Origin of the sequence: Enterocloster aldenensis (genome assembly GCF_003434055.1) — a bacterium.
In the GTDB taxonomy this organism is placed as follows: Bacteria; Bacillota; Clostridia; order Lachnospirales; family Lachnospiraceae; genus Enterocloster; species Enterocloster aldenensis.
In genome coordinates, this window is record NZ_QVEX01000004.1 from 57,672 (window position 1) to 173,014 (window position 115,343).

The 115,343-nt window shown below is 51.2% G+C and carries 100 protein-coding genes, 1 tRNA gene, 1 pseudogene and 2 riboswitches (2 of these 104 cut by a window edge); of the genes and pseudogenes, 82 read left to right on the forward strand and 20 right to left on the reverse strand.

Translation table 11 applies throughout. The annotated features are described in order from the left end of the window. From arfA to DWX59_RS10380, 7 genes are all read right to left on the reverse strand, one after another. On the reverse strand, nt 1-25 hold the 5' end (the start) of the coding sequence (arfA, locus tag DWX59_RS10350) for an arabinosylfuranosidase ArfA (RefSeq protein ID WP_117558762.1). 1,490 nt of this gene lie to the left of the window's left edge; 25 of the gene's 1,515 nt are visible here — the first part of the coding sequence; its start codon is at nt 23-25; its stop codon lies off the left edge, out of view. 29 nt (nt 26-54) lie between these two features. Next, nucleotides 55-939: an ArsR/SmtB family transcription factor gene (locus DWX59_RS10355; protein WP_117558764.1), complete on the reverse strand. Its 885-nt coding sequence runs from the start codon at nt 937-939 to the stop codon at nt 55-57. Nucleotides 940-1,010: 71 nt separating this feature from the next. After that, the gene (locus tag DWX59_RS10360) at nt 1,011-1,847 is read right to left on the reverse strand and encodes a carbohydrate ABC transporter permease (RefSeq protein WP_117558766.1); all 837 of its coding nucleotides are present in this window, start codon (nt 1,845-1,847) and stop codon (nt 1,011-1,013) included. Between the two features lie 3 nt (nt 1,848-1,850). Further along, a complete protein-coding gene (locus DWX59_RS10365) occupies nt 1,851-2,768 on the reverse strand; it encodes a carbohydrate ABC transporter permease (RefSeq protein ID WP_180215688.1) in 918 nt (305 codons plus the stop codon). Nucleotides 2,769-2,892: 124 nt separating this feature from the next. After that, nucleotides 2,893-4,317, reverse strand: coding sequence for an ABC transporter substrate-binding protein (locus DWX59_RS10370; protein WP_235845000.1), 1,425 nt, complete (start codon nt 4,315-4,317; stop codon nt 2,893-2,895). A gap of 625 nt (nt 4,318-4,942) precedes the next feature. Then, a complete protein-coding gene (locus tag DWX59_RS10375; protein WP_117558768.1) occupies nt 4,943-6,034 on the reverse strand; it encodes a HAMP domain-containing sensor histidine kinase in 1,092 nt (363 codons plus the stop codon). Further along, the gene (locus DWX59_RS10380; protein WP_117558770.1) at nt 6,031-6,705 is read right to left on the reverse strand and encodes a response regulator transcription factor; all 675 of its coding nucleotides are present in this window, start codon (nt 6,703-6,705) and stop codon (nt 6,031-6,033) included. Before DWX59_RS10380 ends, DWX59_RS10375 begins: the two co-directional genes overlap by 4 nt. A 178-nt stretch (nt 6,706-6,883) precedes the next feature. On the opposite strand from DWX59_RS10380, the gene DWX59_RS10385 reads away from it, so the two are divergent. Genes DWX59_RS10385 through DWX59_RS10400 form a run of 4 tightly spaced genes read left to right on the forward strand, consistent with a single transcriptional unit; the run spans nt 6,884 to nt 13,627 of the window. Beyond that, on the forward strand, nt 6,884-8,065 hold the full coding sequence (locus DWX59_RS10385; protein WP_117558773.1) for an efflux RND transporter periplasmic adaptor subunit: 1,182 nt from the start codon (nt 6,884-6,886) through the stop codon (nt 8,063-8,065). A 12-nt stretch (nt 8,066-8,077) separates the two neighbouring features. Continuing rightward, entirely contained in the window at nt 8,078-11,083 is a 3,006-nt protein-coding gene (locus DWX59_RS10390) for an efflux RND transporter permease subunit (protein ID WP_117558775.1), read from the forward strand. Between the two features lie 56 nt (nt 11,084-11,139). After that, nucleotides 11,140-12,327, forward strand: coding sequence for a TolC family protein (locus DWX59_RS10395; RefSeq protein ID WP_409337932.1), 1,188 nt, complete (start codon nt 11,140-11,142; stop codon nt 12,325-12,327). A 34-nt stretch (nt 12,328-12,361) separates the two neighbouring features. Then, nucleotides 12,362-13,627: a TolC family protein gene (locus DWX59_RS10400; RefSeq protein ID WP_117558777.1), complete on the forward strand. Its 1,266-nt coding sequence runs from the start codon at nt 12,362-12,364 to the stop codon at nt 13,625-13,627. Between the two features lie 13 nt (nt 13,628-13,640). Here DWX59_RS10400 and DWX59_RS10405 read toward each other — a convergent pair whose 3' ends face one another. Beyond that, nucleotides 13,641-15,527: a sensor histidine kinase gene (locus DWX59_RS10405; protein ID WP_117558779.1), complete on the reverse strand. Its 1,887-nt coding sequence runs from the start codon at nt 15,525-15,527 to the stop codon at nt 13,641-13,643. Then, the gene (locus DWX59_RS10410; protein WP_117558781.1) at nt 15,527-17,080 is read right to left on the reverse strand and encodes a response regulator; all 1,554 of its coding nucleotides are present in this window, start codon (nt 17,078-17,080) and stop codon (nt 15,527-15,529) included. Before DWX59_RS10410 ends, DWX59_RS10405 begins: the two co-directional genes overlap by 1 nt. Before the next feature lie 149 nt (nt 17,081-17,229). Between DWX59_RS10410 and DWX59_RS10415 the strand changes: the two genes are divergently transcribed. From DWX59_RS10415 to DWX59_RS10525, 22 genes are all read left to right on the forward strand, one after another. Continuing rightward, on the forward strand, nt 17,230-18,264 hold the full coding sequence (locus tag DWX59_RS10415; protein WP_173906069.1) for a substrate-binding domain-containing protein: 1,035 nt from the start codon (nt 17,230-17,232) through the stop codon (nt 18,262-18,264). Nucleotides 18,265-18,405: 141 nt separating this feature from the next. Then, nucleotides 18,406-18,633 (forward strand): HPr family phosphocarrier protein, encoded by a 228-nt coding sequence (locus DWX59_RS10420; RefSeq protein ID WP_117558783.1) that lies wholly within the window; start codon nt 18,406-18,408, stop codon nt 18,631-18,633. A gap of 386 nt (nt 18,634-19,019) precedes the next feature. After that, a complete protein-coding gene (locus tag DWX59_RS10425; RefSeq protein ID WP_117558785.1) occupies nt 19,020-19,907 on the forward strand; it encodes a MurR/RpiR family transcriptional regulator in 888 nt (295 codons plus the stop codon). Nucleotides 19,908-20,139: 232 nt separating this feature from the next. Next, a complete protein-coding gene (locus DWX59_RS10430) occupies nt 20,140-20,916 on the forward strand; it encodes an ABC transporter ATP-binding protein (protein WP_117558787.1) in 777 nt (258 codons plus the stop codon). Between the two features lie 25 nt (nt 20,917-20,941). Beyond that, nucleotides 20,942-23,572, forward strand: coding sequence for an ABC transporter permease subunit (locus DWX59_RS10435; protein ID WP_117558789.1), 2,631 nt, complete (start codon nt 20,942-20,944; stop codon nt 23,570-23,572). Between the two features lie 32 nt (nt 23,573-23,604). Further along, a complete protein-coding gene (gene phnW / locus DWX59_RS10440; protein WP_147325799.1) occupies nt 23,605-24,726 on the forward strand; it encodes a 2-aminoethylphosphonate--pyruvate transaminase in 1,122 nt (373 codons plus the stop codon). 1 nt (nt 24,727) lies between these two features. Further along, nucleotides 24,728-25,501, forward strand: a complete 774-nt coding sequence (gene phnX / locus DWX59_RS10445; RefSeq protein ID WP_207660421.1) for a phosphonoacetaldehyde hydrolase — start codon at nt 24,728-24,730, stop codon at nt 25,499-25,501. A 111-nt stretch (nt 25,502-25,612) separates the two neighbouring features. Then, nucleotides 25,613-27,019: an AmmeMemoRadiSam system protein A gene (amrA, locus tag DWX59_RS10450; RefSeq protein WP_117558793.1), complete on the forward strand. Its 1,407-nt coding sequence runs from the start codon at nt 25,613-25,615 to the stop codon at nt 27,017-27,019. Next, nucleotides 27,016-27,843: an AmmeMemoRadiSam system radical SAM enzyme gene (gene amrS / locus DWX59_RS10455; RefSeq protein WP_117558795.1), complete on the forward strand. Its 828-nt coding sequence runs from the start codon at nt 27,016-27,018 to the stop codon at nt 27,841-27,843. The genes amrA and amrS overlap by 4 nt, the downstream gene beginning before the upstream one ends. 232 nt (nt 27,844-28,075) lie before the next feature. After that, nucleotides 28,076-28,294, forward strand: a complete 219-nt coding sequence (locus DWX59_RS29280; RefSeq protein ID WP_117558797.1) for a hypothetical protein — start codon at nt 28,076-28,078, stop codon at nt 28,292-28,294. A 104-nt stretch (nt 28,295-28,398) separates the two neighbouring features. Continuing rightward, on the forward strand, nt 28,399-29,565 hold the full coding sequence (locus DWX59_RS28540; protein ID WP_353626762.1) for a collagen-like domain-containing protein: 1,167 nt from the start codon (nt 28,399-28,401) through the stop codon (nt 29,563-29,565). Nucleotides 29,566-29,602: 37 nt separating this feature from the next. Further along, nucleotides 29,603-29,718, forward strand: a riboswitch (TPP riboswitch). Nucleotides 29,719-29,796: 78 nt separating this feature from the next. Then, nucleotides 29,797-30,093, forward strand: a complete 297-nt coding sequence (locus tag DWX59_RS10475) for a thiamine-binding protein (protein WP_117558801.1) — start codon at nt 29,797-29,799, stop codon at nt 30,091-30,093. Beyond that, nucleotides 30,062-30,850, forward strand: a complete 789-nt coding sequence (locus DWX59_RS10480) for an ABC transporter permease (RefSeq protein ID WP_117558803.1) — start codon at nt 30,062-30,064, stop codon at nt 30,848-30,850. The genes DWX59_RS10475 and DWX59_RS10480 overlap by 32 nt, the downstream gene beginning before the upstream one ends. Further along, entirely contained in the window at nt 30,847-31,866 is a 1,020-nt protein-coding gene (locus DWX59_RS10485; protein ID WP_117558805.1) for an ABC transporter substrate-binding protein, read from the forward strand. Before DWX59_RS10480 ends, DWX59_RS10485 begins: the two co-directional genes overlap by 4 nt. 42 nt (nt 31,867-31,908) lie before the next feature. Continuing rightward, nucleotides 31,909-32,664 (forward strand): ABC transporter ATP-binding protein, encoded by a 756-nt coding sequence (locus tag DWX59_RS10490; RefSeq protein WP_117558807.1) that lies wholly within the window; start codon nt 31,909-31,911, stop codon nt 32,662-32,664. Nucleotides 32,665-32,890: 226 nt separating this feature from the next. After that, entirely contained in the window at nt 32,891-33,016 is a 126-nt protein-coding gene (locus tag DWX59_RS29965; RefSeq protein WP_353626764.1) for a hypothetical protein, read from the forward strand. Further along, nucleotides 33,004-37,656 carry an EAL domain-containing protein gene (locus DWX59_RS10500; protein WP_117558809.1) on the forward strand — a complete coding sequence of 1,551 codons (4,653 nt, stop codon included), beginning with the start codon at nt 33,004-33,006 and terminating at the stop codon, nt 37,654-37,656. The genes DWX59_RS29965 and DWX59_RS10500 overlap by 13 nt, the downstream gene beginning before the upstream one ends. A gap of 368 nt (nt 37,657-38,024) precedes the next feature. Then, nucleotides 38,025-39,125, forward strand: a complete 1,101-nt coding sequence (locus DWX59_RS10505) for a TRAP transporter substrate-binding protein (RefSeq protein WP_227116061.1) — start codon at nt 38,025-38,027, stop codon at nt 39,123-39,125. Between the two features lie 77 nt (nt 39,126-39,202). After that, entirely contained in the window at nt 39,203-39,745 is a 543-nt protein-coding gene (locus DWX59_RS10510; RefSeq protein ID WP_117558811.1) for a TRAP transporter small permease, read from the forward strand. Continuing rightward, the gene (locus DWX59_RS10515; protein WP_117558813.1) at nt 39,742-41,034 is read left to right on the forward strand and encodes a TRAP transporter large permease; all 1,293 of its coding nucleotides are present in this window, start codon (nt 39,742-39,744) and stop codon (nt 41,032-41,034) included. Before DWX59_RS10510 ends, DWX59_RS10515 begins: the two co-directional genes overlap by 4 nt. Nucleotides 41,035-41,094: 60 nt before the next feature. Then, on the forward strand, nt 41,095-42,267 hold the full coding sequence (locus DWX59_RS10520) for a mandelate racemase/muconate lactonizing enzyme family protein (protein ID WP_235845001.1): 1,173 nt from the start codon (nt 41,095-41,097) through the stop codon (nt 42,265-42,267). A 42-nt stretch (nt 42,268-42,309) separates the two neighbouring features. Next, complete coding sequence (locus DWX59_RS10525) at nt 42,310-42,993, forward strand: GntR family transcriptional regulator (protein ID WP_117558815.1); 684 nt, start codon at nt 42,310-42,312, stop codon at nt 42,991-42,993. 122 nt (nt 42,994-43,115) lie between these two features. Here DWX59_RS10525 and DWX59_RS10530 read toward each other — a convergent pair whose 3' ends face one another. Continuing rightward, nucleotides 43,116-44,138, reverse strand: coding sequence for a PTS sugar transporter subunit IIC (locus tag DWX59_RS10530; RefSeq protein WP_117559286.1), 1,023 nt, complete (start codon nt 44,136-44,138; stop codon nt 43,116-43,118). A 239-nt stretch (nt 44,139-44,377) separates the two neighbouring features. Between DWX59_RS10530 and DWX59_RS10535 the strand changes: the two genes are divergently transcribed. The 4 genes from DWX59_RS10535 (at nt 44,378) to DWX59_RS10550 (ending at nt 48,412) form a co-directional block, all read left to right on the forward strand. Beyond that, nucleotides 44,378-44,926, forward strand: a complete 549-nt coding sequence (locus tag DWX59_RS10535; protein ID WP_117558817.1) for a phosphatase PAP2 family protein — start codon at nt 44,378-44,380, stop codon at nt 44,924-44,926. A 20-nt stretch (nt 44,927-44,946) separates the two neighbouring features. Further along, nucleotides 44,947-45,972, forward strand: a complete 1,026-nt coding sequence (locus DWX59_RS10540; protein ID WP_117558819.1) for an MBL fold metallo-hydrolase — start codon at nt 44,947-44,949, stop codon at nt 45,970-45,972. A 92-nt stretch (nt 45,973-46,064) separates the two neighbouring features. Beyond that, a riboswitch (THF riboswitch) is annotated at nt 46,065-46,169 on the forward strand. A gap of 155 nt (nt 46,170-46,324) precedes the next feature. After that, nucleotides 46,325-46,891, forward strand: a complete 567-nt coding sequence (locus tag DWX59_RS10545) for a folate family ECF transporter S component (protein ID WP_117558821.1) — start codon at nt 46,325-46,327, stop codon at nt 46,889-46,891. A 303-nt stretch (nt 46,892-47,194) separates the two neighbouring features. Continuing rightward, a complete protein-coding gene (locus DWX59_RS10550) occupies nt 47,195-48,412 on the forward strand; it encodes an NAD(P)-dependent oxidoreductase (RefSeq protein ID WP_117558823.1) in 1,218 nt (405 codons plus the stop codon). Nucleotides 48,413-48,477: 65 nt separating this feature from the next. On the opposite strand, the gene DWX59_RS10555 is transcribed toward DWX59_RS10550, so the two are convergent. Next, nucleotides 48,478-49,848 (reverse strand): MATE family efflux transporter, encoded by a 1,371-nt coding sequence (locus DWX59_RS10555; RefSeq protein WP_117558824.1) that lies wholly within the window; start codon nt 49,846-49,848, stop codon nt 48,478-48,480. A gap of 191 nt (nt 49,849-50,039) precedes the next feature. On the opposite strand from DWX59_RS10555, the gene DWX59_RS10560 reads away from it, so the two are divergent. Then, nucleotides 50,040-50,855: a Cof-type HAD-IIB family hydrolase gene (locus DWX59_RS10560; protein ID WP_117558826.1), complete on the forward strand. Its 816-nt coding sequence runs from the start codon at nt 50,040-50,042 to the stop codon at nt 50,853-50,855. Nucleotides 50,856-50,930: 75 nt separating this feature from the next. On the opposite strand, the gene DWX59_RS10565 is transcribed toward DWX59_RS10560, so the two are convergent. Then, the gene (locus tag DWX59_RS10565; protein ID WP_235845017.1) at nt 50,931-52,433 is read right to left on the reverse strand and encodes a putative polysaccharide biosynthesis protein; all 1,503 of its coding nucleotides are present in this window, start codon (nt 52,431-52,433) and stop codon (nt 50,931-50,933) included. Here DWX59_RS10565 and DWX59_RS29605 point away from each other — a divergent pair. The 16 genes and pseudogenes from DWX59_RS29605 to DWX59_RS10640 all read left to right on the forward strand — a co-directional run bounded on the left by DWX59_RS29605 (nt 52,387) and on the right by DWX59_RS10640 (nt 69,529). Next, nucleotides 52,387-52,518, forward strand: a complete 132-nt coding sequence (locus DWX59_RS29605) for a hypothetical protein (RefSeq protein ID WP_268878105.1) — start codon at nt 52,387-52,389, stop codon at nt 52,516-52,518. The two genes, DWX59_RS10565 and DWX59_RS29605, sit on opposite strands and share 47 nt — an antisense overlap. A gap of 336 nt (nt 52,519-52,854) precedes the next feature. Beyond that, entirely contained in the window at nt 52,855-53,376 is a 522-nt protein-coding gene (locus DWX59_RS10570; protein ID WP_117558830.1) for a TRAP transporter small permease, read from the forward strand. 4 nt (nt 53,377-53,380) lie between these two features. Then, nucleotides 53,381-54,676 (forward strand): TRAP transporter large permease, encoded by a 1,296-nt coding sequence (locus tag DWX59_RS10575; RefSeq protein ID WP_117558832.1) that lies wholly within the window; start codon nt 53,381-53,383, stop codon nt 54,674-54,676. A gap of 460 nt (nt 54,677-55,136) precedes the next feature. Continuing rightward, the gene (locus DWX59_RS10580; protein ID WP_177316040.1) at nt 55,137-56,030 is read left to right on the forward strand and encodes a carbohydrate ABC transporter permease; all 894 of its coding nucleotides are present in this window, start codon (nt 55,137-55,139) and stop codon (nt 56,028-56,030) included. 11 nt (nt 56,031-56,041) lie between these two features. Beyond that, nucleotides 56,042-56,869 (forward strand): annotated as a pseudogene (locus DWX59_RS10585) (carbohydrate ABC transporter permease). A gap of 5 nt (nt 56,870-56,874) precedes the next feature. Then, nucleotides 56,875-59,115: an alginate lyase family protein gene (locus DWX59_RS10590; RefSeq protein ID WP_235845003.1), complete on the forward strand. Its 2,241-nt coding sequence runs from the start codon at nt 56,875-56,877 to the stop codon at nt 59,113-59,115. A gap of 41 nt (nt 59,116-59,156) precedes the next feature. Next, nucleotides 59,157-60,335, forward strand: a complete 1,179-nt coding sequence (locus DWX59_RS10595; RefSeq protein WP_117558835.1) for a glycoside hydrolase family 88 protein — start codon at nt 59,157-59,159, stop codon at nt 60,333-60,335. A 207-nt stretch (nt 60,336-60,542) separates the two neighbouring features. Then, nucleotides 60,543-62,168 (forward strand): WG repeat-containing protein, encoded by a 1,626-nt coding sequence (locus DWX59_RS10600; RefSeq protein WP_165642188.1) that lies wholly within the window; start codon nt 60,543-60,545, stop codon nt 62,166-62,168. A 163-nt stretch (nt 62,169-62,331) separates the two neighbouring features. Beyond that, nucleotides 62,332-63,519: a cysteine desulfurase NifS gene (gene nifS, locus DWX59_RS10605; protein ID WP_117558838.1), complete on the forward strand. Its 1,188-nt coding sequence runs from the start codon at nt 62,332-62,334 to the stop codon at nt 63,517-63,519. 27 nt (nt 63,520-63,546) lie between these two features. Then, entirely contained in the window at nt 63,547-63,984 is a 438-nt protein-coding gene (gene nifU, locus DWX59_RS10610) for a Fe-S cluster assembly scaffold protein NifU (protein ID WP_117558840.1), read from the forward strand. Continuing rightward, nucleotides 63,981-65,057, forward strand: coding sequence for a tRNA 2-thiouridine(34) synthase MnmA (gene mnmA, locus DWX59_RS10615; protein ID WP_117558842.1), 1,077 nt, complete (start codon nt 63,981-63,983; stop codon nt 65,055-65,057). The genes nifU and mnmA overlap by 4 nt, the downstream gene beginning before the upstream one ends. A 314-nt stretch (nt 65,058-65,371) precedes the next feature. Next, nucleotides 65,372-66,394: an N-acetylmuramoyl-L-alanine amidase gene (locus tag DWX59_RS10620; RefSeq protein WP_409337933.1), complete on the forward strand. Its 1,023-nt coding sequence runs from the start codon at nt 65,372-65,374 to the stop codon at nt 66,392-66,394. 134 nt (nt 66,395-66,528) lie between these two features. Continuing rightward, entirely contained in the window at nt 66,529-67,335 is an 807-nt protein-coding gene (locus DWX59_RS10625) for a DUF6612 family protein (RefSeq protein WP_117558857.1), read from the forward strand. Between the two features lie 91 nt (nt 67,336-67,426). Beyond that, nucleotides 67,427-67,515 (forward strand) — tRNA-Ser (locus tag DWX59_RS10630). Between the two features lie 240 nt (nt 67,516-67,755). Then, the gene (locus tag DWX59_RS10635) at nt 67,756-68,277 is read left to right on the forward strand and encodes an RNA polymerase sigma factor (protein ID WP_117558859.1); all 522 of its coding nucleotides are present in this window, start codon (nt 67,756-67,758) and stop codon (nt 68,275-68,277) included. Continuing rightward, nucleotides 68,267-69,529, forward strand: coding sequence for a DUF4179 domain-containing protein (locus DWX59_RS10640; RefSeq protein ID WP_117558861.1), 1,263 nt, complete (start codon nt 68,267-68,269; stop codon nt 69,527-69,529). Before DWX59_RS10635 ends, DWX59_RS10640 begins: the two co-directional genes overlap by 11 nt. Nucleotides 69,530-69,562: 33 nt before the next feature. Here the strand turns inward: DWX59_RS10640 and DWX59_RS28685 are convergent, their stop codons facing one another. The 4 genes from DWX59_RS28685 to DWX59_RS10655 form a co-directional block, all read right to left on the reverse strand. After that, nucleotides 69,563-69,727 carry a hypothetical protein gene (locus DWX59_RS28685; protein ID WP_165642186.1) on the reverse strand — a complete coding sequence of 55 codons (165 nt, stop codon included), beginning with the start codon at nt 69,725-69,727 and terminating at the stop codon, nt 69,563-69,565. Between the two features lie 6 nt (nt 69,728-69,733). Further along, complete coding sequence (locus DWX59_RS10645; RefSeq protein ID WP_117558863.1) at nt 69,734-69,925, reverse strand: hypothetical protein; 192 nt, start codon at nt 69,923-69,925, stop codon at nt 69,734-69,736. A 176-nt stretch (nt 69,926-70,101) separates the two neighbouring features. Further along, complete coding sequence (locus DWX59_RS10650) at nt 70,102-70,989, reverse strand: anti-sigma-V factor RsiV (protein ID WP_330666056.1); 888 nt, start codon at nt 70,987-70,989, stop codon at nt 70,102-70,104. Between the two features lie 15 nt (nt 70,990-71,004). Beyond that, nucleotides 71,005-71,508 (reverse strand): RNA polymerase sigma factor, encoded by a 504-nt coding sequence (locus DWX59_RS10655; protein WP_227116053.1) that lies wholly within the window; start codon nt 71,506-71,508, stop codon nt 71,005-71,007. A gap of 170 nt (nt 71,509-71,678) precedes the next feature. Here DWX59_RS10655 and DWX59_RS10660 point away from each other — a divergent pair, with 170 nt between their 5' ends. Further along, the gene (locus tag DWX59_RS10660) at nt 71,679-73,007 is read left to right on the forward strand and encodes an N-acetylmuramoyl-L-alanine amidase (RefSeq protein ID WP_235845007.1); all 1,329 of its coding nucleotides are present in this window, start codon (nt 71,679-71,681) and stop codon (nt 73,005-73,007) included. Between the two features lie 108 nt (nt 73,008-73,115). Here the strand turns inward: DWX59_RS10660 and DWX59_RS10665 are convergent, their stop codons facing one another. Beyond that, nucleotides 73,116-73,925: a histidinol-phosphatase HisJ family protein gene (locus DWX59_RS10665; RefSeq protein WP_117558867.1), complete on the reverse strand. Its 810-nt coding sequence runs from the start codon at nt 73,923-73,925 to the stop codon at nt 73,116-73,118. Between the two features lie 302 nt (nt 73,926-74,227). Between DWX59_RS10665 and gap the strand changes: the two genes are divergently transcribed. The 15 genes from gap (at nt 74,228) to DWX59_RS10740 (ending at nt 89,707) form a co-directional block, all read left to right on the forward strand. Continuing rightward, on the forward strand, nt 74,228-75,259 hold the full coding sequence (gene gap / locus DWX59_RS10670; protein ID WP_117558869.1) for a type I glyceraldehyde-3-phosphate dehydrogenase: 1,032 nt from the start codon (nt 74,228-74,230) through the stop codon (nt 75,257-75,259). Between the two features lie 107 nt (nt 75,260-75,366). Further along, nucleotides 75,367-76,581 (forward strand): phosphoglycerate kinase, encoded by a 1,215-nt coding sequence (locus DWX59_RS10675; RefSeq protein ID WP_117558872.1) that lies wholly within the window; start codon nt 75,367-75,369, stop codon nt 76,579-76,581. 94 nt (nt 76,582-76,675) lie between these two features. Next, entirely contained in the window at nt 76,676-77,428 is a 753-nt protein-coding gene (gene tpiA, locus DWX59_RS10680; protein WP_117558874.1) for a triose-phosphate isomerase, read from the forward strand. A 93-nt stretch (nt 77,429-77,521) separates the two neighbouring features. Next, a complete protein-coding gene (gene gpmI / locus DWX59_RS10685) occupies nt 77,522-79,063 on the forward strand; it encodes a 2,3-bisphosphoglycerate-independent phosphoglycerate mutase (RefSeq protein WP_117558876.1) in 1,542 nt (513 codons plus the stop codon). Nucleotides 79,064-79,244: 181 nt separating this feature from the next. Further along, nucleotides 79,245-80,969, forward strand: a complete 1,725-nt coding sequence (locus tag DWX59_RS10690; RefSeq protein ID WP_117558878.1) for a cache domain-containing sensor histidine kinase — start codon at nt 79,245-79,247, stop codon at nt 80,967-80,969. After that, nucleotides 80,966-82,531, forward strand: a complete 1,566-nt coding sequence (locus DWX59_RS10695; RefSeq protein ID WP_117558880.1) for a response regulator transcription factor — start codon at nt 80,966-80,968, stop codon at nt 82,529-82,531. The genes DWX59_RS10690 and DWX59_RS10695 overlap by 4 nt, the downstream gene beginning before the upstream one ends. A 104-nt stretch (nt 82,532-82,635) precedes the next feature. After that, entirely contained in the window at nt 82,636-83,487 is an 852-nt protein-coding gene (locus tag DWX59_RS10700; RefSeq protein WP_227116050.1) for a purine-nucleoside phosphorylase, read from the forward strand. A 29-nt stretch (nt 83,488-83,516) separates the two neighbouring features. Then, on the forward strand, nt 83,517-84,875 hold the full coding sequence (locus tag DWX59_RS10705; protein ID WP_117558882.1) for an ABC transporter substrate-binding protein: 1,359 nt from the start codon (nt 83,517-83,519) through the stop codon (nt 84,873-84,875). Nucleotides 84,876-84,907: 32 nt separating this feature from the next. After that, nucleotides 84,908-85,777 carry a carbohydrate ABC transporter permease gene (locus DWX59_RS10710; RefSeq protein ID WP_117558884.1) on the forward strand — a complete coding sequence of 290 codons (870 nt, stop codon included), beginning with the start codon at nt 84,908-84,910 and terminating at the stop codon, nt 85,775-85,777. A gap of 8 nt (nt 85,778-85,785) precedes the next feature. Further along, nucleotides 85,786-86,619 (forward strand): carbohydrate ABC transporter permease, encoded by an 834-nt coding sequence (locus DWX59_RS10715; RefSeq protein ID WP_117558886.1) that lies wholly within the window; start codon nt 85,786-85,788, stop codon nt 86,617-86,619. 25 nt (nt 86,620-86,644) lie between these two features. Further along, nucleotides 86,645-87,577, forward strand: a complete 933-nt coding sequence (locus DWX59_RS10720; RefSeq protein WP_117558888.1) for a nucleoside 2-deoxyribosyltransferase — start codon at nt 86,645-86,647, stop codon at nt 87,575-87,577. Nucleotides 87,578-87,850: 273 nt separating this feature from the next. After that, nucleotides 87,851-88,555 (forward strand): DUF6896 domain-containing protein, encoded by a 705-nt coding sequence (locus DWX59_RS10725; protein ID WP_117558890.1) that lies wholly within the window; start codon nt 87,851-87,853, stop codon nt 88,553-88,555. A 30-nt stretch (nt 88,556-88,585) separates the two neighbouring features. Further along, nucleotides 88,586-88,942, forward strand: a complete 357-nt coding sequence (locus tag DWX59_RS10730) for a dihydroorotate dehydrogenase (quinone) (protein ID WP_117558892.1) — start codon at nt 88,586-88,588, stop codon at nt 88,940-88,942. Nucleotides 88,943-89,015: 73 nt separating this feature from the next. Then, nucleotides 89,016-89,387, forward strand: coding sequence for a hypothetical protein (locus tag DWX59_RS10735; protein ID WP_117558894.1), 372 nt, complete (start codon nt 89,016-89,018; stop codon nt 89,385-89,387). Next, entirely contained in the window at nt 89,384-89,707 is a 324-nt protein-coding gene (locus tag DWX59_RS10740; protein WP_117558896.1) for a hypothetical protein, read from the forward strand. The genes DWX59_RS10735 and DWX59_RS10740 overlap by 4 nt, the downstream gene beginning before the upstream one ends. A gap of 152 nt (nt 89,708-89,859) precedes the next feature. Here the strand turns inward: DWX59_RS10740 and DWX59_RS10745 are convergent, their stop codons facing one another. Continuing rightward, the gene (locus tag DWX59_RS10745) at nt 89,860-90,918 is read right to left on the reverse strand and encodes a type I phosphomannose isomerase catalytic subunit (RefSeq protein ID WP_117558898.1); all 1,059 of its coding nucleotides are present in this window, start codon (nt 90,916-90,918) and stop codon (nt 89,860-89,862) included. Nucleotides 90,919-91,242: 324 nt separating this feature from the next. On the opposite strand from DWX59_RS10745, the gene DWX59_RS10750 reads away from it, so the two are divergent. The 10 genes from DWX59_RS10750 to DWX59_RS10795 all read left to right on the forward strand — a co-directional run bounded on the left by DWX59_RS10750 (nt 91,243) and on the right by DWX59_RS10795 (nt 103,046). Continuing rightward, on the forward strand, nt 91,243-92,409 hold the full coding sequence (locus DWX59_RS10750) for an ROK family transcriptional regulator (RefSeq protein ID WP_117558900.1): 1,167 nt from the start codon (nt 91,243-91,245) through the stop codon (nt 92,407-92,409). Nucleotides 92,410-92,434: 25 nt separating this feature from the next. Continuing rightward, a complete protein-coding gene (locus DWX59_RS10755; RefSeq protein WP_117558902.1) occupies nt 92,435-94,045 on the forward strand; it encodes a response regulator transcription factor in 1,611 nt (536 codons plus the stop codon). Between the two features lie 36 nt (nt 94,046-94,081). Continuing rightward, nucleotides 94,082-95,125: a sensor histidine kinase gene (locus DWX59_RS10760; RefSeq protein ID WP_117558904.1), complete on the forward strand. Its 1,044-nt coding sequence runs from the start codon at nt 94,082-94,084 to the stop codon at nt 95,123-95,125. Then, nucleotides 95,122-96,537, forward strand: a complete 1,416-nt coding sequence (locus DWX59_RS10765; protein ID WP_117558907.1) for an ATP-binding cassette domain-containing protein — start codon at nt 95,122-95,124, stop codon at nt 96,535-96,537. The genes DWX59_RS10760 and DWX59_RS10765 overlap by 4 nt, the downstream gene beginning before the upstream one ends. Before the next feature lie 114 nt (nt 96,538-96,651). Beyond that, a complete protein-coding gene (locus tag DWX59_RS10770) occupies nt 96,652-98,214 on the forward strand; it encodes a sugar ABC transporter ATP-binding protein (protein ID WP_117558909.1) in 1,563 nt (520 codons plus the stop codon). Beyond that, nucleotides 98,207-99,211, forward strand: coding sequence for an ABC transporter permease (locus DWX59_RS10775; protein WP_117558911.1), 1,005 nt, complete (start codon nt 98,207-98,209; stop codon nt 99,209-99,211). Before DWX59_RS10770 ends, DWX59_RS10775 begins: the two co-directional genes overlap by 8 nt. A 53-nt stretch (nt 99,212-99,264) precedes the next feature. Further along, a complete protein-coding gene (locus tag DWX59_RS10780; protein WP_117558913.1) occupies nt 99,265-100,260 on the forward strand; it encodes an ABC transporter substrate-binding protein in 996 nt (331 codons plus the stop codon). 2 nt (nt 100,261-100,262) lie between these two features. Continuing rightward, complete coding sequence (locus DWX59_RS10785) at nt 100,263-101,141, forward strand: aldose 1-epimerase family protein (RefSeq protein WP_117558915.1); 879 nt, start codon at nt 100,263-100,265, stop codon at nt 101,139-101,141. A gap of 65 nt (nt 101,142-101,206) precedes the next feature. Continuing rightward, nucleotides 101,207-102,160: a carbohydrate kinase family protein gene (locus tag DWX59_RS10790; protein ID WP_117558917.1), complete on the forward strand. Its 954-nt coding sequence runs from the start codon at nt 101,207-101,209 to the stop codon at nt 102,158-102,160. A 25-nt stretch (nt 102,161-102,185) separates the two neighbouring features. Beyond that, nucleotides 102,186-103,046, forward strand: a complete 861-nt coding sequence (locus DWX59_RS10795; RefSeq protein ID WP_117558919.1) for a ketose-bisphosphate aldolase — start codon at nt 102,186-102,188, stop codon at nt 103,044-103,046. An 87-nt stretch (nt 103,047-103,133) separates the two neighbouring features. On the opposite strand, the gene DWX59_RS10800 is transcribed toward DWX59_RS10795, so the two are convergent. Further along, the gene (locus DWX59_RS10800; RefSeq protein ID WP_117558921.1) at nt 103,134-104,144 is read right to left on the reverse strand and encodes a LacI family DNA-binding transcriptional regulator; all 1,011 of its coding nucleotides are present in this window, start codon (nt 104,142-104,144) and stop codon (nt 103,134-103,136) included. Nucleotides 104,145-104,508: 364 nt separating this feature from the next. Here DWX59_RS10800 and DWX59_RS10805 point away from each other — a divergent pair, with 364 nt between their 5' ends. The 8 genes from DWX59_RS10805 to DWX59_RS10840 all read left to right on the forward strand — a co-directional run bounded on the left by DWX59_RS10805 (nt 104,509) and on the right by DWX59_RS10840 (nt 113,154). Next, nucleotides 104,509-105,735 (forward strand): substrate-binding domain-containing protein, encoded by a 1,227-nt coding sequence (locus DWX59_RS10805; protein ID WP_117558923.1) that lies wholly within the window; start codon nt 104,509-104,511, stop codon nt 105,733-105,735. 131 nt (nt 105,736-105,866) lie between these two features. Continuing rightward, the gene (locus tag DWX59_RS10810) at nt 105,867-107,405 is read left to right on the forward strand and encodes a sugar ABC transporter ATP-binding protein (protein WP_117558925.1); all 1,539 of its coding nucleotides are present in this window, start codon (nt 105,867-105,869) and stop codon (nt 107,403-107,405) included. Nucleotides 107,406-107,425: 20 nt separating this feature from the next. Beyond that, a complete protein-coding gene (locus tag DWX59_RS10815; RefSeq protein ID WP_117558927.1) occupies nt 107,426-108,403 on the forward strand; it encodes an ABC transporter permease in 978 nt (325 codons plus the stop codon). Between the two features lie 17 nt (nt 108,404-108,420). Next, nucleotides 108,421-109,644 (forward strand): S-methyl-5-thioribose kinase, encoded by a 1,224-nt coding sequence (gene mtnK, locus DWX59_RS10820; RefSeq protein WP_117558929.1) that lies wholly within the window; start codon nt 108,421-108,423, stop codon nt 109,642-109,644. Between the two features lie 51 nt (nt 109,645-109,695). After that, nucleotides 109,696-110,796, forward strand: a complete 1,101-nt coding sequence (gene mtnA / locus DWX59_RS10825) for an S-methyl-5-thioribose-1-phosphate isomerase (protein ID WP_117558931.1) — start codon at nt 109,696-109,698, stop codon at nt 110,794-110,796. A gap of 13 nt (nt 110,797-110,809) precedes the next feature. Beyond that, on the forward strand, nt 110,810-111,463 hold the full coding sequence (locus DWX59_RS10830) for a class II aldolase/adducin family protein (RefSeq protein WP_117558933.1): 654 nt from the start codon (nt 110,810-110,812) through the stop codon (nt 111,461-111,463). 10 nt (nt 111,464-111,473) lie between these two features. Then, nucleotides 111,474-112,469 carry a dihydroxyacetone kinase subunit DhaK gene (locus DWX59_RS10835; RefSeq protein WP_117558935.1) on the forward strand — a complete coding sequence of 332 codons (996 nt, stop codon included), beginning with the start codon at nt 111,474-111,476 and terminating at the stop codon, nt 112,467-112,469. A 28-nt stretch (nt 112,470-112,497) separates the two neighbouring features. Beyond that, complete coding sequence (locus DWX59_RS10840) at nt 112,498-113,154, forward strand: dihydroxyacetone kinase subunit L (RefSeq protein WP_117558937.1); 657 nt, start codon at nt 112,498-112,500, stop codon at nt 113,152-113,154. A 109-nt stretch (nt 113,155-113,263) separates the two neighbouring features. On the opposite strand, the gene DWX59_RS10845 is transcribed toward DWX59_RS10840, so the two are convergent. Continuing rightward, on the reverse strand, nt 113,264-114,592 hold the full coding sequence (locus DWX59_RS10845; RefSeq protein ID WP_117558939.1) for a cation:proton antiporter: 1,329 nt from the start codon (nt 114,590-114,592) through the stop codon (nt 113,264-113,266). Nucleotides 114,593-114,739: 147 nt separating this feature from the next. Here DWX59_RS10845 and DWX59_RS10850 point away from each other — a divergent pair, with 147 nt between their 5' ends. Then, nucleotides 114,740-115,343, forward strand: partial view of a LysR family transcriptional regulator gene (locus DWX59_RS10850; protein ID WP_117558941.1) — the 5' portion only. It continues 290 nt past the right edge of the window; only the first 604 of its 894 coding nucleotides appear in the window; it begins with the start codon at nt 114,740-114,742; the stop codon falls past the right edge of the window.

Below are 115,343 nucleotides of genomic sequence, written 5' to 3' on the forward strand. Positions count from 1 at the left end.
TCATTTTTGCTTTTTTGCTGCTCATGATATTCCTCCTGAAAATTGGTTTATGGGTCATTCATATCTCACGCATACATATATGTCCTGGGGATAATCCCCGAATTTACTGCCAAATAAGGTCAGGCCGCCGGGAGTGCCGGAGTCCTCGTTTACTGCAAAGCGCAGTGTCCAGTAGTCCTTGTCCGTATGGAAATGGCACAGTGGCTTTTCCGCTTTCAGTTCCTTGTCCAGATAAACGCCAAAACTGTTGATCTCGTAGCGCTTGAGGATACCGTATTGTCCGGCGTGCCACCAGGAGGGCGTATACCTGCCGCGCCTGTCCCCGAAATCCCCTGGGGACTGCCAGGTGCACAGATGCTCGTCATTGAGGAAAAGGTCTATGTCGGATACGGCGTCAATTTTCACATCCGGGTATTCGGAACACATTTCCGCACAGATTTCTATGCTGGTAACCTGGCAGTCATCCGGTACATAGTTGGGGATGTAGTATTCCACATACCCCTTTGAAAACCAGATAAGTTCCGCGTTCTCGCGCCTTGGGTCATAGAAGCAGCGCGGGTCGTCGTAATCACCGATCACGCTGTGTTCGGTTGCAATCCCGCAGGTAGGGGAAATCTCGGCCCGGGTGTACTGGCCCACCTTCAGGTTTACATCGTAATGGGTAACGGCCAGGCGGGGGGTGGGGAAGAGCAGCATGTAGTTGGTTCCCACCAGGCTGCATACTTTTCCGTATTGTTTGCTTTTCTTGGATTCCACCAGATGGGCGCTTTCCAGCTTCTTGATATGGGAAGTCATGATGGCGCTGCTGACGCCTACACTTTCTGCCAGTTCCTTGATGTTCATGCTGCGCTTGGACAGGCATCCGATGATCTTCAGGCGTACAGGGCTTGCAAGCGCCTCAAAGAACTCCAGGTTATCTTCCGATATGCTGACTCTCATAACCACTCCTCCTCATTATGGCCGCGTCCGCGCGGCCGGCTGCATGTTCTGTTTCTTTATCCGGTCTGATTCTAGCCCTTCACGCCGCCGGCAGTCATCCCATCGATAAAGTAGGACTGGAAACAGATGAACAGGATTAGGATCGGTATGATTGCAAAGCAGGAGCCTGCAATCAGGATGTCATAGTTGTTGCCATAAGGCGTAATCAGTCCTGCCAGTCCCACGGGCAGCGTGATTTTTGTGGCGGTGCGCATGACGATCATGGGCCACAGGAAATTGTTCCAGCTCTGCATGCCCTGGTAGATGCCCATGGCTGCAAAGGACGGCTTCATTAATGGTAACATAATTTTAAGGAAAATGCCATATTCCGTGCATCCGTCCACCCTGGCGGCATCCAGGAAATCCCTTGGGATACCGCTTAGATACTGGCGGAAAAAGAATACCAGCATGGGAAGTACCAGATAGGGAAGGATGATGCCCCACATGGTGTCGATGGTTTTCATGGCAATGGTCATGCGGTACAGGGGAAGGAGGATGATTTCCGTGGGTATCATCATCACAAGGAGGACGCAGACAAACAGGAAATTCTTGCCCTTAAAGTCATACATGGCAAACCCATAACCCACACATGCGCTGAGGAACAAGGTCATGGCCACCTGGACAATGGTGATGGTCAGACTGTTCCTGTACCAATAAAAGTAGGAATTATTGCCGTTAAACAGCTGGACGTAGTTGTTCAGGGAAGCCTTGGCAAAATCAATGTTAAAATTCAGTCCGTTCCTCATCAGTTCCGATCCCGGGCTTAAGGATGCAACAGCCAGCAGGATCAGGGGCAGGAGGGTGATGCCCGCCACAAGGATGAAGAACAGGACTAGGCAGACAGAACATATATTTTTTTTGGATTTCATCCTCTAGTCCTCCTTCCGGAACGTTCCATTGATGCCCAGCTGTATCAGGTTAATGATCAGGACCATGACCAGAAGGAAACATCCGATGGCGCTTGCCAGGCCTATGTTGTTCTGTTCCCAGCCCATCCTGTACAGATAACCAACGATGGTGGTGCCCACGTTATTAGGCGAGGTGTTGCCGTTAAACAGGATGTAGGATTCCGTGAACATTGCCAGGCCGGCAAATATGGATATGGTCAGCACATAGACCGTTGTTGGCTTTAAAAGGGGAAGGGTAATGTGCCTGAATTTCTGAAGGGCAGAGGCGCCGTCAATGGAAGCGGACTCATATAGTTCCTCGGGAATCTGCTGAAGGCCGGATAAATAATACATCATGTTGACTCCGGTCCAGCGCCACATGCAGATGGTAAACAGGGCAATCCATACGGTCAGGGGCTTTCTCAGCCATACAATGGGGCCGTTGCCGAACATGGCCATGACCTGGTTGGCAAAGGAACCTTCCAGTTCGCCGTATATCAGGCGGAAGATGGTGCCTGCAACCACCACGGAGGTAAGGGCCGGCACGAACATGGAGCTCCTGAAGACGGTCTTGCATTTCATCAGCTTGGAATTAAGTATGGTGGCCAGGAGCATGGGGACCGGTATCATAAGGCACAGGGTCACGATTGTGTAGAACATGCTGTTTTTGACCGCCTTGAAAAAGATGGGGTTCATGAGGGATTTATAGTTTTTAAGGCCCACAAAGGTATTGCCTGAGCCGGATACCTTCTGGAAACTCATGGCAACCGTGTTAATGACCGGATACACAAAAAAGATGGAAAAGGTCAGGATAAATGGCAGTATGAAAACATACGGTGCCACTTTCTGGGAATACAGAAAATGAGAAACTATCTTTTTGCGGTTCAATCTCGATTCCTCCATTCATGGGGTTAACGTATGTTTGGAAACGCGGGATGCATGGCTGCGCGTTCCGGGAGGGGGCCTTGGGACTGTCCCAAAGCCTCCCTTTCCTCATACTGATTGATTCATACGCGGGGTTCGGATATCATTCATCGTAAATGACGCTGGCCTGTTCATTCTCAAGCAGCTGGTTCACGTCCTCGTCCAATGAAAGCTCAAATGCATTGGTGTAGGTGGTGGTTCCAAGTATGCTGCGGACATTGGCGTATGCGCCGGAGATATTGGGGGCGGTCAGGTCAATTCCGTATTCATCCCGGATTTCATTCAGCACGTCGAATGGATTGGTATTAAAGTATTGGATGAATTTGTTGTTCTGGTCATGGGTCAGTGCTTCGTCATCCCAAAGCGAGGTCCTGATTGGGTCGAATCCTAATTTTTCCCAGATATAGCGGTTGCCTTCCTCGGACAGTTTTGCGTATGCCAGGAATTCCTTTGCCAGGTCCTGGTTGGCAGACTGGTTGGTCACGCTGGTTCCGGTCCCGCCCTGAAGCACGCAGCGGGTATCTCCCTTGTTCCATACAGGAATCTTGTAGATGGCAATCTTGCCGTTTAAGTCAGGGCAGTAATCCGTGAAACGTCCCATGTACCACAGCGGCATGGCGATGGAAGCAACCCCGGCATTATTCAGGTGTCCGTACCATTCTTCGCAGTGGAATTTGCCGCCAGGGGCAACTTCGCAGATACCGGCGTTAATCATCTTGCGTATAAAGGTGATGGCTTCGGCGTGTTCCGGCGTGTCGATGTTTGGCTGGCCGTCTTCGGTCACGTACTGCACGCCTTTTTCCAGAAGCAGGAGCTGGGGAAGGAACAGATCGCTGAGTTCCACTGCGCACATGGGCTTGCCGGTCTTTTCAAGGACCGTCAGTCCTGCATTGTAGTAGTCATCCCAGGTTTCAATGGTCCCGGGGTCAACCCCTGCCGCATCCATGATATCCATGTTGTAATAGCATACGCTGGCGCCCAGATGGAAATCAATCCCGTACTGATTGCCCTGGGAATCCCCGTACATGTTAACGCGGGACATGACAATGTCATCTTTGTAGGGCTCTACCACGTCATTGATGGGCAGAAGGTAATTATCCTTTAAGAATGTGGCGTATCTTCCGATTTCAATGTCAGCAATATCAGGGGCGCCCGTGCCTGATTGGAGGGCTACCAGCAGTTTGGTATGTACGGCTGAGCTTTCGCCTGTGGTCACGGTCAGGTTGATGGGTTTATCCGGATGGGATTCGTTCCATTTGTCCGCCATTTCCGTATAGAAGTTTACATGAAGCTCCTGGAAGGTCCACAGCGCCATCTCGGTTCCGCCGTCCACAAAGGTGTTGGTGCCTGTGGTCCCGCCGCCTGCCGGTTCGGCTGTCTGTGGGGCGGGCGCTTCTGTGGCGCCTGCTTCGGTTTTTGCATTGGCTGCAGGTGCAGGGTCGGTGGTGTTGGTCTTGGAACCGCATCCCATTAATGATGTGCTGACAAGTGCTCCGCATAATAACATACTCAATAATCGTTTCCGCATAATTCCCTCTCCTTTTAAACAGTTATCATCCATTGGAATCAAATTAAAATATAAAATTAGATACACGTGTATTTTGCTAAAGCTAAATCGAAAGGATGTTTTTAAGATTTAGTTTTAAGTTAATATTATTATAATAGATATGTATATAATAGTCAATATATGAGAGGTATAGTTTGATATTTTTGGATATATTGCATATAAAATAGGGTAAAATTCATTTAAAATGACTTATGAATTAATGTTAAAATTAATTCATTAAAAAGGAGGAAAACAAGGATTAATTTGTTTGTAAATTGTACGGACCCAAAAAATGGGGAATAAGTGGAGGGAGGGGAGGCGCGGGATAAGGCTAAGATTTTTTTGGAGGAGTCTGACGGGTATTTTTCCTGCCTTCATGTTTTATCAGGATGGGAGTATGGAAATGATGGGGCGGTAAACAGACAGATGGAAGAAAAGGTATAAGAGATGGAAGGCAGTAAAAGGCAGAAGGCAGTAAAAGGCAGAAGGCAGACAAAAGGCAGAAGGCAGATAAAAGGCAGAAGGCAGACAAAAGTCAGAAGGCAGACAAAAGGTAAAAATCAGTCAGAAGACAGAAAAACGGATGGCTGGCCATCCGTTTTATAGACTATATAGGACAAGGTTTTTCCGCATTTGGAGTAAAGTCCGGCTGGATTTCCGGCAGGGTGACTGTGAAGGTGGTGCCGATTCCCTCCTCGCTTCCAACTGCCACATATCCCTTGTGCAGTCGGACAATCTTATCCACCACGGTCAGTCCGATGCCGTTGCCTTCCGTGGTGTGGGAGGGGTCTCCCTGATAGAAACGGTCAAATATGTGAAGGCGCATGTCCTGGCTCATACCACAGCCATTGTCAATGATCTGGAATACGGTATTGCCCTTATCCTGGTGCAGCTTTATCTTGATTTTCCCCCTGTCAGGGGAGAATTTGACAGCATTGTCAATCAGGTTGATCCAGATCTGGTTTAACAGGTTACGGCTGCCGTGATAGCTGACCTCGTCCATGTCGATGATCAGCTCCAGTTCTTTTTTCTGCCATTTGGATTCCAGCAGGAGAATGGACTGGCGCACCTCCTCGGTCAGGTCAAAGCGTTCCATATCCGATAGTATGCTCATATTCTCAATCTTGGAAAGGTTCAGCACATTGGCTGCCAGCTGGGAGAGGCGGGTGGATTCGTGGATGATGATATCCACGTACTCGTCCCGGTCCTCCTGGGACAGATCCGGGTTTTTCAGCAGCTTCGCGAACCCCCGGAGGGACACGATGGGGGTCTTGAACTCATGGGAGAAATTATTGATGAAGTCAGAGCGCAGAAGTTCGGTATTCTCCAGTTCCTGGGCCATGGAATTAAAACTCTCGGAAAGACGGACGAATTCCTGCGTCAGGTCCAGATGGACCCGCACGTGGAAATTGCCATGGGCCAGCTGGTTAATGGCTTCAATCAGATCCCGGATGGGTCTTAGGGGAATCCGGCTGGCCAGGATGGTCAGGGCCATTCCCACCAGGGCGCTGACCAGGATGATGAATGGAATGGGGCGCCAGAACTGGGGCATGGGGATATCTGCCTGGTACCAGATTTTCAGGTACAGGTACATAAGGGCGCCCTGCAGGGTCATGACTGCAAACATGATGACAAATATGATAAGGGACAGAACCAGGGTGATGGTTCCCAATGGTTTGTGCTTCAGCTTGTGTTTCATAAATGTTTCACCGCCTTGTAGCCCAGTCCGCGTATGGTTTCTATGGTGAATTCCGGATATTGTTCGAACCGTTTGCGCAGCCGGTTGATATGTACGTTAATGGTATTGTCATCGGTTTCAGATTCGATTCCCCATATCTCATCCATGAGCTGGATGCGTGTAAATATCTTGCCGGGATAGGACAGGAGCTTGTACAGAAGGTAAAATTCCTTTCTGGGCAGTGTCTGGACGCTGCTGCCCCTGGTGACGGAGAGGGAATCATAGTCCAGGGTCACGCTGCCTATGGTAATCTTCCGTTCGCTGGCAATCTGCGCCCTTCTCAGCAGTGCGCGTATGCGCAGGACCATTTCCTCCTCATCCACCGGTTTTGTCATGTAGTCGTCCGTTCCGGCCATGAATCCTTTGCGTTTATCCTCGGGCAGCACCTTGGCGGTGACCATGAGGATGGGCAGGTTGTAATCCATGGAGCGGAGGTGTCTGGTCAGTTCGTATCCGTCCATGCCCGGCATCATGATATCCAGCACGGCCAGGTCAATGTGGTGTCTGTCAAGGAGTTTCAGGGCCTCCTCCCCGCTGCTGGCCGGAATTGGGTTGAATCCGTTGCATTTCAGGACGGCTTCCATTAATTTTCTTGTATTCTTATCGTCTTCAGCGATTAAAATCTGAAACATGGCATTAACCTCCATCTGAAATCTATTATACATTTATAGCATCCAAATATAAAGTGAACATGAATAAATCACAGAAAGTTCACTTTTTTTATTGGTGTACAGCCGCTTTTGTTAATGTTCAATTTATCTTCAGGCTTTACTATATGAGACGAATGCAAAATGGTAAAGGAGAGCGACAATGGATAAGAAAATGAAGGTTAGGATAGGAATCGGAGCAGCCATTGCAGTTGCGGCAGTCCTTCTTATGCTGTCAGGAAAGAAAAAAGGACAGCAGGGCCCTATGGGAATGGGGCAGGAGGCCGCGGCAACCATTGTGAAGGCGCAGAAACCGTCCGTAGGGGATATCAGCCTGACCACAGGGCTTACCGGAACCGTGGAACCCTCTGACGTTGTCTATGTATACGCCAAGGCTTCCGGCGATGTAACCAGTGTGCTGGTAAAAGCAGGCGATATGGTGGAACAGGGCCAGGTCCTGTGTGAGATTGATACGGAGCAGGTGGAGACTGCCAGGAATTCCATGGATTCCGCGTCCGTATCCCTTTCCGAGGCCCAGAGCAATCTGAGCAGGATGCAGATATTGTATGCCAGCGGAGATCTTTCGGACCAGGAATATGAACAGTATAGCAATAAGGTCAAGTCAGCCAGGCTTCAGTACGAATCAGCCAAGCTGGCCTATGACAGGCAGGTGGAGTACAGCACGGTCACGGCGCCTATCAGCGGCAAGATTGAAAACTGCGACATAGAGGTCCATGACCGTGTCTCCCAGTCAGCCCAGCTGTGCGTGATTGCAGGGGAAGGGGAAAAACGTGTCTCCTTCTACGTGACAGAACGGATGATGGGAAACATTGCCGTGGGCGACAGGCTGGATATACAGAAGGACGGCACAGGGTATGAGGCATATATCAGCGAAATCAGTTCCATGGTGGATTCCGATACCGGGCTTTTTAAGGTAAAGGCAGAACTGAAACATGCGGACGGCATTGCCACTGGCAGCACCGTGAAGCTGAATCTGGTGACTGAGCATACGGAAAACGCAATGATGATCCCTGTGGATGCTGTTTACTACAGCGGAGGGGACGGGTATGTGTACCTCTACCAGGATGGTGTTGCTGCAATGGTGCCGGTGGAAGTAGGACTCTATGATGCGGAACACGCTGAGATATTATCAGGACTGTCCGCTGACGATTTGGTAGTCAGTACGTGGTCTTCTAATCTGTACGAGGGCGCCAGGATACAGCTGAGGACGGAAGACGGCCAGGGCGCCGGGGCGGATGCCCAGGGCCAGCCAGGCGCGGATACCCCAGGCCAGCCAGGTGCGGATGCCCAGGCGCAGCCGGCCGCAGACAACCGTGCAGAATAGGGAGGCATACATATGGGACTTACAAGATTTGTACTTAAACGGCCGGTAGCCACGGTCATGACCCTGCTCTGCCTTCTGGTGTTTGGTATTTCCTCCGTGTTTTCAGCAACGCTGGAGCAGATGCCGGATACGGATACGCCCATGCTCATTGTAATGGGAAGATATTCCGGAGCAGGTCCGGAGGATATCAACGAACTGGTGACAGAACCCATCGAAGATGAGGTCAGCACCCTGGAAGGCGTGAAGGGCATGTCTTCCTCATCCAGCGACGGACGGTCCATGGTCATGCTGGAATATGAATACGGCACGGATATGGATGAGGCATACAACGACCTTAAGAAGAAGCTGGATAACCTGGAACGCCAGCTGCCTGACGATGTGGATACATCTGTCATGGAGATGAACAACAATGCCAGCACCACCATGATGCTGTCTATTGCACATAAGACAGAGGCAGACCTTTATGATTATGTGGACCAGATAATCGTCCCTGAATTTGAGAAAATCACTTCTGTTGCAGACGTGGAGGCCACGGGAGGTTCCTCCGGGTATATTAAAATCGAACTGCAGTCAGAAAAGATGGCGCAGTATAAGCTGACCATGGACCAGATTAAGTCGGCTATGGGCGCAGCCAACCTGTCCTATCCTTCCGGGGACGCAGTGGCAGGCAATCTGGAACTGTCCGTGACAACATCGGCTGAGAACGATACATTAGATGATTTGAAGCGGGTGCCCATCACCACATCCAGCGGGCAGATTGTCTATATGGAGGATGTGGCCAATGTATACGAGGCAGAGGAACAAAGAGGAGGCATTTCCAGATATAATGGCCAGGAGACCATCTCCATATCCATTTCCAAGCAGCAGAGCAGTACGGCTATGGATGTGTCATCAGCCGTGCAGAAGACCATTGCCGCCCTGGAGGCGGATGATGAGGACCTGAAGATTACCATTGCAAGGGATACGGCGGACAGTATATTAAGCTCCCTTCAGGACGTGGCGGTGACCATGGTCCTGGCAGTCATCATTTCCATGATCATCATTCTCATATTCTTTGGTGACTATAAGGCATCCCTGATTGTTGGAAGTTCCATCCCCACCTCCATCCTGCTTTCGCTGATACTTATGACAAGCGTGGGATTCTCCCTGAATGTCATTACCATGAGCGCATTGGTGCTGGGCGTGGGCATGATGGTGGATAACTCCATTGTTGTTCTGGAGAGCTGCTTCAGGGCAACGGACGCGTGTGAGGACAAGGGACTGCTGGGGTATGCGAAATCAGCGCTGGCCGGAACGGGCATCGTCCTTCAGTCCATCATTGGTTCCACCGTTACCACCTGCGTGGTTTTCATCCCTCTGGTATTTTTGCAGGGCATGACAGGGCAGATGTTTAAGCCGTTGGGATACACCATCGTGTTCTGTATGACGGCATCCCTGTTTTCAGCCATGACCGTGGTGCCGTTAAGTTATATGATGTATAAGCCAAAGGAAACGGTAAAAGCGCCCATGTCCCGCCCGGTGGCCCACCTTCAGAATGCATACCGCCGCATCATGCCGGGGCTGTTAAGGCATAAGGCCGTGGTCATGCTGTCATCGGTGGCCATCATTATTGCCACCCTGGTACTGGCAAGTGGAATGGAGACAGAGCTTATGACATCCGATGACACGGGCACAGTAAGCGTATCCATTGAGACAAGGCCGGGAATCCTGTCGGAACAGGCGGACGAAATGCTGTCCAGGGCCGAGGCAATTGTGGCTGCGGATGAAAATGTGGAGTCCTACATGCTGCGCTATAACAGCAACAGCGGCACCATCACCGCTTATCTGGAAGATGACAGGACCATGGACACGGATGAGGTGGCAAGCCTGTGGGAAAAGGAAATGGCGGACATTGACAACTGTACCATCACGGTAGAGGCGTCCACGTCCATGAGCTTCATGGGAAGGGGCAGGGGGTATGAGGCCATCCTGCGCGGAACCCAGTATGATGAGCTGAAGGAGGTAAGCGACAGGATTGTAAAGGAAATGACGGCCAGGAGTGATGTGGCAAATGTCCATTCCAGCATTGAGAACACGGCGCCTATCGTAACCATTGAGGTGGATCCGGTCATGGCGTCGGCTGAAGGGCTTACCCCTGCGCAGATTGGAAGCATGGTGAGCCAGATGCTGGACGGCATGGAGGTCACCACACTGGATATTGACGGACGTGAGGTCAGCGTGATGGCTGAGTATCCGGAGGAGGATTACAGGACCGTGGACCAGGTGAAGGGCATCATCCTGACCAAGCCTTCCGGCGGTTATGTGGCGCTTACGGATGTGGCTGAGATATATTTTAAAGACAGCCCGGCATCCATTTCCAAAACCGATAAATCCTTTGAGATTACGATTACGGCTGACTATACCGGGGGAAATGTGAAATCAGTGATTGACAGTGAGGTAATCAATCCCAACCTGTCAGGCACGATCACCACCGGGGTCAATTCCAGGGATAAGATGATGCAGGAAGAATTCTCGGCGCTCTACAAGGCCATTGCCATTGCCGTGTTCATGGTATTCGTGGTCATGGCAGCCCAGTTTGAGTCGCCCAAGTTCTCTTTCATGGTCATGACCACCATACCCTTCAGCCTTGTGGGCTCCTTCGGCCTGCTGAAGGTGACCGGCGTGACCATCAGCATGACTTCCCTGCTGGGCTTCCTGGTCCTGGTGGGAACGGTTGTTAATAACGGTATCCTCTATGTGGACACGGTGAACCAGTACAGGATGACCATGGACCTTAAGACTGCCCTCATTGAGGCGGGGGCCACCAGGCTCCGTCCCATCCTGATGACCAGCCTGACCACCATCCTGTCCATGATTCCAATGGCCCTTGCCATTGGCAGCAGCGGTTCCACCACCCAGGGACTTGCAGTGGTCAATATCGGAGGCCTGACAGCCGGGGTGCTGGTGGCATTGTTCATCCTCCCGATTTATTATGCGGTCATGAATGGCAATAAGAAACGGGTGGTTCTTGATATATAGAAGTACCGGGAAGGAAAGGTGAGTACATGACAGGTAGAATGAATGCAGGTTGGGGGATGGCTGGGGAGAATGCGGCAGGAAAGCGTGTAATAGGAAAGCTCGTGGCAGGTATCCTTATGTGCATCGCGGTTGCAGCGTCGTCGCCCTCCGTTTCCCTGGCGGGAAGTCCGGAATTCGCGTATACAGCGGAGCAATGGGCCTCCTTCCGGGATAATAAACTGGAATTTGATGAGATTATATATCTAATCCACGAATACAATAACACGGTCATCCAGAACCAGATAGAGTATAAGGAGTACAGAGGGGAGACGCGGGACGACATTTCCCAGGATTATTACGATGCGGCGGACGATGTATACGGAGCCATGGATTATCCTGACTCAAGTGATTCCGATTTTGCCAGCAGGCTGTCCTCCTATCTGAACAGCCAGATCCAGGTGGATAAGCTGAGGGAGCAGGGCGATGATAATGTGGATGATGGGGAGATTAAGAAGTTAGGATACGACCAGACAGAAGCCACCCTGGTGAAGCAGGCCCAGACCTCCATGATTAATTACTGGACCCAGGCATATACCCTTATGAACCTGAATGAGAGCAAGGTCCAGGCCCAGCTGGCCTATGACTCCACGGTCACGAAGTTAAACGCAGGCATGGGCACCCAGGCGGATGTGCTTTCGGCAAAAGAGTCCGTGTCCTCGGCAGAAGCCGCCATCCTGTCAGCCCGGACCAGCCTTGATAAGACCAAGGAAGAATTGTGTCTAATGCTGGGCTGGACCTATGGGGCGGATGTGGAAATCTGCGATGTGCCGGAGCCGGACATTGCCGGAATCAGCGCCATTGACCTGGAAGCAGATATCACAAAAGCGCTGGAGAATAACTACAGCCTGAAGATATTGGAAAAACAGATTGGTCATGCGGTCAGCACCTCCAACAGGGAAAGCCTGGAACAGTCCTATAAGAACCAGAAGGAGGTTGCTGCAAACAGTGTGAAGACCGCGTACCAGGACCTGATACTGGCAAAAGAGGATTATGTGCAGGCCCAGCAGTCATATGAATCAGAGAGCAGCACCATGGCAGCCGCGGACAGGAAGCTTCTTGCAGGCACCATGACGAGAAATGATTACCAGAAACAGAAGTCCTCTTTTACGACCGCAGAGGTAAATGTCCGCACAAAGAAACTGGCGCTTCTGACAGCCCAGGTCAACTATGACTGGGCCGTGGACGGCCTGGCATCCGTATCATGACAGGGGCGGGAATCAGAAAGGAGGAGACAGGAAGATGAAGGGAAAATATTGGCTTTTGTCAGGCATGATGTCCCTCACCTTGGCCCTGTCAGGTACATTGACGGTCCTGGCAGAAGGGACGGATGCGGAAAATACGGCGGATGCAGAACATACGGCGGATGCGGAACATACGGCGGATGCAGAAAATGCAGCAGATACGGAAAATGCAGCAGATACGACAGATACAGGGGTATCCATGGAAACTTCTGCGGCGACACAGAGAGCCGCATCCCAGGAAATCACTGTGGAATACGGCAATCTGCGCACTCTTTTAAAAGAAGGCAACCTGACCCTTAAAAAGACCATAGAAGACCAGGAAGATTCCGTCAATGCGTATCAGGAAATGTGGGACACCATGAAGTGGGAACAGGATAACCTGGAAGATAAGGCGGAGGAAATGGAAGATGACGCGGACAGCAAGGGAATGGAGACAGCCGCCCTTTACGCCTCCAATGCCTCCATGCTAAAATCTTCTGCCAAACGTATCTATAACCAGATAAAGAACCTGACAGATGAAAAGAGCACCAGAAGCATTGAGAAATCTGCGGACTCCTATACCTACACGGCCCAGACCCTGATGAATTCCTACAATCAGATGGCCAGCAATGTTAAGGCCACGGAAAAAAGCGTAAATGCCCTGGAAGCTTCTTACCAGTCCCTTGTCAGGAAAGGCCAGGCGGGAACCGCCACACAGGCAGAGGTACAGGAGGGGCAGAACCGTCTGGAACAGGCCCGCACATCCCTGGCCTCCCTTAAGGAACAGGAAAAGCAGCTGCGGTTTAAGCTGCTTAACATGCTGGGGCTGGAGGACAGTGGATCGGTATCCATCGGAGCCATACCCGAGCCGGACCTGGCCGCCATCGGGGCCATTGACTTTGAGAGCGATAAGAATAAGGCCATTGGCAATGACTCCAATGTTCAGAACCAGCGCCACTCAAAAGCCGTCAGCACAGCGGAGATGAACCAGAGGTTCAGGCAGGTGGACGAGGCAGAGGGAACCGCAGAAGCCTCCATTACCGCTGCCTACCAGGAACTCCAGGCACGGCTTTTACAGTACCAGGCAGCGCTGGAATCCTATACAGGCGCGGAACTTGTTTACCAGTCCCAAAAGCGCAGGCAGGCGGCAGGCATGCTGTCCAATACGGAATATCTCCAGGGAGAGGCGGACTATGCGAAAAGTAAGGCCGCGAAGGAGACTGCTTCCATGAACCTGGTCCAGGCTTATGAATCTTATTGCTGGGAAGTGAAGGGGATTGGGTAATAGGGGGATTGCATCACACCTGCTCCAGCGAGTCCGTAATATGCCGCGCCGGTATCCGTACGGTGACCTCGGTCCCCTTTCCCAGCGTGCTGGTAAAGGAAAGCCCGTACATTTCCCCATACAGGCTTTTGAGCCTGAGGTTTGTGTTATAAATCCCGATATGCCCGGGGGAAGCCTGCTGCTTTACCCCGGCATCCATATGGGCATGTACCATGTCATGCATCAGGGTATCCAGTTTTTCAGGCGGTATGCCTGCCCCGTCGTCAGAGATGATGAATCCGATATCATCCCCTGACTTCCATCCGGTGAGCAGGATACTGCCTTTTTTCTGTTCCGTTGTCATGATGCCGTGCAGGAATGCATTTTCCACAATGGGCTGGAAGGTGAGCTTGGGGATGGTGTAATCATAGAGTTCATCCGGCACATCCATCACAAAGGTGACGCAGTTGTCATAGCGCATGTTCTGCAGCCTGATATACAGGCTTACATGCTGCAGCTCCGTCTCAATGGAGTTCATGAGCCCGTTGCGGCTTAGGGTCAGCTTGTAGAAACGGGACAGGGCCTGGATGGCCTGGGTTACCTCCTGGTTCCGTCCGGTCTGGGACAGCCAGTTTATCATGTCCAGGGTATTGTAGAGGAAATGCGGATTGATCTGGGCCTGCAGTGCACGGAATTCAGCGCGCCGCAGATTGTCCGCCGCCTCCTTCTGGCTGTCCATGAGAAGCCCGATTTCCTCTGTCATGTAATTGTAGGTGTCGGCCAGCACGCCGATCTCGTCACAGCCAGTGTCCCCGATGTCCAGGGGCTGGGGGCGTCCGGTGCGCACCTTCTCCATCTGCAGGGCAACGGTTATGATACGGTCCGCTATGGAGCCGGACAGCTGAAAGGAGATGTACATGGCAATCGCTGTAAAGAACAGGTAAATCAGCGCAAAATGTGTCATCATGTCCCGGCCCGCGTCCGTGATATGGAGGGCTGGAATGACGGAAACCATAATCCAGTCCGTGTCCTTGATGGGAAAATAGGCCGCATAGGCGGAACTGTCCATAAATGAAACCAGGGAAAACTCCTTTTCCGTGCCCATGCGTGAGCTGAATTCCGAATGGGGCATATAGTACATCCCGGCCAGGGCCATGTCTGAGGCAGAGACAATCACATCCCTGCTGTTGATGATGAACGCGGCCTCATCCATGACGGTTGCATCCTTGCTGAGCACATTATCAAAGGAAGTCCTGGAAAAATAAACTGCTATATAGGCAGAGGCGCTCCTGGAACTGTCAATGGCAGGTTCGCTGTCCGAATATGGAATCCGCGTGATATATGCAAGCCGTCCGTTCTTCTCCGCCTCGCTGGGGGACAGGTACAGTTCAGGACACAGCAGGGAAGTGCTGTGGGAGGTGCTGTAAATCCCGTACCAGTAGCTGCTGGATATTGTGGACATGGGCTGGAACAGGGCTTGATTGAGCTGGTTGTATTGCTGCAGGTCGCCGTAGGCCTGGTCATCATAGTATATTTTCACATCCGTAATCAGGGATGCGTCCGTTATGCTGCGGGCCAGATGGAAGAGGCTGCTCATCCTGGAGGAGGAGATTGTCTTATCCTTTGCATCTTCTATGGGGATACGGAACACGTCCTGTACAAACAGGGAGTTGGTGATTGTATCAGAGGATGAGGACACGTGGGATATCAGGTTCTCCAGGGAATTGACGGTCTGGGCGGACAGCACCTGCTCGGACCGGATGCTGTCCTTCATGACAATGTCATAAATGCGCAGGAAAAAGAAACCTGACAGCACTGCGGTGGGCAGCAGGATCAGGATGATATGTGATATGACCAGTTTCGTCTTCAGCCGCATATCATAGGTATAGCGGTGGATCAGACGTCGGATCGGATTTTTCATTAAAGCATCTTCTCCCTGTATTCAGAAGGGGACAGCCCCACGATTTTTTTAAATGCCTTGCTGTAATAATTGCCGTCGCTGTAGCCCACCTTGGAGGAAATGTCTGCTATCTTATAGCGGGGATCGCTTAAGAACTGCTTGGACATCTTGATCCTGTAATCCGTCAGGTACTGGTTTAAGGTCTGGCCTGTTTCATTTTTAAATACCGTACACACATAGCTGGGTGACAGATGGACGTGTTCGCTTACATCCGGCACAGACAGGGAGGGAGCGGCATAATTCTGCTGGATGAATTCCTTGATTTGGAACACCACGGGATTCTCACCCTGGCTGTCCTCCAGCTGTTCAAAGAACTGCCTTACCTTGGCGCACAGCAGGTCGTGAAGTTCCTTCAGGGTCGCGCAGCCCATGACGCCCTCCCAGATGCTTTCCGTGTTCAGCCCCTCTTTCTGCCACAGGGATATGTAATTGTTCATGCCGTGTTCATCCAGCTTGCTTAAATACCTGTAATAGATGTCCTTGACCTGGCTTGGGCCCAGCACATCACTTGGCACAAATGAACGGTAAAGCTGTCCTGCCAGCTTAAGCGCCTGCGCCTCCTGCTTTTCGGCCAGGGCCATGGAGAACTCCAGCAGCACGTCGGCCGGGGGATGGAAGGGGACATTTACCGTGTCCTTGTCCAGGATGAACCCATATTCATGGAAGAAACTCTGTTTTAAATGCTCCTTTGCTTCCATATAGGAGATGTGCGCCCGTTCCATGCCGCTGACCACCGGACCCACGGAAACAAAGAAACGGGAGATTTCATTCAGCTGTCCGGACAGGAAGACGGCGCAGTCATGAATGAGCTTTTCCTCCTGCCGGGCCTCGGAATACAGGAATATGATAATATACCGGTCCGCCCTGACAAGGTACATCTGTCCTATCCCCTTGTCCGCCAGCATGCTGCTGAAGGCGTCCCTGGCCTGATCCATCCTGTTTTCAGGAAGCAGGGTGACAGGTGTCAGGCTGTCCAGGATGAGGGCACAGATGCAGGTGGAGGAGGTGATGGGAAGTCCAAGGCTCCCAACCAGGCTGACTGCCTCACAAAGACTTTCCGGCTCCGGTTCGGTCAGCAGGAGGGTGAGATGGCCCAATTGCTCCTTTTCATGGCTTCTGGAGGCAGCCAGGCGTGTGCTCATGGTACGGCGTGTTTCCACGGCCTCGCCCAGGGCCAGTTTAAGTTCCTTCATGTCCAGGGGTTTTTCCACATAACTCACAGCCTTCAGCTTGATGGCGGCTTTCAGATATTCCTTATCTGAATAAGCGCTCATGAAAATAATGACAGTGCCTGGATTGGCAGCCAGGATCTGCTCCGCCATCTGAACGCCGTTCATCCGCGGCATCCGTATATCCGTAAGCACGATGTCGGGTAATTCCTCTAAAGCGGTTTCCAGGCCGTGGACACCGTCATCAGCCAGGAATACGCCGGATATCCCAAGCGCCTCTAAATCCAGGCTGTCCCGTATGCCTTCCCTTGTCAGCTTCTCATCATCAGCAATTAAAAGTTTCATCTATATCAACGTCCCTTTCTATCGGTAAACCCATAATTATGGCTTATATCATTATTGTAACAAGAATTCGGCAATTTGCAATGAAAATAGACAAAATCCCCTGTTAGGTATATACTGGAAAAAGAAATTCATTGAAGGCGGTGGCGAAGATGAAGGGCAGGCATGGTGTATGGATACTGGCTGTGATACTGATGATGGCAGGAATCTTTATAAGCTCCTGTTATGGGACGCAGCTTCACGACAAGGGGACCTATGCCATTGTCATGAAATCCAGGGATAACTGGTACAATGAGCTGGCCAGCCAGGGATACCGCAGTGTCATAGAGGATGCAGGCAAAAACTGTCTCACCCTGTATCCGGAAGAGGCCACGGCCCAGGAGCAGGTCCGGCTGATCCGCAACCTGATCCATGAACAGGTGGATGCCATTGCAGTGGCTGCCAATGATGTGGATGCTCTGGCGCCGGCCCTCAGGGAAGCCAGGGAAAAAGGCATATCCGTGATTACCCTGGATGCGGATGCACAGGCGGACAGCAGGAGCATTTACATTAAACCGGTAGACGCAGAGAAGCTGGGGCGTGCCCTGGTGCGTTCGGCCTGTGAGCTATGCGGGGGCAGCGGCCAGTGGTGCATCCTTTCTGCGGGCAGCCGTTCCGCCAACCAGAATGAGTGGATGTACTGGATGAAAAAGGAACTGGAAGAGGCAAAATATAAGGATATGCGCCTGGTGGACATTGCTTTTGGGGAAGGCGTATATGATAAGGCTGCAAAGGAAACCGAGCGTCTGCTAAAGAACTACCCGGATGTGAAGGTCATCTGCAGCCTGTCCACGGAAGGAATCAAGGCAGCGGCGGACGTGGTAAAAAAACAGGGAAAAGAAAAGACGGTCAAGGTAATAGGCCTGGGCCTGCCCAGCCAGATGGCGGAATACATCGGCGATGGGGAAGAGGATATATGCCCTATGATGTACATATGGGATCCGGTGGAGATGGGAAAGGTGGCGGCCTTGGTGTCCATGGGGCTGTGGTCCGGGGACATAGAGGAACAGCCGGGGGAGGACATCCTTCTGGACAATGGCAGGACATACAGGATAGACACGGGATATGACGGCGGTCTGGAAATCATATCCGGGGAGCCAATCCGCATTGACAAGGACAATATTGAGTACTGGGAAACCCGGTTATAGGTAAAGAATGTACAATTTTACGCCATTTAAAAAGATATTACCATAGAATTGTAATTGCCTGCATGCTATGATAAGGATGTAAAGAAAAAGAACGGTATACAGAAGAAAAAATGGAAATATACTATACGGAGGTGAATAAAGATGAAACATATACTTGTAAAATTTGACCAGGCAGACCAGATTATTAATTTCGTCCGGATCATCAACCGCTATTCATATGATGCAGATGTAAAATGCGGCAGCCGTGTGGTTGATGCAAAGTCAGTGGTTGGTGTGTTATCCCTGGCAAAGTCCAAGACAGTGGAGCTGATTCTTCATACAGATGAATGCGACGCGCTTCTGGAAGAAATCGCTCCTTATGCAGCATGACTTAACATGAATCCCCATACTTAAATACAGACACTGGAAACAGGCGCCGGCCGGCTGCGGGATATGCAGCGGTCAGGCGTCTTTTTAATATGGAAGGAGGATATCCCAACCCCGGCCTTTTTATACCCCGGGGAATATTTTACCTTCCCTTTACGAAAGTTTTATCAAACAATGGTATCTCTTAGTTTGCCAGGATGTGACAATGGACAGGAACCTGCCAACAGGCCTTTGTACGGAAAAAAGTACAAAGACCTGCCGGGCATTTTGCACTGACAGGGGAAATCGGGAATTGGGTACGGGTGCAGGACGGATGATGGGATCCTGTAGAAAAAGTACCAGGCAATTCAGAGGGGGCCGGAAACAGGGTCCCGGGAAGAAGGGGAGAAATGGCAAAACCATTGGAATACGAGATAAAACGGATATATGCCAGCCTGCGCAAATCCGAACAAAAGGCAGCGGACTATTACCTGGGGTATGACGGACCGGCGGAGACAATGTCCATTGCGGCCATGGCCAGGGCGGCCGGGGTCAGCCAGCCCACCGTGATGCGGTTCGTGAAAGCCCTGGGACTGGAAGGCTTTAAGGAATTCAAGTACCAGGTCCTGAAGGCGTCCATGGGCGGTAATGGCAGTGGAACGGGAGAGGAGGGCGGCGGGCGTTCAGAGGATGTCCTGCGGTATGGCTACGAGATATCCGCCCAGGACCGGCCGGAGGAAGTTCCCGGGCGCGTGGTGGCCCAGTCCGTGTCTTATCTGGATGATGCGTTAAAACATATATCCCCGTCATCCATCAACAGGGCGGCTGAAATCATCTGCGGCGCCAGGCAGATTGCCGTCTACTACGTGGAAAATTCGGCCTCTGTTGCAGGGGACCTGGTCACAAAGCTTATGTATCTGGGGTTTAACTGCATCATGTACAACGATATCTATCTCCAGCATATAAGCGCCGGCAATCTGGACAGCCGGGATGTTGCAATCGGCATATCCTATTCCGGTTCATCTAAGAATACGGTGGACGTGATGAAGCTGGCGAAAAAGAAAGGGGCTGCCACCATTGCCATCACGAATTTTGAACATTCGCTGATTGCGGGATATGCGGATATCCTGCTGTGTACCAGCAGCCAGCAGCTCCTGTATGGCAATGCCATATTTTCCCGCATGTCCCAGACCGCAGTGGTAGACATGATATACATGGGAATCATCCTCAGGGACTATGGACATTTTACAGGAAAGCTGGATGAGAGCAGCCGGATCATACGCAGGCAGGCATACTGAGGGCAGCCGGATCATACGGAGGCAGGCATACCGGGGCGTGGTTGGAAATCCATTCCCGCCTGATTAAAAAGAAGGTTTTGTAGAAAGACTACAAGCCTTCTTTTTTTCCATTTTGCGGCTTTACCATCCCTTTACAAAGGACTTACATGGATCTTGTTGTATCCGGCCGGGCGGTTGTGTTTTAATGTGGGTGTTTAGAAGAACGGTTTGGGCAGATTGAAGGAGGGCATTTATGCTGGAATTGAAACATATCAGGAAATCATTTGACGGAGTAACCATATTGGATGACATCAGCCTGACAATCGGGGATGGGGAAATCGTATCCATCCTGGGTCCGTCGGGATGCGGGAAAACCACCCTGCTGAACCTGATTCTTGGAATCACGGATGCAGACAGCGGGCAGATGGTGTTCCAGGGACGGGACATCACCCGGGTTCCCATGGAGGAAAGGGGATTTAACATTGTATTCCAGGATTATGCGCTGTTCCCCAACCTTAATGTATATAAGAACATTACATACGGGCTTAAGAACCGGCCGGGGATTTCCACGGATCAGGAGGTGGAGGAGTTCATTGACCTGTTTGGGCTCAGGGAACATCTGTGCAAACGGATTGACCAGCTGTCCGGCGGGCAGAAGCAGAGGGCGGCGCTGGCCAGGACCATGGTCATGAAGCCCAAAATCCTGCTGCTGGACGAACCCTTAAGCGCCCTGGACGGGGTAATCAAGGAATCCATTAAAGAAAAAATCAAGGAGATTGCAAGGGGATTCAAACTGACCACGGTGATTGTTACCCATGACCCGGAGGAGGCCCTGACCCTTTCCGACAAGGTGATGATTGTGAATAAGGGGGGCATTGCCCAGTTTGGCAGACCGGAGGAAATCATAGGCAGGCCTGCGGACCGCTTTGTGGAGGAATTCATCCTAAACCAGCTGGTGATAAAAAAGAATAATATTTTCTCCCTGTTCCAGAGGGAACCGGCTGCCCGCGTAATCATGCAGGCAGGCTGACCGGTAAATGATGGGAGGTTTGACAATGAAGACTATGAAAGAAAGGGAGATTAAGGGCATTTACGCGCTGGTTACCGGTGTTTTCCTGATATTCCTGCTGGTTCCCATCCTGCTTCTTTTGGGTAAATCCTTTGAGTACCAGGGAGGCATTGCCCTGTCGCATTATGCGGATGTGCTTACCGGAAAGGGATTTGCAGGAGTATTTGCAAGGAGCGCGGCAGTGGCGTCCCTCAGCGCGGTGGTGACCACAGTCCTGGCATTCATCCTTTCCTATACCATCCATTACACCAATGTCCCTGGGGGACTGAAGGGGTTCATACGCCTGGCGGCCGTGATTCCCATGCTGCTTCCCACCATCACATATGGATTCGCCATCATTTATTCCTTTGGGAAACAGGGGCTTCTGACCAGGCTGCTGGGACGGCAGCTCTTTGATATATACGGATTCTGGGGACTGCTTTTAGGGTATGTGATTTACACCCTGCCGGTTTCCTTCCTGTTGATATTTAATTCCATGGGTTTTATTGACAAAAAGTTCATGATTGTATCCAGGATCATGGGGGACAGCCCGTTTTCCACCTTCCTTGGGACCGTAATCCGGCCCCTTCTTGGAACCCTGGCCGCTTCTTTTGTACAGTGCTTTTTCCTCTGCTTTACGGATTACGGCATCCCGGCATCCGTGGGAGGGAGGTATGACGTGGTGGCTTCGGTGCTTTACAATGAAATGCTGGGGAGCGTGCCGGATTTCAACCGCGGGGCCGTGGTGGCCATGTCCATGCTGGTGCCGTCCGTTGTGAGCATTTCCCTGCTTCATTACCTGGAGCGCTATAATATCCGATACAGCCGTATTTCCAATACGGAAATCCGCAGGGGCAGGTTCCGGGACGTGTCCTGCGGCGCGGCGTCCTGTGCCATCCTGGCCAGTGTCCTCAGTGTGTTTGCCGTCATATTCGTGGTACCCATGGTACAGGAATGGCCCTATCAGATGGATTTCACATTCAGCCATGTTTGGGATGTGTTCCGGGACTCCTCCCTTGTGGCCGTATACAAAAACTCCATCCTGGTTGCGGCCCTGACCGCCCTGACCGGCTCCCTGATTGTGTACGGGGCAGCCCTTGCAACTGCCAGAAGCAGCCTGGACCAAAGGCTTAAGGACATCATGGAAAGCATTGCCCTGGTGACCAACACCATACCTGGCATGGTAATCGGCATCGCGTTCCTGTTCACCTTTTCCGGGACCCCGGTGCAGAATACATTTTTCCTCCTGGTCATCTGCAATGTGGTGCATTTTTTCTCCACGCCATACCTGATGATGAAGAGCACCCTTGCAAAGATGAACGCGACCTGGGAAACAACCGCCCTGCTTATGGGGGATACCTGGTTCAGGACCATCCTGCGCGTGGTCACGCCCAACGCCGTGTCCACCCTGCTGGAAGTATTCAGCTATTACTTTGTCAATGCAATGGTAACGGTCAGCGCCGTGATTTTCATCGCAGGAGCCAGGACCATGGTCATCACCACGAAAATAAAGGAACTGCAGTATTATACAAAATTCAATGAGATATTTGTACTCTCCATCCTGATCATGGTCACGAACCTTGGGGCCAAGGCGCTGTCCGGCGCGTTAGCAGGAAGAGGGGAACATATAAAAAAGAAAAGAGGAACGTTCATGAAAAAGTGGAAAAAAGCAGCAACCCTGGGAATGACTGCACTGATTGCAGCGTCAGCCCTCACATTAACCGGCTGTTCCGGCAGGGAAAAACAGGTGGTAATCTATTCCAATGGGGATGATGAGGCCATAGAAGCCATGAAACATGCCCTGGACAGCAATGGATTTGAAGGAAAATACCTGCTCCAGTCCTTTGGGACCTCTGAGCTTGGCGGCAAGCTGCTGGCAGAGGGGACCAACATAGAGGCGGACGTGGTCACCATGAGCTCCTTTTACCTGGAAAGTGCCCAGGACCAGAACCATATGTTTGCGGACCTTGCCTTTGACGCCGGGGCAATAGAGGAATACCCTTCTTACTACACGCCGATTACAAAGCAGGAGGGCGCAATCATTGTCAACACTGAGATGATGAAGGAACATAACCTGGCCATGCCTGCCTGCTTGAAGGATTTGTCAAAGCCGGAGTACGGAGGTCTTGTTTCGGTAACCGATATCAAAAGTTCATCCACCGCATGGCTGCTGATGCAGGCCCTTATCAGTGAATACGGCGAGGACGGCGCGGGGGAAGTGCTTGCCGGTATTTACAAAAATGCAGGCCCGCATATTGAAAACTCCGGTTCAGCTCCCCTTAAGAAGGTGCGTGCAGGGGAGGTGGCCATTGGATTCGGCCTTCGCCATCAGGCCGTGGCAGATAAGGCCCAGGGGCTGCCGGTAGACTATGTGGACCCCTTGGAAGGGAACTTCTCCCTGACCGAATCCGTGGCAGTGATTGATAAAGGCGGCAAGACCAGCCCGATGGCCCAGAAGATGGCTGAATGTATCATTAAAAACGGAAGGGCGGAATTGATTAAAACATACCCCCTGCCGGTTTATGAAGGGGAACAGGGGGATCCTGCCAATATGTCCGCCTATCCAAAGGTATTTCCCCAAAAGCTGACGGTGGACCTGCTGAAACAGCATCAGGACCTTTCAGAAAGCTGTAAATAACCACAAACAAGAGGAAAGAGGAGCAAACCGATATGATGAATTATAAACTGCTGACACCGGGGCCTTTAACGACCACGGAAACCGTGAAGAAAGAGATGATGTTTGACCACTGCACCTGGGATGATGATTATAAGAAAATCACACAGGAAATCCGCAGGAAACTTCTTGGGCTGGCCCATGTGACGGAACCGGAATATACCTGCGTACTGATGCAGGGCAGCGGCACCTTTGGGGTGGAGTCCGTCCTGACAAGCTGCGCCGGGCCGGAGGACTGCCTGCTGATTGCCTCCAACGGCGCTTATGGGGACAGGATGGCGGACATTGCAAGGCACGCAGGAATCCCGTTCATCCAGTACTGTGAGGAATATGACCGGGTTCCTTCGGCGGACCGGATCCGTGGGTTCATCCAGAAGTACCCGGAGATTACCCATGTCTGCATGGTGCACAGCGAGACAACATCCGGGATTTTAAACGATATTGCATCTGTGGCAAAGGCGGTAAAGGAAGCGGGCCGGGTCTTTATCGTGGACGCCATGAGCAGTTTTGGCGGCGTGGATATACCGGCCGGGGATTTGGGGATTGATTTCATCATCAGCAGCGCCAACAAATGCATCCAGGGCGTGCCGGGATTTTCCTTCATCATCTGCCGGCGGGATGAACTGATGAAATGCAGGGGCAAGGCGTTAAGCCTGTCCCTGGACCTGTACGGCCAGTGGGAGACCATGGAAAAGGACGGGAAATGGAGATTCACCTCCCCCACCCATGCGGTGCTGGCCTTTGCGCAGGCGCTCAGGGAAATGGAGGCGGAAGGCGGGATTGAGGCCAGGAGCAGACGGTATGCAGGCAATAACAGGCTTCTGATTAAGAAGCTGGCAGGCCTTGGTATCCGTCCATATATTGAAGGGAAATATCAGGGCCCCATCATCACCACCTTTTTCTACCCAAAGGACAGCTGCTTTTCCTTTGAGGAAATGTACCATTATATAAAGGAACGGGGATATGCCATCTATCCGGGCAAGGTGACGGACGCGGACACCTTCCGGATTGGCAATATCGGGGAAATCTATGAGGATGATATCATAAAACTTTATGGTATAATAAAAGAGTTCCTGGAGGGCAGAAAAGCCAGGGGACATGACATGGAGGGACAGTAAAATGGCATTATTTGACGCAGTTATTTTTGACTGGGCAGGCACCACCGTGGATTACGGATGCTTTGCCCCGGTACAGGCATTTGCAGACGCGTTTGGGGAATATGGAATCCGGCCCACCATGGACGAGATACGGGGGCCCATGGGAATGTTAAAACGCGACCATGTGCGGACCATGCTGGAGATGGAACGGATTTCCAGGGAATGGGAAAGGGTCCATGGCCGGGCGTTTACCCAGGAGGATGTGGAACAGGTCTATGTGCTCAGCGAAAGCAAGATCCTTGGCCTGGTGGGCGGATTCACTGATGTAAAGCCATATGTGGAAGAAACCGTGGAAACGCTGCGTACCCATGGAATCCGGATCGGCTCCACCACCGGATATACGGATGCAATGATGGACATTGTGGTGCCTGCCGCTGCAAAAAAGGGTTACAGCCCGGACTGCTGGTTCAGCCCGGATTCCACGGGACACAAAGGAAGGCCGTTCCCCTACATGATTTTCCGCAACATGGAGGCCCTGGGGCTTTCCGATGTCAGGCGTGTCATGAAGGTTGGGGACACGGTTTCTGACATAAAAGAAGGGAAAAATGCCGGGGTTTATACGGTGGGGATCCTGGAGGGAAGCTCTGCCATGGGATTGTCCATGGCGGAATATGAGGCCCTTTCCCCGGAGGACAGTGAGCATGCCTGCAAGATTGTGAGCCAGAGGTTCCTGGAGGCAGGGGCCGACTGGGTGGTCAGGGATATACGGGGGGTTCTGGAGCTTATACTCCAATAATAGTATGTCAGGACACGGCGCCGTGGGGCACCGGCATTGAAAAGCCTCTTTCTTTTGGTTATAATAGTAAGTAGTTGAAGCAGGACATGCAGCAAAAGAAAGGAGAAGCCTATGGCCATAATTGCAGGAATCATGGTACCTCACCCGCCTCTTATCATACCCGATGTGGGACGGGGCCAGCAGGTACGGATAAAGGACACGGTCCAGGCCTATCGTGAGGCGGCCGGTCTGGTGGCGGCATTAAAGCCGGATACCATTGTGATGCTGTCGCCCCACACGGTGATGTATGCGGATTACTTCCATGTATCCCCGGGAACCGGTGCAAAGGGGGACTTTGGCCAGTTCCTTGCCCCTCAGCAAGCAGTGGAAGCAGAGTATGACACCGGATTTGTGGAAGAACTCTGCGGCCTTTCGGACGACGCGGATTTCCCCATGGGAAGCGAGGGCGGGAGGGACAGGGAACTGGACCATGGAACCATGGTTCCCTTGTATTTCATCAACCAGGTTTACCGCGGTTACAAGCTGGTGCGCATCGGAGGTTCCGGGCTTTCCCTGGCAGACCATTACCGGGCCGGACAGCTGATTGCCCGTGCGGCAGGGCGTCTGGGACGCAGGACGGTGATTGTTGCCAGCGGGGACCTTTCCCATAAACTGAAGGAGGAGGGTCCTTATGGTTTCTGCGCCCAGGGGCCGGAATACGATAAGCGCATCATGGATGTGATGGGAGAGGCCAGGTTCGGGGAACTGCTGGAATTCACGGAGGGGTTCTGTGAGAAGGCGGGGGAATGCGGACACAGAAGCTTTACCATGATGGCAGGCGCCATGGACGGCATGGCGGTAAAGCCCCGGCGTCTGTCCTACGAAGGGCCTTTTGGGGTGGGATACGGCATCTGCACCTTCGAGGTACAGGGAGAGGACAAAAGCCGTTTCTTTTTACGTGCATACCAGGAACTGGAACAGGAGCAGTGCAGGAAGAAACAGGAAAAAGAAGACGCATACGTATCCCTGGCAAGAAAATCCCTGGAGCATTACGTGCATACCAGAAGGATGATACCCATGCAGGCAGTGGGAGGGAACCTGCCGGATGAAATGTTAAGATCCCGGGCAGGCGTATTTGTGTCCATCCATAAAAACGGCGCCCTTAGGGGCTGCATCGGTACCATCTCGCCCGTATGCGGCAATGTGGCGGAGGAAATCATCCAAAATGCGGTAAGCGCGGGCATCCATGACCCCAGGTTCCCGTCGGTCCGGGAGGATGAACTGCAGCAGCTGGTGTACAGCGTGGACGTCCTGGGGGAAACATCGCCCATAAAGGGGCCTGAGGAGCTGGATGTAAAACGGTATGGCGTCATTGTGTCCAAAGGACGGAAAAGGGGGCTTCTACTGCCGAATCTGGATGGGGTGGATACGGTGGAGCAGCAGATAGGCATTGCCAGGCAGAAGGCCGGAATCGGGCCGGATGAAAAAGGGGTCAGCCTGGAGCGTTTTGAAGTCATAAGGCATGGTGATAAGGGATGAGGATGACATGCGATGTATGTATGCACCGGTGCAGCCTGGATACCGGGCAGGCCGGCATCTGCCGGGCCAGGGGAAACCGGGGCAATGGAATCATACCATTAAATTACGGCAAACTCACATCCATGGCCCTGGACCCGGTGGAGAAGAAGCCGCTTCGCAGGTTCTGTCCGGGCAGCATGATCCTGTCCGTGGGCAGCTTTGGATGCAATTTAAAATGTCCCTTCTGCCAGAACCATGAGATATCCATGGCAGGTGAGGCGGACAGCCGGATTGTCCCGGTGACCCCAAAACAGCTGGCGGAAAAGGCCGCGGACCTTAGAGCCAGGGGGAATATAGGCGTGGCCTATACCTACAATGAGCCCATGGTAGGATGGGAGTTTGTCCGGGATACGGCCCGCCTTGTGAGGGGGGCCGGGATGAAAAATGTGATTGTGACCAATGGGAGCGTAAGCGGTAAGGTCCTGGATGAAGTGCTGCCCTTCACGGATGCCATGAATATAGACCTGAAAGGTTTTACGGATTGTTATTACGGGAAACTGGGAGGCAGCCTGGAGGTGGTGAAGCATTTCATAGAGCAGGCGGCCGCCGGATGCCATGTGGAGCTTACGACCTTGATTGTGCCTGGTGAAAATGATTCAGAAGCAGAGATAAGGGAACTTGCTGCCTGGGTTGCGTCTGTGGATCCACGGATTCCCCTTCATATTACCAGGTTTTTCCCCAGGTGGAAGATGACGGACCGGGATGCAACGGATATCCGCCATCTGTATGCGCTGGTCATGGCTGCCCGGGAAAGCCTGGAGTACGTATTTGCCGGTAACTGTTAATGCCCTCATGAATACCCTCATTTCATGAATACCTTCATCAATCATCCCATCCTGTTAACCGTCTGGACAAAAGGCAGCCTTATGCCTGTCCTGGTAACCTGTATGATGGATTCGCATATAATGGAAGTAACGGACGTGAATGCACTGCCGCCGAAAGCCTGGCAGTGCATTTGCTGTATGCGACAGGGGGAGAGTAGAATGTATCACAATCAAATGGACAGATGTAACTTTGATGATGGTAATGATTGCATGCCTCGGGAATGTGATTGTTATTGCTGCCGCGGGCCTGCCGGTCCGGCAGGTCCTCAAGGGGCGCCTGGGCCGGAAGGCCCTCAGGGAGCGCCGGGTCCCGCTGGCCCCCGGGGAGCGACTGGCCCTGCCGGTTCCCGCGGGCTGCCAGGCCCCCAGGGAGTGCCTGGGCCGCAAGGCGTGCCTGGTCCCCGTGGAGTGACCGGCCCTCAGGGGGTGACCGGCCCCCAAGGGGTGCCAGGCCTCCAGGGAGCGACAGGTCCCCGTGGAGTGACTGGCCTCCAGGGAGCGACAGGTCCCCGTGGAGTGACCGGCCCCCAAGGGGTGTCAGGCCTCCAGGGAGCGACAGGTCCCCAGGGAGTGACCGGCCCCCAGGGAGTGCTGGGTCCCCGTGGGGCGACCGGCCCCCAGGGGGTGACCGGCCCCCAGGGAGTGCCGGGGCCTCAGGGAGCGGCAGGTCCCCGTGGAGCAACCGGCCCTCAGGGGCAGCCAGGCCCTCAGGGACAGCCAGGTCCTCAGGGGGTGACCGGCCCCCAGGGAGTGACCGGCCCTCAGGGAGTGACCGGCCCCCAGGGGCAGCCAGGCCCTCAGGGAGTCCCTGGTCCCCAGGGCGCCACAGGACTTCAGGGAATCCAGGGACCCATGGGGCCAAGGGGGGCAACCGGGGCAGCAGGAGTACCGGGGCCAACAGGCCCAACAGGAGGCATGGGAGTGACCGGCCCCCAGGGGGCAACCGGTGAAGATGGCCCCAGAGGGAATACCGGGCCAACAGGTCCTCAGGGAGAAGCTGGCCCCACTGGCCCGGCCGGACCTCAGGGACCAATGGGGCCTCAGGGGGAACCAGGTCCTGAAGGGATTCAGGGAGTGCCGGGACCGGCGGGGCCCCAGGGAAACGCAGGTGTTACAGGAGCCACCGGGCTTCAGGGCCCGACCGGTCCTACAGGAGCCACCGGAATCCAGGGCCCGACCGGCCCTACAGGATCCACCGGAATCCAGGGCCCGACCGGCCCTACAGGATCCACCGGAATCCAGGGTCCAACCGGCCCTACAGGCCCTACGGAGCCATATCCCAATGATATATTTGCATCATTTATTAATTTTGCCGCCGTATACAGGAATGCGGAACTGATTCCCATGGGAATCGGGGTAGCGGACATTACGGATAACATTGTGCTGACGGATTCGACCCATATAACCCTGCAGCCGGGATTCTACTCTATTTTTTATGAGGTGTCGGTGCTGTACTCAGGTACAACATATATGCAGATTACCCCGTCCTATAATGGCAGCTCCCATATTGAATACGGGATTTATTTCATGACAGGACCGGACCGGTCCAGCGCATTTGGGTCTGTTTCCTTCATCATTGAGGTGGTGCAGCCCACTGTGTTCACACTCACCTACAACAGCCCGGGAGCAGGGACAGAGGGAACCCTGACCATGGTTATCTTTAAGCTGCGCAGGGAATCTTAAATTGACTTTTAAAACCTGCCGTAGTATACTGTAGCAAGAAAACAAAGAGGGGTGCTGGTCCGTAACTGATACCGGCTGAGATGGAACTCCGGTTTCCGAACCCTGATACCTGATCTGGATAATGCCAGCGTAGGAAGTGCACAGACCATGTCTGTAATATCCCGCCCGGATTATCCGGGCGGGATTTTTATAACCGGAATTGCTGATAAAAGATGAGGAGGAGAGGTTTTTATGAACGCAAGTGTAGCCATTCAGACATTACCGGAGGCAAAGGACAATGAGGAATTAATCCGCATTGTGGACGAGGTGATTGATTACATTAAAAGTACGGGGTTAAACTACTATGTAGGACCCTTTGAGACTGCAATTGAGGGGGATTATGACCAGCTCATGGATATTGTCAAGGAGTGCCAGCATATTGCAGTCAGGGCGGGAGCGCCTTCCGTGGCCGCGTACATTAAAGTATCTTACCATCCTGAAGGAGATGTACTTACCATTGAAAAGAAAGTTACAAAACACCACCAGTAGGATATGGTCATTTTCAGCAGCGGCCTTTATCCTGGTCCTGTGGCAGGCAGCGGTATCCCTGGGCTGCGTCCAGGGATTCATGCTGCCTTCCCCCATCCAGGTACTGAGGACTTTTATAAGCGAATTCCCCATACTCATGGATAATGCCCGGATAACCCTGGCAGAAGCGGCTTTGGGACTGTTATGCGGAATTGCCACCGGATTTGCGGCGGCTGTGCTCATGGACCGTTTTAAGCGGGCTTACCAGGCATTTTATCCCATTGTGGTGCTGACCCAGACCGTGCCGGCCGTGGCCATGGCGCCGCTTCTGGTGCTTTGGTTTGGTTATGAGATGACGCCCAAGGTCATATTGATTGTCATTACCACATTTTTCCCGATTACGGTGGGGCTGCTCACAGGGTTTAAGTCAGCTGACCCGGACGCGGTGGACCTTTTGCGGGCCATGGGCGCAGGGCGGATGCAGATATTCCGTTATCTGAAGCTGCCGGGGGCAATGGGCCAGTTCTTTTCCAGCCTTAAGATATCGGCAAGCTATGCAGTGGTTGGGGCGGTCATCTCGGAGTGGCTGGGCGGTTTCGGCGGGCTGGGCGTATATATGACCAGGGTAAGGAAGGCATTTTCATTTGATAAAATGTTTGCGGTCATATTTCTCATATCGGTCATCAGCCTGCTGCTTATGCGGGCAGTGGAGCTGCTGCAGGAAAAGTGCATGCCATGGGAAAAAGGAGACGGGACAGGCAGAAGGAGGACAGGATGAGAAAAGGATACACAGGCCTGCTGGCAGCGGCCCTGATCGGAGCAATCCTGACCGGATGCGCAGGAGCATCAGGCAGTGATGGGCATGGGGCAGGCAGTCAGGAGGAACAGCCCCTTAAGGAGATTACGTTTGTGCTGGACTGGACGCCCAACACCAACCATACAGGGTTATATGTGGCCCGGGAAAAAGGATATTTTAGGGATGCGGGCCTTGAGGTAACCATGGTGCAGCCGCCGGAAAACGGCGCTGAGGTGCTGGCTGCGTCAGGCAAGGCCCAGTTTGCCATGTCTTTTCAGGACAGCCTGGCGCCTGCGTTTTCAGGCGAAAACAAGCTTCCGGTGACAGCGGTGGCGGCGGTTATCCAGCACAATACATCCGGCATCATTTCCCGGAAGGGGGAGGGGATGGACAGGCCCAAGGGACTGGAAGGCAGACAGTATGCCACCTGGGACCTTCCCATTGAAAAGGCCACTATCCGGGAAGTGGTGGAAGCGGACGGCGGGGATTTTGACAAGATTAAGCTGATTCCCAGCATGGTCACGGACGAGGTAACTGCCCTTAAGACGAAATCAGTGGACGCCATCTGGATTTTCTATGGCTGGGCAGGTGTGAAGACGGAGCTGGAGGGGCTGGAAACGGATTATTTTGCATTTGCGGACATGGACCCTGTATTTGACTTCTACACCCCGGTCATTATTGCGAACAATGACTTCCTGGAAAATGAACCGGACACGGCAAAGGCATTTGTGGAAGCCGTGGGCAGGGGATATGAGTATGCGGCCAGGGAGCCCGAGGCAGCGGCGGCCATCCTTTGTAAGGCGGCGCCTGAACTGGACCCGGAGCTTGTGAAGGCCAGCCAGATATACCTGGCTGACAAGTACCAGGCAGATGCAGGGCAGTGGGGATACATTTCCCCGGAGCGCTGGAATGCATATTATGGCTGGCTGGGTGAAAAAGGGCTGACAGAGACCCCCATTGAGGAAAATACAGGTTTTACCAATGAGTATCTGCCCTGATATGGATGCGGGGCCCATACGGCGGAAGGAGGGGAGGAGCCGATGGCACAGCTGAGGGTTGAAGGAATATCCAAATCCTTTGACGGGGAACCGGTCATCCGGGATATTTCCATTGAGCTGCACAAAGGGGAGCTGGTGTCCCTGTTAGGTATCAGCGGAGGCGGCAAGACCACCCTGTTCAATATCATTGCAGGCCTAAGCGCCCCGGATAAGGGGAGGGTGGTGATGGACGGGGAGGATATTACCGGATGCCCGGGCCATGTGAGTTATATGCTTCAGAAGGACCTGCTGTTCCCCTTTTGCACCATTGAGGATAATGTGGCCCTCCCCCTGATTGTAAAAGGCGTGAAGAAAAAAGAGGCCAGGCAGCAGGCGGGGAAGTATTTTGCAGGATTTGGCCTGGAAGGCACCCAGAAAAAGTATCCGGCCCAGCTTTCCGGGGGCATGCGCCAACGGGCGGCGCTTTTAAGGACCTATCTTTTTTCCGGCAGTGTGGCGCTGTTGGATGAACCGTTTTCCGCCCTGGACATGCTTACGAAACAGTCGGTCCATGGCTGGTACCTGGATGTGATGGAACAGATCCGCCTGTCCACCCTGTTCATTACCCATGATATTGACGAGGCAGTTCTCCTTTCCGACCGGATATACCTGCTGACCGGAAAGCCGGGCACCATAACAGGGGAAATCGTGATAAAGGAGCCAAAGCCAAGGGCAAAGGATTTCCAGGTGACCGAAGCTTTTCTGGAATACAAGAAGACAATATTGAACCATCTGAGGAAGTACTCGGATACGGTTTAGCAAAAAAGGATTTCCGGTGTGGCTGCTGGAAATCCTTTTTCCTTTTGCGGTGTGAAAGCAGATTCTCCGGTTGACGGCAGTACCGGAAGCAGAATATAATGGTACCATGAACATCAGGGGGTGTTTGGACATTCATTCCCGCCATCTGCCCTAAGGAATCCGCCCTAGGTACCTTAGGGCAAAGCCCGCCCCGCTTCGCGGTATATTTGGGCCAAATTCAGGTTACATAGCCCTCTATGCGCCCTTCATTTGGCCCGAATCACCCACAAACCGGGACGCACAGATGACGGAAAGCAATCTTCAGGCACACCCCGGCAGATTATGGAAAAGAGGTCATCCATGGACACGGTAAAGAGCAGCAACGAAACCAGTATTTATATAATTGATGACAATTACCGGATTGTACATTTCAATTCAGCCCTTCGGGATAAGTTTCCGGAACTGCAGTGTGGAGACATCTGTTATGAGAAACTGTGCCAGGAGGCGAAGCCATGCGCGCGCTGTCCCTTTGAGCGGGAGGATGATGAGGCGGTGGTATTCTACAACAAGGTGGTCCAGAAGTGGCTGGAGGTGGGGACAGGACGGATTGATTGGCCTGGAATGGGTACCTGCAACATGGTCCTGGTGCGGGAGATACATGAGGGGAACAAGAACCTGTTTTACAGCCTTACCAATATATCTGTATATGATGAGTTGTTTGAACTGGATTTTACCAGGGACAGCTACCGGCTTTTATACCACGCAGAGGACAAGTATGTGATTCCTGGTGTGGAAGGGAACCTTGGCCGGATGCTTGAGGAGATGGCCGGCGCCATGATCCATCCCGAGGACAGGGATTCCTTCCGGGAATTCTGGAACAGGGAAAGGATCCGCGGATGCCTGGACCATGGGAGGGATGAAAAAGCGCTCAAGGGACAGTTCAGGAGGCTGCGCCTGGAGGGCGGCTATACCTGGGTGTCCCAGGTTGTGGTGCCCCTTAAGCGGGGCTCGGGTGATGATGACACCGTCATGTGTTTTATACAGGATATCAGCGAACAGAAATCCCATGAGGATGAGATTAAGAAGGCGCTGGAAACAAAGGACGCGGAATTCGACCCCATGACCGGGTTGTTCAGAAGGACCGTGTTCCTGAAACGGGCACAGGAATTCCTTTCTGGCAAGACCGGGACATACTGTCTGGCAGCAGTGGATATAGAGCACTTCAAGCTGTTTAATGAATGGTATGGGCAGGAGGAGGGGGACCGGCTTCTGTCCAGGATCGGCTGCCATCTGAAGGAAATTGAGGCCGCATATAAGGGAATTGCAGGATACATGGGAGGGGATGATTTTGTCATCATCATCCCGGACCACAGGGCGGCCATCGGGGAACTGCAGGACCGGATCATGACGTATGTGAGACAGAGCGGGGGCACGGCCGGTTTCCTGCCTGCCTTTGGGATATATGGCATCGAGGATATGTCCATGTCCATCAGCACCATGTACGATAGGGCATGTATAGCCCTGGCATCGGTGAAGGGAAGTTATGCCAGGAGAATGTGCCGGTATGACAGCCGTATGATGCGGGAGATGGAGGAAAACCATAAGCTTCTGTCCGAGGTGCAGAAGGGGCTGGACCATGGGGAATTCGTATTTTATGCCCAGCCTAAGTGCTGTCTTGACACGGGCAGGATTGTGGGGCTGGAAGCCCTTGTGCGCTGGAACCATCCGGTCAGGGGCCTGATTCCTCCGGGCGTATTCCTTCCGCTGCTGGAGAACAACGGTCTGATTACCAAACTGGACCTGTTCATCTGGGAAGAGGTCTGCCGGAAACTGCGCAGATGGATTGACCGGGGACACAGGCCGGTCCCCATATCGGTTAATGTCTCCAGGATGGATATCTATGCAGTGGATGTGACTGCCGTGTTTAAGGAACTGACAGAAAGATACGCCATTGAACCGCGGCTTTTGGAAGTGGAGATAACGGAAAGCGCTTATGTGGAAGAGTATAATGTGATTCCCGGCGTGGTGGAATCACTGCGGGAAGCCGGCTTTACGGTACTGATGGATGACTTTGGAAGCGGTTATTCCTCCCTGAACATGCTGAAGGACGTCAATGTGGACGTACTTAAGATTGACATGAAATTCCTTGAGATGGATGGTAAATCCGTGGGCAAGGGCATGGAAATCCTGGAGGCGGTCACAAGGCTGGCCAATATCATGGGGCTGCGCATAATTGCGGAAGGGATTGAGACAAAAGAGCAGATTGATTTCCTGATGAACATGGGGTGCACCTATGGACAGGGGTATTATTTCTTCCATCCCATGCCCATTGAGGTATTTGAACCCCTTCTGTCGGATGAGGACAACATAGACTTCCGGGGAATCAGGGCAAAACAGATTGAACGTGTAAGGCTTAAGGACATGCTGGAAGAGGATATTGCCAGCGATGCCATGATGAATAACATACTGGGCGCCGTGGCGTTCTACGAGGTATATGACGGACAGCTGGAGCTGCTGCGGGTTAATGAACAGTACTGCGCCCTTACAGGCACCAGCGCAGTAGAACTGGAGGAACAGAGGAAATTCATCCTTAAGGATACCCGGGAAGAAGACAGGGAGCATGCCTTTGGCATATTTACCCAGGCTTATGAAAATCCGCTGAAAGGGGCGGAAGGGGACCTGCGCCGCAGAAAAGGGGACGGCACCTATATGTGGATGCATCTGCGCGTGTTCTTCCTTAGGGAGCAGGATGGGCGGAGGCTGTTCTACGGCGCTGTGTCTGATATTTCGGAGCAGCGGCACCGGGAACGGATGCTGGAAGCCTCCCAGAGGGCCTTATCCGCAGTGGTCCATATATCCGGGAAGGACGGGTCCTTCATGCAGCTGGCAGAGGAGAACCGCCGTGTGGCGGCGTCCATATTTGCGCAGATGACGCCCGGCGGAATGATTGGCGGATACTGTGAGGAGGGATTCCCGCTGTATTTTGCCAACCATGAGATGGTACGGCTTCTGGGTTATGATACATTTGAGGAGCTGGCAGATGCCATTGGGTATCAGGTAATCAATACCATCCATCCGGACGACCGGATGCGGGTAGGGCAGGATATAGGACCTGAGTATTATGCGGGTCTGGAGTACACCACCATCTATCGGATGCAAAAAAAGGACGGATCCTGGTTCTGGACCCTGGATAAGGGACGTGTAATTGAAGCCGAGGACGGAAGGCTTGCCATTGTCAGCGCGTGTACGGACATATCTGAGACCATGGAGGCCCAACGCCTGCTGATGGAGAGCAACAGCAATTTAAAACAGAGGAATGAGGAACTGAATTTCCTTAATAATGACATGCCGGGGGGATATCACCGCTGTGCCAAGAACCGTGATTTTGATTTCACCTACATAAGCAACCGATTTTTGGAAATATTTGGGTATACCAGGAACCAGATTAAGGAACTGTTTGATGACAAATTCATGAATATGGTGCATCCCGATGACAGGGACCGGGTGATGAGGGGGGCGGACATCCTTACCGGCAGTGAAGGAACCTATAATATGGAATACCGGATGAAGGCAGCCAGGGGATATATATGGGTCATTGACCAGACCAGGCATATGCTGTACGGGGACAAGGAGTTTTTCCAGGGCGTTGTCCTGGAGGTTACGGAACTGGTGACCCTGCGGGAAAGGCTGCGTCTGCTTCTGGCCCATGTTCCGGAGGATTTTGTCCTTGTCAGCTGTCATGACGGGCGGTTTGAGCATGAAATCATTGCTGACGGGCTGGCCCGGACCATGGGATATTCCAGGGAAGGGTACCTGGAGCTTTTGGAGGCTGGAGGGTATCTGAAGGAACGGAAGGGGGATGGTTATGGGGAACTGCTCCGTGAAATCCGGGAAATGTCAGGGAAAGGCGGCAGTTTTGTGCACATATCCCCATTTGTGTGCAGGGACGGCAGGCGCATGTGGGTGAGGACCGAGGCCATGTCCGTGGAACATACACGGAATGAAACCATCTATCTGTTTAATTACAAGGACGTAACCGGCATCCAGGAGAAAAAGCTGGAACTGGACCTTCTGGGGCGGAAGCAGGAAAGCATCCTCAGGTTGGCTGACATTAACAGCTGGGAGTGGAATCTCAGACAGGACACCCTGGTACTGACCAATGTGACCAATTCCAACTTCATAAAGTATTTCTGCGGCAGGGGAGTGGAAGTAGGGAAAGTATTCCCTAACCTGTCCCATGGCCTTAAAAACCTGAGCTGTATCCCTCAGGAATACAGGCAGGCTTTTCACGAATACAATAAAAGGCTGCGCATGAATCAGGACGGGGGTACCCTTATCCTTGAGTTCCCGGTGATTGCAAAGGACAATTCCCGGGTATGGTTCAGGACCGCGGCCCAGACCCTGGTGGATGAAAATAAAATCCCGGCAGTGGTGGTGGGATATACCACGGATATTACCGAGACCAGGCTGCAGAGCCAGATGCTGACCAGGATGGCTTCCACAGACCCCCTGACCGGGCTTCTTAACCGTCAGTCTGCCATACCGGCCATCCAGGCTTACCTGACCAAGGGGACACAGGCCCCGGGGGCCCTGATCATGTTTGACCTGGACAATTTTAAGCTGGCCAATGATGTATTTGGGCATGATTTTGGGGATGCCATGATTGTGCAGAATGCGAGAAAGCTGAAAAGCTATTTCCGCAGTGATGACATTGTATGCCGGATTGGAGGGGATGAGTTCATTGTCCTGTGTAAGAATATCAGCGAAAAGGATGTGGAGGCAAAACTGAACAGGATTGTGGATGAGATGTCCACCACACGCCATGGGGGAGGCCGTGACATCGTGTTCTCCATCTCTGCGGGTTATGTCATGGTCCCGGAGCAGGGGACGGATTTTGACGGCCTTTACCACAAGGCGGATGTGGCGCTGTTTGCAGCCAAGATGTACAGTAAGTGTACGTTCAGGAAGTATGATGCTTCCATGAAGACCATCCGGATTGAGCTTGCAAAGTAAAGGTCAGGACAGGAGACTGGCTGGATGATTTTTAAATAAGGGATGCTGAAAGAGGCTGTGGCCGGTTTTTCAGCATCCCTATTTTTTGCTCAAATTTGAACAATTAGACCTAATTAATTCTTGGCGAAGTTACAGATGCTTGATGCTTTTTTGGACCTGATTATAAGTTGAATATGAAAAAAATAATACTATAATAAAGAAAAACATTGTAAAATCTGAATAAAATTAGACCCAATAATTAATAAATATTGCACATAGACATTCCACTTATAAGTTTGTATAATTAGTGCGTGAAACAAATTAGACCTAATACTGACAAGTCAACACGGGTCGGGGAAACAACACCGAAAAAGCAAAGGAGAATCATTATGAAATCAAGAAAAATCATGGCGTTACTTTGTTGTACCGTACTGGCAGCCGGTCTGACCGGATGCAGCGGTTCAGGAACATCCTCCCAGGTTACATCTGCAGCTGGACAGGAACCGGCAGGGACCTCCGGGGATGCGGGACAGAAAAGTGAGGGGGCCGCAGCCTCCTCCGATGCAGCTGCACCGGAGGATAAGACTTTTAACATCGACCTGGCTACAGCCTATGCGTCCGATGGTCCGGCGGGAGTGGCTCTGGAACAGTTCGTGGCAGATGTGGCGGAGCAGTCCGGCGGCACCATCAACATCAGCCTTTTTGCAGACGGGACCCTGGGAAGCGCTTCTGACAACTATTCCTCCGTGGCCAGCGGTGACCTGGATATGGCCATGACCGGGCTGGAAGGACTGGACCTTTATGCGCCTGAGTACACATTCCTGGACAGCCCGTTCCTGATTAAGGACGAGGCCCATCTGAAAGCCCTGTTGGACAGCGGCATTGGTGATAAACTGAAGGAACGCTATGAGGAAAATGGCTTCGTGACCCTGGGCTGGCACCAGAGGGATGTCCGTGAACTGGCTTCCAACAAGGAGGTAAAGTCCCCGTCCGATGTGGCCGGATTAAAACTCCGTCTTCCCGGCATGACCGTGTATGTGGATACATGGAGCGCGCTGGGGGTAAGCTCCACCACGGTTGCCATGAGCGAGCTTTATACGGCTCTTCAGACCAAGGTGGCAGAGGCCTGCGAGGGCGGCTATGAGCAGATGGATACCCTGAAGCTCTATGAGGTGCAGAAGAATATTGCTGAGACAGACCATGTGTATGAGTTTGTGGGACTGTTCATCCACAAGGACCTGTACGATTCCATGAGCGACAGCCAGAGGCAGGTATTAAACGACTGTGCGGCCAAAAATCTGGCCTATGCGGACCAGCTGGCCAAGGAAAACAGGGAGCGGTACAAGAAGGACTGTCTGGACGGAGGCATGGTATTGGTGGATGTGGACCGTGAAGCATTCCGTGATGCCCTGACAGACTTTTACAAGCAGCAGTTTGAGACAAAATGGAACGTATCTACATACGACGAGGTCATGAGCTACGCAAAATAACAGGAAAATCCGGCCGGGCAGCGGGCAGTGTCTGATGCCCTGTTCCCCGGCCGGTTTCATCAAGGAGGTCTTCCCGCATGTTAAAAAAAATCGCACACTGGTATCTTAAGATAGTGGAAACCGTCTGTGTCTTCCTGCTGCTTTTAATCCTGTCCTGCATGTGTATCCAGATTTCCTGCCGCCTGCTTACCATTGGACAGAATTTCACAGAGGAACTTTCAAGGCTGAGTTTCAGCCTCCTTATTTTCCTGGGGGCGCCGCTGGCGCTGACGGAAGGAGCGGATATTGCTGTTGATATGGTTGTGAATATGCTTCCCCAGACAGCACAGAGGATCATCAGCATCCTGGTCAGTATCCTCACAGCGGCCTTCAGTGTATTCTGTATACGCAGCCTGATTACTTTTACAGGCAGCAACCAGGGCGTTACAGCTGTTTCCATGACCTGGATAAAGATGAACTGGCTCTACTATGCATTCATGTTTTCTTTTGGCTGCATGCTGGTTGTCTCTATCATAAAAGCAGGCGCCGCCATGGTTGGGAAACCCCAGACCATGGATATTAACGCAGAGGCAAAAGAAAAGGCCTTGCAGGAAGAAAAGGAGGTTGACCTGGGCATATGAAGCTTATTATAATAGTAATCCTGATATGCATGCTGGCCCTGTTCCTGTTAAAGGTCCCGGTATATATCAGCATGGCCCTTACCGGCTGCGCCCTGATGATGGCAACTACCGGAATGAAGTGGAGCATTTTAAGCCAATATCTTTATACGGGTACCAACTCATTCACCTTGCTGGCAATCCCCCTGTTCCTTCTGGCGGCCAAGCTGATGAACACGGGAGGGATAACGAGGAAGCTGTTTGCGTTCTGCATGAAGGTGGTGGGCTGGCTTCCGGGAGGCCTGGGTCATGTGAATATCCTGTCCAGCGTGATTTTTGCCGGCATGTCCGGCACGGCCGTGTCAGATGCCGGAGGCCTTGGGGCCATCGAAATCAGGGCCATGAATGAAAATGGGTTCGACAATGACTTTTCCTGCTGTGTAACAGCTGCTTCTTCCACGCTGGGCCCAATCATACCCCCAAGCATCCCCCTGGTGGTATATGCGACCGTGTCAGGCGCGTCCGTCGGGGCTTTGTTCATGGCCGGAATCATACCTGGCATTGTAATGGCCTTCATCATGATGGTGGTTGTCACCATCTATGCGGTAAAACGTCATTATCCCAGAACCAAATTCCCCACGGCAGGGGAGTTCTTCCACGCGCTGAAGGAAGGTTTCCTTCCGCTCATGGCCCCCTTCATCCTGCTGGTGGGCATCTACGGAGGCGTGTTCACCCCCACGGAAAGCGCGGCCATTGTGGTGCTTTACAGCCTTGTGCTGGATGTGTTCATTTACCGTGAACTGACCATGAAGAAATTCATCGCCATCCTGAAGGAGACGGTGAGGGATTCACTCACCATTGCCCTGATCATAGCAGGCGCCACCTTTTTTGGCTACGTGGCGACCAGGGCCAAGATCCCACAGATGATACTGGCTTCCATGACCAGCATCGTATCCAACAAGTTCACGCTGTTAATCATCATCAATGTGTTCCTGCTGATCATTGGCTGCTTTCTGGAAACTGCATCGGCCATTACCATCGTGGTTCCGCTGATTCTTCCGCTTCTGGCCGCCTATGACATCAACCTGACCCAGTTTGGCATTGTCATGGTGCTGAACCTGATGATTGGGCTTCTGACCCCGCCCTTTGGGCTGGTCCTCTTTGTCATCAGCAAGATTGGCGATATTTCCATCGGAAGGTTTTCCAAAGCCCTGGTGCCGTGGCTGGGCGCCCTTCTGGCAGCCCTTTTGCTGGTCACCTTCATCCCGCGGTTAAGCCTGTGGTTCCCCACCCTGTTGGGAATGAGCGTGTGATGATGGCTGGCCAGGGTGTGTTTTACGATTGTATCTATTAAGAAAGATGAGGAAATTACCATGAAAATCACAGCAGTAAAAGGAATCCCCCTGGGCTGTACCTGTTCTCCTATCAGCGACGCCCTGTCAACCTCTGCTGCCAGACAGGCGCTTCTTGTGAGGATAGAGACTGACTCCGGATATTATGGAATCGGTGAGGCATTTACATATGGGGCCCCCCTGGCTGTCATGAAGTACATTGTGGAAATGCAGCTGGCCCCCATTCTGATGGACCAGGACCCGGTTCAGATTGAAAAGCATTGGAACACCATGTACTGGCGCACCATTGCCCATGGCCGCAGAAGCATGGTAATGGGAGCAATCAGCGGTATTGATATTGCACTCTGGGATTTATTGGGAAAAATCTGCCATATGCCTGTGTATAAGCTGCTGGGCGCCTGTTCGGATATGGTCCCCTCCTATGCCAGCGGGGGCTTCTACGCCCCGGGCAAGGGGATTGACGGACTGAGGGCGGAACTTGAGGGATATATGGAAAAAGGCTATCAGGATGCCAAAATCAAGATTGGGCGGAACCTGGACCGTCCCGGTTCACCTCTGTGCTACATGGCGAACCAGGAATGCAGCGTGACCGTGGAAGAGGATATCAGGCGCATGGAGACGGCCAGGGAGGTTCTTGGGACGGGCCGCCTGATTGTGGATACCAATGCATCCTGGGATTCCTATACGGCCATCCAGGCTGGGCAGGAGCTTCACCGCCTGGGCGTGTGCTGGCTGGAGGAGCCGGTTCCCTTTGAAGACCTGGAGGGGATGCAGCGCATATCCAGGGAGCTGCCCCCCATATTGGTTGCGGGATGCGAGACCCAGCAGGGGCTGAAGAATTTTGAAACCATGGTGCGCATGGATGCGGTTGATATCCTGCAGCCGGATATCGGCTGGGCAGGAGGGTTTACGGAGTGCCGCAAGATTGGCGCCATGGGAGAGGCGTCCGGACGGAAGGTTTCCCTCCACTGTTTTGGTTCCGCGGTTCTGTTCGGTGCCAGCCTGCATCTGGCAGCATCCATGGCCAATACAGAAATGATGGAATCCGAGGAGAATCCCAATCCTCTGAAAACAGACATTGTCAAAGAGCCGTTCCGGGCGGACAGCCATATGAACTTTTACGTCCCCCAGGGGGATGGCCTGGGGGTTGACCTGGACTGGACGAAATTGGAAAAATATATTATAATGATGTAAAATAACTGGGATTAGACTAGTTCTACAGGGGAGAGCTGCCACATGGAAAAGAGGCATGAAGGACCTGAGCTGCTTGCGGATGAGGTGGCACAGAAAATCAGGGCAAAGATTCAGAATCAACAATATCAGCCAGGGGACCGCCTTACCGTGCGCCTGCTCTGCGAGGAGTTTGGGACCAGCGAGACTCCGGTCAAACAGGCATTGAACCAGCTGGTTGCAACGGGTCTTGTGGTATCCATACCAAAGTGCGGCATGAAGGTGCGGACCTTTAATTTCCAGGACATGAAGGATAACTGGGAGGCCCGCCTGATGGTCGAGCAGTTCTGCGCCGTTCCTGCAGTGGAGCGCGTGCGCCATGACGAGGACTTTGTGAAGCATATCCAGGACATACTGGACATTTCCAATCATGAATACGGCAAATGCATTGCGGATTTCACAAAAGAAAACTTCAACCTTCTGACCGAACATGACCGCATGCTGCACACGGAACTGGTCAAATGCAGCCGCAACCAGCAGATCATGAATATGTACAACAGCCTGAATGCCCATTCCTGCATGTTTGCGGGATACGGCTGCCATACCCCAAAGACCCTGCGCCAGGTACAGGATCAGCACACGGAGATTGTGAACCAGCTGCTGCTGTGTGATGTGGACGGACTGAGGAAGGCCCTGGAATCCCATATTTACAGTACGGTCCAGATTTACAGGTCGGCTTGGAAGGAATAGGCTGTCGGGAGAAGATGGTAAAAGATGCCATATAACAGACAGGAAGACAGGAATCCACCATCCAGTGGGTTCCTGTCTTCCTGCCTGTTTATACCCCTGCCAGACGGCAATGGTTCCGGTTTTTAAAGGTCCAGCTTCAGATCCCCTTCTTTAATCCATCCCATCTTCCTTAAAACCTCACCAAAGATAAAAGTAAGAACCGCCGGAAGCACAAAGCACACCATGAGGATTCCAAGCCACATGCCGGAACCGCCGCCCATGGCGGTATAGATGCCGATGGGTCCCACCAGGCCGCAGGTTCCCATGCCTGAACCGGCCGGGATGTTCTGGAGCCGGAAGACCATGGTGGCAATGGGGCCGGTTATCATGGACGCCAGTGTGGGCGGGATCCAGATACGTGGGTTTAAGACGATGTTGCCCATCTGAAGCATGCTGGTGCCAAGCCCCTGGGCCATCAGGCCCCCGATTTTATTCTCACGGTAGCTCATGACTGCAAAACCGATCATCTGCGCGCAGCAGCCTGCCGTGGCAGCCCCCCCTGCAAGCCCGTCCAGGGAAAGGGCGATGCAGATGGCCGCGCTGCTGATGGGGAGGGTGAGGGCAATGCCGATAAGGGCTGAAACCAGGATACCCATGATAAAGGGCTGCATTTCCGTGGCAGTCTTGACCAGGTTGCCGAACCAGTCCATGAATCCGGCCACCCCGGGGCCTACGAACTGGGCGATGAGCACGCCGGAGATAATGGTGACGCCGGGAGTCACGATGATGTCCAGACGGGTTTCCTTGGATACAATCTTGCCAAGTTCCGCTGCCACGATGGTGGCCACCAGGGCGCCTACGGGCCCGCCCAGGGCGTTGCCTGCGATTCCCACGGTGGCAGCGGAGAACAGGACCAGCTGCGGCGCCTTTAACGCATGGGCAATGGCAATCCCAAGGGCAGCGCCGGTGGCGCTTTTGGCATAGTCCGCAATCACATTGAAGATCTCAATGCCGAACTGCTGGCCCAGTGTGCCGAAGATGGTTCCGATGAGCAGGGACGCAAAAAGGCCGAAGGCCATGGCTCCCAGCGCATCAATCAGGTAGGTCTGCACGGTGATGTTTACATTTTTTCGTTTCAGAAACTCCTTGATACTTGTTGATTTCATACTCATACGCTCCCTCTTTTAGCGGTTTCGGAAAACACGGATACCATTGTGTTTTTCAACCATGCTTTAGTTAGGGATTTTATCACAGTTTGATAAAAATGCAAGTTTTTTCGATTGGAACGCGCCTGTTTGTGAAAATATTAACATATTGCAAATTTATAGACGGTGGGATATAATGGTACGAACAGGGGACATTATTTTTAGAACTGCAATGCATGAGCTTCAGCGGTTAGAGAGAGGTGGACAAAATCGAATTCCGTTTTTTATATTTACTGCAGGAGCTGCACACCCCGCTGGTTGATGGGCTTATGACCTTCATCACCACGCTGGGGGACCATGGGATTTTCTGGCTGCTGCTGGCCGCCGTGCTTTTTGCGGTCCCAAGGACCAGGATGATGGGCGGTTGTATGCTCATATCCATCGGTATCGGTTTCCTTTTGGGGAATGTGGCTCTTAAGAACATGGTGGCCAGACAGCGCCCCTGCTGGCTGGATCCGTCGGTAGGACTGCTGGTCCAGGTCCCGCGGGATTTCTCATTTCCATCCGGTCACTCCATGGTGGGATTTGAAGGGGCGGTCAGTATTTTCATGTTTAACAGGAAGTGGGGCATACCGGCCCTGATGCTGGCTGTGCTGATTGCATTTTCCAGATTATATCTGTTTGTACATTTCCCCACGGATGTGCTGGCAGGAGCAGTGCTTGGGACCGTGATTGCCTGGTGCGTGGCCAGGACGGCAAAAAGGCGCCGCAGGAAACAGGACCCGGGAACAATGACAGAAAAATCGTGACAGAAAGACAGGTGGCAGTTATGTTGGAACGCGCACCAGGTATCTATGAAGTGGTGCTTCACAGCAATCAGAAAAGCATTGATGAGATAAAAATCTTCCTGATTCCCGGAAGGGAAGGGGAGCGCAGCCTGATGGTGGACGCAGGTTTCAGGAAAAGGCAGTGCCTGGAAACCATGGAAGAAGCCATGGGCAGCCTTGGGATTACGTATGATGAACTGGATATTTTCCTGACCCATAAGCACCATGACCACTGCGGGCTGGCCAGCGTGTACGCGGAGCGGGGGGCCAGGCTGTTCATGAATCCCCAGGAAGACAGGCACTGCTATGACTGCCTGTATTATAACCACAGCCATGGTTCCAAAGAGGACCAGCCCGAGGTACTGAGGGCCGTGGGTGTTACGGAGGAAGGTACGCCCGAGGTCTGGAACATGTTCATGGAAGTGAACCGCCGGGTCATTGAGCACAAGGGCTGGGAATTTGAGATCCCGGGATTTTCCTATACGCCTGTGAAGGCAGGGCAGATCCTTTCCTATGGGGGATATGATTTTGAGGCAGTGCCGTTAAAGGGGCATACCTTCGGGCAGCTGGGGCTTTATGAAAAGAACCGCAGGATCCTGTTCTGTGCGGACCAGGTGATTGACGGGATTGTCCCCATTGTGGGGACCACCTACCCGGATGAACATCTGCTGATGGGGTATTTTGAGTCGCTGGAGCATTTTAAGCATGAATATGCGGACTGCCTGGTGCTGCCGGCCCACAAACTGCCGGTGGCGGATGTGAAGCGGGTGGTGAACCGGATTGTGTTTGCCTATCTTGACAAGACGGACCTGATTAAGCATATCCTGGACCATGGCCATCACAGGATGACCACCAAGGAGGTGGCGTGCCTGGCTTACGGTATGGAGGCCATACCAAAGGATGAGGCGGAGTTCATAAAGCTTAAGATGGTGATCAGCAAGACATTTTCCTGCCTGGAGTACCTGTATGACACGGATTTTGCCATCCGCTCCAAGGAGGATGGGATTTTCTACTGGGAGTCCCCGTAGCGTTCCATTGTTCAAAAAATGCTTGCATATTTCACCATATGGTGTATAGTATAGTAAGTGCCGTGTGAAACCGGCATAATAAAATATTGAAAAGCAGAGTAGGCATATGTGCGTTAAGTGCCGGCTGAACAGGGAGTTGTCAGCTGGACGAAAGGAACCTTTGGTTTCCTGCGGTACATAAGCCGCATCCCGCTGCATACAGAGATGATGGAGCGGCCTGACTGCGCGGATTTTCCGTGCAGGGCCGCTTTTTATGCCTTCCATGGACGTGCCGCCCGCAGGCGGCGGCCAAGGCAATACCTGGCATACTCTCCGTCTGTAGTACGAGAAATCTGCAAAGGAGGTAATTGCCATGAAACGATTGACTGAAACATTCACAAGCTCTTTCCGGGAACTGAAGCAGGTGAGGACCATCACGGTCTGCGCCATGCTGGCAGCCATCGGGGTAATCCTGGGCTCCCTGACCATCTACATAACAGATACGGTCAGGATTGGATTTGCCGGAATCCCCAACATGCTGGCCGCCTATCTGTTCGGCCCTGTGGCCGGAGGCGTGTTTGCCGGCGCCCTGGATATCCTCAAGTACCTGGTAAAACCCATGGGACCCTTCATGCCGGCCCTGACCCTGATCGTGGTGTTAAAGGGGCTGCTGTATGGGTGCGCATTTTACAAAAAGCCCATCAGCCTCTGGCGTGTGCTGGCAATCCAGCTGGTGGTTGCCGTTGTCTGCAACCTGTTTTTAAACACATGGGCTCTGTCCCTGTTATACGGGAAGGCCTTCCTGGCAATGCTGATACCCCGTATTATGAGGAACCTGGTCATGTGGCCCATTGATTCCCTGATATTCTATCATGTGGCAAAGATACTGGAAGTGACCGGTGTGTTCCGCATTCTGGGCAGGAGCAGGGCAGCCATATAAAAAAATTTTAGGAACGGATGAAAAATTTAACAATATAAAGGAAAGGGAAAATGCCTCGGGCGGGCCTGCCAAATGGTCTGCCAGAGGCATTTTTCTGCATGAATGTCCAGGGCAGGGCTGTGGGCAGCGGCTGGGATATCATGGGAAATTTCACGTGATACCGTTAATTTTGCGTCAGGCTGTTCTGCAAAAAGTACACCGCCGCTCTTGCAGCGGCCACAAGGCCGTGCTATGATTGGTCTGCAAAAAACGGAATGAAGAGAAAACAGATGACCGTGTTTCAAAATAAGGAGGAAACATACCATGGCAGTCCATGTAATTGACGAAGCAAACAGATGCCTTCAATGTAAAAAACCAATGTGCCAGCAGGGATGCCCCATCCATACGCCAATCCCGGCCATGATCAGGGCCCTTAAGGAAGGCGGCCTTGAGGATGCGGGGGCCATGCTGTTTGCCAATAATCCCATGTCCCTTGTGTGTTCCCTTGTGTGCAACCATGAGCGCCAGTGCGAAGGGCACTGCGTCCTGGGAAGGAAAGGGCAGCCGGTTCATGTGAGCAGCATTGAGAACTATATATCGGATACTTGCCTGGAGAGGATTAAGATAGACTGCGCGCAGAAGAACGGAAAGAAGGTGGCTGTTATCGGCGCCGGTCCCGCAGGCATCACCATTGCGATCCTGCTGACCCAACGCGGCTACAGCGTGACCATATTTGATTCCAGGGACAAGATTGGCGGCGTGCTCCAGTACGGCATACCGGAATTCAGGCTTCCCAAGTCCATCCTGGACCGTTATAAGAAAATGCTTCTGTCCATTGGCATTAAGATAAGGCCCAACACCACCATTGGCGGCGCCCTGGAGATTAAGGACCTGTTCCGCGATGGGTATAAGAGCATTTTCATCGGAACAGGAGTGTGGCGTCCAAAGACACTTGGGGTTAAAGGGGAGTCCCTGGGCAATGTCCATTTTGCCATTGATTACCTGGCCAATCCGGACGCGTACGATTTAGGGGACCGGGTGGCAATCATCGGCGTGGGCAATTCCGCCATGGATGTGGCCCGCACCGTGATCCGGAAAGGTTCCCGCCATGTGACGCTGTATGCCAGGGGCAGGCACTCTGACGCCAGCCTTCATGAGACGCAGTACGCAATGCTTGACGGGGCAAAGTTTGAATTCTGCAAGGGGATTGTGGAAATCAATGACCACGGGCCAGTGTTCCAGGATGTGCTTTATGATGAGGAGGGCAATATCACCGGGTATTCAGAGGACATGCAGCAGGTGCATGCTGATTCGGTTGTGATTTCCATCAGCCAGGGACCAAAGAGCAAGCTGGTCAACACAACGGACGGCCTGAAGGCCACCAGGAACGGCCTGCTCCAGACCTCGGAGAATGGCGCCACAACGGTGGAAGGGATATTTGCCTCCGGCGACGTGGTCCTGGGCGCCAAGACCGTGGTGGAGGCAGTGGCATATTCAAAGGTTGTGGCGGACGCCATGGATGAATATATGAAGGATAAATAATGGTCCGGAAACAGTGGTTTCCTGTCATGCCCGGAACGAAGGAGGGCACAGGGCCTTGGATAAACCTATCCCATGGTCCTCTTAAGCTTCCGGAAGGAAATGATGAACAACACAACCGTGGTACAGACCGCAATGGTATCTGCAATGGGTTCTGCCAGGAAAACAGCAAACACCTTGTTTTCAAGAAGCCCGGGCAGCACATAGATAAGCGGGATCAGCAGGATGACCTTTCTGAGCAGCGCCAAAAACAGGGAGGTCCTGCTGTCGCCCAGGGCAATGAAGGTCTGCTGGCAGGCCAGCTGGGCGCCGAAGAGCAGGGCGGCCGCCATATAGACATGGATGGACCAGGTGCAAAAGGCGGTCAGGGCAGCGTCCTTTGTAAAGATGGAGATGAACACGCCCGGTGCGAACATGCTGACAGCCCATAACCCGGTGGAGTAGCACATGCATGTGACCAGCAGGATCCAGAAGGTGCGGCTGACCCGGTCAATCTTCTTTGCGCCGTAGTTAAAGCTGATGATGGGCTGGGCGCCCTGGGTCAGGCCCTGGAGGGGAAGGAGGGAGAACTGCATCACGCTTCCCATGATGGTCATGGCGCCCACGGCCACGTCCCCGCCGTATTTTAACAGCGAGGTGTTAAAGCAGATGTTCAGGATGCTTTCCGTGAACTGCATCACAAAGGGAGACGCGCCCAGTGCAATGGCCGGCATCAGGATATCTGCCCTCGGCCTCATATAGGAGGGGCGTATCTTCAGGTAGCTTTTGCCGGACACAAGGAACAGCACCACCCATGCGGCAGAAACGCCCTGGGAGATAATGGTTGCCAGAGCCGCGCCACGTACCCCCATGTGGAACCCGAACATCAGGATCGGGTCCAGGATGATGTTTAAGACAGCGCCGATGAGCACGGTAAGCATGCCTGTCTTTGCATATCCCTGGGCATTGATGAATGCGTTAAGCCCAAGGGCCAGCTGCACAAAGATGGTTCCCAGGGAATAAATCTGCATGTAGGCCCAGCCGTATTCAATGGTGTTGCCGCTGGCGCCGAACATCAGCAGGATTTTCCTGCCAAAGGTAAGGAAAAACACAGTGAGCACAAGGGCCACTGCAATCAGTGCGGTGGTACAGTTGCCCAGGATATTCTCAGCTTCCTCCTTCCTGCCTTTCCCAAGCATGATGGACGCCCTTGGCGCGCCGCCCATACTTACCAGGGCGGCAAAGGCTGAGATGGCCATGATGATTGGAAATGTAACGCCCACGCCGGTCAGGGCGCTGGCGCCCACGCCGGGCAGATGGCCGATGTACATACGGTCCACCATGTTATATAAAACATTGATGATCTGGGCAGTGATGGCGGGAACGGCCAGCTTAAACAGCAGTCTGCCCACGCTTCCTGAACCCAGGTCTATTTCTTTTGCTTCTTCTGAGGAACCCATAAAAATTCAATCCTTTCCATCTGTAAAAATCCGGATGTCTAAAAACAGCCGTTTAATAAATATATATCCAAACCCGAAGAAAGTCAATAACGGTACTTCCGCAAATGTTTCCATACTGCTATAATGGTAACAGCCTTTGTGACAGGAGGGCGTATTTTTAGGAAAAACGGGGCAGGAAGGAAGGACAGGACATGGTTAAGGCGATATTTTTTGACATAGACGGCACACTGAGGGGATTTAATCAAAAGGGGATTTCGGATGATACCAGACATGCCCTTGACAGGGCAAGGAAAGCGGGGATACGGCTGTTCATTGCAACGGGCCGCCATTTCCTGGAGGTGGATTCGGAGGATCTGCTGGATGGACTGGAATTTGATGCATATATTACCCTCAACGGCCAGTATTGCTATGAAGGAACCCCTGGCCGTCCGGTCATCTATAAGAACCCCATCCCCCGCAGCCAGATTGCCATCCTCCTTAAGATACTGGAAGAGACACCGTTTCCCTGCCTGTTCATGGAAGCAGAAAACTGGTACCTGAACTTTGTGGATGAGCGTGTAATCCGGGTGCAGGATGGAATCGGCACCCGGATTCCGCCGCTGGGGGATCCGGGGCAGGCCCTGGAACATGATATATACCAGGTAATCCCCTATCTCAATGAGAAGGAAGCCGTCCGGCTGGCAGCCTGCCTGCCGGAATGTGGATACACGGTGTGGCATGACGGGGAAGGCGTGGATTTAACCCCCAAGGGCGGCGGCAAATGCTCAGGCATCCGGGAAGTGATTGCCCGGTATGGGATTAAGCCTGAGGAAATGGCAGCCATTGGGGACGGCAATAACGATGTGTCCATGCTTGCATACGCTGGCATCGGCATTGCCATGGGGAATGGGACCAGAAAGGCCATTGAGGCCGCGGACCATGTCACTGGCAGTGTGTCCGAAGGCGGTCTGGCCCAGGCAGTTGATTACCTGTTATCAATGCAAAACAGTCCATTGGAGAGGGAGTGAGGGTTCACTCCCCCTTTTCTTTTGTGGAAGGGACTACTTTTACGGAAGGGATTACTCTTACGGAAGGTATTTCCCTTACGGAAGAGGTTTCCTTTTATGGAACAACAGAAGCAGCCCCATATAGCACAAGCATAGGAACAGGATATTCACCGCGGTCCGGACAAAGAGCGGCAGGCTGTCAAGGGAGGTTGCCACACAGGAAAATGCCAGGTACATCCCGATGGATATGAGAAGCAGGATGACCGGCTTCACAATCATGTTGGCCGTGTCCCAGCGGAAAGGGACCTGCCGTTTCACTGCCAGGAAACTCATCAGCGCCAGGGCCAGTTCGCTGGCCAGCATTCCCCAGAGATAACCTTGTATCCCAAACCTTGGAATGGCAAAAAGCACAAAAGCCAGCCGTATGACCATGGCCCAGACATTCTGGAAAAATGTGACCGAGGTTTTCCCAAGTCCGTTTAAGATGCTTCCCATGGTGGTGGCCAGGTACATGAATGGGCACAGCCAGGACAGGATGGTGATGAAGGTGCCTGCATTCTGGTCATGGAACACGCCCACGCCCAGCTGGCTGCCGAATATGGTGAAGATGCCGATGCACAGTACGCCCATGTAGCAGCTGTAGCGCAGGGACATGGAAATCATGGAGGAGATGCGGCCCTCGTTGCCGTCGGCCTGGGCCTGGGCAACCGTGGGAAGCAGCAGGACGGCCATGGAATTGGTAATGGCAGAGGGGAACAGGATGAACGGCAGTGCCATGCTGGTGAGCACGCCGTATATGGACAGGGCCTCTGAATTGGTAAGGCCGAAGCTCATCAGCTTGTTGGGAATCCAGATTGCCTCGGCGCTGCCAAGGACATTGAGTATCAGGCGGTTGCCCATCAGGGGAAGGGCCAGGGCCATCAGGGGGGCGGCTGTTTCACGGAAGGAGAGGGGGATTGCCTTCCTTATCTTATTACCCTCCATTCCGGCGGGCGGGAAAAAACCAAGGCAGAACACGGTAAATGCAGCCGAGGCCATTTCACCGATTAAATGGCCGTACACCGCAAGGCTGACCGTGATTTCACGTCCTGAGTCCAGCCACACGCCGGCCATAAGGAACACGGCCCCCATGCGGATGACCTGTTCCGCCACCTGGGAGAACGCAGGTACCCTGGCCTTCTGCATGCCATAATAATAGCCGTTGATGCAGGCGTGGAGGGCTGCAAAGGGCACGGACACTGCCATCACGGGCAGGTAGGGGGCGCACCTTGGCTCCAGCAGGAACTTTTCAGCCAGGAAACCGGCGTTGCCGTAAATGCCCCAGGCCAGGAGGAATGACATGCCCATGGCAATGCCCAGGCCTGTCTTGAATACGGCCTTGCCCCGGGACTGGTTGGCAGCCACATACTGGGACAGCGCGGTCTGGATGGATCCGGCGCACACCGCAAAGCAGATGCTGAATATGGGATGTACCATATTATAAATACCCAGCCCCTCCGCGCCAATGGTCCGGGACATGAATATGCGGTAAAAGAACCCCAGGATACGGCATATGAACCCCGTTGAGGTGAGGAGCAGTGTTCCTGTAATAAATGCCAGCTTCCGTGGGGAGAGGCGTTTGGATATGTTTGAAGATGGTGTTAAGGACTCCTTCATGAGAACTCCGGGAAATGGGAATTATTAAAAGTATATTGGGAGGAAGCGTATTTTATGACTGTATGGAATCCCCTTCCGGATGCATTAAGAAAGTATAAGGACAGCCGCAAAAGGGCATGACAGGCTGTTAAGAGAATATAAAAGAAATGTTAAAATATTGTAAAAATTAGCCTGTTAAGATTTCTTAACGGGTATATTTTTTGTGCATAATATATAAAAAAGATAAAATTTTACTAAAATTCGCAAAAACTTACGGTAGGAGAGTCCCGCTGCCTCCTTTATAATATTTTTATAATGACCTAGTCAGTAAGAGCTCGCTGCGGTCAGGTTTCTTAATGCCATCATCAAAAGAAGGGAGAGTGCCATGTCATCTCTGTTTCAAACCATTGACAAGATCAAACCTGTATATGACAGGACCTATGCATTGGTCATGTTCCTGTGCAAACTGCTCCTCACCGTGGATATCCTCATTACCTGTATGGCGGTTGCGGGACGTTACATTCCGTTTATCCCGGATCCGGCCTGGAGTGAGGAGGTTGTATTAACCTGCATGGCCTATATGGCAGTGCTGTCAGCCGCCCTGGCCATCCGGAGGAATGCCCATATCCGCATGACTGCCTTTGACACCTATCTGCCAAAGCAGGTGGTGCGGGCCCTGGATATCCTCTCGGACGCCGCCGTGCTTGCCCTTGCAGTCATCATGATTACCGTGGGCTGGAAGTATGCAAAAGGAATTGGCTCCAAGGGCTTTTACGTGAGCATGCCCTGGCTGTCCAGGTTCTGGATGTATTTCCCGGTTCCCCTGGCAGGCGTGGCAATGCTGATATTTGAACTGGAAGCCCTGTATAACCACATAAAAGCAATCTGCATCAGGGAGGGGGAATAAATATATGGACGCTGGGAATACTGCAATCCTGGTTTTGCTTGCAAGTTTTTTTGCCATGATTTTACTGAGGTTCCCCATAGCATATGCGGTGGCTCTTTCCTCCGTGTTCTGCCTGCTTTACCAGGGACTGCCCCTGGCCACCATCTGCCAGCAGATGGTAAAGGGAATCAGTTCCTTCAGCCTGATGGCAGTGCCGTTCTTCATTGTAATGGGCTGTCTCATGGGCTCAGGAGGCATTTCTGAGAAACTCATCGCCCTGGCCAATGCCTGTGTCGGATGGATGCGGGGCGGCATGGCCATGGTGAATATTGTTGCATCGTATTTTTTTGGAGGGATTTCCGGCTCCGCTGCGGCGGACACGGCTTCCATTGGCTCCATCCTGATTCCCATGATGGTGGAACAGGGCTATGACGATGACTTTTCGACCGCGGTCACCATCACCTCCTCCTGTGAGGGGCTTCTGGTGCCTCCCAGCCACAATATGGTCATCTATGCAACCACGGCCGGAGGCGTTTCCGTGGGAAGCCTGTTCCTGGCAGGATACATACCGGGCGCGCTGCTGGCTGTTTCCCTGATGATTGGTTCCTATATCATTTCCGTGAAACGCAGCTACCCAAAGGGCGACCGGTTCAGCATAAAGAACCTTTTAAAACAGCTGAGCGTGTCCTTCTGGGCCCTGGCGGCCGTGCTGATCGTGGTGGTTGGCGTGGTGGGCGGTGTTTTCACCGCCACTGAGTCAGCTGCCATCGCGGTCATCTACAGCCTGGTGGTCAGCGTGTTCATCTACCGGGGACTTGACTGGAAGGGCGTGTGGAGGGTCATGGGGGACTGCGTGGACACCCTCTCAATCGTGCTGATTCTGATTGCCACCTCCAGTATCTTCGGTTACTGCCTGACCCGACTCCATGTACCGGTGATGGCTGCAAACGCCATCACTGGATTTACAAACAACCCCATTGTCCTGGCGCTGCTCCTGAACCTGATACTTCTGATTCTGGGCTGCATCATGGATATGGCCCCCATCATCCTGATTGCCACACCAATCCTGCTGCCCATTGCCACCTCCATCGGACTTGACCCGGTCCAGTTCGGCATCATGGTTGTGTTAAACTGCGGCATCGGACTGCTGACACCTCCGGTGGGCGCCGTGCTCTTCATTGGCTCCGCGGTCTCCAAGGTGCCCATGGAGCGGGTGGTGAAGGCGACGCTGCCATTTTACCTGTGCATGATCATCACCCTGCTGCTCATAACCTTTGTGCCGGCCATCAGCCTTTGGCTTCCCCAGGTCCTGGCACAGTAATGCTGCTTTACTGATACCGGAGGAGCTGCCTGTAACGGGCAGCTCTTTTTCCGTTATTTGCAAGAGGCCGGGGGCATGATATAATAGATGGGAGATAATGGCAGCGGGACAGCTGTCCGGGGAGGTATGCATGAAGGAGCTCATATGGGGAAAAACGCTGCGTTCGCGGCTGATACGGTACAATTTCTTCATCATCTGCGTCATTGCCATTCATGATTGGCGAGGAAGATGTGGATACCGGTATTGCCAACATGAACCAGAGGGCCCAGGAAGCAAGGGAAGACTAAGATCCACGGGATAAAAACAAAGAGCGTCTGATTATTCTAACACGCCCTGGGATTGCACTGCTGGAAGCAGTACCAGGGCGCGGCGCGCGCTGACGTGCCGGCGGAGGTTGGACGCTCTTTTTGTGCATTAAAATAAATGTTAAGCGTGTTTGATAAGGGATATGGTGATAAAAATGACAGGAAAACAGAAAAAAGCATTGAAGAGGAATGCCATTGGCTACTCTTTCATACTTCCGAATTTTATCGGATATTTTATCTTTATATTTGTTCCGGTAATTCTGACCTTTGTATTGTGCGTGATGAAATGGGACGGTTCCAGCGCGCCCATGGAGTTTGTTGGGCTTAAGAATTTCATGAAGCTGTTCAGGGACAGCGGCTTTCGGATTTCAGTCAGCAATACCCTCTTTTATGCGGTCTTTACCGTACCCCTTACCATGGTGGCGGCCCTTCTCATTGCGGTGCTGCTGAATTCCAAGATTAAGGGAATCGTGGTTTACCGCACCGCGTTCTTCTTTCCCTATGTCGCCTCCCTGGTGGCGGTGGGCGCTGTCTGGAACATGCTGTTCCAGCCTGAGTTCGGCCCGGTTAATGAATTCCTCAAGTTCATCGGCATTGCCAATCCGCCCAAGTGGTGCGCGTCCACGGACTGGGCCATGACCGTCATCATCATTGTCAGCGTGTGGAAGTATATGGGGTATTACATGGTGGTGTACCTGGCCGCCCTTCAGGGCATTTCCCAGGACCTGTACGAAGCTGCCGGCATTGACGGGGCCACCGGCTTTAAGAAATTCCGCTATATCACCATCCCCATGCTTAAGCCCACCACCTTCTTTGTCATCATCATGATGACCATCCAGTGCTTCAAGGTATTTGACCTGATTTACGTCATGACAGGCGGCGGTCCGGGACGTTCCACCAACGTGCTGGTGAACCATATCTACAACGCGGCCTTTGTGGACTTCAAGTTCGGATATGCCAGCGCCAGCCCCCTGGTGCTTTTTGCCATTGTGCTGGTGGTGACCCTGGTCCAGTTCCAGGGTGAGAAGAAGTTTACGGATTACGTATAGGAGGCAGGAAGATGGAGACAAGAACAATACATAGCAAGGTTTTAATCTATACACTGCTGACCGTACTTGCAGTCCTGGTGGTCGTCCCTTTTTTCTGGATGCTTCTGGCTTCGGTCAAAACCAGCAACGAGGTATTCAGTATTCCCATGAAGCTGTTCCCAAAAGAGTTCCAGTGGGTCAATTACCAGACAATCTGGGATAAGATCCCGCTGCTTACCTTTTTTAAGAACACGTTCAAGATTGCGGTGCTCACAACGCTTTTACAGGTATTAACCAGCTGCTTTGCTGCCTACGGTTTTTCCAAGGTGGAATTCAGGGGAAGGGATTTCCTGTTCCTGGTATCCGTGACCACCTTTGCAGTGCCGTGGCAGGCATATATGGTGACTCAGTTTGCGCTGATTTCCAGGATGGGCCTTACGGACTCCCATCTGGGCCTTATACTGATGCAGGCATTTTCCGGGTTCGGCGTGTTCCTGATCCGGCAGTTCATGATCGGCGTTCCCAATGAGCTGCTGGAGGCTGCCAGGATTGACGGGCTTTCCGAGTACGGCATCTTCGCATAGGTTGCCCTGCCCCTGGTGAAAACGGGTATTGCAACCCTGGTCATCTTTATATTTGTAACTATATGGAATGACTTTATGGGACCGTTGATTTATTTAAACAGCACCAGATTGAAAACCATCCAGCTGGGCATCCGGATGTTCATCTCCCAGTACGGCGCGGACTATGCGCTTATCATGGCTGCTTCGGTGTGTTCCCTGATTCCGGTCCTTGCTGTTTTCATGATCTGCCAGAAATGGTTTGTGGAAGGAATCACGGCTGGAGGCGTTAAGGGCTGATGGATATGGAAAGGAATGAGAGGATGACCATGGGTGAAAGGATGGCCGCGGATGAGAGGATAGCCATGGGTGAAAGGATGGCCGCGCACGAGAGGGCAGCCATAGGTGAAAGGATGGCCGCGGATGAAAAGGCGGCCTTGGACGAAAAGATTTCCGATGATTGGAAATGGTGCACTGAGTACTGCAGGAATTACTGGCCCGGGGAATGCGCCCATATCCTGCGGATTGCAGATGACGCAACGGAGCAGAGGTTTGTGTTTGACCTGCCCTGGGACATGGAGCAGACCGTGAAGGCAGTGGAATTTGGCGGGGACCGGGAAGGGATTGACTGGCAGCACATGCCGGACGGGGACCCGGAGTTTATCTACCAGTTTAACCGCCACCGTTACTGGATCTGTCTGGGCCAGGCCTATGCCATGACAGGAGATGAACGGTACGCAAAATGCTTTGTCAGCCAGTTGGTATCCTGGGTGGCTGGGAATCCCATCACAGAAGAGACAAAACAGACCACATGGCGCAGCATTGAGGCTGGAATCCGGGGAGAGAACTGGGTGAAGGCCATGGAATACTTTAAGGACAGCCGGACCGTGACAGATGAGGTAAAGGCCGTGTTCAGGAAGGGGCTGAGGGACCATGGCAGCTATCTCATGAACCACCAGGTTCCGTTCAGTGACAAGAGCAACTGGGGAGTGCTGGAGAGCCATGGGCTGTTCTGCATCGGGACCGCCCTTTTAGGGGAGACTGGGCAGGCGGGACATCCCGGGCAGGCGGAACCGTCCGTCCGGCCCCAACATCCTGGCAGGGAAGCCGGCCCCAGGGAAGCCGCCCTCTACGTGGAGGAGGCCCTGAGCCGCCTGACGCGTGAATTGTCCATCCAGATCATGGATGACGGGGTCCAGTGGGAACAGTCGCCCATGTACCACAACGAGGTCCTGCACTGTGTCCTGGAGGTGCTGCGCCTGGCGCGCCGCCACGGCATCTGCGTCCCGGACATCCTGAAAGACAAGGCACGGGCCATGGCCTACGCGGACCTGGCCTGGGTGAAACCGGACCATACCCAGCCCTGTAATGGGGACAGTGACAGGACGGATTTAAGGGATGTGTTCACACCGGCCGCATTCCTGCTAAAGGACAGATATCTGCGGTATGCCGGATATGAACGCCTGGACTTTGAAAGCGTGTGGGAACTGGGGCCGGAGGCTGCCATGGAATATGAAAGCATGAAGTCCAGGGAGCCGGAGCAGCTCTTTTCCTCCATGGTACACAGCGGCAACTGGTGCCTGCGCTCCGGCTGGCGCAGGGACAGCGACTACCTGCATTTTAAATGCGGTTCCCTGGGAGGCGGACACGGGCATTTTGACAAGCTTCACATAGACCTGTCCATCCACGGGGAGGATGTGCTGATTGATTCCGGCAGATATACGTATGTGGACGGCAGCCTGCGCCGCCATTTCAAATCCGCCTGCGCCCATAATGTCCCGGTGGTGGACTGGCAGGAGTACACAAAGTGCACCGGCTCCTGGGGGGTAAAGGGGACGGCCTGCGCAGCAGGACAGCAGTGGTGCAGGAAAGGGGAATTTACCTTCCTTCAGGGAACCCATCTGGGATACCTGGGCGCCGGTGTTCTGGTGAACCGCAGGATTATTTCCATCGGTACCAGGATCCATGTGGTTGTGGACGGGTTCTATGGACAGGGAAGCCATGTGTGCAGCCAGATCTTCCATCTGAACCCGGCAGGGACCACGGAAATTAAGGGAAATACCTTCTTTTATCATGGAACGGCTGCAGAGGCCGGGTTTACCGTGCTCACCCCCGGGGCAGCCCTGGAGCTTGAGGAAACCCCGGTTTCCTTCCATTATAACCAGCTGGAACAGGGGCCCTGTGTCAGCGTTTCCAGGGAGGGAAGCCTGTTTACGTCCATGGTGACCGTCATTGCAGGTTACGGCGGGAAAGATGAGGAACGGTGCAGCATCCGGCGCGTGCCTGTCATTGCCCCGGTTACCGGGCGGCAGCTGGGGGACCAGGAGGCGGAGGCGGTCCACATCCTGGAAGGAGGGCATTCCTGGCTGGTGGTCATCAACCACAGGGAGACAGGGACTGACAGCGAATACATCGGCGCTGGCGGCTGTTACGGCCTGGGGCGGGTGATGGCCTTGGATGAAGCGGCATGCAAAGGACAGGACGGGGGAAGGGATATCCCCGGAAAGACAGGAACCGGTCTGCGGATGACCGTGCTTCAGTGGTAGGGCGCAAACGGCAGATATAAGGATCATGATGAGGAGCGATTATGCAGACAAAATCCAGTTTACTGACATATAAGACCATAAGCAGACAGGAGGCCCAGGGGTATCTTTTAAGGGCAGTGGACCTGGTGAGGGGGAACCTGGGGCAGTTTACGGTCTGCTTTCCATATTCCAACAGCCAGGGCGGGTTTTACCAGCCAGGTGATAACCGGGAATGGACCACGGGATTCTGGACCGGGGAAATATGGCTGGCCTATGAAATGACCGGGGAGGAGGCGTTCAGGAAAGCCGGGGCCGTGCACGTGGAATCCTTCCTGGACAGGATTGAACGAAGAATCGATACGGATAATCACGATATGGGTTTTTTATATACCCCGTCCTGTGTGGCGGCCTACCGGCTGACCGGCAGCGGGGCAGCGAAAAAGGCAGCCCTGATGGCCGCAGATAACCTGCTGGGACGTTTTCAGGAAAAAGGGCAGTTCTTCCAGGCATGGGGGGAACTGGGGGCCAGGGACAATTACCGCCTGATCATTGACTGCCTGCTGAACATGCCGCTGTTATTCTGGGCCAGTGAGGTCACCGGGAACGCGGTTTATAGGGAAAAGGCAATCGCCCATATACGCACGGCCGTGGGCTGCATCATCCGCCCGGACCGTTCCACCTATCATACGTATTTCTTTGACCCAGATACAGGCAAGCCCTTAAGGGGCGTGACCCATCAGGGCAACCGGGACGGTTCTGCCTGGAGCCGGGGACAGGCATGGGGGATTTACGGATGCGCCCTCAGCTACCGCGCGGGCCACGACCCTAGATATATGGAAATGTTCCGGGATGTGACGGATTATTTCCTGGAGCACCTGCCCCTGGACCTGATTCCATACTGGGATTTTGACTTTGACGACCCCAGCGGGGAGCCAAGGGATTCCTCTTCCTCGGCCATAGCTGCCTGTGGAATGCTTGAGATGGCAAAATACATGGAAGGGCAGGAGGCGTCCTATTATGCGGATATGGCTAAACGCCTGGTAAAGGCCCTCTGTGACAGATGCGCGGTAAAAAGCAGGGAAGAGTCCAACGGCCTGCTGCTCCACGGCACATATGCCAGGGACAGCGCAGGCAATCCCTGTTGTGACCGTGGCGTGGATGAATGCAGCACATGGGGGGATTACTTTTATATGGAAGCCCTGGTAAGGCTGACAAAGGATTGGGAGCCATACTGGTATTAGGGCATGTTTGGAAATTCATTCCTGCCATCTGGCTTAAGGGGACGGGCGGCACTGTTTTTCAGCATCTGCGGTCTTGACCGGCAGGATATATTAGGTTTATCATAGGAGTGTACATTGTCTGCGGTCAGGGGGGCTGCGCGGTGTATGCTCCTAGTGCCGTCCGGCACTAATTGTATTTGTCATGTTTGGGGACAGGGGGACAGGCAGATGAAAAAACTTCTGTTTGTATTTGTTATGCTTGCGGGATTGGAACTGATTGCCGCGGCAGGTATATTAGTTTCATCCGGTACTTATGATGACAGCAGCCGTCCTGCTGTTGGGTCAGGGCGCCGATATGGGGAATACCAGGGAACACCACAAGGGGAAATCTACATTTACAAGGACCATGACCCGCGTTTCCATATAATCACGGACCCGGTACTGACTGACAATCCGGTGGCATATTCAGGCGGATTGGTGATACTGGAGCGGGACGGACTGTATGGATACGCTGATTTCGACGGAAACCCTGTCACGGACATACAATATGAAAATGCCGGCCAGTTCAGAGATGGGCTGGCAGATGTCAGGAAGGATGGGAAATATGGCTTCATTGATACGGCCGGACGAGAAATCATCCCTGTGATTTATGACCAGGTATCTCCTTTTGAAGACGGATACGCCGCGGTCCGGCTGGACGGTAAAAGAGGCGTGATTGACAAAAGCGGCGGCATTGCCGTGCCCATTGAGCATATGCACCTGTTTACCGGTAATGACGGCATTGCGCTGACCGGCACCAATGTAAGGACAGGCAGGGGAAAAGGGGATTACAGGACCATATACGGATTCGCCAATTACAGGGAAGGAACCCAGGTCCCTTATCAATACCAATCCATAAGCAATCTTTCAGAAGGGTATTACAGTGTCAGCACAGGGGCGGGATATGCCCTGATGGACCCGCTTGGCAGGGAAGTGACAAAGCCGGTCTATGACTGGATTGGAAGTATCAGCGGCCGGACGGCCGCAGCCTGTCTGGATGGCAGATGCGGTTACATTGACCTGGAGGGAAGGGAGATAGTACCCTTTTCATACGATGACGCGTTTTTATTCTGCTATGGCCGCGGAGCGGTTTCAAAGGACGGGAAATGGGGATACGTGGACAGGAACGGCCGTGAGGTCATTGGGCTGTCCTATGATTTTGCGTGCAATTTCCTGAATGGTCTGGCAGTGGTCATCCTGGATGGCAGATACGGCCTGATTGACACCAACGGAAACGTGCGGATACCAATCCAATATGACTGGGCGGGCGCGCTGGGGGAGGATGGGACCATTACCGTCATGAAGGATGGCTGTTTCGGGTTCGTGGATGCAAAGGGAAATGAAATTGCTCCCCCTATATATGATTACGCCTATGATTTTAACGGAGGTTATGCAAAGGTGGAACTGGGGGGAAAGACCGGATACATGGACCAAAAGGGCAGGCTTGCGGTCCCTGCTGTTTACGATGACCCGGATGGGGATAAGGACAGGCGGATGAGTCATTTCTACCTTCAGCGGGACATTGACGGGGGGATGATAGAGGTGCCCCTTCTGCCGGATGTGAATGTCCATGTAAAAAAAGCGGACAGTTCCTTTACGGGCTGGTATGAAAAGGGATGGCAGGTCATGGGGTTTTATGGCAATGACGGCAGGAGGCTGGCAAGCCCGGGAGACGGATATGAGGTGTATATACTTCCTGCCAGGGACATATCCTACACCTATACAGGGTGTTTTGGGAAACCAGTGGTGTTCTGCTATAAGCATGAGGACGGATACGGACTGTTCTGCGTGGCGGATGAGGACGGCCCTGGGTGATGCGGATATCAGGCATTGGGTGGATATTGTCATTGCTTTGCATATAATAACAGTACCAGACAAAATACAAGTATTCCTATTGAAATTGTAGGAATACTATGATATAGTAGGAAGCGTAGATGAAGCTTTTAACTTTAGGACTACAGAAAGGCGGATTTTTAATATGAAACAGTTGATTTATCTTGATAATGCGGCCACCACCAAGACAAGGCCGGAAGTGGTTGAGGCCATGCTCCCATACTTCACGGAGTTTTATGGCAATCCTTCCTCGGTCTATGAATTTTCCACAGAGAGCAAGAAGGCGGTAAACCATGCAAGGGAGACCATTGCCCGGGCATTGGGGGCAAAGACCAATGAAATATATTTTACAGCAGGCGGCAGCGAGTCCGATAACTGGGCCCTGACAGCAACAGCGGAAGCATATGCTTCAAAGGGAAAGCACATCATTACCAGCAGGATTGAGCACCACGCAGTCCTCCACACCTGCCAGTATCTGGAGAAGAGGGGATATGAGGTCACCTACCTGGATGTGGATGAGAACGGGGTGGTCAAGCTGGATGAACTTAAGAAGGCAATCCGGCCCGATACCATCCTGATTTCCATCATGTTTGCCAACAATGAAATCGGGACCATTGAACCCATTAAGGAAATCGGGGCAATTGCAAAAGAACACGGTATCCTTTTCCACACAGATGCGGTACAGGCCTTTGCCCATGTACCCATAAATGTGGATGAATATAATATTGACATGCTCAGTTCCAGCGGCCATAAGTTAAACGGGCCAAAGGGAATCGGTTTCCTGTATATCCGCACAGGCGTGAAGATCCGTTCCTTCATCCACGGCGGCGCGCAGGAGCGCAAGCGCCGCGCGGGCACGGAAAATGTTCCTGGCATCGTGGGCTACGGCAAGGCGGTTGAGATTGCCATGGATACCATGCAAGAGCGTACAAAGAAGGAGACGGAGTTGAGGGATTACCTGATGGACCGGGTCATGGACGAGGTTCCCTTTACCAGGATTAACGGTTCACGGACCAGCCGCCTTCCGAATAATGTGAACTTTGCCTTCCAGTTCATTGAAGGCGAATCACTTTTAATTAAACTGGATATGGCCGGAATCTGCGGATCCAGCGGTTCTGCCTGTACCTCCGGCTCCCTGGACCCCTCCCATGTGCTGCTGGCCATCGGCCTGCCCCATGAGATTGCCCATGGTTCCCTGCGCCTGACACTGAGCGAGGAAAACACAAAGGAAGAGATGGATTACGTGGTAGGGCAGATTAAGGAAATAGTGGCCTACCTGCGCAGCATGTCCCCCTTATACGAAGATTATATGAAGCACAGCAAACAAAAATAAGACAGAGATTCATCAGGAGGAAAACAGATGTACACCGATAAAGTAATGGACCATTTTGAGCACCCGAGGAATGTGGGTGAATTAGAGAACCCCAGCGGCATGGGAACCGTAGGCAATCCCAAGTGCGGCGATATCATGAGGATTTATCTGGACATTGACGAGAACCAGATCATACGGGATGTGAAGTTTAAGACCTTTGGCTGCGGCGCGGCCGTTGCCACCAGCAGCATGGCGACCGAGCTTGTGAAAGGCAGGACCGTACAGGAAGCCATGGCAGTGACCAACAAGGCGGTGATGGAAGCACTTGACGGACTGCCGCCGGTTAAGGTACACTGTTCTTTACTGGCAGAGGAGGCAATCCATGCAGCCCTCTGGGATTATGCACAGAAAAACGGTATTACCATCGAGGGACTTGAGAAGCCCAAGGATAATATTGAGGAAGAGGAAGAAGAGGAAGACTATTGAGCAGGAAGGTTGTAGTAGGCATGTCCGGAGGAGTTGACTCCTCCGTGGCTGCCTGGCTTTTAAAACAGCAGGGGTACGACGTCATCGGCGTGACCATGCAGATATGGCAGGATCAGGATACGGATGTCCAGGAGGCAGAAGGGGGCTGTTGCGGCTTAAGCGCTGTGGATGATGCCCGCAGGGTTGCCATGGACCTCGGTATCCCTTATTATGTAATGAATTTCAAGGAAGAGTTCCGGACCAATGTGATGGACTATTTCGTGGGCGAATACGTGGCTGGGAGAACCCCTAACCCGTGTATTGCCTGCAACCGTTATGTGAAGTGGGAATCGCTGCTGCGCCGGAGCATGGCGATTGGTGCGGATTACATCGCAACCGGCCATTATGCCCAGATCTGCCGGCTCCCAAACCAAAGATATGCCCTTAAGACTTCGGTGACAGCGGAAAAGGACCAGACCTACGCCCTGTACAACCTGACCCAGGAACAGCTGGCCCACACCCTGATGCCCGTGGGCAGCTACCACAAGGAAGAAATCCGCAGGATGGCTGCGGATATAGGACTGCAGGTGGCCCACAAGCCGGACAGCCAGGAAATCTGTTTCATACCGGACCACGACCATGCCCGTTTCATAGAAGCGTACACCGGGATGCAGGTGCCTGAGGGAAATTTTGTCGACCTGGAGGGCAATGTGCTTGGCAGGCACAAGGGAATCTCGCATTATACCATAGGCCAGAGGAAAGGGCTGAACCTGTCCATGGGTCACCCTGTGTTTGTGGTGGAGATACGGCCTGAGACCAATGAAGTGGTGATTGGGGAAGGGAAAGATGTATTTACAAATGTCCTCTGCTGCGATAAACTGAACTGGATGGCAATAGACGGCCTGCATGGGGAACCCATGGAGGTTACTGCCAAAATCAGATACAGCCACAAAGGTTCCCCCTGCACCATCCGTGAGATTGGACACGATCTGGTGGAGTGCAGGTTCCATGAACCGGTCAGGGCAGCTACGCCGGGACAGGCCGTGGTGTTCTATGATGGGGATTATGTGGCGGGCGGAGGTACGATTTTATGAGATTGCAGATAAAAAGATATGGGGCTGTGGCCCTGGCAGGAATCATGGCAGGCAGTTTTGCGCTGACAGGCTGCGGCAGCTATGCATCAAGCAGTGAGCTGAGGCTTCAGGCGGAAGCCTCCCTTTCAGGCCAGGCGGACAGCGGGAACGGCACTGGCCAGGATAGCCGGAGGGAACCGGGCAGCGGGACACAGGACGGCCAAGGGGGGCAGGACGGCCAGGACAGTCAAGGGGCGCAGGACGGCCAGGGCATCCGGACCGGCGGACCGTCCGCCGAAACCATCCGCGTGGAGACCGGGCTTACAACCGCCCCCATGCCTGAATTTGAGCCCGTGAACGATGAGGTATATGTAAAGACAGAGGATGGGGGAAGCGTCCGTCTGCGCTCATCCTGCAGCACGGACAGTGATTCCAACATCGTTACATACGCCAGTCCCGGCACCAGGCTTGCCCGTACAGGTAAGGGGAGCGAGTGGACCAGGATTGATTATAATGGTTCCACGGCCTACCTGTCATCTGCATATATCACCACGGAGGTGCCAAAGACCACGGCCGCACCGGCCCAAGGCGCCTGTGCGGACAGCGGTGAGGTGACGCTGAACCCATCCTGGAAATATGCGGAGTTTTCCAAAATCAACACAGGGGCGGCCGTCCTGTACCGTTCAGAGGCAGGGGCCAGGAAGAACATTACAATCTGTGTCAACGCCGGCCACGGCACCAAGGGCGGTTCGTCCGTGAAGACCTTGTGCCACCCCGACGGCACGCCAAAGGTAACAGGCGGCACCACCGGAACAGGTGCGACGTCCGCGGCAGCCGTGTCAGGCGGCATGACCTTTGCGGACGGCACGGCAGAGAGCAAGGTAACCCTTGCCATGGCCTTGATTTTAAAGGATAAGCTTCTGGCGGCAGGTTATGATGTTCTTATGATTCGTGAAAATGATGACGTCCAGCTGGATAACGTGGCAAGGACCGTGATTGCCAATAATGCCAGCGACTGCCATATTGCCCTTCACTGGGATTCCACCACCAGCAACAAGGGGGCATTTTATATGAGCGTGCCCAATGTGGAGTCCTACAGGAACATGGAGCCGGTGAAATCCCACTGGCAGCAGCACAATGCGCTGGGGGAAAGCCTGGTGGCAGGCCTTAAGGGGGCTGGGGTGAAGATCTTCTCCGGCGGTTCCATGGCCATGGACCTGACCCAGACATCCTATTCCACCATCCCGTCCGTGGACATTGAACTGGGGGATAAGGCATCCGACCATTCACAGGCAACCCTGAACACACTGGCAGACGGCCTGCTGGCCGGTATCAACCAGTATTTTGGCCAATCATAAGATACTGTACATAAAAGCCTTGCTGGTTTATTAACATTTTCTTACATAACCCTTCTTATAATAGACAAAATCTGAAAACTGGATTACAATAAGTGTAACAGTTAAAGTATTGTCAATATAAGGAGGGAATTTTTATGAAATGTATGAAACGTCTGCTGGCTATTGTCCTTGGAGCAGCACTGCTTTGCCCTATGACCGCATATGCCGGACAGACAGAAGAAGCCAAGGCACTGTATGACCAGGTACAGGAAAAGAGTAATGCAATCACGGATATGAATGCATTCTATGATTTCAAGATTAAATTTGGCGGCTCCATGATTGAGAACGCGGGCCTCACTGCCTCTGACATGCGTCTGGAGATGAATGTCAAGATGAACCATCTGACAGAGCCTGCCCTTATGCGTTATATGGCTTACTGCAGGATGACCGATCCGGACGGCAGCCAGATGACCTATTCCATGTACTATCTGGACGGATATATGTATATGGATATGCTGGGGCAGAAGATTAAGATGCCCATGGCCATGGGAGACATGATGCAGCAGAGCATGGCCAGCGCCAATGCTTTTGATGTTCCGACCGATATTGTTAAGGATATGAACCTGTGGGATGAAGGCGAGAACAAGGTAATCGGGTTTACCATTGACGACAGCCGGATGAATGAATTCCTTCAGACCGTATTAGGTTCCACCGGGCTTACGGGAATGATGGAAGGGACCAGCATGAGCCTTCATAACATAAAGGGCGAGTACGTTGTGAATCCGAACAATGACCTGATTAAGATGCGCCTTAAGATGGATATGTCCATGACCATGGACGGTGAGACCATTACCATGAGCATGGACGGCGATGTCGGTATCGCGGATCCCGGCCAGCCAGTGGATGTTCCGGTTCCTAATATTGCTGAGTACACCGATATCACGGCAGCAGCTAACCAGTAACCCTGCCGTAGATAAAAAAGAGTAAAAAAATCATGCCAGCTACTACACAAAACACGAAATTTAGTGTATAATGCAGTAGTTGGCATTTTTTGGAGGAGTACCCAAGTGGCTGAAGGGTCTGGCTTCGAACACCAGTAGGTCGGTAGCACCGGCGCGAGGGTTCAAATCCCTCCTCCTCCGTTTTATAACGCCCAGGGCAGGCCAGGACATCCTTTCCCGCCCTCTAAAGCCTTAAGCCGTCAGTTCATGGACTGGCGGTATTTTCATGCCTGAAACCCACATTTTCATGCCCTCTGGCCCGGTTCCGGGTGATTTCCAAAAATAATAAAATAAAATGGGACTTTTTCCTGCATTTCACAGTCTAATAGATAGAAGCATGTAAAACATGCGACTGTACGTACAGAAAAGAGAGGAACAGCAATGGAAAACTTAATAAAGAAAGCAAAATTGCGGGATGCGGATGCTTTTACAGAACTGATGCAGCAGCAGATGCAGAACATGTACAAAACAGCCCGTTCTGTTTTGGGCAATGAGGAAGATGTAGCGGACGCCATATCAGACACCATACTGGCATGCTGGGAAAAAATCGGACAGTTGAAGCAGGATGGATACTTCAGGACCTGGATGACCCGCATCCTGGTCAACAAGTGCAGGGACATCATACAGAAGAAAAAGCAGTTCTGTCTGATGGAAGAGGTGCCGGAGGTCCCGTCCCAGGATAAGGGATATGAGGACACGGAATGGAAGGAGGCGCTGAACATGCTGGGGGAACGGTACCGGCTGATCATGATGCTGTACTATGTGGAAGGCTTTCAAATCAACGAAATCAGCAGTATCCTGGAAATCACCGAGAGCACGGTCAGGACCCGTCTGGCCAGGGGAAGGGAAAAACTGGCAGGGGATTACCGCCCGGAACTAAGGAGGAACAGATATGAAAAATAAAGATATCATAAAAACATTACAGAAAGAGATAGAAATCCCTGACATTGTCCAGAAAAAGGCAGATGCTGCATTTGCAGCCATCCGCAGGGAAGCAGGGAACAGCAGGTCCGGCAGCCCCATGGTAAACCATCCGGCAGACGGGGAGGAGGACAGCGGACAGCGGAGGTCCCGCAGGAAAAAGGGGATACACAGGCATCCAGGAAGGAAGATATGGATTGCAGCGGCAGCGGCGGTGCTGGCCGTGGGCACAATCACGGCAGTGGCCGATTATATGAAACGCAGCAAAAGCCTTACCGAGGGCATGCAGGTCACAGACCAGCAGCAGATACAGATGCAGGAAAAGCACCTGTCATCCATAGTGAACCAGTCCTGTACGGATCAGGGGATTACGGTAACGGCAGTGGACAGCATAACGGACAATTATTACACCCACATTGCCTTCCGGGTGGAGGGATATAAGGTGGATACGGGGATACAGCCTGATTTTGGGACAATACAGGTTACGGTTGACGGAAACAATGGGTATAATGAGGCTTCCCCTGAAGACAGCTTCAACTACGTTGCGGGCTTTTACAATGGCTTCATCATGGGAGAGGACGGAAAGATCATCCATGCGGACGGCTCCCCGATACAGACCGACGAAGCCGGCAACTTAATTGAAAACTATACCATGGACGACGGAACCATGGAATACCAGATTACCCTGTCCAACACGCAGAAAAGAGGATTTTTCATCAATAAGCCGGTCCACGTGGAACTGTCCGGCCTGGGAACCGTTGCCAGGGCGGCTTATGAAAATGAGATTAACGGCACCTGGACCTTTGATTTAACATTGTCCGGTTCACCGGAACTTAAAGAATGCAGTTTAAACACGCCATTGGGCAGCACAGGGGCAAGTGTGGTAAAAGCAGAGATTTCCCCCATTTCCCTGGGAGTGGAGTATGAATTCCCCCGGCAGATGGAACCAGGAACCGCAACCGATGAAAATGGACAGGTAACAGAAACCCAATTCCATGCAGAACCCCCCAGGCTCATGGGCGTGCGCATGAAGGATGGGACCATGTATCCATATATCTATCTGGGACCAGGAAGCGCGGGATATGAATCAGAGGAATCCAGCCGTTACAGGACCATGTTTGCCATTGACCGCGTACTGGACGCGGAACAGGTGGAAAGCCTGCTGTTCGAAAAACCGGCTTCAGAACGCGGGACAACGCCAGAGGAAATGTTCTACATGGTGCCGGTGGGATAAGGGGAAATGCAGTTTATGTACAGCCCTGACGAATCAGGACTGCATGCCGCGCTGGGGGCATTCTTCCGGTATGGAAGGGGTTGCGTTGTCAGCTCCCGGAAGGTCAATTTCCGGTATGTCCCCGTCGCCATAGGTGCTGCTGTTGCGGCCCGGAAGTTCAATGGGTTCCATAGGTCTTTGGGTCTGTCCTGCTTCCATGCTTCATCACCCTTTCGTAAACATGTTCTCCACATAGTTGCGCATTTCCTGCCGGCTTTCAATGGTCCTGGCCCCGTTCACGATCTTCTCCTGTTCTGGTTTGCTAAGTCCTGCAAAGCGGTTCAGGGCATCGGAATGCATGGCCAGCTCCATGGTAAAGCCGATGGGCAGTTCATCGTTATTTATCTTATTTATCATGTTCATCACCTCATGGTTAGTATGGAACCGGGACAGCAAAAATATGCACGGTGCATTTCTTTTGAAGGAATGCAGCCAATCTGCCGCCGCGGTCCGTCTGTATGAAAGGCAGCTTAAGGGCCAAAAGCCGCGACCACAAACAGTCACGGCTTTATAAGGCAATTCTTTATGATGATTTAAAATGTTCCGGTTACCGAAGCCGGGATTGTGAACTCAACAGCCCCCATGTAACCAGGAGCCACATCGTATTCTGCAAATGCAATCACAAGCTCGCCCTTGTCATTGAAGTAGTAGCTCTCATCCCCGGTCAGGCCCTTAAAGTCATCCTCCGGCATCTCGGAATTGTAGAAATAGATGATATTATCATCGGCAGCCATCTGGTCAGCCATCTGCTGCTTAATGTTATTGCCGGCAGCGTCCAGCACACCCGGCTTATCCTTAAGAAGTTCTTTAAGGGAGATTACATTGCCTGTGGATTTATCGATGGTAAATATCTTTACGTACTGTGTGCCGCTGGCCATGGTAAGTGTAGTGTCAATGCGGATGCAAAGGTAGCGGTCCGTGTCGGTAACCACCTTGTAGCTGGAATCCAGGCCGTAATGTCCCTCGCCGTTATCCCTGGCAACCTCCTCTTCATACATGGCAATAAGCTCGTTGGCATAATCCTCAATGGATTTGTTGGCAGGGATCTGTGCGCCCTGTCCATTGTCCAGGGTGACCTGGGGAACCTTTATGTCTGCCTGCAGGTTGCCCCGGCTGTCTTCAAAGGTGCGGAAGGTAACTACTTTGGCAATGGAGCCGATGAGTGGAATCTGTTCCATTGCATTGGCGGTTGTGGGGTTTAAATTGGCAAGCAGTGTTATGGTCAGCATGGCTGCAACGGCTGCACCGCCTGTTTTCTTAAAAGATTTCATGATAATCACACCTCTCTGTTCTTTCTTTGCCCGGTCAATGCCAGCCTTCATGCGCTGCCTGGCTTCTTCCGGTACGGGGATATGTTCATATTCCTGCTTTAACATGTTAATCTGTTCTGATTCGTCCTGTTTCAAATGTTCCCGTTTCATGGGCATGGCTCCTTTCTAAGACTTATCCGGTATTTCCCTGTAATGCTCTGCCTCCAGGTTCAGTCTGAGTTTTTTTAAGGACCTGTATAATCTGGCTTTGACTGTGTTTAGATTGTCGCCTACAATGTCTGCAATGTCCTCCAGTTTTAAATCTTCAAAGTACCGCAGCAGGATAATGGTCCTGCTTTTGTCGTCCAGCTGGTTTAATACGGTCCTCAGCTCCAGGTCCTGGTATTGGTCCTCGACCGGTATCTCCGGCAGTTCCTCTGTAATGTTTTCCTTCTTTTTCCTGCGCAGCATATCCAGGGCGGTGTTGACTACGATCCTGTAAATCCATGTGGACAGGTAGTCCTTATTCCTTACCTTTCTGCAGTCCCTGATCGCCCGGTAGGCGCTTTCCTGGACCACATCCAGGGCATCATCTTCATTGCGCATATAGCTATATGCAAGGCGGTAATAACGCTCATAGTTCTCAGTGAGGATCTGTTCCGTTTCCGCCGTATTGTTCTGAAAGCCCATGCAATGCATCCTCCTTTCATTTGTTTCTGTCTGTTAGACGTTTGAGGATCCTATTAAGTTGCATCTATTTTAACATTTTATCGTAAGAAATCAGAAATGCAACATTCATTGTAATTTAATGTGAAAAATGCTATATTGTTAAAAGGAATCATATGAAAGGTGTACATCAGATGAGGGAAGATCATACAGAGGATATGGAATTAAATAAGGAAATGGAAGATATCCGCCAGGTACCCCTGGAGCCCGGGAGCAGGACAGCCCCGGGCCGGGAAAGGCCGGTTGGCGCTTCGTATACAGGCGGCGCAGCGCGTCCGGGAAGAGGCGCGCCCGGTATGGATGAAGGTATGGGCAGGGCAGCGCGTCCAAGAAGCGGGGCATCCGGCCTGGATGAAGGCGTGGGCAGGGCGGCGCGGCCAAGGAGCGGGGCATCCGGATTTGATGGAGGTGTGGGCAGGGCAGCGCGTCCAAGAAGCGGAGCATCCGGATTGGATGAAGGTGTGGGCAGGGCAGCGCGTCCGGGAAACGGAGCGCCTGGCCTGGATGAAGGTATGGGAAGGGCGGTGCGACCGGGAAGAGGCGCGGCGCAGACCGGATCCCAGGGATATGGACGTTCCAGGGCGCGGGGAAATAGGGAAGCGCAGGAAGTCCGTACCAGGCAGGCACGGACGGTTCCAGCGGAGGAAGAGGGCAGGAGAGGCAGGCCGGGGACGGCGGGAACCAGGCCGCCCAAAGCCAGGAATCAACGGACCGGCCAGCCGCCTCTTGAATCAGCGCCGCGTGAAGTCACGCTCCGGCCGGATGACGCGCCAGGGGAGTTCTCCCCTCATCCCGCGGGAAAAGTATCACGGGGCGGCAAAAAAAGGAAAGGTGTTCCCTTTATGGCGCTCCTGCTTGTGCTGATCCTTGGGGTTGGCGCTGGCCTGGGCGGGGGTTATTATCTGTGGGGATGGGAGCGGCCCTACACCATTGACCTGAAGGCAGTGGAAGTGCCGGAATGGGTAAAACAGGAATTCATCAGGAAGAATATTTTCTCAAGGCCGGATGTGAGCCGGAAGCGGATTAACAATATCGTGATCCACTATGTGGCCAATCCGGGAAGCACGGCAAAGAACAACAGGGATTATTTCGACAGCCTGGCGGACCAGGACCAGCAGAAGAGCGGTACATCCACCAGCAGCCACTTTGTGGTGGGGCTGGAGGGAGAGGTCATCCAGTGTATCCCGATTACGGAAATCGCCTATGGCAATGCCCCGCGCAATGAAGACACCATTTCCATTGAAGTCTGCCATCCGGATGAGACAGGCAGGTTCAATGACGTTACATATGAATCGGTTGTGAACCTGACGGCCTGGCTGTGTAAGGAACTTAAACTGGGTTCAAAGGACGTGGTACGCCATTACGATATCAACGGTAAGCTTTGCCCCAAGTATTATGTGGAGCATGAAGATGCGTGGGTACAGTTCAGAAAAGATGTGGATGCTGCCATAAAGGAGCTGTAGTGCCAGGGGGTGTTTGAAAATTCATTCCCGCCATCTGTCCGGCGGCCGGGAAGGACGGCCGCCGGAATACAAAGGATGGAGTACCAGGGCTTTCAGGAAATGGAAGGATCATAATGGAATGAACTCAGGCTTTCGTCCATGGAACACGGTATAATACCGGAACCCGCACCTTAAGAGGAAACGGCGGCATTCCTGGAACCCGTAGCCCAGATATTCCGGGGTATGGGCATCAGAGCCGATGGTGATGATTTCGCCGCCCAGTTCCCTGTATCGTTTTAATATCCTGCGGGAAGGATTGGGCTGCGAGAGGCCGTACCGGAGGCCTCCGGTATTGCACTCCAGCCCTTTGCCGTGTTCGATAAGCACCATGAGGATGGGGTCAATCCACTGGCTGAAGCGCTCATAAGAATAGGAAGCGTTCTGGTGAGGCGCATAGCGGACAATGTAATCCAGGTGCCCAAAGGAATCAAATACATCATAAAGGTTCCTGGCACGGTTTAAGGATACCTTGAAGAATTCCTCCAGCCCCCTCTCCTCGCCGTAATGTTCCCAGTAGCTGAGTTCATAGGGATCCATACCCGTCACAAAGTGGCTGGAGCCGATGATGAAGTCAAAGCTGGAGCCGTGTTCACGTACAAAATCATGAAGGTACCCATCCAGATGATCCTGAAGTCCCAGTTCCACTCCTATATTAATACGGATACGCCCTTCATATTCAGCCTGAAATGCCTTCAGGGCAGAGAGATAGGAGGGGATATCCAGGTTGAAATCCGTGTCGCAGAATCCCGAGTCATAATCATGGTGGTCCGTGATACAGATTTCCTTCATGCCAAGTTCCATGGCCTTTTCTATCTGCCTGCGCACCGGTGTGTCTGAATCACCGGAAAATGCAGTATGCAGATGACAATCGTTAATCATAAATGTTTCTCCTTGTGGTCAAATCATTCAACAGGTTCATTATAACAGAAAGTTCCAAAAATAGAAGCCAGTAATAATAATAATTTAGATGTATAAAGGTGTAGAGATTTGTGGTATAATGAAAAATAAGCATTCATTTGGACATAATCACCAAGGGGATGAAAAAAATTTCCAGAAAAAGCCTGTCCTGCGAAAAATTGAAAAAAGGACTTGCCATTTCCAGAGAAATTGATTACAATGTAAGAAGGTTGATTATTATTTAACAATAATATAATTTTTAACAAACTAGGAGGAATTGAATCATGGCAGTAAAAGTAGCAATTAATGGTTTTGGACGTATTGGACGTCTGGCTTTCCGTCAGATGTTCGGAGCAGAAGGTTACGACGTAGTAGCAATCAATGACTTAACCGATCCTAAGATGTTAGCTCATCTCTTAAAGTATGATACAGCACAGGGCGGATACGCTGGCGTATATGGACAGGGCCTTCATACCGTAGAGGCTGGTGAGGATTCCATTACTGTTGATGGCAGGAAGATTACCATCTACAAGGAGCCAAAGGCTGCTGATCTTCCATGGGGCCAGATTGGTGTTGACGTGGTTCTGGAGTGCACAGGCTTCTACTGCTCCAAGGACAAAGCACAGGCACACATCGATGCAGGCGCTAAGAAAGTTGTTATTTCTGCTCCAGCAGGCAATGATCTTCCTACGATTGTATACAGTGTTAATGAGAACGTACTGACAGCTGATGACAAGATTATCTCCGCTGCTTCCTGTACAACCAACTGCCTGGCTCCTATGGCTAAGGCACTGAATGATTACGCTCCTATCCAGAGCGGTATCATGTCCACCATCCACGCTTACACAGGCGATCAGATGATTCTGGACGGACCACACAGAAAAGGTGATTTAAGAAGGGCAAGAGCCGGCGCTGCAAACATCGTTCCGAACTCCACAGGCGCTGCTAAGGCTATCGGCCTGGTTATCCCAGAGCTGAACGGCAAGTTAATCGGTTCCGCACAGCGTGTTCCGGTACCGACCGGTTCCACCACAATCCTTACAGCTGTTGTTAAGAAGGCTGGCGTTACCAAGGAAGACATCAATGCCGCTATGAAGGCTGCTGCTTCTGAGTCCTTCGGATACAACGAGGATGCCATTGTTTCCTCCGATGTTATCGGCATGAAATTCGGCTCCCTGTTCGATGCAACCCAGACCATGGTAGCTCAGATTGCGGATGATCTGTATGAGGTTCAGGTTGTTTCATGGTATGACAACGAGAACTCCTACACAAGCCAGATGGTCAGGACCATTAAGTACTTTGCTGAGCTTGGCTAATTGAAGCAATAAGTTGACTCATGAGGGGTCCGGTCGTTTGGACCGGACCCTTTTTTGCGCAGGGGTTCCTGCATGGAATCTTAAGACTCTGAAAGGGGATTAATACAATGTTAAATAAGAAAACAGTAGATGATTTAAAGGATTTACAGGGCAAGAAGGTACTGGTGCGCTGCGATTTCAACGTGCCGTTAAAGGAAGGCGTCATCCAGAACTACAACCGTATCGACGGTGCCATCCCAACCATCAAGAAGCTTCTTGACCAGGGCGCAAAGGTTATCCTGTGTTCCCATCTGGGCAAGCCAAAGGGCGAGCCTGTACCTGAGATGAGTCTTGCACCGGTTGCACCGGCCCTCAGCGAGAGACTGGGCGTTGAAGTTAAGTTTGTGGATGATGCAAAGGTTACCGGACCTGAGACACAGAAGGTTGCCGCTGAATTAAAGGACGGCGAGGTTCTTCTGCTTCAGAATACACGTTACAGGATTGAAGAGACCAAGTTCAAGGATGGCGATGCTGCTACAGAAGGTTATGCCAAGGAACTGGCCGATCTGTGCGACGGCATTTTTGTCAATGATGCATTCGGCACCGCACACAGGGCACACTGCTCCAATGTGGGTGTTACAAGATATACCAAGGAGAACGTGGTAGGCTACCTGATGGAGAAGGAAATCAAGTTCTTAGGACAGGCGGTTGAGAACCCGGTCCGCCCCTTTGTGGCTATCCTGGGCGGCGCAAAGGTTTCTGATAAGATTAACGTGATTAACAACCTCCTTGACAAGGTTGACACCCTGATTATCGGAGGCGGCATGGCTTACACATTTGCCAAGGCCCAGGGACAGGAAATCGGCAATTCCCTGTGTGAGGCCGATAAGCTGGATTACGCGCTTCAGATGGTTAAGAAGGCAGAGGAGAAGGGCGTTAAGCTGCTGCTTCCGGTTGACCATGTAGAGGGTAAGGAATTTTCCAATGACACAGAGCATAAGGTAGTGGATGTGATTGATGCCGGCTGGTCAGGATTTGATATCGGACCTAAGACAATTGCTCTTTACAAGGATGCCTTAAAGGGCGCCAAGACCGTTGTATGGAACGGACCCATGGGCGTATTCGAATTCTCCAACTTTGCAGAAGGTACACTGGAAATCTGCCGTGCGGTTGCTGAACTGACAGATGCAACCACTGTCATCGGCGGCGGCGATTCCGTGAATGCTGTTAAGAGACTGGGCTTTGCCGATAAGATGACACACATTTCCACTGGCGGCGGCGCTTCCCTGGAATTCTTAGAGGGCAAGGAACTGCCGGGTGTTGCGGCTGCAGATAACAAATAATAGTATAACTGATACGGAAACTTCGGCGATATGAGGCCCATAAAGACTTTGCTAAGTATCGCCAGGCACTAAGTGCAAGGAGAGGGGAACCATCATGGCAAGAAAGAAAATCATCGCAGGCAACTGGAAAATGAACATGACACCTTCAGAGGCAGTTGCCCTGGTTAACGAGTTAAGACCACTGGTAGCAAATGACGATGTGGACGTGGTATTCTGCGTACCCGCAATCGACATCATCCCGGCTGTGGAAGCTGCCAAGGGAAGCAATATCTGCATTGGCGCGGAGAACATGTATTATGAGGAAAAAGGCGCTTACACAGGCGAGATTGCCCCTAACATGCTCACGGATGCAGGCGTAAAGTATGTAATCATCGGGCATTCCGAGAGACGCGAGTATTTTGCCGAGACAGACGAGACAGTGAATAAGAAGGTGCAGAAGGCATTTGAACACGGCATTACCCCGATTGTCTGCTGCGGCGAGTCCTTAACCCAGAGGGAACAGGGCATCACCATTGACTGGATCCGTCAGCAGATTAAGATTGCGTTCCTGAATGTGACGGCTGACCAGGCTAAGACTGCTGTAATCGCGTATGAGCCAATCTGGGCAATCGGCACAGGCAAGGTAGCAACCACGGAACAGGCTGAGGAAGTATGCGCAGCCATCCGTGCCTGCATCGGTGAGATTTATGATGATGCAACAGCAGAAGCCATCCGCATCCAGTACGGCGGCTCCGTATCCGCATCCTCAGCGCCGGAGCTGTTCGCACAGCCTGACATTGACGGCGGTCTGGTAGGCGGCGCCTCCCTTAAACCGGATTTTGGGAAAATTGTCAACTACAATAAGTAATAAGCAAGCAATGTATTTGCCCTGCGGCCAAAGAAGCTGACTGCAGGGCATCATTCTCTTTGACAGCAATGGAAAAAAAGGAGATTTTTGAATATGAGCAAGAAACCAACCGTATTAATGATACTTGACGGCTACGGCCTTAACAGCAACTGCGACCACAATGCTGTGTGCGAGGGCAGGACTCCTGTCATGGACCAGCTGATGAGCCAGTGCCCCTTTGTAAAGGGCGAGGCCAGCGGGATGGCAGTGGGACTTCCGGAAGGCCAGATGGGCAACTCTGAGGTGGGCCATCTTAACATGGGGGCAGGCCGCATTGTTTACCAGGAACTGACCAGGATCACCAAGTCCATCCAGGACGGTGATTTCTTCCAGGTGCCTGAATTCCTTACCGCGGTGGAAAACTGCAAGAAGAACGGCACTGCCCTTCATATGTTCGGCCTTGTGTCCGATGGCGGTGTCCACAGCCACAACACCCACATCTATGGCCTTCTGGAACTGGCTAAGAGGAATGGCCTTGACAAGGTGTATGTGCATTGTTTCCTGGACGGCCGCGACACCCCTCCGGAATCCGGCAAGGGATTTGTGGCTGACCTGGAAGCCAAGATGAAGGAAATCGGCGTGGGAGAAGTGGCATCCGTTATGGGACGTTACTATGCCATGGACCGTGACAAGAGATGGGACCGTGTGGAACTGGCCTACAATGCGCTGACAAAGGGCGAGGGAAACCGGGCCGCAAGCGCCACCGGAGGAATCCAGGCATCCTATGATGATGGCAAGGCAGACGAGTTCGTGATACCTTTCGTGGTTGAAAAGGACGGTAAGCCAACCGCAACCATTATGGACGGGGATTCCGTGATATTCTACAATTTCCGCCCAGACCGTGCAAGGGAAATCACCCGCGCGTTCTGCGACACGTCCTTTGACGGCTTTGCAAGGGATAAGAAACTGGACCTTGTGTTCGTATGCTTTACCGACTATGATGAAACCATCGAAAACAAGCTGGTTGCATTCAGGAAGGAGAGCATCACCAATACCTTTGGCGAATTCCTGGCAGCCCATGGCAAGACCCAGGTAAGGATTGCCGAGACTGAGAAGTACGCCCACGTTACCTTCTTCTTTAACGGCGGCGTGGAGGAACCCAACAAAGGCGAGGACCGTATCCTGGTTCCCTCACCAAAGGAAGTTGCCACCTATGACTTAAAGCCTGAGATGAGCGCCAATGGCGTGTGCGATAAGCTGGTGGAAGCTATCAGATCAGGCAAGTATGATGTAATCATCATCAACTTTGCCAACCCGGACATGGTTGGACATACAGGCGTGGAGGATGCTGCCATCAAGGCCATCGAGACAGTGGACGCCTGCGTGGGCCGCGCAGTGGAGGCCATCAAGGAAGTGGACGGCGTCATGTTCATCTGTGCGGACCACGGCAATGCGGAGCAGCTGGTGGACTATGAAACAGGGGAGCCATTTACGGCCCACACCACCAATCCTGTCCCGTTCATCCTGGTGAATGCGGACCCAGCCTACAAGCTGCGCGAGGGAGGCGCCCTGTGCGATATCATCCCAACCCTCATTGAGCTGATGGGAATGGAGCAGCCTGTGGAGATGACCGGAAAGTCCCTGCTGGTGAAGTAAGGATTGATTGGAGTTTAATGGATTATAATGTATGAGAAGGCCGGGCGGCCGTGACTGCCCGGTCTTTTTTTGCGCCCCAATCACAAAATACACACACCAATCTAAAAATAGGGCACTTGTGCCAATACGCTCCCCTGCCATATAATGAGAGGAGGAAAAAACATCTGGAGGTGCCTGTCATATGAAACGGCTGGAAAAATTCTTTAATATGAAAATGATTCGGAACCGTATAATCGCCGTACAGCTGGGGGTCATCATTCCGGCTGTCATCCTGCTGGGGGTGATGATATACGGCATGACAAGCGCCATGCTCATAAAGACAAACTCGGAATCCTATCTAAAGGTCCTTGAATCAGCAGATATCATTTTGAGCCATTATCTGGATTCCTACCGTGACATTACCAGGAATGTGCTGGCAGACCCGGTTCTTCAAAATGACCTTACGATAAGCAGCAATTCCCGGTCAGGTGGAAAACGGATAGAAGAGCGCCTGTTCGTGGATCTGGACAATGCGATGGAAAAGTATATCATGGGATTTTCCGGCGCCAGGTCAATCTATCTGTATGATTCCAGGGGAAGGCTGTTCTATCTGGATGACTCGGGGCAGGGCAGGTCTGCGGCAGACGCAGCGGACTATGGTGTTATCTCAGCCACGCCATGGTTTAAGAAGGCGGCAGCGCAAAAAGGATATGAGGGGTTCGCGGGCCGGAATGTAATTACCGGGAACAGGGAGCAGTTTTCCTGCATCAAGCTCCTTAAGAACCTCGATACCCAGGATGTGATTGGAATGATGATATTGAACTTTGACAAAGCGGCTTTAAAAGAGGTATTTCCCTCTTACCGCCCAGAGCAAGGCGCATATGCTGTGGTGGAACAACAGGAGGAGGGGGGATATGATGTGGTCCTGTCATCCGGCGCAGCCATGGAGGAGCAGGAGATTGCCCGCATTCTGGTAAAGGGGGACCCGGACTATCATCTGTCCAGGTATGGCAGCTCGGAAATGGGCTGGGAGCTGGTACACATGGTGCAGAACCGGAGCCTGTTAAGTGAAGCAGGTAAGATACAGGGCATTATTATGAATGGGCTGGCGATAACCATAGTCCTTTTGCTGGTGCTGACGGTTCTTTTGTGTAACCGGATTACTAAGCCCCTTTACCAGCTGAGGGATGATATTGTACGTGTGGGGGAGGGGGAGCGCTGCCTGGAAACAGATTTTCCGGATGATGAGATAGGCGCCATCGGCCAGGAATTCAGCCGTATGGTAAATGAAAAGCTTACCCTGGCCGACCAGGTCACACGGGTGGAGCTTAAGAATAAGGAGGCGGAACTGGAGCTGCTTCAGTCCAACATCAATCCCCACTTCCTGTATAATACCCTGGATTCCCTTTACTGGATGGCCATCCTCCATGAGGCCGAGGATGTGGCGGAGCTTACAAAGGCATTGAGCGATGTGTTTAAGATTGCCCTCAGCAAAGGGGAAAAGTTCATTCCCATACAGAAGGAGCTGGATTTTGTCAGAAGCTATCTCTATATCCAGAACATCCGTTTTGAAGGGAAGATCCATGTGGACATCCAGGCCGATGAAAGCCTGATGGGATATAAAGTCATAAAGCTGCTGCTTCAGCCATTTGTGGAAAATGCTGTTTACCATGGGCTGGAGCCTAAGCTGGGAAGCGGCACCGTTGTCATAAAGGTTTACAGGGAGCAGGATTTCCTGTGTTTTGAGGTGGCGGATGACGGGGTTGGCATGGATGTGGATGCCTCCCTTTCCAAAGGATACGCCCTGAGGAACAGTCTGGAACGCATCCGCCTTGTCTATGGTGATGATGCAAAGGTGGAATTTAAGAGCAGCCCCGGACAGGGGGTACAGGTGAAAATATCGTTGCGGGCGGGGGTAAAGGAATGATAAAAGTGGTTCTGATTGAAGATGAAAACGTAGTCTTAAAAGGCATGGCCATGGTATTGAAGCGGGAGCCGGATGTGGACCTGGCAGGCACGGCAGAAGATGGGAACCAGGGATTGGAGCTGATATACAGGGAACATCCCGATGTGGTCCTGACGGATATCCGCATGCCGGGACTGTCGGGCCTGGAGATGATAGAACAGGCCCAGATGCGTTTTCCGGACACGGTGTTCATCATATTCAGCGGATTTTGCGAGTTTAAATATGTCCAGCAGGCCATTGGTCTGGGCGTGCTTGCCTATCTGGAAAAGCCGGTTACGGTCAGCGATTTGCGGGGCGCCCTTAAAAAGGCCGCCAACCTGGTGGACTACAAGAAAAATTATATACGCATGAAGGAGCGCACCCAGCAGGTAAACCGGGTTATGGTGGAGCAGGCCCTGTACGACCTGATGAACCAGCCGTCCGCCATGGAAGCTGCAAACATGGAGCGGCTTCTGGAGGTGGGGGAATATCTTAGCTTTTCAACTGAGCTGGCCGTGTTATGCGCCGGGAAATTATCCTGGAAGGAGTCTGGCGTGGATGAATACCGGAAACTGATCCATGCAATGACATTTTCCATTGCAGGGAACCACAGCCTGGACATTTACACCCTGACCGTGGAGGAGCAGCTGTATTTTGTATACTTCAACCAGGAATGCCAGATATTTCCCTTTTATCAGGAGATATCCGGGCAAAGGCAGGCGCTGGAGGACCAGGGCATATCCTTTTATGGGGGAATCAGCAGCATACATCAGGGCATCTATGGGCTGAAGGACGCGTTTGCAGAGGCCAGGAGCGCCCAGAACTATGCGTGCTTCCTGGAATCGGAGGAAATCGTGCGCAGCGGGGATGTGGAGTATCGGAACCATATTCCGGCTGAGATTACGGACAGCCAGTATTCCATGGAGTTTAATTTTCGTCTGCAGAATTACAGCCAGTTCAGGAAACAGGCCGGGGCATACCTGTCCTACCTGGCTAAGGAGGGAATCATGCCGGAGCTACTGAGGAACGAATGCCTGGACCTGGTATACCTGGTGAAAAAGCTTGCGCTGGAATCCGGTGGTGTTGGGGAAGATAGGCTGCCTGTCATCAGCCACAGTGAAATCATGGACCTGGAATCCGCGGAGGAAATGACGGACTGGGCGCGCCGCATGACGGACCGTTTCCTGCTGGAGGTGGAGCAGGACCGGAATACGGAAAGGGAACACCCTGTAAGCGTGGTGAAAAAATACATAGACCAGCATTATGCCGAGAGCATCACGCTAGAAACCCTGGCGGACCAGGTCCATATGAACCCCACATATCTGAGCGTCCTGTTTAAAAAGGAAGAGGGGGTTGCCTACAGCCATTATCTGGCCCAGGTCCGCATCCGCCAGGCAGCAGGGCTGCTGGAAAAGGGGGAAAAGGCAAAGGATGTGTGCAGGAAGGTGGGATATTTCGACTACCGCTACTTTAACAAGCAGTTTAAAAAATATGTGGGCATGACACCGGACACCTATAAGCGTACAAAGATAGGGCTTGAATAAAAGAGATTCTTGAAAATGGCCCAACAATCCAAAATAAAGGCGGATTTAAAAAATTACCGGCTCACCTTACAATGGAACCATAAAACACAGAGGAGAGTCGGGACATGAAGATTCAAAACTTAGATTACACAGATGCAGGCTTAATGATGTCTGCCCTCAGGGAAACAGTGGATTATATCAGGAGCCGGACAAGAAAGGTACCTGAGATTGCCATGATTTTAGGCTCCGGGCTTGGGGATTACGCGTCCCAGCTGGAAAATGCCGATATCATTCCTTATGAGGACATCCCTAATTTCCCAAGACCGACGGTCAGCGGACACAGCGGCCGGTTATTCATGGGGGAGATTGCAGGAAAATGCATTGCCGTGATGCAGGGAAGGAACCATTATTACGAGGGGTATGACACCCAGACAATCACTTATCCTGTCAGGGTACTGCGCATGCTGGGGGCAGGCAGCCTTATTCTCACCAATGCCTGCGGGGCCGTGAGCAGACATTTCGTCCCGGGGGACCTGATGATCATCGAGAATCATCTGGCACACTTCTGCCCGCCGCCCCTGAGGGGAGCACACCTGGAGGAACTGGGACCGAGATTTACCGATATGAGCAGGCCCTATGACCCGGAGTACATGGAACTGGCCCGCAGATGTGCAAAGGATATGGGAATCAGGATACAGCAGGGCGTGTACGGTTACTGGCCCGGCCCCACCTATGAGACTGCCGCGGAGGTCCGCGCATATGCAGTCCTGGGGGCCGACGTGGTGGGAATGTCCACCGTGGCGGAGGATATGGTGGCTGTCAACTGCGGAATGAGGGTATTGGGCATTTCGTGCATAACCAACATGACATGCATCCATTCCTCGGGTAAGACCAGCCACGATGAAGTCATCCAGGTCATGGAGCAGATATCTGAGAAGACCGTGAAATTGCTGAACCGGATTGTAGAGGAAATGTAGGCGCACAGGTGATAAGGAGGAGAAGGATAATGAGAAGCAGGCAGATGATTTCAGTGTTGTTGGCCGCAGTGATTGCACTTTCAAGCGTGGGATGTTCCGGCGCCCCCTCATCCGGGACAGGTTCTTCCGGCTCCGGCAGCCCTTCGGAGACAGAGGCCGGACAGGATGGGGAAAAGGCGGGGAATGGTAAAACAGATACAAAGGAACGGACCATTACCTGGATGACCGTGCGTTCCTCATGGCCTGCCATGAACATGATTGCTGAAGATTATATGAAGGAAAACCCGGATGTAAAAGTGGAGTTTGAAGTGATTTCCGACCGTTCCACCTATAACCAGAAGCTGAAGATCCTGGCTGCCAGCAACGAACTGCCGGATCTGTTTGACAGCGAGGGAGATACCCTGCTCAGTGAGATTGCCTCTACCGGGGCCTTGGTGGATGTGGACGGCCTGTATAAAGACCTGGGCTATGACCGCATGATGAACATTGGGGAAAACTATGCGCGTCTGTCCGACGGTAAACTCTACAGCCTTGCATGGGAGAACAACATTGAATATTTCTGGTACCACAAGGATTTATTCAAAAAGGCCGGAATCCAGAAGACGCCGGAAACCTTTGATGAATTACTGGATACCTGCCAGCAGCTAAAGGATGCCGGGATCACACCCATCTCCACGTGGCCGGGCTGGGCCCTGTTACGCTGGATGGCTTTTATCCCCTATCGTCTGGAGGGCAATGATTACATTGAGAAGCTGAAGGTGGGGCAGGCGAAGATGAGTGACCCCGTGGGCATCCAGGCAGCCAATTTCTTCCAGAAGTTGGGAACGGAATATTTCCAGCCCGGTTGGTCCACCAGCGACTATACCAGCGCCCTTGAGAATTTCCTTTCAGGAAATGCTGCAATCTATTACATCGGTACCTGGCAGTTCAGCAGTTTCATGGATGAAAACAGGGAACTGAAAGACGATTACGCATATTTCTACATGCCCTCCATGGAAGGAGCGGTGAATGGCAGGACCGATATGTGGGCCAATGCAGGCACAGGCACGTCCATCAGCAAGGATAAATATGATGACCAGTTAAAGGATTTTATTAAATATGTGCTGGACAGTTATCCTGAAACTGCATTTTATAAGACTAGCGTCATGCCGCCCATGGATTTTGACACCACGCTGGGAACCTTCTCGGACTTTGACCAGAAGGTCATGGATGACTGCAACAACCTGACAGATTACGGATACAGCTGGGATGTGCGCATGGACTCTGCCACGGTTGAGGTGATGAACAAGGAGATTGTCAACCTGGGTATGGGCGCCATAACGCCTGAGGAATTTGCCCAGCGCATTGACGCCGCTATTGCTGAAAATGCCCCCAAGTTCTTTCAATAACCTGGCAGACCTTAGAATGAGGAGGATTCCACATGTGTCTACATCGAAAACAGGATCCATACATTTTCCTTGCCCTGCCCCTCATTGTATATCTTGCAGTGGTCCTGATTCCCATATTTTCATCCATATATTACAGTGTCATGGACTGGAACGGTATTACGGAAATGAAGTTTGTGGGAATAAGTAACTACGCCAAGATGTTCAAGGACCCAAACCTGCCCACCTGCCTATTTAACAGCCTGAAATATGCTGCCGTCGGCACCGTATTCCAGGTGGGCGGAGGCCTTGTCCTGGCCATCCTGGTCCAGCAGATACGCAAGGGACAGAATATCACCAGGGTAATCCTGTTTACCCCGGTGGTCATATCCGGTATGGCCATGAGCCAGACCTTTAAGAAGTTATTAGCCATCAGCCCGGACGGCGTGGTCAATGCATTTCTGGGAGCGGTCGGGGTGTCACATCTGAAAACCGCGTTCCTGGCAGACATGGACCTGACCTTGTGGGTGGTGGCAATCGCCGAGGCATACCGTTTCTGGGGACTGTACATGGTGGTGTTCCACTCAGCGTTTACCTCCATTGACAGCGAGGTCATTGAGGCGGCTTCCATTGATGGGGCCGGCTACTGGAAGACACTGCTCTATGTCCGGCTGCCCCTGATCCGCCCGGTTATCATCAACTGTATCGTATTGGCGGTCATTGGCACCTTAAAGGCATTTGAAGGTCCATTTGTCCTGACAAACGGAGGTCCGGGATATGCCAGCGAGCTGATGGCAACCTATATGTATAAGACGGCATTTAACAACATGGAATATGGATACGGCAGTGCGCTGAGCCTGATTATTGTAGTGGAATGTATTGCGATTTTCGGACTTATCAATGCCCTGACAAAGCGGAAGGAGTGAGGAGGAGCATGAAAAACATAAAATCCCTGAAACGGCTGCCCCTTTACTGCCTGATCCTGCTTGTGGCGGTCATACAGACTTATCCCATCCTGTGGATTTTCCTGTCCAGCATCAAGCCATCACAGGAGCATCTGATGAACCCGCCCTATGCCCTGCCAACAGCGCCTACGCTTGCAAACTATGTAAGTCTTCTGGATTCCATGATACCCACCTATTTTAAGAACAGCGTGGTAGTGGCAGCCATAACCCTTACAGGAATCGTGGTGCTGGGGGCGCTGGCAGCCTATCCTTTATCCAAAATGCAGTTTAGGGGACGTACCCTGGTGCGCAACTTCTTCATGCTGGGCATCATGATTCCCATTTTTGTATCCCTGGTCCCCATGTTCGGGGTATACAACAGGCTGGGGCTTAAGAATACATACTGGTCCCTGATTATACCGCAGGTAGGGTTTGCCATACCCATGGCCATGTACCTCTATATTGGCTTTTTGGACCAGATACCGGACGCCCTGATTGAGGCGGCCTATATGGACGGCGCCGGTTCCTTCCGTATATTCCTGGAAATCATTGTGCCCCTTCTGCATAATGCCATTGCAACCATTGCCATATTTGAGTTTGTATTTGTGTGGAACGAGTTTACATTCGCAAATACGTTCATCAGTACCAGCGCAATGAAAACAGTCCCGGTAGGACTGAATGATTTCATCAATAATTTCGGCCTGAGGGACTGGGGGCTTACCTTTGCGGCTGTATCCGTGACAGTACTGCCCACACTGATAGTATTCTTTATATTAAATAAGCAGGTAATGGCAGGAATGACTGCCGGAGCCGTAAAAAGTTAACTTTACATGAGAAAGGAAATAGAAGATGTCCAGTAAATTATATATACAGAACAGGATTTATAATGTAAATGACCGCCTGATTGCCCTTGATTTATACGAAAGAATCATTGATTGGATAGACAAGGGGCTTCTGGCTGATATGAAAGAGCCATACCTTCCTTTTAAGAGCACTAACAATACCAGCGTTGGCCAGGAGGCGGGAATATTTGAAATGGATGTGCAGGCCCTGGCTGACTGCAGCGGGGTGGTGGGGTATTTTGACGGATGGACCTATGACCCGGGCTGTGGGTTTGAAATTGGATGTGGGTACGCATGGGGATATCCGGTCAACATCATCTCCACGGATATTTTCACCAGTTCAATGGGGGATTCACAGGATTTTTACCATGCAAGCAGACTGGTGGAGCATATTTCAAATTTTGCGGCTGTTTCGGATCTGAATCAGGAGATAACGGATTACAGGCAGAGGAACATGGATGTGCTGGAACGGGCCCTGACGGTTTTTAAAAACAATCTGATCCACGATTTCGGGATGCCCAGACCGGCCCCTGTACCCATCCAGTCCTTGCCGGTGGAGTATGACTATTACCTGGATCCTAATTTTAAATATACGGAATCCGGACAGATGCTACTTGAGAAAATTAAATCGGCAATCCAGGCAGCAGGAAAGACCTGTGTGACAGGGGACAACCAGGGCGATATTGAGGAGGATATTGACCGCCTGAGAAAAAGCGGCCAGGCCATCCTGCTATTTGATGCGGCGGAACCCAATATTGACTCAGCCGTCCTTGGGGGGATTGCATATGGAATCGGCCGGAAACCCATTGTATACTCCAGCAATAAACAGCGGATCCATATGTCGGGCAGGTTTGTGTGCCAGCTTAACAGCATGAACTGTTATTCGTCTGAGAAGGTGGTGGAATCCCTGGAGGAACTTGTGAGGGTGATTGGGGAATAGTTGAGGGGTATCTACGTGATAGCTATGCGGATAGCCATGTGGATGGATATATTTCTGAAAAGACGGTCAGGCATTGCCTGGTCGTTTTTTGTTATGATCGGTACAATATCACTTTTAAAATCAGCGGTTATAAAAGTTGATTCTATCATTTGACTTCTATGATATACTTGATTTATAAAATATGCTTGTCTGAACTGCCGCTTAACCAGAAGCATGGAGACATCAAAAAAGAATGGGTCACTGATGATACAGCAGTTAATATAGGATGATTCTATGGATGATAAAATAAAATCAATGATTGATGAATATATAGCCAATGTAGAGGATGTATGCTGCAAACTACTGGAAGGAATAAACAGGCAGGAAAACCTGGAATTAAGAACGAAATGGGATTTCTTTGAATACAGGGGCAAAGTGCGTAAAACCGATTTCATCATCGGTGGTATCACATACAGACTTCACGGGAACGGCTGCTTTGCTTTTGGCGATGGGCTGTTTTTGGATTGGAATTTTGGTTACAGAAGCAGGTGGTGCGGTATTGATCCCTGGTTGCTGGGGATGACCCTCAAGCAGGGAGGGAGCAGCCAAACGGAATATTTCGATGGTAAATTATTGGAAGAAGCTTGTGAACTGGCTGTCATTGAAGGCGAAATGTTTAAAAAGAACGGACTCTATCATTATTCGGTGAATAAAAAGGATACATTTACGCCGGAGTTCCCAAAGGAATATGACTCTTTGGCAATAGAGTATTTTCATGAAACGTGGATACTTCCGAGAAGTAAGATGACAGATAGGTTTTTGAGAAAAAGTAATTGGATTTGTAATCAGATATACGGCAATCAAAATAGATATGTTTTACGGTTCTTTTTAGGAGAAAACGAAATATATTCAGTTCCATATGATGACATGAACTATCCGGAGAATGCGGTTAAAATCATGACCGATACTATTCTCTGGAATTTGAAGAAGCAGGGATAGGGATTGTGCAGATTAAGGAGGGCTTTGCATATGCGCAGGGTGGATGACCAATATTATCGTGGTTATGAAGGTGAGACGGAAATCGGGTTTTACACAATAAAGGAAAAAATAGTTATTTGGGCAGGCTTTTTTGACGATATAATGGAGCAGATGGAACCATCCCGGTATGGATGGACTGGAATTGCATACTACTATCATTTACATACCGGATGGTATGATGAAGATTTCTGGCAGATTCCAGACTTAGAAGAATGTCTGCGGCAGTTCGAAGGAATAGATATATCTGAATGCCGGTTTGAAGGGTCTAAAAATGTGTTAGCATCCATCCGGAGCATGCTTTCATTGGCCATACAGGAAAATGAAAACGTATGGATATCGGAGGGATGACAACCAATGAGCAGACCGTGCACCACCAGGTTTTGCTACAGGCGTATGGCAATTGGTTAAGGAGGGACAGGCGTTGCATAAAATTGCAGAAAGTATGCATTATGAGGTGTATAGGGAGTATGAGACGGTTCTTTTGAAAATGAAACACCTGGAACGAACCGTGACCATTGGAGACTTTTATGGGGACGTAGGAAAAGTAATCATATCCCCGGAAGAGGAATGCTGTGTAATGGCTGGATGCGGAGTCATTGTTTATTATTTAAATGAACCATTTACACCGTATGGGTATGGTAAAAGATGTGGACAGTGGAAGGAGTGGTATAGGACTGGAGATACATGGGTGGAGGATGTGGTGATGGAAAACGATGGAACCATAGTGATACAGTTGGAAAATGGGGAGAAAACTGCTCTGCCGTGCCTTCCTCAGGAAGAAGGCCGGACATGAGCACAACATTTGAAGTGTATCCTGCAGATACATACATCCCTTCTTTTTCAGAACTCCTGTCCCATACGGAAATGGTGCTGGAAGGCTACCTGAAAAGCATACATATTAATAAAAGTATCCGAATGAACGCCGAGCTGCATCTGATAAACGGACATGATAAAAAAACGGTTCAGCCTGAAGATAAAGTGGTATGGGATGAAACTGCCTATGCCTGGTTTTTCGTTAAGGATGTTCCCGGAGGGACCGATGCCTATTACTGCAGGCATACGGACATGGACATCGGATTTTTAAATTCCCGGCAGGGCCAGATGATTTCATGAGCTGGTATTTCAGGCCGGAACATGCTGCGAATCAGGATGATGCCGACTTTACGGAGAGATGTACATGGTCAATCAGGAAAATGCTGGCTGATTGACAGGGGGACTGTTCCATAGGTTATTAAATTCCTATGGAACGGTCCTTCTGATTTTGATTATACATCTGCCAATGGCGGAAGGCATTCAATCAGCTGCAAATCACAATCTGATTGGACGGCGCACTGTCCTTTTGCCCCATATGGCAGATAGAAATACATTCCCTTATTTAGTTCTCTTTTATAATCATTTCCGGTAATCATACCAGAACCCTCTGTTACAATATAGACAGCAGGCGCTGTTCCTAAGACAAAAGAACTGTCATGGACCGTGTAACGGTTAACGCTGAAACAGGGGGTATCTTCGTAGCCCATCAGCATTTCTTTTTTAATCCCGTTTTCCTTGGACAACAGGCGGGGGATTTTCTTAGAGATAGACATACAGTCAGGGCCATTCACACTGTAGTCAAAGCAGTCCAGTGCAATATCCCTGTCCAGGCCAAGATACAGCTGGTCTTCCGGAAGAAGATATTCCCCACACCAGTATTCCGGCTGAATGGTAAAATCAGTAGGTTCCTGTACCTCTAAAATTAGGCAGCCGGCTCCGATGGCATGAACACAGCGGGACGGAATGAGATAAACCTCCCCGGGCTGTACCGGAATCTTGTTAAGAACCGTGTCCATCACAGTTCTGTCATTTCGGGAACGTTCAATATAAGTGATGAATGATTCCTTGGTCATGTTTTCCTTAAAGCCAAAATAGATACTGGCATCCTCCCTGGTATTAAGGACAATCCACATTTCGGTTTTTCCAAAATTGCTGTTTAAATACTTTTGTGAAAATGTACGGTCCGGGTGTATCTGAAGGGGCAGCCGCATGGCGCTGTCAAGAAGCTTTACCAAAAGGGGAAAGGTTCCCGCAGGTCCAGCCATCTGCCAGGGATGTTCTTCCATCAGGCTTTTCAATGTGATATCAGTGTGTTCTACTAAGCTGTATCCTTCTAATGGAACCGTGCTTCCTGGATTTAACGCCTTCACGGTGGATGCAACCCATTCTTCCGGATAATTATTGTCTTCCTGCTCATCCCCAAAGAAATCAGAAAATAAAAGCCCGCCTTTATAAATACGGTAAACACGGTTTCTGTCAAAGAAAATAGGTTTAGTCATGTCGATTTTCATGAGTATGCTCCTTTTTAAGGGATTTTTAATCCCTGAATGATTATGAGATTATTTTCAATAACAGATATTCATACTGCACAGTACAGTATTAGGTAAGGATTAGATGAAAAAAGTATAACACCAGTGGATTTGAATGTCAAATGAATTGACAAATTAAATAAAAAATGTATATAATAATATCATAAAATATTGGTTTATTATTTGGAAGTATAGGGAAAAACTTACAAATTTTTTTGGTAATTGATATATATATAAAATGGTTTAACAAAATATTATTAACAAAAAGAAGAAATAAGGGAATCGAACAATCAGGAGGATGGATATATGGAGCAGAGTTCTTTTAATGCAAGGGGAATGAAATTACAAAACAAAAGGATTATAATGGACAGCCTCCGGATCAGTCCCTGCTCCAGGGCAGAACTGGCCAGACAGACGGGGCTGACGAGGGCGGCAATCAGTGTGATTGTGGATAATCTGCTAAAGGAGGGGCTTGTGGCGGAGGGGGAACCCATTGAGGGAAAAGTGGGAAGGAAATCCTTCCGGATAACCCTGAATCCTGATAGATATCATATGATAGGAGTCACACTGGAACGTGGCTGCTGTTGCGTTGGTATTGCTGGTTTTGACGGCCGCATTAAGCAGATGGAACGGATTGAGTATGATGGGAGATTAGGGAATATTGACCATATCCTGGAGGATATGGTCAGGATTATATTGAATTACGAGGAAAAGAGTGCTGGCAAGGGGCAGCTGCTGGGAATCGGAATTACTGCCCCTGGTCCACTTGACCTGGATAAGGGGCAGATACTGAACCCGCCTAACTTTGAGGGCTGGGAAAATATTTATATAGTAGATTATTTTAAGCAAAGGCTGGCGGCCCCGGTGGTCCTGGAAAATGATATTAATGCCCTTGCCTCTGCTGAACGTTATTATGGAATTGGGAAAAAGTATGACAGTTATCTGGAACTTCAGCTTGATACCGGAGTGGGAGGCGGAATCATACTGCATGGTGAACTTTACAGGGGAAGCGCAGGCATGGGCAATCAGGTGGGGCATATAACAATTAATATGTTTGGGGATAAATGTAAGTGTGGTAACATAGGCTGTGCCGAACTGTACGCCTCAATTCCACGTATAGTACAGTGTGGTCTGGCCGTAAATCCCCAGTTCTATTCATGGAAACGGATGGTTAACCTGGCCTATAATGGGGATGATCAGGCCAGGAAACTGATACAGATGGAGGCAGGGTATCTGTCAGTGGTAATTGTCAATGTGATGAATATATTGGACCTTGATGCCGTTGTATTAGGAGGTGAGGCTGCCTATAAGGGAGGACTGTTGGGAGAGATGACGGAATCCATTGTCAATTCCAGAGTTATGGGGAGGGATGTCCACCATATTCCAGTTATTCTTTCCCAGATGCCAGAAGATGGAAAGATGCTTGCTGCATGTAATCTGATTATGGAGTCTTTTATAAGAACATTATTGTAGGTAATGGTCAGGAGAGGGAGGTTATATGATGAGGGTAATCATTGCGGACGATGAACAGAAGGTGTGTCAGCTGATTTATGATCTGGTTCCTTGGGAAAATTATGGAATGACGGTGGTGGGAATGGCTAATAACGGTTTGGACACATTGGACTTAATAAAAAAGCAGGCACCGGATTTAGTGATAACCGATATTAAGATGCCTGGCTGTGATGGTCTGGAATTAATCCATAGGGCAAAAAAACAGCAGGAGAAAATAGATTTTATCATAATCAGCGGATACCGCTTTTTTGAATATGCACAGAACGCAATTAAATATGGCGTCAGCGATTATCTGTTAAAACCTATCAAGCAGGAAGAACTTATGAATACATTAAAAAAGATGCAGGAAAAGTACAATGCCAGGCAGGAGCGTCTGACAGAGGAAAACGCACTCCGCAGTCAGGTAAAAGAAAGCAGGAAACGGGCCAGGGAAAATTTCCTGCTGGGGTACCTTCGGGATGGTTGGAAAATGGATGTCAGGGGAGACATCCGGTTTATTAACAACCGTTATTGTATGGAGTTCATGGAGGGGAGCTTTACTGCATTTATAATAAAAATCGATTACGATTACCGGGAACAGTACGGTAAGGGAATTGAACTGATTTCAGCTAAGGCGGCATACCTTATCAGGCAGTCCCTTGAAGCATGCTGTTATGATATGGAGTGCTGTACAAAGGGGAATGGTTTATGGTGCATTGTCAATTATGATCCAGAGCAGGAAAAAAACATAAAAAAGAAAATCAGACAGGCCTTTTCTGAGATAACTGTGCAGAGAACCGTATTTCCGCAGTTCTGCTTTACCTGTGGTATAGGGGAAATGATTAGGGAGGCCGGAGAAATTGGAACTGCTTTTTTAACAGCCGATGAAGCGGCGCAGGAAAGACTGGTACGAGGAGCCGGAAAGGTAATTGAGTATGGAAATACATATGTGGATCAGCCTGAAAACAGCAGGCTCACTGACCGGACGTTGAAAAATCTCAGGAACCATGTAATGGCTTTGGATGCAGATGCAATGGCAGGGGAACTTAAAATCCTTGAAAGGGAATTGGCAGGCCATATAAGTGGGCATGGACTGTGGATGCTAATCCGGCAGATAAGCAGTTCATTTGTGCTGTACATGAAGGAAAATAAGTTCCATGGTCAGGTACTGGAACTGTTTTATGATGATTTTATTGAAAAGAGCGGCTGTTGTGGCAGTATGCGGTCCCTTTTTGCATGTTTGTCCCAATGTATGAGGAACTGCATGGTCAGGATAGCAGAAGATAAAAAGCAGGAAGGCATCAAGCCCATACGTATGGCCAAGACATATATCCTGAAAAACTATATGACTGCTATAACATTAGAGGAAATGGGCAGGATTACAGGGTTTAATGCATCATATTTCAGCCTTCTGTTTAAGAAAGAAACCGGTAAGAATTTTGGCGAATATATTTCAGAAGTACGGATGGAAAAGGCAAAAGAGATGTTGAAAGAAACTGATGAAAGTATTTCCGCTATTTGTGGGAATGTGGGGTACAGCGATTTAAAGCATTTTACAAAGTCATTTAAACAGGAGACGGGACTGAAGCCAAGTGAATACAGAAAACTGTATTCCTAGTGCATCTTTGCAGGGGACCAAAGGAGCGGAACGCGTATGTTAAGTAAATGCAAGAGGTATATTTCGTACCGGATAAAAGTGGCAGCCTTATTTGCAGCAATCTATATGCTGGCAGCATCCATGCTTCTATTTGCGGGACGGCTGTGGCTGGGGATTCCGTGCCTGTTTCTGGTAACATTGTTGTTATCTGCATGGGGGATATATAAGATGGTGGCTGAACCATATCAGCGCCATTGTGAGATGATGCAGGCATTTGCGGCAGGACAGGTGCTGAAAAGGATGAACGGGTGTGGAATCTGCTTTTCACCGGAGCAGGAAAACATGATAAGCCGGTTTAACGAAATGCTTAATATGAAAGAAGTGATTAATGCAACCAGGAAACAGGCGGAGTATATGGCGCTGCAGAACCAGATTAATCCTCACTTTTTATATAATACCCTGGAAGGAATCCGTGGGGAAACCCTGCATGCTGGATTAAACCATGTGGCTAAGATGACAGAAGCCCTTGCTACTTTTTTCCGGTACACAATATCTAATATGGATAATCTGGTTACGTTGGAAGAAGAATTGGAAAATATTCATAATTATTACATCATACAACGGTACCGGTTCGGGAACAGGATAACGCTGAAGATAGAATACAGTGAGGAGGATGCGGAACGTATCCTGCATTGCAGGCTGCCCAAACTCACACTGCAGCCCATTGTTGAAAATGCGGTCTGCCATGGGATTGAGCAGATGATAGGCAATGGCATCATCAAAATTAAGGTTGATATTACAGAGAATCATATGATTATCACTGTATCAGACAATGGCATCGGCATGCCTGAAGAACGGGTGATGGAGTTGAACCAGAAGCTGAATGAGCTGAAGACAGAATATATAAAAGACGACCATGAGAATAAAGGCGGAATTGCCATGGTAAATGTCAATAACCGTATCCGCCTTTTGTGCGGGGAGGAATATGGCATATATATTTACAGCATTCCACGGATGGGGACAGATGTTGAGATTACCCTTCCGTTGGTTGAAGGGGATATGTCTGCCTTAAACCCATATCAGGGGGTGGCTGTCCGGTGAAAGAAGAAGTGCTGGGCATGGAACATGTGACATATGCCGAGGATGGGCAACTGCTGCTGGAACAATTTCACATGCGTATATTCCGTGGGGAAATCATGGGGATGGTATGTGATGACAACCGTGGAAAGGAAGCCTTGACAAAAATCCTTCAATTGAATCGGCCGGTACAATATGGAAGGATTTATTTCCATGGAAATCTTGTTAATGCGGGAGGGTATGGTCTGTGCAAGCCGAACCGCATAGCTGTCATCAGACAGAAGCCAAGCCTGATTGAGAATATGACGGTGGAAGAAAACATATTTGTTATTAAAGGCAGTTACAGGAAAATACTGGTAAACCGCAGCAAGCTGGGAAGGCAGTTTGAGCGGTTTGCAAAAGAAAAGTCATTGGGTCTTGATTTAAAGGGACAAAAGCTGGTATGCGAATTATCATCGTATGAAAAGGCGGTTGTCGAACTGTGTAAGGCCCTGATTATAGGTACCCGTCTTGTAGTTATATGTGACATGGCCAATTATCTTGGTCCCCTTGACCTCATGACATATTTTAATCTGTTGGGCAGGTTTGCAAGGCAGGGTTATACCTTTCTGTATATCTGCGATACCTTTGATGAGGCAAAACAGGTCTGTGGCCGCATTGCGCTTATGGACAATGGGCGGATAAGAAAGATTATAGGAAATGCCGGGCTTCAGGAGCGGTTATGTTTCCGGAATCCCCTGATGATACAATCAAAACGTGACAGGATACATAAGGAAGCTCTTCTGGAGTTCAGGAATGTCAGTTGGAAGGATATCCGGAATATGAGTTTCTGTGTCTGCCCGGGAGAATGGGTTACATTGCTGGATATGAGTAATACGGTATTGGAAAATCTGGTCAGCCTCATGAATATGGAGGCGGAGGCGTCTGTTTATTCAGGAGAAATCTTTTTTCAAGGTAAAGAATTCAGGGAATGGAAAAACATTGGGATTCCCGGATGCGGTGTGTCTTTTGTCAGTGAAAATCCAACAAAAACAATGCTATTTCAGGAAATGAGCTATATGGATAATCTATGTTTTGACATGGAGCAGAAGATGGGGGCCTGGACGATTAAGACACGTATAAGAAAAAGCGTGAGGCGGGAATATGACTGTATTCTAGGGGATGAGATGGATGAAGCGGATATTACCTCCCTTGACAGGATTCAGCTTTACCGCCTTGTTTATTATAGGATACACCTGTGCAATCCAAAGATTGTATTCTGTATCAGGCCGCTGGCAGAGGAGGATATATACATGAAAAAGGAAGTGAAGAAGCTGCTGGGGGAACTGCACAGAAAAGGAATTGCCATCGTGGAACTGCTTAGCAATATATCAGATCTCCACACTCCTCCTGACCGCACGATTATTGTCAGGAATGGGACGGTGACGAAACAGTAACATCAAAAGCCACCCCCCTAAAGACCAAAACCGCCCCTCTTATAATGGGGCATTTTAGATGTTATATTATAGATACAGATAAGGTAAGGATGAAGAAAACAAAGGGGTGATGCAATGGAGAGTTACATTGTGGAGATGGAACATATAGACAAAAGCTTTCCGGGTGTGAAGGCGCTGGATGATGTTTCATTCCGCCTGAGGGCGGGAGAGGTGATGGCGCTTCTGGGGGAAAATGGTGCCGGTAAGTCTACGCTGATGAAGATACTCAGCGGCGTTTATCCCAAGGACAGCGGCACCATACGTATTTTTGAAAAAGATGTCCAGGATATAAATCCCAAAAAGGCACAGGAACTGGGTGTTGCCATCATACATCAGGAACTGAATCTCTGCGGGCATCTGACGGTGGCTGAAAATATTTTCCTGGGTCATGAAACAATGAAAAATGGGCTGCTCTCGGATAAGGAAATGAGACTGGAAGCAAAAAAGGTCCTGGATGAGCTTAATATGGATATCAGCCCGGATGCGGTGGTGGGTGACCTGGCTGTTTCCAAACAGCAGATGATAGAGATAGCAAAGGCTCTGTCAATTAATGCAAAGATATTGATTATGGACGAGCCGACATCGGCACTGACATCCAAGGAGATTGAGGATCTGTTTCTCATTATCAGAAAACTTACCTCCCAAGGCATGGGAATTGTATATATCTCACACCGGCTGGAGGAACTGCAGCATATTGTGGACCGTATTACCATTATGCGGGATGGAAAGTATATCACATCCATGGATTTTAAGGATACCAGCCTGCAGGAAATCATAACTAATATGGTGGGCCGTGAGATAAAAGAAAAGTTTCCGCGGGTATCCTGTGCCAAGGGAAAAAAAATACTTGAGGTAAAGCATCTGAATGCAGGAAATATGGTTAAGGATATCAGCCTTGAACTGTATGAGGGGGAAATCGTTGGAATTGCCGGGCTTATGGGGGCAGGAAGGACGGAAACCACCCGTGCGATTTTTGGGGTTGACCCGAAAGAGTCTGGAGAAATCATCCTGGATGGGGAAACAATCCATATCAATAATCCCATGGATGCTATCCGGGCCGGAATCGTCCTGGCTCCGGAGGACAGGAAAAAAGATGGACTCTGTACAAAATTAAGCATCAGGGAAAATGTTGGGCTCCCCAATCTGGATTTCCTATCCAATCGGTTTGGTATCATCAAAAGAAAAAAAGAAGAGAAGATTACCATGCAGGCAGTTGACAATCTGAAAATCAAGGTGTCTTCGATTGAAAACAATGCAGACAGCCTGTCCGGAGGTAACATGCAGAAGGTGGTTGTGGGTAAATGGCTGGCAAGGAAATCAAGAGTGGTAATATTTGATGAGCCCACAAGAGGAATTGATGTGGGAGCCAAGGTAGAGATATATCATCTGATGAATGATTTGAAGAAACAAGGAATTGGGGTTATGTTTGTTTCATCGGAAATGCCGGAGGTGATTGGAATCAGCGACAGGGTCATTGTCATGTGTGACGGAAGGATAACAGGTGTTTTTTCTACTGAGGAGGTATCACAGGATTTGATTCTGGAGTGTGCGACAAAGTTTGAGTCTAAATTAGACGGGACAATGGAACTACAGGAACATGTCCGGAAATCTGTACAGACAGGAGGAAAACATGAATAACAAAAATATATTCCGAAGGATAATTTCTACCAGAGGTATGGGGCAGGTAATCACGGTTTCATTTGGCCTGGTAGTCCTGATAATAGCATTTGGCTTTATGAACCCTACTTTCCTGTCAGGGAAGAATATTGGAAATCTGCTGCGTCAGATTGCCCCCATCCTTTTGATAGGAATTGGCCAGTCCTACCTGCTGATTACAGGTAATATTGATTTGTCCATCGGCTCAGTTGTGGGCATGAGCTGTATGATATCCGCAACCCTGATGACTAAAGGGGTGAATCCCTGGGTGGCCGTAGCCGTTACCTTCTGCTGCTGTCTGGTTGTGGGGGTTGTAAATGGTACCCTGGTGGCTGGCTGCGGTCTGCCGCCATTCATCGCAACCTTGGGCACCATGACGATTGCCAGAGGAATTGCCCAGATTGTTAACAACAATTACAATACGGATTCCATTGGTTTAGGAGCAGAGGGGTTCCGCAACTTCTTCTATTATGGGAAGGTCATAGGGCTTTACAATACAATCATCATCGCGGTTTTATTCTGGCTGGTATTTAATTTCGTTTTGAACCGGACAAGGTTTGGGCGGCATGTATATGCGGTGGGGAGCAATATAGATGCATCCAGGCTGTCTGGCGTTAACATAACAAAAACCATAACCATGGCATATATGGTGAGCTCCATCTGTTCATGCACGGTTGGACTTGTTATCTGCGCCACAAGTGGAATGGGGACCATGGATGCAGGAAACATGTATGAGATGTACGGTGTGGCAGCATCGGTCATAGGTGGAATCAGCCCTTTGGGAGGGCAGGGAATCCTTCTGGGGACGGTTATCGGTGCATCCATATGGGGAACTTTGCAAAATGGGCTTCAGTTTGCCGGGGCTCCGGTTGCTATCAGGAACATCCTGATTGGTATCATTGTTGTGGTCTCAGTCCTGGTTGATATCATGGTCAGAAAAGGAAAATTCGCATCCAGGAAGAAACGCAGCATCAAATAATATAAAAATAAAATGTGGAATGTATGCGTGGGCATACGGAAGGGAGATTTACAATGAGAAGGCAGAAGGTTTTAGGGGTTTTAATGGCGGCAGTGGTGGCAGCAGCAATGACAGGGTGTAGTTCGGGTTCAGGAAGTTCGGGCAATTCAGGTTCAGGGACAACGGCTCATCAGGAATCAGAAGCCAAAGGAAACGCTGGTTCGGAGAGTAAGGATAGTTATAAAATTTATCTGATAACCATGGACCAGATTGACCAGCATTGGGTCAATATGAATAAGGGCTGTGAGAAGGCTGTTGGTGAACTGGGCGGCATAGAATACAAATGGTCGGCACCGGACCAGAAGGATGATGCAAAACAGATTGAATGTATCAACAATGCAGTGGCAGATGAAGCCGATGCAATCCTTTTGGCAGCCAATGGACCGGATGCAGACGTGGCGGCGTTAAAAGAAGCCGATGCAGCAGGGGTTAAAATCGTATACGTTGATTCACCGGCCAACTACGACAGCATACAGACACTGGCTACAGACAATAAGAGTGCTGGAAAAAGCGGCGGGGAAGAAATGCTTAAGGCATTGGAAGCAGCCGGAATCACTAGCGGTAAGATTGGCATCATCACCCCAAATGCGGCAACCAACTCCAATGTAAACCGTGAGATGGGATTTAAGGAGGCACTTGAAGGCTCTGGTTTTGAGATACTGGAAACCCAGTACAGTGAAGGTGACGCGGCCAAGTCTAAGGATATTGCTGCAAACTATATTGCACAGGGATGCGTTGGTATTTTCGGATGTAATGAAGGCTGTACTGTAGGAATCGGCAATGCTATCAGGGAAGCCGGTACTGATGTGATGGGAATTGGCTTTGATAAATCCGATACAATCCTGGAACTGGTAAAGGAAGGCAGTCTTGTATGTACCATCACACAGAACCCGGATTTGATGGGATATGAAGGAATTAAGACAGCACTCAAGGCATTAAAAGGCGAAGATGTTGGAGAAAGCTATATAGATACAGGCGTATCCATTGTTGATGCGGAGGCTTTAAAGTAAAGATGAGGATTACGCTGGATAATGGATGCATTAAAGTGGCTGCTGATACATATGGCGGTGAACTGCAGTCCCTGAGAAGGCATGATGCTGGAATTGAATATCTGTGGCAGGGCAATCCTGCCACATACCGGAGAAAGGCAATTAATATTTTCCCGTATGTGGCCCGACTTACCAGTGGAATCTATAAGCTGGATGGAAAGATATATGAGATGCAGCCCCATGGGTTCATAGCGGATGTGGAGATGGATTGTGAAAAGAAAGGGGACACCCAGGCAGTTTTCCGGTTTTCGTCAGATGAAGATACCATGAAGATATATCCCCGTCATTTTTTCTATCAGCTTCAGTATGAACTGAAGGATAATACAGTTGATATTACGTATATCATACAGAACCAGGACGGCAGGACCATGTATTTCGGCTTGGGAGGACATCCGGGCTTTATGGTCCCCCTGGAAAATGGAATGGCATTTGAGGACTATTGTCTTGAGTTCAGCAAGGCCAGTGAACCGAACCGGATAGGGATGTCCAGGGAATGCTTTGTTCTGGGTGAGGACGAGCGATGGAAATTGGAAGATGGACGGATTCAAAGGCTGTCCCATGACCTGTTTGATGATGATGCCATAATTCTGAAAGATATGTGCCGGGAAGTAACTTTAAAAAGCCATAAGGGCCACCGGGCAGTGACGGTCCGTTATCCCCAGATGGATTATCTGGGCATATGGCACTGGCCTAAAACAGATTCGCCTTATGTCTGCATTGAGCCATGGTCATCCCTGCCCTCCCGGCATGGGGTGGTGGAAGAACTAGAGCATCAGGCTGATCTGATACAACTGGGAGCGGGGGAAGAGTACAGAAACACCTGGTCCATTTCCCTGTGGTAATGAATGGATAAACATTGGTTCAGAAGTGATTTTGGACATAATGCAAAGAAATAAAAGGTGGTTATATGAGACAATATGATGTGATTTGTGCCGGGCTGGCAACCGTAGATTTAATTGCCGGAATCCTGGAGCCGGAGGCGCTTAAAAGGGATACAACCTATCTGGAGACACTGAGCCTTGGGATAGGAGGGGACGCGGTCAACCAGGCAGTAGTATTATCCCGGCTGGGGTGCCGGACCGGTCTGATGGCGTTATGCGGCAGCGATTACTGGGGAAAGTATCTTATTGACAGCTTAGAAGACGAGGGTGTGGACTGTTCCATGGTCACGACGGATTCAGGACATCCGACCACTGTATCCATTGTTATGCTGGATTCCGGGCGGGAACGTCATTTTGCCGTGGAAAAGGGCTGTATGGATTATTTTGGGCTTTCCCATATTAATCTTGATGCAGTGAAGGAATCAGGAATAGTAAGCATCGGAAGCAGCCTGGCTTTAAAGGCATTGGACGGTGAAGCAACCTGTGAACTGTTTTCTTACGCAAAGAAACATGGCGTCACGACAGCTGCGGATTACAGCATTGGAAAAGGTGATGAGAAAGTGGACAGGAACATGGTATCCTCCATGTTCAGACAGACAGACTTCATTCTGCCAAGCTATGGTGAGGCAAGCCTGATAACCGGCGAGACCGAGACGTGCCGGATAATAGAAGCGCTTCAGGATATGGGAGCCGTCAATATTGTATTAAAGCTGGGAAACAGGGGATGCTATCTGCATACCAAGGAAACTGATAAGATGATAGAAGCCTGCCCGGCTGCGGTTGTGGATACAACAGGAGCGGGTGACTGTTTTGCAGCAGGATTCTTATATGGACTGTCAAAAGGCATGGATGTGGAAGTATGTGCCAAGCTTGGCTGTGCGGCCGGTTCCATTGCAGTGGAGGCAGTTGGGGCAAATACGGCCCTAAGAAATAGGGAACAGATGTTCCTGCGGGCCGGAATGCATCTGGATGACAGATAGAAAAAGAAAGGTAGAGTAGGAAATTATGCTATACACAATGAGAGATTTATTAAAGGTTGCCAGGGAGAATCAATTTGCTGTTCCGGCATTTAATATCTCCAGTTTTGATATGTTGAAATCCATAATGGAAGAGGTGGAGGCGCAGAATGCGCCGGTCATCATGGAAATCCATCCGGATGAGATAGCATATTTGGGAGACTGCTTTGTTGCGGCGGTCAGGGATTATGCGCATAAAAGCAAGGTCCCTGTGGTAATACACTTGGATCACGGTGCATCACTGGCAGATGTCGTCCGCGGAATACATAACGGTTATACATCAGTCATGATAGATGCATCTTCAAGGGCATATGAGGATAATGTGGCTATCACAAAGAAAATTGTGGAGATTGCCCATTCAGTTAATGTTTCGGTGGAAGCAGAACTGGGGACAATTGGAAATAATGGTTCGCCAGAAGGTGGCACTGATAAAATCATATTTACAGATCCGGACCAGGCAGAAAACTTTGTTTATGAAACAGGAATTGATACATTGGCAGTTGCAATCGGAACAGCCCATGGCTTATATCCAAAGGGAGTGACCCCAAAGCTGAATATCGGACTTCTGAAAATACTGAACAGCCGCCTTAGTATCCCCTTTGTCCTTCATGGCGGTTCCGGGAATCCGGATGAGGAAATCAGCGAGGCCGTAAAGTATGGCGTAAGCAAAGTCAATCTGTCATCTGATTTAAAAAGTGTTTTCTTTAAAGCGGTCAGGGAACGGCTGAATGAAGTGCCCGGCAAATACGAACCCATGGATGTGTATCCGTATGCCAATGAGAAAGTAAAGGAAGTAGTCCGCCATAAGCTGACTGTTTTAAATACAATTAATAAAGCTGCTTTGTATTAAAGCTGGAGTGTAAAAAATAAAAGTCACAGTCCCAAAGCCTATGCATTGGGACCGTGGCCTTTCTGCATTCAGATAATACACCAATAACTAAAGCGCCTCCGTCAAATCCTTCACACTGGATCTTACAACCAGCCGTCCCGTAATCTGCGTTTTCATGGGCATGAAGCGCGGGTCCTCAATCAGCTGCATCAGCTGGATGACGGACTGCTTGCCCATGATGTTGCGCTGTACGTGGATGGTGGTAAGGGTGGGGGAACTGATTGAGGAATAGGGGATGTCGTCAAAACCTATAAGTGACACATCCTGTGGGATTTTATATCCCTTTTCCTTCAGGGCCTTCATGGCACCCAGCGCAATGGTATCATTTTCAGCAAAAAAACAGGGGGGGAGCTCCGGTTTTTGTTCCAGGAATTTTGAAAAATCATCACGGGCGCCCAGCATGGTTGGTTTTAAACGGAATTCATTGCGCGGATCAAAGTGAAAATCCAGTTCTTTTACGTATTTGATAAAAGCATCGTGGCGCTCATTGAAGTTTTCGGCACCCGTGGTGCTGCCCAGGTAACCCAGTTCGGTGTGGCCGCATTCTTTTAAATACTGCAGGGCGATATATACATTCTCCCTGTTATTCATGCATACGCTGCTGCAGTAATGGTTGGGTACCGTATTATCCACCACCACGAAGGGGATGGGAATGGAGTCCAGATGTACGAAATCTTCCCTCATGACTTCTGTGGCAATTAAGAACATTCCGCAGTATTTGCTGTAATCCAGCGAATTAAGGGCGGATTTAAGACCTGTCTTGACCACGGTCAGGGTCATGCCGATCTGTTCGGCCCGAAGCTGTTCTTCGATTGAGTCAATGATCATGGTAATGAATCCCTGGTTTTCTTCTACCAGCATACCGCTTTTATAAAACTTTACCACCAGCACATTCCTGCCGCTTCTTGATTTGCGGGCAGGGGGCATGTACTGGTAGGTTTTAAGGGCATCTAATACCTTCTTGCGTGTTTCCTCGCTAACCCCCTTTTTACCGTTTAATACAATGGAAATGGTTGCGGGCGAAACACCGATCTGCTTGGCCAGTTCTCTGACAGTCATATGGTTTTTCCTTTCCGGAATGCAGAAAGAACGTAGTAAACATCTTTGAACAATCCCCTGTAATTTACTAATCATACTCTGCTGAGATTATAGCACATGGTATGAAACGGGTCAATTCTTTACAGGAAAAAGATATGTTTACTAAACAAGAAACAGTGCAGTAGTAACGAGGGGCACGATATTGATTGATTTGTGTAATTAAAATGCACAACAAATATAATTTATTATGTAAGAAAATAACAAATATGTCAAAATGATATTGACACATTATTAAATTAGTTGTACTATTTAGTTAACACACAGGACGTGATATAAGTAGCGTTTAGTAAACAAAGTCAATAACAAAAAAGGAGGAAACGTACGAATGAAAAAAATGAAAAAAGTGGTCAGTGTGATTGCGGCAATTACCATGGCAGCATCATTGCTGGCAGGGTGCGGCGGTTCAGGCGGTTCAGGAACCACCACGGCGGCTGAGACAAAGGCGGCGGACACCACAGCGGCACCGACAGATGCTAAGGCGGCTGAAGCAGATACAACAGCTGCACCGGCTGCTGCGGAAAACCCGGTGGCGGGCAAGAAGGTAGCCTATATCATGCTTCTGCCGTCTGCGACAATCTTCCAGATGTGGAAGGATTCCTGCGCATCCCTTTGCGATGCCCTGGATGTGAAGTTTGATTTCTTCTTCTGTGACGGTGATTTTAACAAGTGGCAGGATACCATCCGTACCTGCGCATCTGCGGGATATGACGGGCTTCTGGTCAGCCACGGCAACCAGGACGGTTCCTATGTATTCTTAAAGGAAATCACGGAACAGTACCCGGATTTAAAGATTGTTACATTTGACACCCAGTTCTACACGGACGGTGAGTATCAGAAGCTTCCGGGCGTTACCCAGATGTTCCAGCAGGATAAGTCCCTTGTAACGGTCCTCCTGGATCAGATGATTGAGGAGTACGGAGAGGGCGTCCGCCTGATTAAGGTATGGAGGGGACCGAACTACAACAGCCCCTTTGACCGCCGTGAGGTCGGCTGGCAGGAGTATGAGGCAGCAGGCAAGATCGTGACGGTTGGCGAAGTACAGCCCCTTCAGGATTCCGTTGATTCTGCCAATACGGTTACTGCTGCATATCTCCAGGGCGTTAACCGGGCAGATGTGGATGGCGTCATTGCTTATTACGATTTATATGGCCAGGGCGTTTATAACGCAATTGCTGAGAATGATAATTTCAACGGTAAGAACGGCGATGCACTTCCCATGGCGTCGGTTGACATTGACCCGGTTGACATTACCAACATGCAGACCCGTCCTGATATCTGGACCGCGGCAGGCACCACGGACTGGACCATGAACGGAGAGATTGGGATGCGTATCCTGATGCTGCAGCTTGCAGGTCAGTATGACAAGATTTTTGATCCGGCCACCGGACAGAGCGGCGTGGATGTGGTCGAGGTTCCTGGAACCGCAATCAAGGCGGATGCGCTTCAGCCTGATTCAACGGTAGAAAACCTTGGGACCATTGCAGGTGAAACTTACGGCAATCTGGATTATCTGTCTGAAGCAGACTGGATGCCAAAGGATTTAATCCACTAATAAGCTGACATTGAAAAACGAGGTTTTTTTCGGATACAAAACCACAGGCAATCGTTTTTTGAAGGGAAGCGCGGGTTTTGCCCTGCGTTTCCCTTTTTTAAAAAGATTTTATTGCTGGAAAGAGGGACTCCATGGATAAGATTAAATTAGAAACAAAACATGTTTCCATTGAATTTCCAGGTGTCAAAGCACTTGACGATATTGATTTTGAAGTGACGACCGGTGAAATCCGCGCAGTGGTAGGGGCCAATGGCGCAGGTAAGTCAACGTTAATGAAGGTATTGGCAGGGGCCAACCCCGCCTACACAGGAGAAGTATTCCTAAATAATAAAAAGGTTGAAATCAGGACACCGGTGGATGCAAAGAAATTGGGAATACAGATTGTTTATCAGGAAGTGGATACTGCATTGTATCCTACTTTATCAGTAGCAGAGAATATTGTCCAGAACGATATGGTCATGGGAAAGAGCGGATATATCGTAAACTGGAGTAAGGCATATAAACAGGGGCGGGCGGCCCTGGACCGGCTCCACATCGGCCGTGACCAGGTGGATGAACATGAGCTGGTGCAGAACCTGTCCCTGGCCCAGAAGCAGATGGTGCTCATTGCCAAGGCAATCCGGTCAGAATGCAATTTCCTGATTCTTGACGAGCCGACCGCTCCTCTTAGCAATACGGAGACAGAGGAACTGTTCCGCATTGTGCGGCATTTACACGAAACAGAAAACATAGCAATTCTTTTTATTTCCCACCGGCTAAATGAAATCCTGGAAATCTGCGGGAATTACACGGTCATGCGCAATGGAAAGATGATTGACACCACGCCGGTTACGCCGGGGACAACCACAAAAGAAATCGTTGAAAAGATGCTGGGCCGTACCTTTGAGGAGAATTTCCCAAAGGAGACCTGTGAAATCGGGGAAATGCTGTTTGAAACCAGGAATTTGTCCGGGGCCGGCGGTAAGGTAAAGGATGTCACCATCCAGGTAAAGTGCGGCGAGGTGGTTGGGATTGCCGGACTGGTGGGCGCGGGCAAGTCTGAACTCTGTAAGACGATTTTCGGCGCATACAGGAAAACGGGCGGAAAGGTGCTGCTTAAGGGCAGGGAACTGAAGATATCGAATCCATCCGGGGCTGTTAGGAACCGCATGGCCCTGGTGCCTGAGGAAAGGCGTAAGGAGGGCGTCCTGGTCCATGAAAATGTCAGCTTCAACCTGTCGGCCGCCTGTCTTTCGCGGTTCTGCACAGGCCCCTTCATCCGCAGGCGGCGGGTTGACGACAATGCCAGGCGGTATGTGGAGGACCTTGGGATTTCCACGCCCAGCGTGAGGCAGCAGGTTAAGAACCTTTCCGGTGGAAACCAGCAGAAGGTTGCGGTTGGCAAATGGCTAGCAGCGGACTGTGATATCTATATTTTTGACGAGCCCACAAAAGGAGTGGATGTGGGGGCGAAGCAGGATATTTTCCATTTGATTAATGAAATTGCGAAGCAGGGCCATGGGGTCATCTATGCATCCTGTGAAAACTCGGAACTGCTGTCCCTGACTGACCGGATGTATGTGATGTATAACGGGACCGTGATGGCGGAACTTAAGACGGATAAGACCACGGAGGATGAGATTATGTACTATTCGGTTGGCGGAACCGATGATAAAAACCGGAATCAATAAACGGGAGGGATACTGTAGCAATGAAAAGTCGTACAAATGTTAAAAGGTTTTTAGTGGATTGGGCTGCAGTCCTGGCACTGCTTGTGTGTTTTATCGCATTTACGGCGGTTAAAGGAAGCGCCTTTATGTCGGGAAGCAATATGGTCAATATCCTCAGGGCGATGGCCATCAACACGGTATTTGGGATTGCGGCAACCATTACCATGGCACCGGATGGATTTGATATGTCTGCAGGTACATTGGCCAGCTGCTCGGCCTATGTGTTCGTGTCAGCCTACCTGTGGCTTGGGATGTCTTTGGGAATGTCCATTGTCACATGTATCTTTGTTACCCTGATCATGTACCAGCTTACCATGTTCCTGATCCTTGTGTGTAAGATTCCGGACATGCTTGCAACCTGTGCGCTGATGTTCGTTCATCAGGGTATCGGCCAGTGGTATATTGGGGGCGGCGCGGTATCCACGGGCATGAAGACTTCATGGGGAGCCATGCCGGCCCGCACCGCGCTGTCGGAATCATTTTCAGCCATCGGACGTGCGCCGTGGATTATCATTATCATGCTGGGATGCGTGTTCGTGGCTTACCTTTTCCTGAATTTCACCAAGCACGGCCGCTACCTTTATGCCATGGGCGGAAATAAGGAGGCTGCCAAACTGTCCGGTATTGATGTTAAGAAATACCGCTACCTGGCAGGTATGATTACCGCGGTATTCATTGCAATCGGAGGTATCCTGGTGGCATCCAGAGGCAGTTCCGCCCAGGTCATGTGCTGCGACAACTACCTGATGCCGTCGCTGGCAGCTGTTTTCGTGGGACGTACCGTTGGCGGCGCAGAGAAGCCGAATGCGTTGGGAACCATGATAGGCGCCATGCTGGTGTCCACGCTGGAAAACGGACTTACCATCTGTGCGGTGCCGTTCTATGTCCTGCCCGCGGTCAAGGGCGCCGTCCTGGCCCTGGCGCTTATCGCGGCTTATGCATCTAAGAGAGAAGATTAAGTGGGAGGTTACTACATATGTCAAGATTTGATCATTATTTTCAGATGAATGTGGATGATGTTATCGAATATACGCTGGAGAAGGCAGGGGAGATTCCCTGGGACCGGGATTCCATGGAAGCGGTTGTCCCGCCATCCCATGGCAACTTAAATTATGTGTACCGGGTCTGGGACGGTAAAGGCCATTCCATCTATATCAAGCAGGCAGGGACCGAGGCCAGGATTTCAAAGGATATGAAGCCCTCCAGGGACCGCAACCGCCTGGAATCCGAAATCCTTATGCTGGAGGACCGGTTCGCGCCCGGCATGGTGCCACATGTGTACTTTTTTGACACCGTCATGTGCGCCTGCGGAATGGAGGACTGTTCGGACTATGCGGTCATGCGGGATGCCATGCTGAGACATGAGACCTTCCCCGGGTTTGCGGACGATGTTTCCACCTTCATGGTAAACACGCTGCTGCTGAGCAGCGACATTGTCATGGACCACAAAGACAAAAAAGAACTGGTTAGAAAGTTTATTTCACCGGACCTCTGCGATATTACGGAAAAACTGGTTCTCATGGAGCCCTACAATGACTTGAATAAACGGAATAATGTTTATGGGCCCAACGAGGATTTCGTGAAAAGGGAGCTTTATGATGACCAGGCCCTTCATCTGGAAGTGGCAAAGCTTAAATTCCGCTTCATGACTGATGCCCAGGCCCTTCTGCAGGGGGATCTCCACACGGGATCCATTTTCATCCGCCAGGATGCGACCAAGATATTTGATTCGGAATTCGGCACTTATGCGCCCATGGGTTATGACACGGGCAATGTGATTGCAAACCTTATTTTTGCATATGACAATGGCCTTTCCACGGATGACGGAATGTTCTGCGGCTGGGTTTTAAAGACCATTGAGGAGACTGTGGATCTTTTTATTGAAAAGTTCGGCAAAAAGTATGATGAAGCGGTGACAGAGCCAATGGCCAAGGTGAAAGGATTCAAGGAGTGGTATTTTGACGGCATACTCCGGGATACCGCTGGTTATGCGGGGACCGAGCTGCACCGCAGGACAGTGGGGATGGCCAATGTCGTGGATGTGACCACGATAAAGGATGAAAAAAAGCGCCTTCTTGCAGAACGGATTAACATCCTGGCAGGAAAAGACTATATCATGAACCAGGGGGCTTTTCGGTGCGGGGCCGATTATGTGGCAGCGGTGAAACGGGCAAAAGAAGAAGCGGAGAAAACGCTTTAAAATGGACAGGATCATACAGAACTGCTTTTAATATGAAGGAGGCATGGAAACATGACGGTTGAAGAATTTTTTGACAAAGTAATCACGGTCCGCTTAAAAGAGGACAAAAGTGCGCTGGATATAATTGACCAGACCCTTCTGCCCGGGACCATAAAACGGATTCAGGTCAGCACAAAAGAGGAAATCTGGGAAGCTATCAAGAAACTGAGGGTACGGGGGGCGCCTGCCATAGGGGCAGCGGCTGCCTATGGGATTGCATTGCTGGCCTCGGGAATCACTGCGGACCGGTATGACATGTTTTACGCGGAGTTTAAGGAGCTAAAGGACTATCTGGCTTCCTCCAGGCCAACTGCGGTCAACCTGTTCTGGGCGCTGAACCGCATGGAGGGAACCGTGACCGATAATCAGGATAAGGATGTGGCTGAGATTAAAGCGCTTCTTTTCCAGGAAGCGGACGCTATCCGTGAGGAGGATATCCAGATCAGCCGCGGGATTGGCGGGATTGGTTTTGGGTTGTTGGAAGAACTTAAGCAGGAGGGGAAGGAGATTGGCATCATGACCCACTGCAATGCAGGCACGCTGGCCACTGCAAAGTACGGCACTGCCACGGCGCCCATGTACATTGCCCTTGAGAAGGGGTGGCCGGGAACTGCCATGCATGTTTACTGTGATGAGACAAGGCCGCTGCTGCAAGGCGCCCGCCTTACATCCTTTGAACTGTATAACGCAGGAATCACAACAACCCTGCAGTGTGACAACATGGCGTCCATATTGATGCAGTCCGGAAAAATAGATATTATTTTCGTGGGCTGTGACCGTGTCGCTAAGAATGGAGACGCGGCTAATAAAATCGGAACCAGCGGAGTGGCAATCCTGGCAAAGTACTACAAAATCCCCTTCTATGTGTGCGCGCCCACATCCACCATTGACATGGATACACCGACAGGAAAGGAAATACCCATCGAGATGCGTGATCCGGATGAGGTGACGCAGATGTGGTACAAAGAGCGTATGGCGCCCGAAGGCATCCATGTGTATAATCCGGCATTTGATGTGACGGACCATTCATTGATTACAGGCATCATTACGGAAAAAGGGATGTGCCGTGCGCCCTTTGAAGAGGCGTTTAAGGCTCTGGGAGTCGGGAAGTGAGGAGGAATCTATCATGCTTGAGAGATTAAAAGAACAGGTGGTTGCAGTGGCCAAGGAGGCGGACCGGCTTGGCATGTGCAGGCACAAGTCAGGCAACTTCAGTATATACGATCCGGAGACCGGGTATGTGGCAATCACGCCCAGCGGTGTGTCCAGGGATGTGCTTGCAACAGGACATATCTGTGTCATGGATCTTTCCGGAAGGGTAATCCAGCGTCAGGTGGATTTGAAACCATCCAGCGAGGCCATGATGCACCTGTATATCTATAAGGAGCGGAAGGACATCCGGGCCATTGTGCATACACATGCACGCTATTCTACTGCATTTGCAATCATGAACAAACCAATTCCCCCCATTGTGTATGAAAGCGCATATCTGGGGAAAACAGGCATGGTTCCGGTAGCGCCCTATGCAAGGGCAGGAACCGTTGAACTGGCGGTGAAGGTGGCGGAGGTCATGAAGGACAACGAAGTCTGCCTTATGGAAAGCCATGGCGCCATCGCTGCAGGCAGCAGCCTTGAGGACGCCTTCTTAAAGGCGCAGTATGTGGAGGAGATTGCGGAGATGTATTACATCACCCTTGCCAGCGCAGGTGGTGCCGAGCCCAAGGCACTGCCGCCGGAAGAACTCGAGAAATGGGCCTATCCAAAAGAAATACTTCTTTAAGGAGGACGCTATGAAAAAGATCATCAATGCCCCGGAGCAGTACACGGATGATATGCTGAGGGGGATTTATGCAGCATACCCTGATATGGTCAGATATGCTGGAAATGATTTGCGCTGCTATTGTACGGCACGTAAGAAACAGGGGAAGGTGGCAATCATTACAGGAGGAGGAACCGGGCATCTGCCCCTGTTCCTTGGTTATGTGGGTGAGAACCTGCTGGATGGATGCGGCGTGGGAGGCGTGTTCCAATCCCCCGGCGCGGAGCAGATATATAATGTGGCAAAACAGGTGGAGGCAGGAGCTGGTATCCTGTTCCTTTATGGGAACTATACCGGGGATATCATGAATTTTGACATGGCAGCCGAACTGCTGGAAATGGATGGCATTGAGACTGCAGGTATTGTGGGGGCGGATGATGTGCTGTCCGGCCCGGATGGAGCGGTGCGCCGGGGCGTGGCCGGGATTTTCTTTATGTATAAATGCGCCGGTGCCATGGCTGCACGGATGGGAACCCTTGAAGAAGTGCTGGAAGCAGCGAAAAAAGCAAAAGACAATACAAGGACCGTTGGTTTTGCCCTGACTCCCTGTGTGATTCCGGAAATCGGCCATCCCAATTTTACGCTGGCAGAAGACGAGATGGCATTTGGGATGGGCATCCATGGGGAGCCGGGGATATGGAACGGGCCTGTGAAGACTGCGGATGAACTGGCCGGCGAGTCATTGGACGAAATCTTAAATGACATGCCTTTGGGCGCAGGCCAGGAAGTCTGTGTGCTGATAAACGGACTTGGTGCAACCAGCCAGGAGGAACTGTATATCCTGTCAGGAAGCGTACACAAGCTCCTGAAGGACAAAGGGATAACAATCTATCGGACTTTTGTGGGCGAATACGCTACCAGCATGGAGATGGCCGGGGCATCCATTTCCATCTGCCGAATGGCGGATGAAGAGATGAAACAATGGATGGATATGCCTGTGCACACCCCCTTTTATATCCAGGTATGACGGTTCCGGTTCATGAAGGAGGGAAAGGATGGATTGTATGAAATATCATGAACTCCCCGCATTCTTCCAAGGTGCGGCAGACATCTTTGCAGAGAAAAAAGAGGAACTCTGTGAAATGGATGCCAATATGGGGGACGGCGATCTGGGCCTGACAATGGAAAAAGGTTTTGGGGCCCTGCCGCAGTTAATACGTGAAAATGGGGAGGAAGGAAATATTGGAAAGACATTGATGAAGGCAGGCATGAAAATGTCCGGCCTCGTCCCATCCACCATGGGCACGCTGATGGCCAGCGGAATCATGGAGGGCGGCAGGGCCCTTGGGGGCAGGGAGGAGATAGGTGCAGAAGGGCTTTCGGAATTCCTGGACGGATTTGTCAGGGGGATTGAACGCCGCGGCAAATGCCGGCCAGGCGACAGGACCCTTCTGGACGCCATGGATGCGGCTGCTAAGAATGCACGGCAGGCCAGCGGGGATGGGGCAGATATGGCCGGGGTAATCCATGCAGCGGTGGAAGGCGCAAGGGCCGGTGTGGCAGCCACCAAAGATATGCTGCCAAGGTTTGGGAAGGCAGCGGTATTCTCGGCCAGGGCCATTGGGGTCCCGGACCAGGGGGCGGTGGCAGGACAATATTTATTAGAAGGATTGGAGCGGTATTTCCGGACAAGACCAGATATGAAAGCGTGACTGAATCAAGATACAATGAAAGCACCCTCAGGAATATTGAGATGACACCTCCTGAGGGTGCTTTTATTGTATGGATGAGGGGAATCATGGTGAAGAATACCCATGCCGCCTAAACAACCGCATGCCGGGCCTGGGCCGATACCATTTCGTCTGCCTGGCCCTTGCTGCTTTCCCCGGCTTCCTTCCCTGTATCCGCCGCCAGTTTTTCCGCTGCTTTTTCCGCCGGTTTCCCCGCTGCCTTGCCCTTGGCCGGTATGCTTCCCGACAGCTTAATCGCTGCCTTGGAACAGGCCGGGCCTACCATCTCATAGAGCAGGCCGCTGGACAGGATGATGGTGGACAGCATGAGCCCGCTTTCCGTGGGCAGCATGCGCTGGCCAAGGACGGCCAGACCAATGGAAACGCCTGCCTGGGGAATCAGGGCCAGGCCGAAGTAACGGCGGATTTCCGGCGATGCGTGGATGACGGCGGCGCCTATGCTGGAGCCTGCGTATTTGCCTGCAATCCGAATCAGGAAATAGATGACCCCGATAAGGCCGGCCGCAGCCAGGCTGGGTATGGCCAGACGCATGCCGGAAAGCACGAAGAACATGACCAGCAGGGGCGGTGTAAACTGGTTCAGCTGCTTAAACAGATGTTTGTTGCCGCTGGCATTGACATAAGCCGTGCCGGAGGCCATGCAGGCCAGAAGGGGCGACACGTTCATGGAAGTGCATATGCCGGCCACGCCCATGATGGTGACACAGGCCAGCACAAGGCTGTGGTCCTTGCTGCGCCTTTTGTGGATGAGCCTGCTGAGCACGACTCCGGATACCGCGCCAATGGCAAGGGCGGCCACATTGAACAGCACAGGCAATGCAATCTGTGACACCGTGACAGAACCGGTCCCTGAACTGGCCTGGACAAAGGCGGCGGAGACGCTGAAAGCCACCAGGGCCACTGCGTCGTCCAGGGCCACCACCTGAAGGATGGTATCGATGAACGGCCCCTTTGCCTTGTATTGGCGGATGGTCATGATGGTGGAGGCCGGAGCGGTGGCGCAGCCAATGGCCCCAAGGAGCAGGCTGAAGGACAGGGACAGGCCTAACAGCAGCATGGCGGTGGTGATGAACACGCCAGCTGTAAGGGATTCAAACAGGGTCAGTATGACCATGTTCTTTCCATTGGCCTTCAGGGATGAGAGCCTGAAGTATTTGCCTACTCCAAAGGCGATGAAAGCCAGGGCCAGATCCGTGACAAAATCCATCTGGTTAATATATTCAGAAGGAACCAGATTCAGGCACCATGGCCCGATGATGACTCCTGCGATAATATAACCCGTAACGTTGGGCAGATGAAGCCTCTTTGTGATGCGTGTAAGCAGAAAGCCGGATGCCAGCATGATTGCGATACTGAGTATGATTCCTGCTGCTCCCAGATTTGTTATAAACAGTGCCATATGGAACACTCCTTTCTGCGGACAGGGCATAAGGATTACCCTGTTCCTTTTTGTTTTGCTTGATTATAGTAGCATTTGGTGATAAAATCAAATGATATTAATTAACCGGTATATAAAATTTATTTATATTATGAAGGAGATGGTATTGTGTTCGATGCAAAGGTGAAAACCCTGCTGTCCGTCATCGAGACAGGCAGCTATACAAAAGCAGCAGAAAAGCTGAATCTGACCCAGCCCGCGGTAAGCCACCAGATACGGATGCTGGAGAATGAATTCGACATAAAAATCTTTTATAGGGATAAAAACAAGCTGAAACTGACGCCCCAGGGCAAGATCCTGGTGCAGTATGCCCGCAGGGCCGCAGCTGTGTACACCAATGCATGCCAGGCCATTGAGGACAGCAAATCAGAGACCAGGCACCTGAATGTGGGGATTACCCCCACGGCAGGGGAGACCATCATCCCCCAGGTACTGGCCACGCTCTGTAATGAAAACCCGGGCATACATATAAATATCGGTGTGAATACCATTCAAAAAATTTATACCCGGCTCAAGGCGTATGAGCTTGATTTTGCCGTGGTGGAAGGTGCTGTGCCGGATGCCGCACTGGTGACCACCACCCTGGACACGGATTATCTGTGCCTGGCCGTGTCCCCTATCCACAGGCTGGCCAGGGCCAAGACTGTCTCCATCCGTGAAATCCGCCATGAGAAGCTGATTTTAAGAAGCCAGAGCGCGGGTACCAGACAGC

Bases quoted from the DNA above. Each gene is read 5' to 3' on its own strand.
- DWX59_RS10355 (WP_117558764.1), bottom strand. From the start codon at position 939: ATGAGAGTCAGCATATCGGAAGATAACCTGGAGTTCTTTGAGGCGCTT.
- DWX59_RS10360 (WP_117558766.1), bottom strand. From the start codon at position 1,847: ATGAAATCCAAAAAAAATATATGTTCTGTCTGCCTAGTCCTGTTCTTC.
- DWX59_RS10365 (WP_180215688.1), bottom strand. From the start codon at position 2,768: ATGGAGGAATCGAGATTGAACCGCAAAAAGATAGTTTCTCATTTTCTG.
- DWX59_RS10370 (WP_235845000.1), bottom strand. From the start codon at position 4,317: ATGCGGAAACGATTATTGAGTATGTTATTATGCGGAGCACTTGTCAGC.
- DWX59_RS10375 (WP_117558768.1), bottom strand. From the start codon at position 6,034: ATGAAACACAAGCTGAAGCACAAACCATTGGGAACCATCACCCTGGTT.
- DWX59_RS10380 (WP_117558770.1), bottom strand. From the start codon at position 6,705: ATGTTTCAGATTTTAATCGCTGAAGACGATAAGAATACAAGAAAATTA.
- DWX59_RS10385 (WP_117558773.1), top strand. From the start codon at position 6,884: ATGGATAAGAAAATGAAGGTTAGGATAGGAATCGGAGCAGCCATTGCA.
- DWX59_RS10390 (WP_117558775.1), top strand. From the start codon at position 8,078: ATGGGACTTACAAGATTTGTACTTAAACGGCCGGTAGCCACGGTCATG.
- DWX59_RS10395 (WP_409337932.1), top strand. From the start codon at position 11,140: ATGGCTGGGGAGAATGCGGCAGGAAAGCGTGTAATAGGAAAGCTCGTG.
- DWX59_RS10400 (WP_117558777.1), top strand. From the start codon at position 12,362: ATGAAGGGAAAATATTGGCTTTTGTCAGGCATGATGTCCCTCACCTTG.
- DWX59_RS10405 (WP_117558779.1), bottom strand. From the start codon at position 15,527: ATGAAAAATCCGATCCGACGTCTGATCCACCGCTATACCTATGATATG.
- DWX59_RS10410 (WP_117558781.1), bottom strand. From the start codon at position 17,080: ATGAAACTTTTAATTGCTGATGATGAGAAGCTGACAAGGGAAGGCATA.
- DWX59_RS10415 (WP_173906069.1), top strand. From the start codon at position 17,230: ATGAAGGGCAGGCATGGTGTATGGATACTGGCTGTGATACTGATGATG.
- DWX59_RS10420 (WP_117558783.1), top strand. From the start codon at position 18,406: ATGAAACATATACTTGTAAAATTTGACCAGGCAGACCAGATTATTAAT.
- DWX59_RS10425 (WP_117558785.1), top strand. From the start codon at position 19,020: ATGGCAAAACCATTGGAATACGAGATAAAACGGATATATGCCAGCCTG.
- DWX59_RS10430 (WP_117558787.1), top strand. From the start codon at position 20,140: ATGCTGGAATTGAAACATATCAGGAAATCATTTGACGGAGTAACCATA.
- DWX59_RS10435 (WP_117558789.1), top strand. From the start codon at position 20,942: ATGAAGACTATGAAAGAAAGGGAGATTAAGGGCATTTACGCGCTGGTT.
- phnW (WP_147325799.1), top strand. From the start codon at position 23,605: ATGATGAATTATAAACTGCTGACACCGGGGCCTTTAACGACCACGGAA.
- phnX (WP_207660421.1), top strand. From the start codon at position 24,728: ATGGCATTATTTGACGCAGTTATTTTTGACTGGGCAGGCACCACCGTG.
- amrA (WP_117558793.1), top strand. From the start codon at position 25,613: ATGGCCATAATTGCAGGAATCATGGTACCTCACCCGCCTCTTATCATA.
- amrS (WP_117558795.1), top strand. From the start codon at position 27,016: ATGAGGATGACATGCGATGTATGTATGCACCGGTGCAGCCTGGATACC.
- DWX59_RS29280 (WP_117558797.1), top strand. From the start codon at position 28,076: ATGATGGTAATGATTGCATGCCTCGGGAATGTGATTGTTATTGCTGCC.
- DWX59_RS10475 (WP_117558801.1), top strand. From the start codon at position 29,797: ATGAACGCAAGTGTAGCCATTCAGACATTACCGGAGGCAAAGGACAAT.
- DWX59_RS10485 (WP_117558805.1), top strand. From the start codon at position 30,847: ATGAGAAAAGGATACACAGGCCTGCTGGCAGCGGCCCTGATCGGAGCA.
- DWX59_RS10490 (WP_117558807.1), top strand. From the start codon at position 31,909: ATGGCACAGCTGAGGGTTGAAGGAATATCCAAATCCTTTGACGGGGAA.
- DWX59_RS10500 (WP_117558809.1), top strand. From the start codon at position 33,004: ATGGACACGGTAAAGAGCAGCAACGAAACCAGTATTTATATAATTGAT.
- DWX59_RS10505 (WP_227116061.1), top strand. From the start codon at position 38,025: ATGAAATCAAGAAAAATCATGGCGTTACTTTGTTGTACCGTACTGGCA.
- DWX59_RS10510 (WP_117558811.1), top strand. From the start codon at position 39,203: ATGTTAAAAAAAATCGCACACTGGTATCTTAAGATAGTGGAAACCGTC.
- DWX59_RS10515 (WP_117558813.1), top strand. From the start codon at position 39,742: ATGAAGCTTATTATAATAGTAATCCTGATATGCATGCTGGCCCTGTTC.
- DWX59_RS10520 (WP_235845001.1), top strand. From the start codon at position 41,095: ATGAAAATCACAGCAGTAAAAGGAATCCCCCTGGGCTGTACCTGTTCT.
- DWX59_RS10525 (WP_117558815.1), top strand. From the start codon at position 42,310: ATGGAAAAGAGGCATGAAGGACCTGAGCTGCTTGCGGATGAGGTGGCA.
- DWX59_RS10530 (WP_117559286.1), bottom strand. From the start codon at position 44,138: ATGAAATCAACAAGTATCAAGGAGTTTCTGAAACGAAAAAATGTAAAC.
- DWX59_RS10540 (WP_117558819.1), top strand. From the start codon at position 44,947: ATGTTGGAACGCGCACCAGGTATCTATGAAGTGGTGCTTCACAGCAAT.
- DWX59_RS10545 (WP_117558821.1), top strand. From the start codon at position 46,325: ATGAAACGATTGACTGAAACATTCACAAGCTCTTTCCGGGAACTGAAG.
- DWX59_RS10550 (WP_117558823.1), top strand. From the start codon at position 47,195: ATGGCAGTCCATGTAATTGACGAAGCAAACAGATGCCTTCAATGTAAA.
- DWX59_RS10555 (WP_117558824.1), bottom strand. From the start codon at position 49,848: ATGGGTTCCTCAGAAGAAGCAAAAGAAATAGACCTGGGTTCAGGAAGC.
- DWX59_RS10560 (WP_117558826.1), top strand. From the start codon at position 50,040: ATGGTTAAGGCGATATTTTTTGACATAGACGGCACACTGAGGGGATTT.
- DWX59_RS29605 (WP_268878105.1), top strand. From the start codon at position 52,387: ATGAACCCCGTTGAGGTGAGGAGCAGTGTTCCTGTAATAAATGCCAGC.
- DWX59_RS10570 (WP_117558830.1), top strand. From the start codon at position 52,855: ATGTCATCTCTGTTTCAAACCATTGACAAGATCAAACCTGTATATGAC.
- DWX59_RS10575 (WP_117558832.1), top strand. From the start codon at position 53,381: ATGGACGCTGGGAATACTGCAATCCTGGTTTTGCTTGCAAGTTTTTTT.
- DWX59_RS10580 (WP_177316040.1), top strand. From the start codon at position 55,137: ATGACAGGAAAACAGAAAAAAGCATTGAAGAGGAATGCCATTGGCTAC.
- DWX59_RS10590 (WP_235845003.1), top strand. From the start codon at position 56,875: ATGGAAAGGAATGAGAGGATGACCATGGGTGAAAGGATGGCCGCGGAT.
- DWX59_RS10595 (WP_117558835.1), top strand. From the start codon at position 59,157: ATGCAGACAAAATCCAGTTTACTGACATATAAGACCATAAGCAGACAG.
- DWX59_RS10600 (WP_165642188.1), top strand. From the start codon at position 60,543: ATGAAAAAACTTCTGTTTGTATTTGTTATGCTTGCGGGATTGGAACTG.
- nifS (WP_117558838.1), top strand. From the start codon at position 62,332: ATGAAACAGTTGATTTATCTTGATAATGCGGCCACCACCAAGACAAGG.
- nifU (WP_117558840.1), top strand. From the start codon at position 63,547: ATGTACACCGATAAAGTAATGGACCATTTTGAGCACCCGAGGAATGTG.
- DWX59_RS10620 (WP_409337933.1), top strand. From the start codon at position 65,372: ATGCCTGAATTTGAGCCCGTGAACGATGAGGTATATGTAAAGACAGAG.
- DWX59_RS10625 (WP_117558857.1), top strand. From the start codon at position 66,529: ATGAAATGTATGAAACGTCTGCTGGCTATTGTCCTTGGAGCAGCACTG.
- DWX59_RS10635 (WP_117558859.1), top strand. From the start codon at position 67,756: ATGGAAAACTTAATAAAGAAAGCAAAATTGCGGGATGCGGATGCTTTT.
- DWX59_RS10640 (WP_117558861.1), top strand. From the start codon at position 68,267: ATGAAAAATAAAGATATCATAAAAACATTACAGAAAGAGATAGAAATC.
- DWX59_RS28685 (WP_165642186.1), bottom strand. From the start codon at position 69,727: ATGGAAGCAGGACAGACCCAAAGACCTATGGAACCCATTGAACTTCCG.
- DWX59_RS10645 (WP_117558863.1), bottom strand. From the start codon at position 69,925: ATGATAAATAAGATAAATAACGATGAACTGCCCATCGGCTTTACCATG.
- DWX59_RS10650 (WP_330666056.1), bottom strand. From the start codon at position 70,989: ATGAAACGGGAACATTTGAAACAGGACGAATCAGAACAGATTAACATG.
- DWX59_RS10655 (WP_227116053.1), bottom strand. From the start codon at position 71,508: ATGGGCTTTCAGAACAATACGGCGGAAACGGAACAGATCCTCACTGAG.
- DWX59_RS10660 (WP_235845007.1), top strand. From the start codon at position 71,679: ATGAGGGAAGATCATACAGAGGATATGGAATTAAATAAGGAAATGGAA.
- DWX59_RS10665 (WP_117558867.1), bottom strand. From the start codon at position 73,925: ATGATTAACGATTGTCATCTGCATACTGCATTTTCCGGTGATTCAGAC.
- gap (WP_117558869.1), top strand. From the start codon at position 74,228: ATGGCAGTAAAAGTAGCAATTAATGGTTTTGGACGTATTGGACGTCTG.
- DWX59_RS10675 (WP_117558872.1), top strand. From the start codon at position 75,367: ATGTTAAATAAGAAAACAGTAGATGATTTAAAGGATTTACAGGGCAAG.
- tpiA (WP_117558874.1), top strand. From the start codon at position 76,676: ATGGCAAGAAAGAAAATCATCGCAGGCAACTGGAAAATGAACATGACA.
- gpmI (WP_117558876.1), top strand. From the start codon at position 77,522: ATGAGCAAGAAACCAACCGTATTAATGATACTTGACGGCTACGGCCTT.
- DWX59_RS10690 (WP_117558878.1), top strand. From the start codon at position 79,245: ATGAAACGGCTGGAAAAATTCTTTAATATGAAAATGATTCGGAACCGT.
- DWX59_RS10695 (WP_117558880.1), top strand. From the start codon at position 80,966: ATGATAAAAGTGGTTCTGATTGAAGATGAAAACGTAGTCTTAAAAGGC.
- DWX59_RS10700 (WP_227116050.1), top strand. From the start codon at position 82,636: ATGAAGATTCAAAACTTAGATTACACAGATGCAGGCTTAATGATGTCT.
- DWX59_RS10705 (WP_117558882.1), top strand. From the start codon at position 83,517: ATGAGAAGCAGGCAGATGATTTCAGTGTTGTTGGCCGCAGTGATTGCA.
- DWX59_RS10710 (WP_117558884.1), top strand. From the start codon at position 84,908: ATGTGTCTACATCGAAAACAGGATCCATACATTTTCCTTGCCCTGCCC.
- DWX59_RS10715 (WP_117558886.1), top strand. From the start codon at position 85,786: ATGAAAAACATAAAATCCCTGAAACGGCTGCCCCTTTACTGCCTGATC.
- DWX59_RS10720 (WP_117558888.1), top strand. From the start codon at position 86,645: ATGTCCAGTAAATTATATATACAGAACAGGATTTATAATGTAAATGAC.
- DWX59_RS10725 (WP_117558890.1), top strand. From the start codon at position 87,851: ATGGATGATAAAATAAAATCAATGATTGATGAATATATAGCCAATGTA.
- DWX59_RS10730 (WP_117558892.1), top strand. From the start codon at position 88,586: ATGCGCAGGGTGGATGACCAATATTATCGTGGTTATGAAGGTGAGACG.
- DWX59_RS10740 (WP_117558896.1), top strand. From the start codon at position 89,384: ATGAGCACAACATTTGAAGTGTATCCTGCAGATACATACATCCCTTCT.
- DWX59_RS10745 (WP_117558898.1), bottom strand. From the start codon at position 90,918: ATGAAAATCGACATGACTAAACCTATTTTCTTTGACAGAAACCGTGTT.
- DWX59_RS10750 (WP_117558900.1), top strand. From the start codon at position 91,243: ATGGAGCAGAGTTCTTTTAATGCAAGGGGAATGAAATTACAAAACAAA.
- DWX59_RS10755 (WP_117558902.1), top strand. From the start codon at position 92,435: ATGATGAGGGTAATCATTGCGGACGATGAACAGAAGGTGTGTCAGCTG.
- DWX59_RS10760 (WP_117558904.1), top strand. From the start codon at position 94,082: ATGTTAAGTAAATGCAAGAGGTATATTTCGTACCGGATAAAAGTGGCA.
- DWX59_RS10770 (WP_117558909.1), top strand. From the start codon at position 96,652: ATGGAGAGTTACATTGTGGAGATGGAACATATAGACAAAAGCTTTCCG.
- DWX59_RS10775 (WP_117558911.1), top strand. From the start codon at position 98,207: ATGAATAACAAAAATATATTCCGAAGGATAATTTCTACCAGAGGTATG.
- DWX59_RS10780 (WP_117558913.1), top strand. From the start codon at position 99,265: ATGAGAAGGCAGAAGGTTTTAGGGGTTTTAATGGCGGCAGTGGTGGCA.
- DWX59_RS10785 (WP_117558915.1), top strand. From the start codon at position 100,263: ATGAGGATTACGCTGGATAATGGATGCATTAAAGTGGCTGCTGATACA.
- DWX59_RS10790 (WP_117558917.1), top strand. From the start codon at position 101,207: ATGAGACAATATGATGTGATTTGTGCCGGGCTGGCAACCGTAGATTTA.
- DWX59_RS10795 (WP_117558919.1), top strand. From the start codon at position 102,186: ATGCTATACACAATGAGAGATTTATTAAAGGTTGCCAGGGAGAATCAA.
- DWX59_RS10800 (WP_117558921.1), bottom strand. From the start codon at position 104,144: ATGACTGTCAGAGAACTGGCCAAGCAGATCGGTGTTTCGCCCGCAACC.
- DWX59_RS10805 (WP_117558923.1), top strand. From the start codon at position 104,509: ATGAAAAAAATGAAAAAAGTGGTCAGTGTGATTGCGGCAATTACCATG.
- DWX59_RS10810 (WP_117558925.1), top strand. From the start codon at position 105,867: ATGGATAAGATTAAATTAGAAACAAAACATGTTTCCATTGAATTTCCA.
- DWX59_RS10815 (WP_117558927.1), top strand. From the start codon at position 107,426: ATGAAAAGTCGTACAAATGTTAAAAGGTTTTTAGTGGATTGGGCTGCA.
- mtnK (WP_117558929.1), top strand. From the start codon at position 108,421: ATGTCAAGATTTGATCATTATTTTCAGATGAATGTGGATGATGTTATC.
- mtnA (WP_117558931.1), top strand. From the start codon at position 109,696: ATGACGGTTGAAGAATTTTTTGACAAAGTAATCACGGTCCGCTTAAAA.
- DWX59_RS10830 (WP_117558933.1), top strand. From the start codon at position 110,810: ATGCTTGAGAGATTAAAAGAACAGGTGGTTGCAGTGGCCAAGGAGGCG.
- DWX59_RS10835 (WP_117558935.1), top strand. From the start codon at position 111,474: ATGAAAAAGATCATCAATGCCCCGGAGCAGTACACGGATGATATGCTG.
- DWX59_RS10840 (WP_117558937.1), top strand. From the start codon at position 112,498: ATGGATTGTATGAAATATCATGAACTCCCCGCATTCTTCCAAGGTGCG.
- DWX59_RS10845 (WP_117558939.1), bottom strand. From the start codon at position 114,592: ATGGCACTGTTTATAACAAATCTGGGAGCAGCAGGAATCATACTCAGT.